Annotated in this window: 75 protein-coding genes, 2 tRNA genes and 1 riboswitch; of the genes, 20 read left to right on the forward strand and 57 right to left on the reverse strand. The window is 61.7% G+C overall.

The features are described from left to right. Positions 1–98: 98 nt before the first annotated feature. The 7 genes from OPU96_RS21440 to ssp4 (OPU96_RS21470) form a co-directional block, all read right to left on the reverse strand. The gene (locus OPU96_RS21440; RefSeq protein ID WP_226455617.1) at positions 99–989 is read right to left on the reverse strand and encodes a transglutaminase family protein; all 891 of its coding nucleotides are present in this window, start codon (positions 987–989) and stop codon (positions 99–101) included. Then, the gene (locus tag OPU96_RS21445) at positions 989–3,475 is read right to left on the reverse strand and encodes a circularly permuted type 2 ATP-grasp protein (protein ID WP_226455616.1); all 2,487 of its coding nucleotides are present in this window, start codon (positions 3,473–3,475) and stop codon (positions 989–991) included. The genes OPU96_RS21440 and OPU96_RS21445 overlap by 1 nt, the downstream gene beginning before the upstream one ends. A 149-nt stretch (positions 3,476–3,624) precedes the next feature. Beyond that, positions 3,625–6,915 (reverse strand): transglutaminase family protein, encoded by a 3,291-nt coding sequence (locus OPU96_RS21450; protein WP_498559647.1) that lies wholly within the window; start codon positions 6,913–6,915, stop codon positions 3,625–3,627. Positions 6,916–7,082: 167 nt separating this feature from the next. Beyond that, the gene (locus tag OPU96_RS21455; RefSeq protein WP_226455614.1) at positions 7,083–7,589 is read right to left on the reverse strand and encodes a hypothetical protein; all 507 of its coding nucleotides are present in this window, start codon (positions 7,587–7,589) and stop codon (positions 7,083–7,085) included. Next, the gene (ssp4, locus tag OPU96_RS21460; RefSeq protein WP_498559648.1) at positions 7,586–8,500 is read right to left on the reverse strand and encodes an Ssp4 family T6SS effector; all 915 of its coding nucleotides are present in this window, start codon (positions 8,498–8,500) and stop codon (positions 7,586–7,588) included. The genes OPU96_RS21455 and ssp4 (OPU96_RS21460) overlap by 4 nt, the downstream gene beginning before the upstream one ends. A gap of 196 nt (positions 8,501–8,696) precedes the next feature. Further along, positions 8,697–9,176 (reverse strand): hypothetical protein, encoded by a 480-nt coding sequence (locus OPU96_RS21465; RefSeq protein WP_498559649.1) that lies wholly within the window; start codon positions 9,174–9,176, stop codon positions 8,697–8,699. Beyond that, positions 9,173–10,087 (reverse strand): Ssp4 family T6SS effector, encoded by a 915-nt coding sequence (gene ssp4 / locus OPU96_RS21470; RefSeq protein WP_498559650.1) that lies wholly within the window; start codon positions 10,085–10,087, stop codon positions 9,173–9,175. Before ssp4 (OPU96_RS21470) ends, OPU96_RS21465 begins: the two co-directional genes overlap by 4 nt. Before the next feature lie 187 nt (positions 10,088–10,274). Between ssp4 (OPU96_RS21470) and OPU96_RS21475 the strand changes: the two genes are divergently transcribed. Then, the gene (locus tag OPU96_RS21475) at positions 10,275–10,763 is read left to right on the forward strand and encodes an Hcp family type VI secretion system effector (RefSeq protein ID WP_192300261.1); all 489 of its coding nucleotides are present in this window, start codon (positions 10,275–10,277) and stop codon (positions 10,761–10,763) included. Positions 10,764–10,778: 15 nt separating this feature from the next. Here OPU96_RS21475 and OPU96_RS21480 read toward each other — a convergent pair whose 3' ends face one another. From OPU96_RS21480 to OPU96_RS21490, 3 genes are all read right to left on the reverse strand, one after another. Then, the gene (locus OPU96_RS21480) at positions 10,779–11,219 is read right to left on the reverse strand and encodes a hypothetical protein (protein WP_498559651.1); all 441 of its coding nucleotides are present in this window, start codon (positions 11,217–11,219) and stop codon (positions 10,779–10,781) included. Continuing rightward, positions 11,219–12,139, reverse strand: coding sequence for an Ssp4 family T6SS effector (ssp4, locus tag OPU96_RS21485; RefSeq protein WP_226455610.1), 921 nt, complete (start codon positions 12,137–12,139; stop codon positions 11,219–11,221). Before ssp4 (OPU96_RS21485) ends, OPU96_RS21480 begins: the two co-directional genes overlap by 1 nt. Before the next feature lie 223 nt (positions 12,140–12,362). Continuing rightward, on the reverse strand, positions 12,363–14,666 hold the full coding sequence (locus OPU96_RS21490) for a YgiQ family radical SAM protein (RefSeq protein ID WP_192300264.1): 2,304 nt from the start codon (positions 14,664–14,666) through the stop codon (positions 12,363–12,365). A 214-nt stretch (positions 14,667–14,880) separates the two neighbouring features. Between OPU96_RS21490 and OPU96_RS21495 the strand changes: the two genes are divergently transcribed. Next, the gene (locus OPU96_RS21495; protein WP_498559652.1) at positions 14,881–18,849 is read left to right on the forward strand and encodes a dermonecrotic toxin domain-containing protein; all 3,969 of its coding nucleotides are present in this window, start codon (positions 14,881–14,883) and stop codon (positions 18,847–18,849) included. Positions 18,850–18,855: 6 nt separating this feature from the next. Here the strand turns inward: OPU96_RS21495 and dnaB are convergent, their stop codons facing one another. The 7 genes from dnaB to rnr form a co-directional block, all read right to left on the reverse strand. Then, a complete protein-coding gene (gene dnaB, locus OPU96_RS21500; protein ID WP_192300266.1) occupies positions 18,856–20,253 on the reverse strand; it encodes a replicative DNA helicase in 1,398 nt (465 codons plus the stop codon). A 110-nt stretch (positions 20,254–20,363) separates the two neighbouring features. Next, positions 20,364–20,810, reverse strand: coding sequence for a 50S ribosomal protein L9 (gene rplI / locus OPU96_RS21505; RefSeq protein WP_003171376.1), 447 nt, complete (start codon positions 20,808–20,810; stop codon positions 20,364–20,366). 18 nt (positions 20,811–20,828) lie between these two features. Continuing rightward, positions 20,829–21,722: a YybS family protein gene (locus tag OPU96_RS21510; protein ID WP_192300267.1), complete on the reverse strand. Its 894-nt coding sequence runs from the start codon at positions 21,720–21,722 to the stop codon at positions 20,829–20,831. Between the two features lie 36 nt (positions 21,723–21,758). Further along, positions 21,759–21,989: a 30S ribosomal protein S18 gene (rpsR, locus tag OPU96_RS21515; RefSeq protein ID WP_003171373.1), complete on the reverse strand. Its 231-nt coding sequence runs from the start codon at positions 21,987–21,989 to the stop codon at positions 21,759–21,761. Between the two features lie 28 nt (positions 21,990–22,017). Beyond that, positions 22,018–22,440, reverse strand: a complete 423-nt coding sequence (gene rpsF, locus OPU96_RS21520) for a 30S ribosomal protein S6 (RefSeq protein ID WP_003217491.1) — start codon at positions 22,438–22,440, stop codon at positions 22,018–22,020. A 310-nt stretch (positions 22,441–22,750) separates the two neighbouring features. Then, complete coding sequence (gene rlmB / locus OPU96_RS21525; RefSeq protein WP_226455607.1) at positions 22,751–23,506, reverse strand: 23S rRNA (guanosine(2251)-2'-O)-methyltransferase RlmB; 756 nt, start codon at positions 23,504–23,506, stop codon at positions 22,751–22,753. Beyond that, entirely contained in the window at positions 23,503–26,136 is a 2,634-nt protein-coding gene (gene rnr, locus OPU96_RS21530; protein WP_192300269.1) for a ribonuclease R, read from the reverse strand. Before rnr ends, rlmB begins: the two co-directional genes overlap by 4 nt. A 224-nt stretch (positions 26,137–26,360) precedes the next feature. On the opposite strand from rnr, the gene OPU96_RS21535 reads away from it, so the two are divergent. From OPU96_RS21535 to OPU96_RS21550, 4 genes are all read left to right on the forward strand, one after another. Then, positions 26,361–26,447: transfer RNA gene (locus OPU96_RS21535), tRNA-Leu, on the forward strand. A gap of 153 nt (positions 26,448–26,600) precedes the next feature. Next, positions 26,601–26,687 (forward strand) — tRNA-Leu (locus OPU96_RS21540). A gap of 158 nt (positions 26,688–26,845) precedes the next feature. Then, complete coding sequence (locus OPU96_RS21545) at positions 26,846–27,871, forward strand: extracellular solute-binding protein (RefSeq protein WP_192300270.1); 1,026 nt, start codon at positions 26,846–26,848, stop codon at positions 27,869–27,871. Then, positions 27,871–29,436 carry an ABC transporter permease gene (locus OPU96_RS21550; protein ID WP_498559653.1) on the forward strand — a complete coding sequence of 522 codons (1,566 nt, stop codon included), beginning with the start codon at positions 27,871–27,873 and terminating at the stop codon, positions 29,434–29,436. The genes OPU96_RS21545 and OPU96_RS21550 overlap by 1 nt, the downstream gene beginning before the upstream one ends. 99 nt (positions 29,437–29,535) lie before the next feature. Here OPU96_RS21550 and OPU96_RS21555 read toward each other — a convergent pair whose 3' ends face one another. The 12 genes from OPU96_RS21555 to OPU96_RS21610 form a co-directional block, all read right to left on the reverse strand. Continuing rightward, entirely contained in the window at positions 29,536–31,470 is a 1,935-nt protein-coding gene (locus tag OPU96_RS21555) for a methyl-accepting chemotaxis protein (protein WP_305391958.1), read from the reverse strand. Between the two features lie 139 nt (positions 31,471–31,609). Next, on the reverse strand, positions 31,610–32,899 hold the full coding sequence (locus OPU96_RS21560) for an adenylosuccinate synthase (RefSeq protein ID WP_192300273.1): 1,290 nt from the start codon (positions 32,897–32,899) through the stop codon (positions 31,610–31,612). Between the two features lie 54 nt (positions 32,900–32,953). Continuing rightward, positions 32,954–34,141, reverse strand: a complete 1,188-nt coding sequence (locus OPU96_RS21565; protein WP_226455603.1) for an ATP phosphoribosyltransferase regulatory subunit — start codon at positions 34,139–34,141, stop codon at positions 32,954–32,956. A 293-nt stretch (positions 34,142–34,434) separates the two neighbouring features. After that, positions 34,435–35,301, reverse strand: coding sequence for a protease modulator HflC (gene hflC, locus OPU96_RS21570; protein ID WP_192300275.1), 867 nt, complete (start codon positions 35,299–35,301; stop codon positions 34,435–34,437). Continuing rightward, positions 35,301–36,476, reverse strand: a complete 1,176-nt coding sequence (gene hflK, locus OPU96_RS21575; RefSeq protein ID WP_498559654.1) for an FtsH protease activity modulator HflK — start codon at positions 36,474–36,476, stop codon at positions 35,301–35,303. Before hflK ends, hflC begins: the two co-directional genes overlap by 1 nt. A gap of 96 nt (positions 36,477–36,572) precedes the next feature. Further along, entirely contained in the window at positions 36,573–37,874 is a 1,302-nt protein-coding gene (hflX, locus tag OPU96_RS21580) for a ribosome rescue GTPase HflX (protein ID WP_498559655.1), read from the reverse strand. A 12-nt stretch (positions 37,875–37,886) separates the two neighbouring features. Next, positions 37,887–38,147: an RNA chaperone Hfq gene (gene hfq, locus OPU96_RS21585; RefSeq protein WP_176997135.1), complete on the reverse strand. Its 261-nt coding sequence runs from the start codon at positions 38,145–38,147 to the stop codon at positions 37,887–37,889. 95 nt (positions 38,148–38,242) lie between these two features. Next, a complete protein-coding gene (gene miaA / locus OPU96_RS21590; protein ID WP_226455602.1) occupies positions 38,243–39,214 on the reverse strand; it encodes a tRNA (adenosine(37)-N6)-dimethylallyltransferase MiaA in 972 nt (323 codons plus the stop codon). Further along, positions 39,214–41,127 (reverse strand): DNA mismatch repair endonuclease MutL, encoded by a 1,914-nt coding sequence (mutL, locus tag OPU96_RS21595; protein WP_370694879.1) that lies wholly within the window; start codon positions 41,125–41,127, stop codon positions 39,214–39,216. The genes miaA and mutL overlap by 1 nt, the downstream gene beginning before the upstream one ends. Beyond that, the gene (locus OPU96_RS21600) at positions 41,127–42,548 is read right to left on the reverse strand and encodes an N-acetylmuramoyl-L-alanine amidase (RefSeq protein WP_192300278.1); all 1,422 of its coding nucleotides are present in this window, start codon (positions 42,546–42,548) and stop codon (positions 41,127–41,129) included. The genes mutL and OPU96_RS21600 overlap by 1 nt, the downstream gene beginning before the upstream one ends. A gap of 15 nt (positions 42,549–42,563) precedes the next feature. Then, the gene (tsaE, locus tag OPU96_RS21605; protein WP_226455601.1) at positions 42,564–43,034 is read right to left on the reverse strand and encodes a tRNA (adenosine(37)-N6)-threonylcarbamoyltransferase complex ATPase subunit type 1 TsaE; all 471 of its coding nucleotides are present in this window, start codon (positions 43,032–43,034) and stop codon (positions 42,564–42,566) included. Further along, positions 43,022–43,882: an NAD(P)H-hydrate dehydratase gene (locus OPU96_RS21610; RefSeq protein ID WP_226455600.1), complete on the reverse strand. Its 861-nt coding sequence runs from the start codon at positions 43,880–43,882 to the stop codon at positions 43,022–43,024. The genes tsaE and OPU96_RS21610 overlap by 13 nt, the downstream gene beginning before the upstream one ends. Positions 43,883–43,945: 63 nt before the next feature. Here OPU96_RS21610 and queG point away from each other — a divergent pair, with 63 nt between their 5' ends. Then, entirely contained in the window at positions 43,946–45,013 is a 1,068-nt protein-coding gene (queG, locus tag OPU96_RS21615; RefSeq protein ID WP_226455599.1) for a tRNA epoxyqueuosine(34) reductase QueG, read from the forward strand. Here the strand turns inward: queG and OPU96_RS21620 are convergent. Both OPU96_RS21620 and orn read right to left on the reverse strand, forming a co-directional pair. Next, positions 45,010–45,627, reverse strand: coding sequence for a trimeric intracellular cation channel family protein (locus tag OPU96_RS21620; protein ID WP_172681530.1), 618 nt, complete (start codon positions 45,625–45,627; stop codon positions 45,010–45,012). The two genes, queG and OPU96_RS21620, sit on opposite strands and share 4 nt — an antisense overlap. Positions 45,628–45,809: 182 nt before the next feature. Then, entirely contained in the window at positions 45,810–46,352 is a 543-nt protein-coding gene (gene orn / locus OPU96_RS21625; protein ID WP_003171343.1) for an oligoribonuclease, read from the reverse strand. A 108-nt stretch (positions 46,353–46,460) separates the two neighbouring features. Between orn and rsgA the strand changes: the two genes are divergently transcribed. Then, positions 46,461–47,492: a small ribosomal subunit biogenesis GTPase RsgA gene (gene rsgA, locus OPU96_RS21630; protein WP_192298253.1), complete on the forward strand. Its 1,032-nt coding sequence runs from the start codon at positions 46,461–46,463 to the stop codon at positions 47,490–47,492. Positions 47,493–47,617: 125 nt separating this feature from the next. On the opposite strand, the gene motB is transcribed toward rsgA, so the two are convergent. Beyond that, complete coding sequence (gene motB / locus OPU96_RS21635) at positions 47,618–48,634, reverse strand: flagellar motor protein MotB (protein WP_498559656.1); 1,017 nt, start codon at positions 48,632–48,634, stop codon at positions 47,618–47,620. 3 nt (positions 48,635–48,637) lie between these two features. Beyond that, positions 48,638–49,489 carry a flagellar motor stator protein MotA gene (gene motA, locus OPU96_RS21640; RefSeq protein WP_122308461.1) on the reverse strand — a complete coding sequence of 284 codons (852 nt, stop codon included), beginning with the start codon at positions 49,487–49,489 and terminating at the stop codon, positions 48,638–48,640. Between the two features lie 167 nt (positions 49,490–49,656). Here motA and OPU96_RS21645 point away from each other — a divergent pair, with 167 nt between their 5' ends. The 3 genes from OPU96_RS21645 to asd are packed head-to-tail and all read left to right on the forward strand — an operon-like array spanning position 49,657 to position 52,942. Continuing rightward, positions 49,657–51,192 carry an HDOD domain-containing protein gene (locus OPU96_RS21645; RefSeq protein WP_192298255.1) on the forward strand — a complete coding sequence of 512 codons (1,536 nt, stop codon included), beginning with the start codon at positions 49,657–49,659 and terminating at the stop codon, positions 51,190–51,192. A gap of 57 nt (positions 51,193–51,249) precedes the next feature. Beyond that, complete coding sequence (locus OPU96_RS21650; protein WP_463984685.1) at positions 51,250–52,065, forward strand: rhodanese-like domain-containing protein; 816 nt, start codon at positions 51,250–51,252, stop codon at positions 52,063–52,065. Positions 52,066–52,081: 16 nt separating this feature from the next. Further along, entirely contained in the window at positions 52,082–52,942 is an 861-nt protein-coding gene (asd, locus tag OPU96_RS21655; RefSeq protein WP_226455596.1) for an archaetidylserine decarboxylase, read from the forward strand. Between the two features lie 123 nt (positions 52,943–53,065). Here the strand turns inward: asd and serB are convergent, their stop codons facing one another. Next, positions 53,066–54,280 (reverse strand): phosphoserine phosphatase SerB, encoded by a 1,215-nt coding sequence (serB, locus tag OPU96_RS21660; RefSeq protein ID WP_038850738.1) that lies wholly within the window; start codon positions 54,278–54,280, stop codon positions 53,066–53,068. Positions 54,281–54,413: 133 nt separating this feature from the next. On the opposite strand from serB, the gene OPU96_RS21665 reads away from it, so the two are divergent. Continuing rightward, the gene (locus tag OPU96_RS21665; protein ID WP_192298258.1) at positions 54,414–55,919 is read left to right on the forward strand and encodes an AhpA/YtjB family protein; all 1,506 of its coding nucleotides are present in this window, start codon (positions 54,414–54,416) and stop codon (positions 55,917–55,919) included. A 207-nt stretch (positions 55,920–56,126) separates the two neighbouring features. On the opposite strand, the gene OPU96_RS21670 is transcribed toward OPU96_RS21665, so the two are convergent. From OPU96_RS21670 to OPU96_RS21705, 8 genes are all read right to left on the reverse strand, one after another. Continuing rightward, positions 56,127–56,837, reverse strand: a complete 711-nt coding sequence (locus OPU96_RS21670) for a PqiC family protein (RefSeq protein WP_192298259.1) — start codon at positions 56,835–56,837, stop codon at positions 56,127–56,129. Positions 56,838–57,012: 175 nt separating this feature from the next. After that, on the reverse strand, positions 57,013–59,277 hold the full coding sequence (gene parC / locus OPU96_RS21675) for a DNA topoisomerase IV subunit A (RefSeq protein ID WP_192298260.1): 2,265 nt from the start codon (positions 59,275–59,277) through the stop codon (positions 57,013–57,015). Between the two features lie 70 nt (positions 59,278–59,347). Next, positions 59,348–60,343, reverse strand: a complete 996-nt coding sequence (locus OPU96_RS21680; RefSeq protein WP_192298261.1) for an esterase-like activity of phytase family protein — start codon at positions 60,341–60,343, stop codon at positions 59,348–59,350. Next, positions 60,343–62,250: a DNA topoisomerase IV subunit B gene (gene parE / locus OPU96_RS21685; protein WP_192298262.1), complete on the reverse strand. Its 1,908-nt coding sequence runs from the start codon at positions 62,248–62,250 to the stop codon at positions 60,343–60,345. The genes OPU96_RS21680 and parE overlap by 1 nt, the downstream gene beginning before the upstream one ends. A 45-nt stretch (positions 62,251–62,295) precedes the next feature. Beyond that, positions 62,296–62,904 (reverse strand): YqiA/YcfP family alpha/beta fold hydrolase, encoded by a 609-nt coding sequence (locus OPU96_RS21690; protein WP_192298263.1) that lies wholly within the window; start codon positions 62,902–62,904, stop codon positions 62,296–62,298. 192 nt (positions 62,905–63,096) lie between these two features. Next, positions 63,097–63,912 (reverse strand): 3',5'-cyclic-AMP phosphodiesterase, encoded by an 816-nt coding sequence (cpdA, locus tag OPU96_RS21695; RefSeq protein WP_192298264.1) that lies wholly within the window; start codon positions 63,910–63,912, stop codon positions 63,097–63,099. Between the two features lie 97 nt (positions 63,913–64,009). Beyond that, positions 64,010–64,459, reverse strand: a complete 450-nt coding sequence (locus OPU96_RS21700) for a DUF1249 domain-containing protein (protein WP_017734937.1) — start codon at positions 64,457–64,459, stop codon at positions 64,010–64,012. Then, the gene (locus OPU96_RS21705; RefSeq protein ID WP_498559657.1) at positions 64,450–65,067 is read right to left on the reverse strand and encodes an NUDIX domain-containing protein; all 618 of its coding nucleotides are present in this window, start codon (positions 65,065–65,067) and stop codon (positions 64,450–64,452) included. The genes OPU96_RS21700 and OPU96_RS21705 overlap by 10 nt, the downstream gene beginning before the upstream one ends. 191 nt (positions 65,068–65,258) lie before the next feature. On the opposite strand from OPU96_RS21705, the gene OPU96_RS21710 reads away from it, so the two are divergent. Continuing rightward, a complete protein-coding gene (locus OPU96_RS21710) occupies positions 65,259–66,005 on the forward strand; it encodes an RsiV family protein (protein WP_192298266.1) in 747 nt (248 codons plus the stop codon). Here OPU96_RS21710 and cytX read toward each other — a convergent pair. Together cytX and thiC are read right to left on the reverse strand one after the other, a co-directional pair. Beyond that, a complete protein-coding gene (gene cytX / locus OPU96_RS21715) occupies positions 65,974–67,263 on the reverse strand; it encodes a putative hydroxymethylpyrimidine transporter CytX (RefSeq protein ID WP_498559658.1) in 1,290 nt (429 codons plus the stop codon). The genes OPU96_RS21710 and cytX overlap by 32 nt on opposite strands. 145 nt (positions 67,264–67,408) lie before the next feature. Beyond that, positions 67,409–69,298: a phosphomethylpyrimidine synthase ThiC gene (gene thiC / locus OPU96_RS21720; RefSeq protein WP_192298267.1), complete on the reverse strand. Its 1,890-nt coding sequence runs from the start codon at positions 69,296–69,298 to the stop codon at positions 67,409–67,411. 152 nt (positions 69,299–69,450) lie between these two features. Next, a riboswitch (TPP riboswitch) is annotated at positions 69,451–69,556 on the reverse strand. A 194-nt stretch (positions 69,557–69,750) separates the two neighbouring features. Here thiC and OPU96_RS21725 point away from each other — a divergent pair. Continuing rightward, complete coding sequence (locus tag OPU96_RS21725) at positions 69,751–71,190, forward strand: TolC family outer membrane protein (protein ID WP_192298268.1); 1,440 nt, start codon at positions 69,751–69,753, stop codon at positions 71,188–71,190. A gap of 137 nt (positions 71,191–71,327) precedes the next feature. On the opposite strand, the gene waaA is transcribed toward OPU96_RS21725, so the two are convergent. Next, on the reverse strand, positions 71,328–72,605 hold the full coding sequence (gene waaA, locus OPU96_RS21730; RefSeq protein WP_498559659.1) for a lipid IV(A) 3-deoxy-D-manno-octulosonic acid transferase: 1,278 nt from the start codon (positions 72,603–72,605) through the stop codon (positions 71,328–71,330). A 23-nt stretch (positions 72,606–72,628) separates the two neighbouring features. Further along, positions 72,629–73,519 carry a LysR family transcriptional regulator gene (locus OPU96_RS21735; RefSeq protein ID WP_192298270.1) on the reverse strand — a complete coding sequence of 297 codons (891 nt, stop codon included), beginning with the start codon at positions 73,517–73,519 and terminating at the stop codon, positions 72,629–72,631. Positions 73,520–73,621: 102 nt separating this feature from the next. Here OPU96_RS21735 and OPU96_RS21740 point away from each other — a divergent pair, with 102 nt between their 5' ends. The 4 genes from OPU96_RS21740 to OPU96_RS21755 are packed head-to-tail and all read left to right on the forward strand — an operon-like array spanning position 73,622 to position 76,998. Next, the gene (locus OPU96_RS21740) at positions 73,622–73,957 is read left to right on the forward strand and encodes a DMT family transporter (RefSeq protein WP_192298271.1); all 336 of its coding nucleotides are present in this window, start codon (positions 73,622–73,624) and stop codon (positions 73,955–73,957) included. A gap of 55 nt (positions 73,958–74,012) precedes the next feature. Next, positions 74,013–75,188, forward strand: coding sequence for an NAD(P)/FAD-dependent oxidoreductase (locus tag OPU96_RS21745; RefSeq protein ID WP_498559660.1), 1,176 nt, complete (start codon positions 74,013–74,015; stop codon positions 75,186–75,188). Continuing rightward, complete coding sequence (locus OPU96_RS21750; RefSeq protein ID WP_192298273.1) at positions 75,185–75,997, forward strand: aldo/keto reductase; 813 nt, start codon at positions 75,185–75,187, stop codon at positions 75,995–75,997. The genes OPU96_RS21745 and OPU96_RS21750 overlap by 4 nt, the downstream gene beginning before the upstream one ends. Before the next feature lie 41 nt (positions 75,998–76,038). Next, positions 76,039–76,998 carry a metal ABC transporter ATPase gene (locus OPU96_RS21755; protein ID WP_498559661.1) on the forward strand — a complete coding sequence of 320 codons (960 nt, stop codon included), beginning with the start codon at positions 76,039–76,041 and terminating at the stop codon, positions 76,996–76,998. A gap of 140 nt (positions 76,999–77,138) precedes the next feature. Here the strand turns inward: OPU96_RS21755 and OPU96_RS21760 are convergent, their stop codons facing one another. From OPU96_RS21760 to OPU96_RS21775, 4 genes are all read right to left on the reverse strand, one after another. Beyond that, positions 77,139–78,065 carry an NAD-dependent epimerase/dehydratase family protein gene (locus OPU96_RS21760; protein WP_498559662.1) on the reverse strand — a complete coding sequence of 309 codons (927 nt, stop codon included), beginning with the start codon at positions 78,063–78,065 and terminating at the stop codon, positions 77,139–77,141. Next, positions 78,058–79,482, reverse strand: a complete 1,425-nt coding sequence (gene hldE, locus OPU96_RS21765) for a bifunctional D-glycero-beta-D-manno-heptose-7-phosphate kinase/D-glycero-beta-D-manno-heptose 1-phosphate adenylyltransferase HldE (RefSeq protein ID WP_192298276.1) — start codon at positions 79,480–79,482, stop codon at positions 78,058–78,060. Before hldE ends, OPU96_RS21760 begins: the two co-directional genes overlap by 8 nt. Before the next feature lie 147 nt (positions 79,483–79,629). After that, positions 79,630–81,438 carry a lipid A export permease/ATP-binding protein MsbA gene (gene msbA, locus OPU96_RS21770; RefSeq protein ID WP_192298277.1) on the reverse strand — a complete coding sequence of 603 codons (1,809 nt, stop codon included), beginning with the start codon at positions 81,436–81,438 and terminating at the stop codon, positions 79,630–79,632. 8 nt (positions 81,439–81,446) lie between these two features. After that, the gene (locus tag OPU96_RS21775; protein ID WP_498559663.1) at positions 81,447–82,625 is read right to left on the reverse strand and encodes an O-antigen ligase family protein; all 1,179 of its coding nucleotides are present in this window, start codon (positions 82,623–82,625) and stop codon (positions 81,447–81,449) included. Between the two features lie 150 nt (positions 82,626–82,775). Here OPU96_RS21775 and OPU96_RS21780 point away from each other — a divergent pair, with 150 nt between their 5' ends. Further along, complete coding sequence (locus tag OPU96_RS21780) at positions 82,776–83,342, forward strand: BUD32 family EKC/KEOPS complex subunit (RefSeq protein WP_192298279.1); 567 nt, start codon at positions 82,776–82,778, stop codon at positions 83,340–83,342. Here the strand turns inward: OPU96_RS21780 and OPU96_RS21785 are convergent. From OPU96_RS21785 to OPU96_RS21815, 7 genes are read right to left on the reverse strand one after another with little or no spacing between them, the layout of a single operon-like run. Next, on the reverse strand, positions 83,331–84,416 hold the full coding sequence (locus OPU96_RS21785; protein WP_226455585.1) for a glycosyltransferase: 1,086 nt from the start codon (positions 84,414–84,416) through the stop codon (positions 83,331–83,333). The two genes, OPU96_RS21780 and OPU96_RS21785, sit on opposite strands and share 12 nt — an antisense overlap. Positions 84,417–84,462: 46 nt before the next feature. Further along, complete coding sequence (locus tag OPU96_RS21790; protein ID WP_226455584.1) at positions 84,463–85,224, reverse strand: glycosyltransferase family protein; 762 nt, start codon at positions 85,222–85,224, stop codon at positions 84,463–84,465. Between the two features lie 46 nt (positions 85,225–85,270). Continuing rightward, positions 85,271–86,227: a glycosyltransferase family protein gene (locus OPU96_RS21795; RefSeq protein WP_226455583.1), complete on the reverse strand. Its 957-nt coding sequence runs from the start codon at positions 86,225–86,227 to the stop codon at positions 85,271–85,273. Positions 86,228–86,244: 17 nt separating this feature from the next. Next, the gene (locus OPU96_RS21800) at positions 86,245–87,618 is read right to left on the reverse strand and encodes a PIG-L family deacetylase (protein WP_226455582.1); all 1,374 of its coding nucleotides are present in this window, start codon (positions 87,616–87,618) and stop codon (positions 86,245–86,247) included. Then, entirely contained in the window at positions 87,615–88,511 is an 897-nt protein-coding gene (locus OPU96_RS21805) for an antimicrobial resistance protein Mig-14 (protein ID WP_192298284.1), read from the reverse strand. Before OPU96_RS21805 ends, OPU96_RS21800 begins: the two co-directional genes overlap by 4 nt. Continuing rightward, on the reverse strand, positions 88,511–89,641 hold the full coding sequence (locus tag OPU96_RS21810) for a glycosyltransferase (protein WP_498559664.1): 1,131 nt from the start codon (positions 89,639–89,641) through the stop codon (positions 88,511–88,513). The genes OPU96_RS21805 and OPU96_RS21810 overlap by 1 nt, the downstream gene beginning before the upstream one ends. Continuing rightward, positions 89,625–91,382, reverse strand: a complete 1,758-nt coding sequence (locus OPU96_RS21815; RefSeq protein ID WP_192298286.1) for a carbamoyltransferase family protein — start codon at positions 91,380–91,382, stop codon at positions 89,625–89,627. The genes OPU96_RS21810 and OPU96_RS21815 overlap by 17 nt, the downstream gene beginning before the upstream one ends. Positions 91,383–91,650: 268 nt before the next feature. Here OPU96_RS21815 and OPU96_RS21820 point away from each other — a divergent pair, with 268 nt between their 5' ends. Then, a complete protein-coding gene (locus tag OPU96_RS21820) occupies positions 91,651–93,738 on the forward strand; it encodes a TonB-dependent receptor family protein (protein ID WP_498559665.1) in 2,088 nt (695 codons plus the stop codon). Positions 93,739–93,877: the final 139 nt, after the last annotated feature.

Consider the following 93,877-nt stretch of genomic DNA (forward strand, 5'->3'; position numbering starts at 1 on the left):
GTATTAACCTGTAAACCATGTCCCCGGTTAGATATGTAAACGATGTCCCCGGTTTGTACCGGGGCAAGCCCGCTCACGACAAAAAGCCTGATAGCCAATCATTCCAGCGGCATCACCGTCACCCGCACCTCCGGGTCATGGCTACCGCCCCCCAGAATCACTCCCCGCAACGGCGACACATCGGAGAAATCCCGGCCCCAGGCCAGGGTGATGTGCTCCAGGGCCGGCTGCACATTGTTGGTCGGATCAAAATCCACCCAGCCCGATACCGGGCAATACACCGAAACCCATGCGTGGGACGCATCGGCGCCGATCAGCCGTGGCTGGCCGGGCGGAGGCTGGGTGAGCAGGTAGCCGCTGATATAACGCGCCGCCAGGCCACGCGAACGCAGGCAAGCGAGCATCAGGTGCGCAAAGTCCTGGCACACGCCACGGCGGCGCTCCAGCACTTCCACCAGCGGCGTGGCGACTTGGGTGGCTTCGGCATCAAAGGTGAATTCGCTGAAGATTTTTTCCATCAGCGCCTGCACACCGAGCAACAGCGGACGCCCCGGTGGGAAACAGCTGGCGGAGAACTCGACGAAGTTTTTCTTCAGGTGCACGTAGGGCGATTCGAAGCGGTAACGGATGGCTTCGATCAGCTCATCGGACAGCGGCTGGCTGCTGTAGGTCAGGCTGTCACGGGCTTGGTCCCAGGCGGGCGATTGCTGGAAGTCCAGCGTCGGACGCGCCAGCACCTCGACGGTCAGCCCGGCGTTCACCAGCAGTTCGTCGTGGGGGCGCTCGAAGGCCAGGCGGGTGATCGGGTTGCCGAACACGTCCAGCTCATCGCGCCGCGACGAGGGCTGCGGGCTGATTTCCAGTTGCTGCTGGGTGCAGCGCTGCCACGCACACGGCCGGGGCCACAGGTGCGCCAACTGCTGGGCCAGGGACACCGGGCTGTCATAGTGGTAATGGGTATCGTGGAAAATCTGGTAATGCGCACTCATCACACCGACACCGTTTGCTGGCTGACATCATCCACGTGGGCAAAATGGCGCAGCGCGAGGCGATCCGACACTTGCCCACTCTCATCGGCGACCGCTTGCAGCAGGTCGGCCAGGCCGTCCAGCGCGGCACGTACGCTGGATTCGCCGAACAGCGGGTTCTCCAGGCAACCCAGGTCGAAATGCGCAAGTCGCTCGACCAGCGGGCCAAGCCCGGTTTCCCGGGGCACGCCAAAATCATCGTTCAAGCGCCGCAGAGTGCGGCTCACCAGTTTCAATTGGAACAGCACTGCGTGGGGGTTCTGCTCGTCCAACAGCAACAAGTCGAGCACCGGGATCAACTGCGGCACCGCCAGGTAGCGTGAGCGGTAGGTGATGCTGCTGTTGCCCAGTTCGAGCAACCACTCCAGCCCCGCCTGATCGAACACCGCCACACCCCGCAGAAACGCCGCCAGGCTGCTGCTCAGAAACTGCAGGCGCTCGATACGTCGGCCCATCATCAAAAAGCGCCAACCTTCGTCACGGGTCATGTCGTCCAGGGCAAATCCGGACAGCGCCGCCAGGGACATCACCAGCCGGTTGAGGAAATCCAGCAATTCGCCGAAATCCGGCGCTTGGCTTTCCAACTCCAGGGCTTCGCGCTGCAACTCCACCAGCGCCTGCCAGTTCTCCCGGGACAACTTGCCCCGCACCTGGGACGCGGCCCACTGCAAACGCTGCAGATTGGCGCGCAGGCTCGACGGCCAGTCGTCACCGAGCATGGCACCCAGCAGGCGTTCGGGTAGCTCGCCCTCCTCCGGCAGCAACCGCAGGTTCTCGCCCAACTCCACCGCCGCTTGCAAGGCCAGCGGATCGTCGCCATCGACATAACGCGCCAGCACGATGCGCAGCCAGCGCGCACTGTCATCGCAGCGCTCGCAATAACGACCGAACCAGAACAGGTTTTCCACCACGCGGGACGGCAGGTAAGGATCGCGGCGCACCAGGTCATGGGCGCCGATGGTGCGCTGCGCACGCCATTGCTCGCCACCCGGCGCGCGTTCGCCGAGCACCCAGGTGTCCTTGCTCGCGCCGCCTCGTTGCATCGACACCACTTCGGCATCGGCTTGCGCCGCTACACGCGTCAGGCCGCCGGGCAACACGCGATAACCGTCATCGCTGGCCACGGCGTACACTCGCATGCCGATGGCGCGGTGTTGCAGATGGTCCTCCACGGTGTGCCACACCGGCGCCTGGGACAGCTGCGCCAGCTCTTGGGCGACGTAGGCGTAAGGGCGCGCGCGCATGCGTTCGGCCAGGGCCAGGCGTTGTTTGTCGTCCAGATCGCGCCCGAACACCGGAGCAAAACTTTGCGACGCAAACGCCGGCTTGATCAGCAGCTCGGGCAGTTTCTCAAGCGCTTCGGCCAGTACCGGCGCTTCACCGCACCACCAGGTGGCGATGGAGGGCAGGATCAACGCCTCGCCGAACAGGAACTCATTGATCTTCGGCAGGAAACCAAGCAACCCCGGCGACTCCAGCACGCCGCTGCCCAAGGCATTGGCCACCAGCACATTGCCTTGGCGCACGGCATCGAGCAGGCCGGGCACGCCCAACGCCGAGTCGGTGCGCAGTTCCAGCGGGTCGCAGAAATCGTCGTCGAGACGGCGCATGATCGCGTGCACCCGGCGCAGGCCGCTGAGGGTCTTGAGGAACACACTGCTGTCGCGCACGGTGAGGTCGCCGCCCTCCACCAGCGGGTAGCCGAGCTGGCGCGCGAGGTAGAGGTGTTCGAAGTAGCTTTCGTTGAAGCGCCCCGGCGTGAGCAGCACGATCAGCGGCGGCTGGTCATCGCCGGGGGCCTGGCGGGCCAGGGTTTCCTGCAGGGTGCGGAAGAAACCGGTGAGGTGCTGCACCTGCAAGTCGCGGTACAGGTCCGGAAAGGCGCGGGACACGATGGTGCGGTTTTCCAGTGCATAACCGGCGCCCGACGGCGCCTGGGTGCGGTCGGCAGTGACCCACCAGCGGCCGTCGGGTGTGCGCGCCAGGTCCACGGCGTAAAGATGCAGGAACGCGCCGTCCGGCGGTTGGATGCCCTGGCACGGCCACAGGAAGTTGTTGTGTCCAAATACCAGCTCGGCCGGCAGCAGGCCTTCCTTGATCAGGCGCTGCGGGCCGTATAGGTCGGCGAGCACGGCATTGAGCAGGCGCGCGCGCTGGACGATCCCCGCTGCCAGGTGCTGCCACTCTTCGGCGGCGAGCACATGGGGCAGCAGGTCCAGTTCCCAGGGACGGTCGGCGCCCTTAGGGTCGGCATAGACGTTGTAGGTCACGCCGTTTTCCTGGATCTGCCGGGTCAGCAGCGCCTGGCGCTGGGCCAGTTGCGCGGGGGTGCTGCGTTGCAGGTGGTCGAGCAAGCGCTGCCAATGGGCACGCACCGCACCGCTGTCGTCCAGCAGTTCGTGATAAGTGCCCGCGGTCAGCGGGTAACGGTCGAGCAAGTCGGACATGGAACGCTCGGCAGAGGCAAAGAAGGTCGGATTCACCACAGTCTAATGTGGGAGCTGGCTTGCCTGCGATAGCAGTGGGTCAGTCACCAGAAGTATCGACTGGTACACCGCTATCGCAGGCAAGCCAGCTCCCACATTTTGAACTGCGTTCAGTCATTTTTATTGGGGAAGCGTCGTAAATCCAGGGTCATTGGCAATTCATCATTGATCACCAGGGACGGCACCGGAAGCTTCCCTGGGCTATGCCCAAGGCGGAAAAACCGCGCCATCCGCCGACTCTCCGCCTCGTTGGCATTCACCGGCAAACTGTCGTAATTGCGCCCGCCCGGATGGGCGACGTGGTACTGGCAGCCGCCCAGTGAACGTTGCATCCAGGTATCCAGCAAATCAAATACCAGCGGCGCATGCACCGGGATGGTCGGTTGCAGGCAGTTGGCCGGTTGCCAGGCGCGGTAACGCACGCCGGCGACAAACTCGCCCACGCGGCCGGTGGCCTGCAATGGCACCGGGATGCCGTTGCAGGTCAGCAGGTAGCGTTGCGGCGCCAGGCCGGTCAACTTGACTTGCAGGCGCTCCAGGGACGAATCCACATAGCGCACCGTGCCGCCCACCGCGCCCTCCTCGCCCAGTACGTGCCAAGGTTCGAGGGCCTGGCGCAGTTCCAGTTCGATACCGCTGACGGCGTAGTCGCCGACCTTGGGGAAGCGGAACTCCAGGTGCGCGGCAAACCATTCGGCGCGCAGCGGGTAGCCGGCGGCGTTGAGTTCGACGATCACGTCAGCGAAGTCCTGCTCGATAAAGTGCGGCAGCAGGAAGCGGTCATGCAACTCGGTGCCCCAGCGCGCCAGCTTTGGCGGCGCGTAGGGTTCGCGCCAGAACCGAGCGACCAGGGCACGCAGCAGCAGTTGTTGGGTCAGGCTCATGCGCGCATGGGGCGGCATTTCAAACGCGCGTAGTTCCAGCAAGCCCAGGCGGCCGGTGGCGCCGTCCGGCGAATAGAGTTTGTCGATGCAGAATTCGGCGCGATGGGTGTTGCCGGTCACGTCGATCAACAGGTTGCGCAGCAGGCGATCGACCAACCACGGCGGACATTCTTCACCCGGCTCAGGCATTTGCGCGAAGGCGATTTCCAGTTCATACAACGCGTCGTTACGTGCTTCATCCACCCGTGGTGCCTGGGACGTCGGGCCGATAAACAGCCCGGAAAACAGGTAGGACAACGAAGGATGGTTATGCCAGTAGCTGATCAGGCTGCGCAGCAGATCAGGTCGGCGCAGGAACGGTGAATCCTTGGGCGTCGCGCCGCCGAGTACAAAATGGTTACCGCCGCCGGTGCCGGTGTGGTGCCCGTCGATCATGAATTTTTCCGTGGTCAGGCGGGTTTGCCGCGCCTCTTCGTAGAGGAATTCGGTGCGTTCGACCAGCTCGTCCCAACTGGCGGACGGCTGCACGTTGACCTCGATCACACCCGGGTCCGGCGTCACGCGGAAGTTGCTCAGGCGTGCATCGGCAGGCGGTTCGTACCCCTCCAGCAGCACCGGGCAATGCAACTCTTCGGCAGTGGCCTCGATGGCGGCGACCAGTTCCAGATAATCCTCGACACGCTCCAGCGGCGGCATGAACAGGTAGAGGCGCCCTTCCCGCGCTTCGGCGCACAACGCGGTGCGGGTCAGCCAGTCGGCGGATTCGTCCACGCTGGGCGTACGCTCATCGCTCGGCGCAGGTTCGCCGTGGCTGTTCAACTGGGCGGTCGTGGGCAGCCCCGGCTGATCCTGGTTCGGGTCCGTCGGGTGCACAAACGGATACTCCGCCGCCGTCACCCACGGCTGCGACGCCAATGGCAGGCGATAGCCCAAGGGCGAATCCCCCGGCACCAGGCGGCAGTGGTTATCGCGCAAGTACCAGCGCCCGCTCTGCCAGCGGTCGTTGGCAGCCGTACGCGCCAGCGGCAGGACCTGGCCGATGACTTTGTCCAAGCCCTGGCTGAACACTTTGCGCAGGCGTTCGCGCTCCAGGTCGTCGCTTAGACGCGGGTCCTGGGCGGTGACGTTTTGCGGCAACGCGCCTTCGCGCCACAGGTAGTAGAAGTTGTCTTCAAACGCCGGGAATACAAAACGCGCCGGCAGTTTGAGGCGCTCGGCGACGCTGGCGAGGAAACGCCCGGCCATGGCGCCGTCCGCGCCGTAGTCTTGTTGTTCATCGGCGATCAGCGCGCTGTTGTGCCAGATCGGTACGCCGTCGCGACGCCAGTAGCAATTGAGTGACCAGCGCGGCAATTGCTCGCCGGGGTACCACTTGCCCTGGCCGAAGTGCACCAGGCCCTTGGGCGCGTAGTGCTTGCGCAGGCGCTGGAACAACTCGGCAGACAGCCGGCGCTTGTCCGGGCCGAGGGCCGCGGTGTTCCATTCGGCGCCGTCGGGGTCGTCGATGGAAACGAAGGTCGGCTCGCCACCCATGGTCAGGCGCACATCCCCCTTTAGCAGGTCGCCATCGATCTGCCGGCCGAGGGCCTGGATCGCCAGCCATTGTTCTTCGGTGTAGGGCTTGGTGACGCGCGGCGCCTCCCAAATCCGCTCAACCGACATTTCGTGAGTGAATTCGCACTCGCACGGTTCCACCAAGCCACTGATCGGGGCGGCAGACGATGGATCGGGACTACAGGCCAACGGGATATGGCCTTCACCAGCAAACAGACCGGAGGTGGCATCCAGGCCGATCCAGCCGGCGCCGGGCAAATACACTTCGCACCAGGCGTGCAAGTCGGTGAAGTCCACCTCGGTGCCGGACGGCCCGTCGAGGGCTTTGACGTCGGCGGTGAGCTGGATCAAGTAGCCAGACACAAACCGCGCCGCCAACCCCAGGTTGCGCAGCAATTGCACCAGCAGCCACGCCGAGTCACGGCAGGAACCGGAGGCGTTTTCCAGGGTGAACTCCGGCGTCTGCACGCCCGGCTCCATGCGGATCAGGTAGCCGATATCGGCAGCCAGGCGTTGGTTGAGGCCCACCAGGAAATCCACCGCCGGCAATGGCGTGCGGTCGATACCGGCCAGGTAGGCGCCGAACTTCGGCGTCAACGGCAAGGTCTCCAGGTACGGCGCCAGCTCGCGCTGCTCATCGGCGGCATAGCTGAAAGGGATTTTTTCGGCGTAGGGCTCGAGGAAAAAGTCGAACGGATTGAACACCGCCATCTCGGCGACCAGATCGACTTCGATACGCAGCTCGGCAGTCTTTTCCGGGAACACCAGACGCGCCAGGTAATTGCCCTGGGGATCTTGCTGCCAATTGATGAAATGCTGCTCGGGCAGCACTTTCAGCGCGTAGGACAAAATCCGCGTACGGCTGTGGGCCGCCGGGCGCAAACGCACGATCTGCGGGCCGAGTTCGACAGCGCGGTCGTAGCGGTAATGCGTAACGTGGTGCAACGCGACATGAATCGACACGGCGGCCTCCTGCGAGCCAGGGCATGGGGTTTGACGCGCGCAAGACTTATGCCAGCGCGGCAGTCATTGCACTTTGTCGTACGGCCCGGTGCAGTACAGCACCAAAACGGCGCCAACGTAGGTGCCCTGGTGCAACAGTTGCACATATTTGTGGCGGGCGTGGGGGATTACCTCGGTTTCTTTATTCTTATTATTGCGCGCTCGTGTTTGCGTCGTTTCTCGATGGCGTCCATTACCTTGCTGCGCAGGCGGCGAAGTTCTACGCAGTTGGCACGCATTTCCCCGTGGCGTTTACTGCTAAGCAGTACTAAACCGAGCAGCGGCCATACGACGCTTTCTACGTAAATAAATGGATGCGGTGAAAACCGAAAAGCCGGTAAAGCGAACAATAGGCAGGCGATGAAAAGACCGTACATGCCCCAGACCCATTTTGGTCGCCCGTAAGCGATCATGAAATTGCAGAGGGTGATAAAGAGGGCCAACACGACACAGGCTTTCTCAGCAGCAGACGCCGATAAAGCCCACGGAGCTGTGCGCGGGTAGTAGTGTTCCAACAGCGCCACGACAGCGGTCCCGCCTAAAATACCCATGAAGATGGCACCCATAAAGACGGGAAAAAACCGCAAAAGAAAGGGGCGCACCGGTATAAGAAATCTCACTCTGAAAAATTTCATTCCGAGATTTCCTCATGCAGCCCAACCGCGATAATCCGGATGTTCCCAGACCTCACACTGCCAGCAATACTCGATACGGCGCCAAGGGCATCAAGCATCTGAATCATGGTCCCACGCCTTACTTCAGACGAAGTGAAACGCTTGGGCATCTCACCAGTCATCTGCTTTAGCTTGAGCATTTTTCGGGATATTTCCGGATGGTTGATACTTATCAGCTCCTTGGTGAGCTTCACCCGCTCCTGCCGATTCAACCCTTTGAGCACTTGGTGTGTACTTCTCCCCGTTGCCTTTTTGAACGAATTAACCATTCGAATCGTAGACCTTGCTGTGTTGCCAGCACCTAGTAATGAGGCGGCGTCTAGCCCAAGCGTTACGGCTTGATACCATTCGTTGCGGTCGAGTTCATCATTAAGTGCTGGGTCTACAAATTCATTTCGCGTTCGTCGCATACCAATCGCGCATTGGAGAGTGCTTGCCGAAGCGCCTACGACGCTAATCGCGGCAACTACACCTGTGGCTCCAAAAGTAAACGGGGTCAGCGCTGCGCCCCCCAGTATCACCAACCAACTAATCACCGCCGAACCACACGCAAAGCCCGCATTCACCGCCTCAAACGTCACATCCGCCTCACGCGGCTCATTCGCCAGCCGCCGTGCAAACTCCACCCGCCCGACATAACTGGGCGCCTCCCGCAAAATCACCTTCTTGGGCACAACGCTGCAAATCGGCTGGAACTCGCGCAACACGATCACCCGCAACTGCGCATCGAGGTACACCACGCCAGCACCGACAATCGCCGGATCAGCATCAATGGCGGCAAACAACTTACGCAGATCAATCGTGCTTTCCACCCACTGCCGCGTCGTCAAGTGCGCACTGGGGAACCCGTCTTTCAACACACTGGAAGTCATCCCTTAACTCCGGTTTTTCACAAGAGCGCAGAGGGTAAAGACTGAGCATCGCGTAAAAATGTCAGAAGCTTCGCTTTATCCAGACAGGCACTTCCTGATCACGGTGTAGCGTCTTGTAGGCCATGTCCCGAATAAGAAAAAGTACGCCCCGCGCCACTACCGGCGGACATCATTACAGGGAACGACAATAGGGGAGTCACCTCGATTTCTTTATTCGGATTATTGCGCGCTCGTGTTTGCGTCGTTTCTCGATGTCCACCGTGACTTTGCGGCGCATATGACGAAGCTCTACGGCCGTGGCGCGCATTTCTCGATGGCGCTTGCTGTGAAGCAGTAGAAGACCAAAGGCCGGCCAAAAAACACTACTGGCGTAAACAAATGGATGTGGCGAAAACTGAAAAGCTGGCAAAGCAACCAGTAAACAGGCAAAGAACAGGCCGTACATGCCCCAGACCCACTTCGGTCGCCCATAGGCGATCATGAAATTGCAGTGCGTGATAAAGCAGGCCAGCACCACAGCCGCAGCTTCAGCAGCCGAATTCGATAAGGAGGGTAAGTAATAGTTTTCAACCAGCACGACAGCGGCAGCACCACCGAAGAGACCCGAAAAAATCACGCCGATAAACACGGGAAAATTAAGGACCAGAAAAGGTCGAAGTGGCACGAGGAATTTCATTCTGACGCTTGCTCGTAGAGTCCTAACGCAATTGTCCGAGTGTTCCCGGACCGCACACTGCCAGTAATGCTTGAGATAGCGCCAACGGCGTCAACCATCTGCACGACGGTCCCACGCTTTATTTCGGCCGAGGTGTAGCGCTTGGGTAGCTCTCCAGCCATTTGCTTCAGTTTGATCATTTTCCGGCTGATTTCTGGGTGGTTGATACTCAGTAACTCCTTGGTCAACTTTACCCGTTCCTGTCGACTCAGCCCTTTTAGTACCTGATGCGTGTTTTTCCCCGTTGTCTTTTTGAGCATGCTGACAAATCGAACCGTCGACATCGCCGCATTACTAGCACCTAACAACGAAGCGGCATCCAATCCGGCCATTACGGCCTGGTACCACGGTTCACCATCCAAAGCGTCGTTACGAGCAGGGTCAGTCATTTCGTTGTAAGTCCGACGAGCGCCGATCACGCATTGAACTGAACTGGCTATCGCTGACGAATAACCAATGGCAGCAACCACACCCGTCGCCCCAAAGGTAAAAGGACTCAGCGCCGAGCCGCCCACCATCACCAACCAACTGATCACCGCCGAAGCACACGCAACCCCCGCATTCACCGCCTCAAACGTCACATCCGCCTCTCTCGGCTCATTCGCCAACCGCCGCGCAAACTCCACCCGCCCGACATAACTGGGCGCCTCCCGCAAAATCACCTTCTTGGGCACAACGCTGCAAATCGGCTGGAACTCGCGCAACACGATCACCCGCAAGTGCGCATCGAGGTACACCACGCCAGCACCGACAATCGCCGGATCAGCATCAATGGCGGCAAACAACTTACGCAGATCAATCGTGCTTTCCACCCACTGCCGCGTCGTCAAGTGCGCACTGGGGAACCCGTCTTTCAACACACTGGAAGTCATCCCTTTACTCCGGTTTTTCACAAGAGCGCAGAGGGTAAAGACTGGGCATCGCGTAAAAATGTCAGAAGCTTCGCTTTATCCAGACAGGCACTTCCTGATCACGGTGTAGCGTCTTGTAGGCCATGTCCCGAATAAGAAAAAGTACGCCCCGCGCCACTACCGGCGGACACCAGTACAGGGAACGACAATGGCAACTGATATGTTTTTGAAGTTGGGCGACATCAAGGGCGAATCCAGGGATCAGGCCCATCGCGATGAAATCGAGATCAGCCGCTGGGGCTGGGGCATGTCGCAGACGGGCTCGATGCATAGCGGCAGCGGCGGTGGTGCGGGCAAGGTCAATATCGAGAACCTGTCCATCTCGAAAGTGATGGATAAGTCCTCACCCAACCTGATGATGGCCTGCTCCACCGGCAAGCATTACCCGCAAGCGCGGCTGGTGGTGCGCAAGGCCGGGGGCAGCAGTGCGGTGGAGTATCTGGTGATCACCTTGAAGGAGGTGATGGTGACGTCCTACCAAACCGACGCGGTGAAAAACAGTGACGAACTGACAGAGGTCATCGGCTTGAATTTCGCAAGCGTCGAAGTCAGCTACCAACCGCAGAAAGCCGACGGCGGCAAGGACGGCGGTGCGGTGAAATACGGTTGGAACATTCGTCAGAACGTGAAAATCTGACCACGCGAGCCAAGGCTACAACCCCACCTTGGCCGCCTCACGCAAGCGGCGCACACCCACCAGCTTGCCCACCATCGCCCGATAGCCCTTGCCGTTGATCAGCAACAACCCCAACAGTGGCCAGAACAGACATTCGCTGTAGATAAACCAGTGGGGGCCATAGGCCAGTGTCGGCAGGGTCACCAGCAGACACACCACGAAAAACCCGACCATACCCCACACCGCCCAGGCGTGCCCGCGCACGACCAGGATGTTGCTGAGGGTCACGAACAGCGCGGCAAACAGCACCACGAACCACGACACCGTCGCGTTGGTAGCCATCGGCACGTCGGCGAAGTAGGTGCTGGCAGCCAGGGAAATAGCGCCGGAGCCGCCCAGGCAGCCTGCGAGAATCACACCGATGAACGACGGGAAATGTTCCAGCAGGAATGGTTTCAACGACGGCACGCCACGCATTATTCGGACTCCTCGTACAAGCCAATCGCCAGGGTTTTCTTGACGTTATCCGAACGAGCCAGCCCCCAGCTGCCGAGCCCGGCGCCGAAGGCGTCGCCGATCTGCACGATGGTGGCGTGCTTGAGCTGGGTCGGGGTGAACCGCTTGGTCAACTCGCCACGCAGTTGCAGGAGCTTGCGCATCTTGGTCGACATCTGCGGGTCAGCAAGTTTCAGCAATTCCTTGGTCAGCTTCTCCCGCTCCTGGCCGTTGAGGCCCTTGAGCACCTGGCGCAAGCTTTTGCCGGTGGAGGCGCGGGTGACGTTGATCAGTTTGACCGTGGTCAGCGTCGACGCGCCCACGCCGACCAAGGCCGCGCCGTCCATGATTTTTGTCGCGGTCTGATACCACTCTTCGTTATCCAGGTAGTCGTTCATGCCTGGATTGACGATTTCATTGCGCGTGCGATACGCACCGAAGAAGCACGAGGCGGTACTGGCCGTGGCGCTGGCATAGCCGATCACGGTCATCACCGAACTGGCGCCGGCGGTGAACGGCACGGCGATAGTACCGCTCAGGACAACGAGCCAACCGATGATCGCCCCGCCGCAGGACAATGTGGTGTTGATGGCTTCGCCGATCAGCCGTCCTTCGCGCGGGTTGTTGACGACCTGGTCGGCGAACTGTGCCGGCGCGATGTATTTCTGTGCCTCGCGCACAATGATGCGCTTGGGCAGGATGCTGCAGATCGGCTTGAATTCGCGCAGGGTGACAACGTTGAAGTCGGCGTCGATATACACCACGCCGGCGCCGACGATAGCGGGGTCGGCGTCGATGGCGGCGAATAGCCGGGGTACGTTGATTTCACTTTCTATGCGCTGGCGCGCCATGAACTGGGAGCGGTTGGAGTCCATGCCGATGCCGGCCAGGGGGTTGCCCATGGGGGTGTTCTTCCTTGAAATTGATGTTGGCTGACCTGACGCCTTCGCGGGCAAGCCCGCTCCCACATTTGGCCGCATTCCCACAGGATAAACGCGGTCATCTGTAGGAGCGGGCTTGCCTGCGATGGCGATTGAATGGGCGCCACCTTAACAAACCGGCGCGCCACCGAATAGAAAGCAAAACGCCAGCACTCGGCTGGCATTTTGCATATTCACGCGTCGATCAACGCGGCACCACCGGCTTGCGCGCAGGCTTGCCGCCCTTGCCCTTCGCCGCATCGCTACGTTCCTTGGCGGCCTGCTTGTTGCGGGCCTGGGCCGCGGCCTTGGCTTGCTCACGCTTGTCCCACGGGTTGCTGCCGTCACTGCCGCGCGGTGGCAGACCGGTGTGCTGGGTGAGGATCCTGGTGGTGGTTTCCTTGGCGACCTTATGGCTGCCGGCCGGCGTCGAGTTCTTGCGACGGGCGCTCTGGTAGCTGTCAGTGCTCGGCTGGTGCAGCGGGATCAACTGCTCCTTGCCCGGACCGATCAGGTCGGCGCGGCCCATGCGGGTCAGTGCCTCACGCAGCATCGGCCAGCCTTTGGGGTCGTGATAACGCAGGAACGCCTTGTGCAGACGGCGCTGCTCTTCGCTCTTGACGATGGTCACCGCGTCGCTCTTGTAGGTGACCTTGCGCAGCGGGTTCTTGCCCGAGTGGTACATGGCCGTGGCAGTGGCCATAGGCGACGGGTAGAACGCCTGCACCTGGTCGGCACGGAAGCCGTTGCCCTTGAGCCACAGGGCCAGGTTCATCATGTCTTCATCGGTGGTGCCCGGGTGGGCGGCGATGAAGTACGGGATCAGGTACTGCTCCTTGCCCGCTTCCTTGGTGTACTTCTCGAACATGCGCTTGAACTTGTCATAGCTGCCAATGCCCGGCTTCATCATCTGGTTGAGCGGACCTTCCTCGGTGTGTTCCGGGGCGATCTTGAGGTAACCACCCACGTGGTGGGTTACCAGCTCCTTGACGTATTCCGGCGACTCGACCGCAAGGTCGTAGCGCAGGCCGGACGCGATCAGGATCTTCTTCACCCCCGGCAACGCACGAGCGCTGCGGTACAGCTGGATCAGGGAAGAGTGGTCGGTGTTCAGGTTCGGGCAGATGCCGGGGAACACGCACGACGGCTTGCGGCACGCGGATTCGATTTCCGGGCTCTTGCAGGCGATGCGGTACATGTTCGCGGTCGGACCGCCGAGGTCGGAGATCACTCCGGTAAAGCCCGGGACCTTGTCGCGGATCTCTTCGATCTCGCGAATGATCGACTCTTCGGAACGGTTCTGGATGATGCGGCCTTCGTGCTCGGTGATCGAGCAGAAGGTGCAGCCGCCGAAGCAGCCACGCATGATGTTCACCGAGAAGCGGATCATGTCGTAGGCCGGGATCTTCTCCTTGCCATACGCCGGGTGCGGGACGCGGGCGTAAGGCATGCCGAACACGTAGTCCATTTCTTCGGTGGTCATCGGGATGGGCGGCGGGTTGAACCACACATCCACTTCACCATGCTTCTGCACCAGGGCGCGGGCGTTACCTGGGTTGGTCTCCAGGTGCAACACGCGGTTGGCGTGGGCGTAGAGCACCGCATCGCCGCGGACTTTTTCCACGGAAGGCAGGCGTATCACCGTTTTGTCGCGGGTCATGCGCGGGCTGGCCAGGATCTGTACGACCTTGGCTTCTTCCGGGTCATCCACCGGCCCCTTTTCCTGCTCGATGGCGCAGGCCTGGGTGTCCTGGGTGTTGACGTACGGGTTGATGATCTTGTCGATCTTGCCCGGGCGGTCGATACGCGTGGAGTCCACTTCGTACCAGCCTGCCGGCGTGTCACGACGAATGAACGCGGTACCGCGCACGTCGGTGATGTCTTCGATCTTGTGGCCCCACGACAGGCGCTGGGCGACTTCGACAATCGCCCGCTCGGCGTTGCCGTACAGCAGGATGTCGGCGCAGGCGTCGATCAGGATCGAGTTGCGTACGCGATCCTGCCAGTAGTCGTAGTGCGCGATGCGGCGCAGGGAGGCTTCGATGCCACCGAGCACGATCGGCACGTGCTTGTAGGCTTCCTTGCAGCGCTGGCTGTACACCAGGCTGGCGCGGTCCGGGCGTTTGCCGGCCATGCCGCCGGGGGTGTAGGCGTCGTCGGAGCGGATTTTCTTGTCGGCGGTGTAGCGGTTGATCATGGAGTCCATGTTGCCGGCCGCGACGCCGAAGAACAGGTTCGGCTCGCCGAGCTTCATGAAGTCGTCTTTGGACTGCCAGTTCGGTTGGGCAATGATCCCGACGCGGAAGCCCTGGGACTCCAGCAGCCGGCCGATGATCGCCATGCCGAACGACGGATGGTCAACGTAGGCATCACCAGTGACGATGATGATGTCGCAGGAATCCCAGCCAAGCTGATCCATCTCCTCCCTGCTCATGGGCAGGAATGGCGCTGGACCGAAGCATTCGGCCCAATACTTGGGATAGTCAAATAACGGCTTGGCTGTTTGCATGACGGTGACCGGTGTTGAGATGAAAAATCGCGGGGGCGGAATATAGCACAAATTTTGACCAATTCCGACGGCAATGGTCGGCTTTTACCACGCCCCCTGCTTAATCCGGCAACAAGCCTAATTTGCGGGTGTGCGGGGCCTAATCCGCTAGGCCCTTGCCCTACGGCGCCATGAATAGGCTTTCGCAACGCCCCCTATTCCGTTGGAAATGCCGATGAACAGTCACACCGCTCTATCCCCGCCCGCCCCGGGCCCCGATGCCCACGCAGACTTCATCAAAACCCAGCTCCCCACATGGCTGGCCCGAGCGCCGGCGGATATACGCACCGCCTTGCGCAACAGTTTGCTCAAAGGCAATCAATCCAGGCATCAACTTCAAGCGGTCTTCGATCGCATCCAGAGCCCGGAGGCGTTCGCGCTCCCCCTGCTCGAGCAGGCCATGAAGAGTGAGTACCTGACGCTGCTGGATGCGAAGACGTCGATCCTGGTTCGCGAGTGGAAAACCAGCCACCTGCTCGGACTGCTGCATACCCACGCACGCACCACCGAACAATCCCTTCTGGAAGCGGCGCTACAGAACTTCGAGGCGTCGGAGGCTGAAGACGATGGCATGGAGGCAGGCTCGAAGATTCTTAACACCAGCGCCTCCGGGCGCATTGATACATTGCAATCACCCACCCTCTTCGCCGGCTTCTGTCGCCGGCTGGACCTGGGCGGCAAATACCTCAACCATATTCGCGCGGTCATCAAATCCAGCGTGGTGGTGCGCGGACACTTCCGCGAGCACGAACAACACAAGCTCGCCGTGGCTGCTCAGTTGGCCTACCTCAAGGGCGACATACCGCAAACCCTTTACGAGGACTTGAGCGGCCTCACAGAACACGGCCATCACGTTGCCCTGACCTGCAACCATCTGACCATCGGCGGGGTGGTGCTGCCCAGCGTTCTGGTTATCTACGACCTCCGGGCCGAGACCCAGCCAATCCTCTACACCCCCGAAGATCCGACAGCCCCCATCCGTCTACACCAGACGATGCAGGAACTGGAAACACAACTCACCGCACGCCTTCTGCAACCGCAATACCTGGCGTTTTTCAAAGGCCTGGTCCCCGTGCACTTGCGAGAATCACTACTGGCCGTGAAGCCCAGTTGGGTGGATTGGCTGCCTGTTGGCTCACCGGGAAAAATCAGGCCCGCCCACCTGGAAAAACCGCTGACACTGACTGGCATCACTGGCCATCTGTTCCAAGCCATCAGCTTGAAGCGTTTCGCGCAGATCGAAAGCGACGCTTGCGCAGTGGCAGTCCCCACAGCACAGGCCGACATTATCAGCCGACAAAAGCGCTTGCAGTACTACATAGACCTGGGCAAATCCCTGCTGTTTTTCGCCGCATCGTTCGTGCCCATCGTGGGTGAAGCGCTCCTGATTGTCACCGGCGCGCAATTGATCGGCACGGTCTACAACGGGTTTGCCGCCTGGCGCCGAGGCGACAGCCACGCAGCGCTCGAAGATCTGTTGGACGTGATCGACAATGTCGCCATGGCCGTCGCCACCGCCGGCGCCATCAAGGCCGGACGGTTCACTGCGGGGCTGGTGAAAGTACAGGTGCGCAACCAAGGATGGCGCCTGTGGCACGCTGACCTGAAGCCTTACCGTCAGCCGGAAGCGCTGCCCAACCATTGGGTTGCCGACAAACAGGGGCTGTATTCTCACGAACAGCAGTACTACGTGAAACTGGATGACCATGCCTATGCCGCCCGACGCTCACCCATTGGCAGCCAATGGGAGCTGTCACACCCCTCTGACCCGCATGCGTACTCGCCGCCGCTGCTCACCAATGGCGCAGGCGGTTGGCGCCACGCGCACGAGACGCCCCTGGACTGGGACAACTTCAAACTGATCAAGCGACTGGGCCCCGACGCTGCCAACATCAAGCCACACGCCGTCGAACCTATCCTGTTGCTAAGCGGCGCAGACACCACGACGATACGCCTGGCCCATGAAGAGATGGTCCGTCCACCGCCCTTACTGCGTGACACCGTCAGGCACTTCAACCTGGACCAGGAAATCAGTGATTTCAACCTGGAACGCGCCGAGGGTGCCTCGGTGACAGCGCTATCGCCACTTATTCAGTTTCACCTGCTGGGCTCGCTGCCGGAGTGGCCCGCCTCGTACGTATTGAGGGTCGTGGACAAGCAACAGAAAATTTTGATGAGCGCCGGCAATGGAACACTGCAAATCAACGTCAGTGAGGCCCGGTTCAGAAAGGGAGAGCTGTTGCATGTGGTGCAAGAGCAGTTGCCACAGACCGAGTTCAATCAGCTTTTGCCCCCTACCCCCATCGACTATTTCACCAAAACCGAAAACCTGGCCACGGTATTGACCAAGCACGCCTCGCAAAAAAAACAGTGGCTGTTTTCCCAGCTCAATGGCGCAAGTGAAACCGCCATCACCCCGGCTGAAACAAGCATGCGCACACTCATACCGGAACTGACCAAAAGCCACCTCGAAGAACTGGAGTCCACGCTTACGCAGCCGGAACACCAGCGCCTGCAAAAGGGCGAAGGCCTGCCCGACCTATTGCTTGAGGAGGCCAACGCCTACCGCTGCGCGGCAGACGCCACGCGGCTAAAAAGCAGTATTTTCCTCGGCTCGATGCGCAACCGCGAGAGCGTGCCGATGGCGCTGTACACCCTGGAACAGATTCCCGGCTGGCCCGCCTCCCACAGGCTTGAACTGTATGATGGCAGCGCCGACGGCCCGCTTCTGGGGAGTATCGGTGACGGCGAGGCCAGCGCACCGCATGCCTTGATCCGACAAGGCGAGCTATACGCCATCCACGACGCCCAAGGGGCACAACCGAGCGCCCCCCTTCCTCTGCCTGAGGCGATTGAGCAAACACTCTCCCCCACTGAACACAGCGCACTGCTCAGCCAATCGGGCACAACCAGCCTTGAGCAGGCACTGCACAAAACCGCCCAACGGCTATTGGCCGAGGGCCCGACGCCTTGCCGAGCCTTGCCGCCTTTCCCGCCGGCATCAAACGGCGCAGGAATAGCACTCGACCCGCTATTCGCGGAAACGGCGCCGTTGTCCGGGCTGACAGCAGGGCCTGACAACATCCATCGAACCCCTGCGCTATCGGACGGCAGTTGCCGTTATTACATTCAAGACAGTCAGAAATATTACCGAGTCAAACCTGCCCATCCGGGATGGCGGCTGATCGACACCCGCAGCCCTTTCAGGTTCTATCAACCCTACCTGCGTAGCAAAGCCGGAGGGGGCTGGGAAATTGATCCCGCCAAAGGAAAATTACTCGGCGGAGAAAACTCCCCTACACCGTCAGCTGAAGACATGGATTCGAGCGCGGATTTTGAGTCGACCCACACCTCCAGCACGTACCTGTCCGCCGAAGAGGGCTGGGTAAAGGCGCAATACACACGTCAAGAACTGAACCACATGCGCGCCGAGCGCGGCTATCAATTCAGCCAAAACTACCGGGGTCATTATGATCGTGCCAACAACGGCCGTTATCCGCTACGCGACCAACAAGGCAAGCCGATGCGTATTCGGCTGCTACAAAGTCGAGGAAGATCGTTAACGTCCAACCGTGTATACGAGAATATTCAGCTTCGTCCATACATCCGGTGGGAAGGCTATGAAAGCGTCGCACAGCTTTATGAAGACAAACTCGAGGTGGTGCCCTTCACAGCAGCCCATCAACGATTTCCCCAAGAAGCCTCGCTGATCGGCCAAGCCACCGTTATCAGCCGGCGCCCCCTCGCAGCCGGTGAAGCACTGGGTGTCTACGGTGGAGAGTTGTTGCCCCTGTTCATTGCCAAGGCGCGCAGGGACCCTTATCTGATGGCAGTGAAAAACGTCAGGCCGACCACTCCCTTTGCAGTGAATACCCAGCCAGTGCTCTCTGGAGACAATGTGCTGTCGCGGATCAACACCCTATTTGACTACGACACTGCGGGCACCCCGGTCCGGCAGGCCGCCACTGGCTATAACGTTGAAGCCGCGCAGTTTCGGGTCCAGGCCCAAACAGGCGACGGCCCTTCGGAGCAACTGATCCTCACCGGGCTTTTTGCCAGCGAAAACATCCAAGCGGGCAGTGAATTACGCTGGAACTACCAATACGACGAAGCCACGATCCGGGATCTGTTTGCCAGGCCTTAGCCAGCGTTACTCGTCATCGTCGAAGTTGTAGCTACCCGGCGCCAGGTTCTCGAAGCGAGTGTACTTGCCGATGAACGCCAGGCGGATAAAGCCGATCGGCCCGTTCCGCTGCTTACCGATAATGATTTCGGCGATGCCCTTGTGCTCGGTCTCGGGGTGGTACACCTCGTCGCGATACACGAACATGATGACGTCGGCGTCCTGCTCGATCGCTCCGGATTCCCGCAAGTCGGAGTTCACCGGGCGCTTGTTGGGACGCTGTTCCAGGGAGCGGTTGAGCTGGGACAACGCCACCACCGGGCAGTTGAATTCCTTGGCCAGGGCCTTGAGGGACCGGGAAATCTCGGAAATCTCGTTGGTGCGGTTGTCGCCGCTGGAGCCGGGGATCTGCATCAATTGCAGGTAGTCGATCATGATCAGCGCAATGTCGCCGTGCTCACGCACCAGGCGGCGGGTACGTGCGCGCATCTCCGACGGGCTGATGCCCGCGGTGTCATCGATGAACAACTTGCGATCGTTGAGCAGGTTGACCGCCGAGGTCAGGCGCGGCCAGTCGTCGTCTTCCAGGCGACCGGCACGGACCTTGGTCTGGTCGATACGGCCCAGGGACGAGAGCATCCGCATGATCAGCGATTCACCTGGCATCTCCAGGGAGTACACCAATACGGTCTTGTCGCTGCGCAACACGGCGTTTTCCACCAGGTTCATCGCAAAGGTGGTTTTACCCATGGATGGACGGCCGGCGACGATGATCAGGTCGGCCGGTTGCAGGCCGCTGGTCTTCTCGTCGAGGTCGGTGTAGCCGGTGGAAATACCGGTGATGGCGTTATCGGTATTGAACAGCGTGTCGATACGGTCGATGGCCTTGGTCAACAGCTCGTTGACGCCCACCGGGCCGCCAGTCTTCGGGCGTGCTTCGGCGATCTGGAAGATCTGGCGTTCGGCTTCGTCGAGGATCTCGGCGGCGGTGCGGCCTTCGGGGTTGAAGGCACTGTCGGCGATTTCGGTGCTGATGCCGATCAACTGGCGCAGGGTGGCGCGCTCGCGGACGATCTGCGCATACGCCTTGATGTTGGCGACGGACGGCGTATTTTTTGCCAGTTCACCGAGGTAGCCCAGACCGCCGACTTGGGAGGTCTGGCCTTCCTTGTCCAGCTGCTCGGCCAGGGTCACCACGTCGATCGGCGAGTTCTGGTCGGCCAGCTTGGCGATGGCACGGAAGATCAGGCGGTGGTCATGGCGATAGAAATCACCGTCCGAGACTTGATCCAGCACGCGCTCCCAGGCGTTGTTGTCCAGCATCAAGCCACCGAGCACGGCCTGTTCGGCCTCGATGGAATGCGGCGGCACCTTCAGGGCAGCGGTTTGCAGATCGTATTGCTCAGGAGCTGAAATATCGTTCATGGCCACTTGGAATTTGGGGTGTGTAGAAAAACAAAAGGCACGACCTGTAAACAGGATCGTGCCCGATGTTAACCGGCTGACACCGTAGGTGCCAGTCAGTTAGGTGCGACTTAAGCTGCTACCACGACAACGCGTACGGTGGCTTCAACTTCGGCGTGCAGGTGCACGGCTACGTCGAATTCGCCTACGTTGCGGATGGTGCCGTTCGGCAGACGAACTTCGCTCTTCTGCACTTCAACGCCGGAGGCGGTCAGTGCATCAGCGATGTCGTGGGTGCCGATCGAACCGAACAGCTTGCCTTCGTCACCGGCGGTGGCAGTGATAGTCACTTCCAGCTCAGCCAGTTGGGCAGCGCGAGTTTCGGCCGAAGCTTTCTTGTCTGCTGCTGCTTTTTCCAGCTCAGCACGACGCTCTTCAAACGCAGCCAGGTTGGCAGCGGTTGCAGCGGTGGCTTTGCCGTATGGCAGCAGGTAGTTACGACCGTAGCCGGCCTTAACGTTCACTTTGTCGCCCAGGTTGCCCAGGTTGGCGACTTTTTCCAGAAGGATCAGTTGCATGTGAAAATCCTCTAACTTTTAACCTTCACCGTTCGCGTTGTCGGCGTCTTTCGGCGCCAGACGACCGCGAAAATCAATCAGGCCGTCGACAATGGCCAAGACCACGAGTAACGGATAGATCAGCTGCATGAACAGCAACAGCGTGACGTACAACCCCACCAGCCAGAATTTGGCCAGGCGCTTTCGCGCAACCAGCCCATGAATCAGGGCCAATCCGGCAAACACCAGCGGTACGCTGCAAATCGGCGCCAACACGGCCATCTGTGGGCCGAAATTCGGCCCGACAACCATGCACGCCAGCAGCAACATCGCCGGCCCCGCTGGGATTCTGATACTGCGAAATTCGCGACCAAAACCACCCGGGTTGTACAACAACGCCTGCCAATAGCGCCCAACAATCAGGCTCAGCACGCTGACGACCTGCAACAATGCCGCAATCAGGCCGGTCAGGACCGGGGCAATCAGTGACGCAAACCGCGCTCGCTCATCTACCGACAATTGCTGGTAGAGATCCCCGAGGGCCATCGGCAGGATCTTGACGATCTCTTGCGACAGCGCTTCGATTTGCGGGCGGAAAGCCGCGCCAAGCATCACTGAGTACACCAACCCCAATGCCACGCTGACCAGCAGCGTGCGGACCCAGGACTCACTTGCGCGCAGAACCAACGCAAGGCTCGATGACCCCAGCAGTACCAGAAGTACCCGTGGATCACCCAATTGCACCCACCAGATCAAGGCAGGCAACAATCCCAGGGCAAGAACGCCAAGGGCGTCCTTCAAACCGCGCCGCAGCAGCACAAGGCAACCAGCGGCAGCACCCAACCAATAAAGCAACGGCAATGCCGCACATCCAGCCACTACCAGAGTGGCCTGCACACGACCGCGCATGATGAACTCAGCTAAGGCGCGCATGCATTCAATCCCTTACTACTTGTCGACTGCCCGGTCTCAGCGGCCGTGGCTGTCGGTGTAGGCCAGCAGGGCCAGGAAGCGGGCGCGCTTGATAGCGGTGGCCAGCTGACGCTGATAACGAGCTTTGGTACCGGTGATACGGCTTGGAACGATTTTGCCGGTCTCGGATACGTAGGCTTTCAGAGTGTTGAGATCTTTGTAATCGATCTCCTTCACTTCTTCAGCGGTGAAGCGGCAGAATTTACGACGACGGAAGAAACGTGCCATTTGATAGGCTCCTTAAAAGGTCCGTGGATTACTCGTCAGCGTTGTCGCTGTTGTCGCTGTCATCACTATCAGCGCTTTCAGCGCCTTCGTGCTCAGGACGGTCGCGACGCTCACGGCGCTCACTGCGGTTTTCTTCAGCCTTGAGCATCTCGGATTGGCCGGTAACGGCTTCTTCGCGACGGATGACCAGGTTACGGATCACTGCATCGTTGTAGCGGAAGTTGTCTTCCAGCTCGGCCAGGGCCTTGCCAGTGCACTCAACGTTCAGCATCACGTAGTGAGCCTTGTGAACATTGTTGATTGCGTAGGCCAGTTGACGACGGCCCCAATCTTCCAGACGGTGGATTTTGCCGCCGTCTTCTTCGATCAGCTTGGTGTAACGCTCAACCATGCCGCCGACTTGCTCGCTTTGATCCGGGTGGACCAAAAAGATGATTTCGTAATGACGCATGAATGCTCCTTACGGGTTGTAGCCTGCCGCTCAAAAACGGTCAGACAAGGAGTGAATGACACTTATGGATCTTGCCGAAGGGGGACACATCGGTGCCCGCCAGGAAGGCAAGGGGCGCAATTGTAGAGAAGGGGGAGGAAGCGTGCAAGGTGATTGGTGATTATTTGAACAATCACCTTCTCAGGCCAAACACAAACCAATGTGGGTGCGGGCTTGCTCGCGAATACGGTGTATCAGCCCCAATTGCAGTGACTGACATACCGTATTCGCGAGCAAGCCCGCTCCCACATTTGGCCTGCGACAGACCTAGTTACTTCTTCGGCTTGGCCTTCGCGCCACGCTGACGCTGCGCTTCGAACAAGCACACGCCGGTGGCAACCGACACGTTCAAGCTGCTGACGCTACCGGCCATCGGCAGGTGCACCAGATAATCGCAGTGCTCACGGGTCAGGCGACGCATGCCCTTGCCTTCGGCGCCCATGATCAGGATGGTCGGGCCGGTGAGGTCCTGGTCATAAATGCTGACCTCCGCCTCCCCTGCCGTGCCCACGACCCACAAGCCGCGCTGCTGGAGTTTCTCCAGGGTGCGCGCCAGGTTGGTCACGGCCACAAGCGGAATCACTTCCGCTGCACCGCAGGCAACCTTGCGCACAACCGGCGTCAGGGTGGCCGACTTGTCTTTGGGCACGATCACCGCCAGTGCGCCGGCAGCATCTGCCGAACGCAGGCAGGCGCCGAGGTTGTGCGGGTCGGTCACGCCGTCCAGCACCAGCAACAGCGGCGCACCCTCGGTACGGTCGAGCAGCTCGTCGAGCATCGCCTCGCCCCAGACCTGGCTCGGGCTTACGTCCGCAACCACGCCCTGGTGAACGCCTTCGACCCAAACGTCCATTTCACGACGCTCGGCTTGACCGATGGCAACCTTGTTTTGGTTCGCCAGCTCAACCAGCGCCTGAACGCGCGGCTCGCTGCGACCTTCTGCCAACCACACTTGCTTGACGCGCTTCGGGTGGTGACGCAGCAGTGCTTCCACGGCGTGTACGCCGTAGATTTTTTCCAGACTCATGACTTGGCCTTAGGTTTGCGCGACCCACTGCTTTTGGCAGGGGCCGAGCCCGCTTTCGGCGGGCCTTTACGGTGTTTACTCGGCTTGCTCGACGGTTTTTCCGCCCCGTGGGACTTTCCCCCAGACGCCGCTTTACCACCGCTTTTGGCTTCGTTGAGCAACTGCTGCTTCAACTCACGACTCTTGCGCAGCTCGGCATTTTTCGCCGCGGCGTCGCTCGGGCGGTAGGCCTCGGGGGCTTTTTCCTTGGCCGCAGAGCGACGACCAGCCTTGGCCGGCTCAGGCTCAGGCGCTGCTTTGGCAGGGGCACCCTTGCCTTTGCTTGCCGGAGCAGTGGGTGTACTGCCACGCTTTTTACGGCTACCCGGCGACTCGGCCGGCTTGTCGGACATACCAAAATCGATCTTGCGCTCGTCGAGATCGACGCGCATGACCTGCACTTCCACGGTGTCGCCCAGACGGAAGCTGCGACCGGTGCGCTCGCCCGCCAGGCGGTGATGCACAGGATCGAAGTGGTAGTAGTCACCCGGCAAGGCGGTAACGTGTACCAGGCCTTCGACGTAGATGTCGGTCAGCTCCACAAACAGGCCAAAGCCGGTGACGGCGGTGATCACACCTGGGAACGACTCGCCTACGCGATCCTTCATGAACTCGCACTTGAGCCAGTTCACCACGTCGCGGGTAGCTTCGTCGGCGCGGCGCTCGCTCATGGAGCACTGCTCGCCCAACTGTTCCAGGGCCGCTTCGTCGTACGGATAGATCCGTGCCTTCGGAATGGTCATGGCACCGGCGCGCTTAACGTGCGGGGTGTTCTGCTTGGAATGGATCACGCTGCGGATCGCGCGGTGCGTGAGCAGGTCCGGGTAACGACGGATCGGCGAAGTGAAGTGCGTGTACGCTTCGTAATTCAGGCCGAAGTGGCCCTGGTTATCGGCGCTGTACACCGCCTGGCTCAGGGAGCGCAGCATGACGGTCTGGATCACGTGGTAATCCGGACGATCCTTGATGCTCGCCAGCAGTGCCTGGTAGTCCTTCGGCGTCGGGCCGTCCTTGCCTTTGTGCAGGGACAGGCCGAGCTCGCCGAGGAACGCGCGCAGCTTCTCCAGACGCTCCGGCGGCGGGCCGTCGTGCACGCGATACAGCGCAGGAATTTCGTGCTTCTGCAGGAATTCGGCAGTGGCCACGTTGGCCGCCAGCATGCATTCCTCGATCAGCTTGTGGGCATCGTTACGCGTGGTCGGGGTAATCGCGGCGATCTTGCGCTCGGAACCGAAGACAATCCGGGTTTCCTGGGTTTCAAAATCGATCGCGCCACGGGTATGACGGGCGCCCAGCAACACTTTGTACAGCGAATAAAGCTGCTTGAGGTGCGGCACTACGCCTGCGTATTCAGTACGCAGGGCCTTGGCTTCGCTGGTCTTCGGCGTTTCCAGGATGGTGCTGACCTTGTTGTAGGTCAGGCGCGCCTGGGAGTGGATCACCGCTTCATAGAACTGGTAGTCGGTCATTTCGCCGGTTTTCGAGATGGTCATCTCGCACACCATGGCCAAACGGTCGACTTTCGGGTTCAGGGAGCACAGGCCGTTGGACAGCTGCTCGGGCAGCATCGGAATCACGCGCTCGGGGAAATACACCGAGTTGCCGCGCACCTGGGCTTCGTTGTCCAGGGCCGAACCGATCTTCACATAGCTGGACACGTCGGCAATCGCAACGAACAACTTCCAGCCGCCGGAAAACAGACGCAGCTTGCCCGGCTTGGCTTCGCAGTAGACCGCATCGTCGAAGTCGCGGGCATCTTCGCCGTCGATGGTGACGAACGGCAGATGGCGCAGGTCGATGCGTTTTTCTTTGTCTTTTTCTTCCACTTCCGGCTTGAGCTTGGCGGCTTCCTTCAGCACAGCCTCAGGCCAGACGTGAGGAATATCGTAGGTGCGCAGCGCAACGTCGATTTCCATGCCCGGCGCCATGTAGTTGCCGACCACTTCAACAATATCGCCCTGTGGCTGGAACCGTGCGGTTGGCCAGTGGGTGATCTTCACCTCGACGAACTGACCGACCTTGGCGGCGCCATTGCGACCTGGGGTGATCAGCACTTCCTGCTGGACCTTCGGGTTATCCGGCACTACAAAGCCGATGCCGCCTTCTTCGAAGTAACGGCCAACGATGGACTCGTGGGCACGGGACACCACTTCGACGATCACGCCTTCACGGCGACCACGACGGTCGAGGCCAGACACGCGCGCCAGCGCACGGTCGCCATCGAACACCAGACGCATTTGCGCCGGGCTCATGAACAGGTCGTCGCTGCCGTCGTCCGGGATCAGGAAGCCGAAGCCGTCACGGTGGCCGGCGATGCGGCCCAGGATCAGGTCAAGCTTATCCACAGGTGCATAAGTGCCACGGCGGGTGTAGATCAGTTGTGCGTCGCGCTCCATGGCACGCAAGCGGCGGCGCAGGGCTTCGAGCTGGTCTTCGGTGGTCAGACCGAATTCTTCAACCAACTGCTCGCGGCTAGCAGGCGAACCCCGATCGGCGAGATGCGCCAGGATCAGTTCGCGGCTAGGAATAGGGTTTTCATATTTTTCCGCTTCACGAGCGGCCTCGGGATCGAGGGACTGCCAATCGGCCATTAGAGAGTTTTCACCTTGTCTATATGCGGGTTAGTTTGGCATACGCGTATTGAAACGGGAAATTTCAGGCATCAACAAGCGTTTAAAAGCCCTTTGGTGCCCTTTCCAGGCACCTTGCACGACCACTGGAGAAATATTCCAGGTTTTTTTCATGGCAGGGGTTTACAGCTCAAAAGCCCCTCCGTATAGTGCGCGCCATCGACGACGGCAACGTTGTTGATGTTGCCCAGGTGGTGAAATTGGTAGACACGCCAGCTTCAGGTGCTGGTGACCTTACGGTCGTGGAAGTTCGAGTCTTCTCCTGGGCACCAAATTCAGATCAAACCCGCGAAAGCGGGTTTTTTCGTTTCAGGCCTTTGATTTTTAACGCAAATCTCGATTTATTTTTTTGAATCAGGGGTTTACAGATCTAAAAGCCCGCCGTATAGTTCGCCCCATCAACAGCGGCAACGTTGCTTGATAATGCCCAGGTGGTGAAATTGGTAGACACGCCAGCTTCAGGTGCTGGTGATCGCAAGGTCGTGGAAGTTCGAGTCTTCTCCTGGGCACCAAATTCAGATCAAACCCGCGAAAGCGGGTTTTTTCGTTTCCGGGGTTTGAAAACGCCAGCTTCAAAAGTTGCATACCTATTCCCCCCTCGCCCGCACTTGAGAAGGTTTATCGTTTATCCTTGCAATGATTTGTTGCACTCAAGCGAGGAAACCTCCGGATGATGATCCGCGATACCCGTCTCAAGACATCCCTTCTGCGTGGCCTGACCATCACTCTGCTCGGCCTGACCCTGCTCTCGCCCGCCGCCTATTCTGCCGACAAGGTCTCCCTGACCCTGTACAACGGTCAGCACAAGGAAGTCGGCGATGAACTCGCCAAGGCCTTCGAAGCCAAGACCGGCATTCACGTCAACGTGCGCAAAGGCAGCAGCAACCAGCTGGCCAGCCAGGTCGTCGAAGAAGGCGCACGCTCCCCGGCCGATGTGATCTACACCGAAGAGTCGCCGCCGCTGAACAAACTCGGCGAGCAAGGCATGCTAGCCAAGATCGACGCCGCCACCCTCGATGTCTTGCCCAAGGACTATGTCGGCGCCAATGGCGACTGGATGGGCGTGACCGCGCGCACCCGCGTCGTGGCCTTCAACCCGAAACTGATCGCCGAAAAAGACCTGCCCAAGTCGGTGCTGGATTTCGCCGGCCCCGAGTGGCAAGGCAAGGTCGGCTTCGTGCCCACCAGCGGCGCGTTCCAGGAACAGGCCGTGGCGATCATCAAGCTGCACGGACGTGACGCCGCCGAAGAATGGCTGACCGGCCTGCGCGCATTCGGCAAGGTCTACAGCAACAACATGGTCGCCCTCAAAGCCGTGGAGAATGGCGAAGTGGCCACCGTGCTGGTGAACAACTACTACTGGTTTGCCCTGAAAAAGGAAAAAACCAACCTGGATTCGCAACTGCATTACTTCACTGATGGCGACGTTGGCGGGCTGATCACCGTGTCGTCCGCTGCTGCGCTGAAATCCAGCAAGCATCCCAAGGAAGCCCAGCAACTGCTGGCGTTCATGGCCAGTGAAGAAGGCCAGCGCGTGATCACCAACACCTCGGCCGAATACCCGCTGCGCAAGGGCATGGAATCCAGCCGCGGCCTCAAGCCTTTCAGCGAGTTGCAACCGCCGAAAGTCACCCCCGCCGACCTGGGCAACGCCGAAGAAGCCCTGGACCTGGAACGTGACGTTGGCTTGAACTGATGAACCCATCGCTCTACGCCCCCGCCCTACGCGGGGGGTTCAGCCCGCGGCGCAAGCGGCCGTCGATTTGGCTGCTGTTGCCCGTGCTGTTTCTGGTGGGCTTGAGCCTGCTGCCGCTGGTGTACGTCGGGCTCAAGGCCTGGCAGGCTGGCTGGGCCGAGGCCGTGCACCTGCTGTGGCGCCCGTATGTATTCGGCCTGCTGCGCAACACCCTCGCGCTGATGGTCGGAGTGACGGTGACGTGCGCAGTGGTCGGGCTGTCCCTGGCGTGGCTGCTGGAACGCAGCAACCTGAGCGGGCGGCGCATCTGGGGCGTGATCCTGTGCCTGCCGTTTGCGGTGCCGGCGTTCGTCAGTAGCTTTACCTGGGTGTCGTTGAGTGCCAACTTCGAAGGCCTCGGCGGCGCGATCCTGGTGATGAGCCTGTCGAAATACCCGCTGGTCTTCCTGCCGGTGGCGGCGACCCTGCGAAACCTCGACCCATCCCTGGAAGAGTCCGCACGCACCCTGGGGCTGAACCGTTGGGGCGTGTTCTGGCGCGTCACCCTGCCCTTGCTGTGGCCGTCGCTGCTGGCCGGGGCGTTGTTGATCGCGCTGCATATGCTGGTGGAATTCGGCGCGCTGTCGATCATCGGCCTGCAAACATTCACCACCGCGATCTACCAGCAATTCGAACTGGAATTCAGTAACGCCAACGCCGCGATGCTCTCGGCGGTATTGCTGGTGATGTGCCTGACATTGCTGTGGCTGGAGCTGCGTGTACGCGGCAAGGGCCGACACGTGCGCATCGGCCAGGGCGCGGCGCGACATGCCGGGCAGGTGCGATTGGGCAAATGGGCACCGCTGGGGCAACTCTATTGCCTGGCACTGGCGATCATCGGCAGCGGCATTCCGTTGGGCATGCTTGGTTACTGGCTAGCGGTAGGTTCATCGGCAGCGTTTCCGGTGGCCGCGATCAGTGAGGCGCTGCTGTCCTCGCTGGCGCTGTCCCTCGGCGGCGCAGCGTTGTGCCTGGTGCTGGCGGTGCCGGTAGGCTTGCTGGTGGTGCGTTATAAAGGCCAGCTGGCGATCTGGGCCGAGCGCTTGCCCTACCTGCTGCACGCCCTGCCCGGCCTGGTGATTGCGTTGACGCTGGTGTATTTCGCGCTGCATTACGTGCCGGCGCTGTATCAGACGTCGGCGCTGTTGTTGATTGCGTATGCGTTGCTGTTTTTGCCTTTGGCTCAAGCACCGATCCGTACGGCGTTGAACAAGGCTGCTCCGCAATTGGAAGAGGCTGCACGCACCTTGGGCGCGTCGTCGTTCAGCGCGTTTTGCCGGGTGACCTTGCCGATCATCTTTCCTGCATTGGGTGCGGCGTTCGCACTGGTATTTCTGGATGCCATGAAGGAATTGACGGCGACCTTGCTGCTCAGCCCGACCGGGTTGAATACCCTGGCGACGGCAGTGTGGGCGCACACTTCGAATGTGGAATTTGCAGCGGCGGCGCCGTATGCGGCGCTGCTGATTCTGGTGTCGGGGTTGCCGGTTTATCTGCTGACGACTCGGATGTATCTGAGCCGCTGATACCGCTATCGCAAGCAAGCCAGCTCCCACATTTGACGGTATTCACAAATCAAAATGTGGGAGCTGGCTTGCCTGCGATGAGGCCGGAGCTGACGACCTTCAAGCCCGAAACTGCCCCAGGCTGGCCTTCAACTGCGCCGCCAACCCATCCAGCACCTTGCCACTGGCGGTCGTCTCCACCACCGCCTGCGCCGCCCGCTCGGCCTGGGCATGGATCACCTCGACCCGCCCACGCACCGCCTGCGCGCCTTGCGCCTGATGCTCCGCCGCACGCGTCGCCAAACCAATAGCCGCATGCACTTGCTCCACCGAAGCCTGTACGGTCTGCTGCAAGCGCACGCTGTCGCGCAGCACCAGCAAGCCTTCATTGGCCTGACGCCCGGCCTTGCCGATGGTTTCCACCGCTTCACGCGCGCCCTGCTGCAACGCGACGATATGCGCCTGAATGTCGCCGGTAGAGCTCTGGGTCTTGCTGGCCAATGCCCGCACTTCGTCCGCCACCACCGCAAAGCCGCGCCCGGTTTCGCCGGCACGTGCCGCCTCGATGGCGGCGTTGAGCGCCAACAGGTTGGTTTGCTCGGCAATGCCATGGATCACCGTCAACACCACCTCAATCTGCTCACTCTGCTGGGCCAGGCGCTCGATCACCTTGGAACCGGCCTGCACCTGCCCCGCCAGCGCTTCGATCAGGCTGCCGACTTCCGTCGAGGTGCGTGAGTTTTCATCCGTGGCCTGGCGAATATCCACCACCTGCTGCAAGGCGGCCTGCATGGCATGGCTTTCGGCCTGGGCCTCGTCAGCCATTTGTGACAGCGCCCGCAGGCTCTCGGCCACCTCATCGCGCTGCAAACCGGCAGCGGCGTCGGCGCCAGCATTTCGCAGGGTCATCGCACCGATTTCCACGCCGGTGCGTTGGGCCACATCGCCGGCTTCACGCACGATGGGTTGCAACTTATCCACAAAGCGATTGACCGCCGAAGCCATGTCGCCGATTTCATCCTTGCTGCTGATTTGCACACGTTTGGTGAGGTCGCCCTCGCCCGCAGCCAGGTCATCCATTGCGGCAATCAACAGCTTCAGGCGATTGACCACACGGCGCCCGAGCACGATGGCGATCAGCAGCAGGACACCCAGACCGACCAGCGCGAGCCCCATGCCGATGCGCCAGCGCAGCGTGCCGGCGGCCTCCTGTACGGCGCTGGTGGTGTTGGCGGTCATCTGGGTGGCGGTGGCTTGTGCCGATTGCAGGCGTGCGCCCATGGCGGCGGCGCTGTCAGCGGCGGCGCCTTTGAGGCTGTCACCAACCAGTTGATCACCGCTGGCGATCAGGGTGGCGAAACGCTTGTCCAGGGCTTGCAGGTCGGCCTCGACCGAAGCCGTCGAAACGCCCATCAGAACCTTGCCGATTTCCACGCCGTTGGGGCTTATGGAGGCCTCGACGTAGTACACCGACGGATCGTTCTTCGCCGCATTCAACACTTTGTCGAGTGCGCGGTCACCCTGGCCTTTTTCCAGCAACGCCTTGTTGATCGGGTTTTCCCGGTTCAAGTAGCGCGTCAGGTGCTCGCCCGCCGCGTCGTCGTAGACCACGAACAGCACGTTGGGATTGCGCTGGGCGCGCCGGGCGAACTCGGACAAGGTCGGCACGTCGCTGTCCCACATGGCGCGTGGCGCCACCGAGGCCAGTAGTTGCGCCATGTCGTTGGCGGAGTCTTTCAGGTCTTTTTCCAGGGTCGCACGCAGTTGCTTCTGTTCTTCCTGCAAGCGCGTCGAAAGTCCGGCGGTCAGACGCTGACGGGTACTGGTCGACAAGCTGTCGAGGCTGGACGTGACTTCCTTGCCGGCTTGCGCCAACTCGCCAGACAGTTTCTGGCTGTCGATACCCAGGCGATTACCCAAATCCGCTTCCAATGCAGTCACCGTGCTCCGCGTCAGAGCGACGGCCACCAGCACTTGCACCAAAAGGGCGATACCTAGGGTAACGAACACAGGCCGCAACAGACGACTTTGTAACAATGAGAGAACGGCAGACATCGGGAATCCCTCCACCACGGGTGCCATTAAATTGATAGCACCGCGAAAGAAGGATTCAAAGCAAGGGTCGTGCCGCTTGATCGCCAGAAACGACAAAGGGCTCCCGAAGGAGCCCTTTGCTTTTTACATCAACAGCTTATTAAGCGAACGGGTGACGCAGAACGATAGTTTCGTTGCGGTCCGGACCCGTCGAAATAATGTCGATCGGTGCGCCGATCAGCGCTTCAACGCGCTTGATGTAGGCACGGGCGTTGGCCGGCAGTTCTTCCAGGGTTTTGGCACCCACGGTCGATTCGGTCCAGCCCGGCACTTCTTCGTACACAGGCAGCAGGCCCACGTAGCTGTCAGCGTCGGTCGGGGCAACATCATTACCGTTTGCGTCTTTGTAGCCGACGCAAATGTTGATGGTTTCCAGGCCGTCGAGTACGTCCAGCTTGGTCAGGCAGATGCCCGAGATGCTGTTCACATCGATAGCGCGACGCAGGATAACGGCGTCGAACCAGCCGCAACGACGGGCACGGCCGGTGGTGGCACCGAACTCGTGGCCTTGCTTGGCCAGGTGAGCGCCGACTTCGTCGAACAGCTCAGTCGGGAACGGACCCGAACCTACACGGGTGGTGTAGGCCTTGGTGATGCCCAGGATGTAGTCCAGGAACATCGGGCCAACACCGGAACCGGTCGCAACGCCACCAGCAGTGGTGTTGGAGCTGGTCACGTACGGGTAGGTGCCGTGGTCGATGTCCAGCAGGGAGCCTTGGGCGCCTTCGAACATGATGTCTTTGCCGGCGCGACGCAGGTCGTGCAGTTCGGCGGTCACGTCCAGCATCAGCGGCTTGAGCAGCTCAGCGTATTCCTTGCACTCAGCGAGGGTCTTGTCGAATTCGATAGCCGGTTCTTTGTAGTAACCGACCAGCATGAAGTTGTGGTAATCCACCAGTTCACGCAGTTTGTCTTCGAAACGCGGCATGTTGAGCAGGTCGCCCACACGCAGGCCACGACGTGCGACCTTGTCTTCGTAGGCCGGGCCGATGCCGCGACCGGTCGTACCGATCTTCAGCTCGCCACGCGCCTTTTCACGGGCCTGGTCCAGCGCGACGTGGAAGGACAGGATCAGCGGGCAGGACGGGCTGATACGCAGGCGCTCGCGCACAGGTACGCCTTTCTCTTCCAGCTTGATGATCTCGCGCAGCAGGGCGTCAGGTGCAACCACCACGCCGTTGCCGATCAGGCACTGCACGCCTTCGCGCAGCACGCCCGACGGGATCAGGTGCAAGACGGTTTTTTCGCCATCGATGACCAGGGTGTGGCCAGCGTTGTGGCCACCTTGGTAGCGCACTACGGCGGCAGCATGTTCGGTCAGCAGATCAACGATCTTGCCTTTGCCCTCATCACCCCATTGGGTGCCCAGGACTACGACATTCTTACCCATAACACTTGTCCTCATTCGCGCAAACTTGGTGCCGGCGATGGCCGGCAGGAAAACTCAAGAAGCCAGTGGCGATACTTGCCAAAGCCCGTTCTGCTGAATCAATTGCCGGTCGCAGTCCGCTTCACGGGCGGCGGCCAATGGCTGCCCAGGCAAAGCCTGAACGACACGCTGACCCTCACTGCGCAACTGGCAAACCTGCTGCCAGAGTGCCGCGTCCGTACTGTCGGGCATCCAGATGCCACCAGACGGCAGCTCGACCTCAGCACGCCCCAGGGTCACCAGGGTTTTCAAATCGGTAGAGAAGCCGGTCGCCGGACGGGCACGACCGAAGTCGGCGCCGATGTCGTCATAACGACCGCCTTGGGCGATGGCCTGGCCAACACCCGGTACAAACACCGCGAACACCACACCAGTGTGGTAGTGGTAACCGCGCAATTCACCCAGATCAAAGTACAGCGGCAGCTGCGGGAAGCGCGCCGACAGTTGCTCGGCGATAGCCAGCACATCGTCCAGTGCAGCCAGTACCGGCGCCGGCGCCTTGGCCAGACGCTCGCGCGCAGCCACCAGCACTTCACGACCACCGCACAGGTTGACCAGTGCACGCAGCATCTCGGCCAACTCCGCAGGCACACCTTCGGTCAAGGCAATCACTTCATCGATCGCCTTGCGTTGCAGGGCGTCGAACAACTGCTGCTCCACTTCACCGGACAAACCGGCCGCACGGGCCAGGCCGCGGTAGATACCGACGTGGCCCAGGTCCATGTGGACATCAGGTACGTCAGCCAGTTGCAGCATGGCCAGCATCAAGCTGATCACCTCAACGTCGCTGCTCGGGCTGGCATCGCCATACAACTCGGCGCCCAACTGGATCGGGCTACGGGAAGACGACAAGGCACGTGGCTGCGCATGCAGCACACTGCCGGCGTAGCACAGGCGGCTCGGGCCTTCGCGACGCAGGGTGTGCGCGTCAATGCGCGCCACTTGCGGCGTGATGTCGGCACGGAAACCCATTTGCCGGCCCGATTGCGGGTCGATGACCTTGAAGGTGCGCAGATCCAGGTCCTGGCCCGCGCCGGTCAGCAGGGATTCCAGGTACTCGATATGGGGGGTCACGACAAACTCGTAACCCCAGCTCTGGAACAGATCCAACACCTGGCGACGCGCTACTTCAATGCGCGCAGCTTCCGGTGGCAGTACTTCTTCGATGCCATCTGGCAGCAGCCAGCGGTCTACCGTTGCCATTACGCCATTCCCCTTTGATCCGGGCGGCCAGCCCTAGGCCGAGCCTTGAGTGAAGCAGAAAATGCCCGCCGCCTGCATAAACCACGCGCAAGAGCGACGTGACGAATGGCCTGCAATCGGCCTCGTCGGGCACTTTCCTCGAAAAACCTGTCACGCCTGCCGAATCAAACATGCAGACGCAAAAAAGCCGGGAATTTCCCGGCTGCCGCATCATACACCCGTTTTCTGAAAGGATCACCCCGCCAGGCGTTTTAGCCGCCCGACGGAGTGCGTCCTACACAGTGACGAGCTGATTACTTGGCTTTTTCCAGGTAGCGGAAGAAATCGCTACTTGGGTCCAGCACCATGACGTCGGTTTTGTTCGCGAAGCTTTCACGGTAGGCGCGCAGGCTACGGTAGAACGCGTAGAACTCCTGGTCCTGGCCGTAGGCCTTGGCGTAGATCGCTGCGGCTTGAGCATCACCATCACCACGGGCCACTTCGGACTCGCGATAGGCTTCTGCCAGCAGTACACGGCGCTGACGGTCGGCATCCGCACGGATACCTTCAGCCAACTCGTTACCCTTGGCGCGGTGCTCACGAGCCTCACGCTCACGCTCGGTGCTCATACGCTCGAACACGCTGCGGTTCACTTCCTTCGGCAGGTCAATGGCCTTGACCCGGACATCAACCACTTCAATGCCCAGCTCTTTTTCCGCCATCGCGTTCAACGAACGCGTGATGTCAGCCATCAGCGCGTCACGTTCACCGGACACCACCTCGTGCAGGGTGCGTTTACCGAACTGGTCACGCAGGCCCGACTCAAGACGACGCGACAAACGATCGTCGGCGAGTTGCTTGATACCAGAGGTTGCCGTGTAGAAACGCTCGGCATCCTTGACGCGCCACTTGGCGTAGGCGTCAACCATCACGGCTTTCTTTTCCAGGGTCAGGAAGCGCTGCGTCGGTGCATCCAGGGTCATCAGGCGAGCATCGAACTTGCGCACCTGGTTGACGAAGGGGACTTTCACATGCAGGCCTGGCTGGACATCCGCCTGGACCACGCGACCGAATTGCAGCATCACCGCGCGCTCGGTCTGAGACACGATGTAGAAGCAGTTCCAGGCCGCGATGACCACGACGACGCCCACAATCAGGGCGGTCAGCGATTTATTGCTCATCAACGACTCTCCCTGCTACGTGTTTGCTGTTGCACCAAGTCAGCGGCCGCACGGGCGCTCGCTTCATTGGCAGCGGCTGTCGAACCTGTGGCCGGTGCGCTGGTGCTGCTACGACCACCTTCGATCATCTTGTCCAGCGGCAGGTACAGCAGGTTGTTCTGCCCACCTTTGTTGCCGGTCACGAGAACCTTGCTGGTGTTGCTGAAGACTTCCTGCATGGTGTCCAGGTACAGACGCTCGCGGGTGACTTCCGGCGCCTTGCGGTACTCGGCGACCAGCTTGGTAAAGCGATCCGCCTCACCCTTGGCGCGGGAGACCACTTCGTCACGGTAACCGTTGGCATCCTCAAGGATACGCTGGGCCTGACCACGGGCTTCCGGCACGACACCGTTGGCGTAGGTTTCAGCCTGGTTGCGCGAACGCTGCTCGTCTTCACGGGCGCGGATCACGTCATCGAAGGCTTCCTGAACTTCACGCGGCGCGGCTGCGCTCTGTACGTTCACCTGGGTCACGGTGATACCGGTGCGATAGGTATCGAGGAACCGCTGCAGGCGCTCCTTGATCTCGCTGGCCATCAGTTCACGGCCTTCAGTCAGTACCTGGTCCATGGCGGTGGAACCCACCACGTGGCGCAGGGCACTTTCGGTCGCGTGTTGCAGGCTGATTTCCGGCTGGTCGACGTTCAGCACGAAGTCCTGCAGGTTGCTGATCTTGTACTGCACGGTCAGCGGCACTTCGACGATGTTCTCGTCTTCGGTCAGCATCTGGCCCTGCTTGGTGTAGGCACGCTCACGCGTGACGTTTTCCATGTACTTCTTGTCGATCGGCGGGAAGTAGATGTTCAGGCCCGGGCCGACAGTCTCGTAGTACTTGCCGAAGCGCAGCACCACGGCCTGCTCCTGCTCGTCCACGACGTAGACAGCGCTGTACAGCCAGACGGCCGCCAGCACGACAAGGCCCAGGCCCAGCAGGCCGTAGCCGCCGCCCTTGCTTGTGCGACCACTGTCGTCACCACCACGTTTTTTTCCACCACCGAACAACCCATTCAGGCTTTCCTGCAGCTTTCGGAAGGCCTCGTCGAGATCTGGTGGCCCCTTGCGGTCGCCATTATTGCGGCGTTTACCACCCCAAGGATCCTGATTATTCGAGTTGCCACCCGGCTCATTCCAAGCCATAGCGCTCTCCATCTGATAAAGCAAAGGCGCACCCACGGCGCGCCGACCAATGCTACAGAATGCCTGCTACTGCGGCACAACCGCTTTCGGAGGCTTTTATTGCAAAGTGTGTTGTTCGATGAACTCTGTCGGTACTACGCCTTCACGACTGACCAGCCGATTAAGCTCCGTGCGCGGCAATCGAACAGCCAGCAAGCTGACACCTTCTTCGTCGTATTCTTCTTTCTGTACTGCGCCCAACTCGAAAAACTGTGCACGCAGTCGAGCAAAACGCTGGGGCAAGCGCAAGGTGCCGACGAACAAATCGCTGCCGAGCAATTCGGCAATGGCTTGTTCAAGCAGCTCCAGGCCACTGCCGTCGCGCGCCGACAGCCATACCCGCTGGGGCTTGCCGCTCTCATCGCGCTGGATCTGTGGCTCAACGCCTTCAAGCAAATCGAGTTTGTTATAGACCTCGAGGATCGGCAAGTCCTGGGCGCCAATCTCGCCCAATACCAGCATCACCTGCTCGATCTGCAACATGCGATCCGGTTCGGCCGCATCGATCACGTGCAACAGCAAATCGGAATTGCTCGACTCTTCGAGCGTAGACCGAAATGCCTCGACCAGCTTGTGGGGCAAGTGACGAATGAAGCCCACGGTGTCCGCCAGGACAATCGGCCCCAGGTCGTCGAGATCCAGACGGCGCAAGGTCGGGTCGAGAGTGGCGAATAGTTGGTCGGCCGCGTACACGTCGGATTTGGTCACGTTGTTGAACAGCGTGGACTTGCCGGCGTTTGTGTAGCCCACCAGGGACACGGTAGGTATGTCCGCGCGCGAACGCCCACGGCGCGATTGCTCGCGCTGGCTGCGCACTTTTTCCAGCCGGCCCTTGATCTGGCGCAGGCGCACCCGCAGCAGACGCCGGTCGGTTTCCAGTTGGGTTTCCCCCGGGCCACGCATGCCGATACCGCCACCCTGACGTTCAAGGTGAGTCCAGCCGCGAACCAGGCGCGTGCTCATGTGGTCAAGCTGGGCCAGTTCAACCTGGAGCTTGCCTTCATGGGTACGGGCGCGTTGGGCGAAAATATCGAGAATCAGGCCGGTGCGGTCGATCACGCGACACTCGAAGACACGTTCGAGGTTGCGTTCCTGACTGGGCGTGAGGACGTGATTGAAGATCACCAGATCGGCTTCTTCGGCGTGGACCAGGTCGCGCAGTTCCTCGACCTTGCCGCTGCCAATCAGGAATTTGGCGGTTGGCCGATGACGCGGCACGTTAAAAAACGCAACGGTCTCGGCGCCGGCCGAATTTGCCAACTCCTGAAACTCCTGCGGATCTTCGCGCGCCTCAGGGTCCTGTCCATCCAAGTGAACGAGGATTACCCGCTCACCACCACCGTGGCGCTCAAAGAACAAAGGAGACTCCTATCAGGCGTTACCTGGCTCAGCGTCAGCTGCGTCATCACCGGTTGCGCTAGGCAGGCGGATTGGACGAACTGGAACCACTGTAGAGATAGCGTGCTTGTAAACCATCTGGCTGACGGTGTTTTTCAGCAGGATGACGAACTGGTCGAACGATTCGATAGTGCCTTGCAGCTTGATACCGTTCACCAGGTAGATGGAAACCCCCACTTTCTCTTTACGTAAAGTATTCAAGTAAGGGTCTTGTAGCGAATGCCCTTTTGACATGTGCCGCACTCCTTTAAGGATCAATAATAAAAAAATCGGAAAATAGATAACTCATGGCCGTCACACCCCCAAGGATAGACGGCAATTGCAAGGACTCAGCTCAATATGGAGACCGTTCCCAAGTATTTCAAGGCGCGTGACAGATTGTCGCTGTCCAGGCTGTCCAGCCAGTGCAAATCGCTCCAGCTGCGCAACCAGGTGAACTGGCGTTTCGCCAATTGGCGCGTGGCGATGATGCCGCGCTCCTGCATTTCGGCTGACGTCAGCTTGCCATCCAGATGATCCCAGACTTGGCGGTAGCCTACAGCACGTATCGAAGGCAACCCTGGATGCAGGTCACCTCTGGAACGCAGTGCTACGACCTCGTCTATAAACCCCTGTTCCAACATAATTGTGAATCTTTGTGCAATTCGTTCATGCAGCACCTGGCGATTTGCCGGAGCGATGGCCAGATTCGCCACAGTATAGGGCAATTGTGACTGTCCAGATGCGCCTGCATCAGCACTTTGCGCAGATTGTCGCTGCCGATGCCAGGTCATGGTCTGGCCGCTGACACGCCAAACTTCCAGGGCGCGACTGAGCCGTTGGGGATCATTGGGGTGAATACGCGCGGCGGACACCGGGTCCACAGCCGCCAACTGGTCGTGCAAGGCTTGCCACCCAAGGCGTGCAGCCTCTTCTTCCAGCTCGGCGCGCACCTGGGGATCGGCCGGTGGCATCTGCGCCAGGCCTTCCTGCAAAGCCTTGTAGTAAAGCATCGTGCCCCCGACCAGCAGCGGAATATTGCCGCGCGCGGTGATCTCGGCCATGGCGGCCAGGGCATCGGTACGGAAATTCGCCGCCGAATAGCTCTCGGACGGGTCAATGATGTCGATCAGCTTGTGCGGATACTGCGCCAGCAGCTCTTTGGAAGGTTTAGCCGTGCCGATGTCCATGTCCCGGTAAACCAGGGCAGAGTCGACGCTGATCAGCTCGCACGGCAGCACCTTGGTCAGCTCGATGGCCAGGTCAGTCTTGCCGGCAGCCGTGGGGCCCATCAGGAAGATCGCGGGGGGCAGGGCACTCATCAGCGACCGCGCAAGAACAGTTTGTCCAGATCGTCCAGACCCATCTGGGTCCAGGTCGGTCGGCCATGGTTGCACTGCCCGCTGCGCTCGGTGTTTTCCATGTCACGCAGCAGGCCGTTCATTTCCGGCAGCGCCAGGCGGCGGTTGGCGCGGATCGCACCGTGGCAGGCCATGGTGCCGAGCAGTTCGTTGATATGCGCCTGGACGCGGTCGCTGGTGCCGTATTCCATCAGGTCGGCAAGCACGTCGGCGACCAGGCGGTTGGCTTCGGCCTGCTTGAGCAGCGCGGGAATCTGGCGGATGGCCAGGGTTTCCGGGCCCAGGCGCTGCAACTCAAAGCCGAGCTTCTGGAACACCCCGGCATGCTCTTCGGCACAGTCGGCTTCGCGCTGGCTGACCGCCAGGGATTCCGGCACCAGCAGCGGCTGGCCGCTGAGACCCTCGCTGGCCATGGCGATCTTGAGGCGCTCGTACATGATCCGCTCGTGGGCGGCGTGCATGTCCACCAGCACCAGGCCGTGGGCGTTTTCCGCAAGGATATAGATGCCCTTGAGCTGCGCCAACGCGTAACCCAACGGCGGAATATCACCGCCACCTTCCGGCAGAGCCACGGCACCGGGCTCGGCGCCCGGCAGCGGCGCGAAAAACTCGCGATACGCCGCCTGCGCTTCGGCTACCGGCACTGCCGATTGCGGACGCGGAGTGTATTGATACTGGTAGCCGGCACCTGCGCCGGAACCCGGTGCAGCAAAGGACGGCTGTGGCGGCGTCGATTGCAGCAGGTTGCCCGCCAGGCTCATTTCGCCCTGGGGCCCGAACTCACCGGCCTGCGGACCGCTCGGGCGTACCACCGCGGTCACGATCGGCGCGGACAGCTGATCATCCGGACGTACATCGCCCAAGGTGCGGTGCAAAGTGCCATAAAGGAAGTCGTGCACCATGCGCCCATCACGGAAACGTACTTCGTGCTTGGTCGGGTGCACGTTGACGTCTACCACCGACGGGTCGACCTCAAAAAACAGCACAAACGTCGGATGCCGCCCGTTGAACAGCACATCGCGGTAGGCCTGGCGCACCGCGTGGGCCACCAGTTTGTCGCGCACGGCGCGACCGTTCACAAAGAAGTACTGCAAGTCCGCCTGGCTGCGGGAAAAGGTCGGCAAACCGACCCAGCCCCACAGGCGCAAACCGTTGCGTTCGATTTCAATCGGCAGCGCCTGCTCCAAAAAGCCCGCACCACAGATCGCCGAGACACGGCGCGCACGCGCTGCCTCGTCATGGGCCTCGTGCAGGCTGAGGATGGTCTTGCCGTTGTGGCGCAGGTGAAACGCCACGTCGAACCGCGCCAGGGCCAGGCGCTTGATGACTTCTTGCAGGTGATCGAATTCGGTTTTCTCGGCCTTGAGGAATTTGCGCCGCGCCGGGGTATTGAAGAACAGGTCGCGCACTTCCACCGAAGTGCCCACCGGGTGCGCCGCCGGCTGGACCCGGGGCGCCATGTCGCGACCTTCGGTTTCCACTTGCCAGGCCTGTTCGGCGGCGCGGGTGCGCGAGGTCAGGGTCAGGCGCGCCACGGAGCTGATGGACGCCAGCGCCTCACCCCGGAAGCCCAGGCTCATCACCCGCTCAAGGTCTTCCAGGTCGCGGATCTTGCTGGTGGCGTGACGGGCCAGGGCCAGCGGCAGGTCATCGGAGGAGATGCCGCTGCCGTCATCCCGCACCCGCAGCAGTTTGACGCCGCCCTGCTCCACGTCCACGTCGATGCGCTTGGCGCCGGAGTCGATGCTGTTTTCCAGCAGCTCCTTGATCACCGATGCCGGGCGTTCAACCACCTCACCGGCGGCAATCTGGTTGGCCAGGCGCGGGCTGAGCAGCTCGATACGCGAGCCATTGTTCAACGCTGATTCACTCATTACTGTGCCGCCAATTCGGTGCCAGGGATGGTCAACACCTGGCCGACTTTCAATTCATCGGTCTTCAGGCTATTGGCGCTGCGCAACGTCGCGGCCGAGACCTGGAAACGCACGGCCAGCATGGCCAGGGTGTCGCCCGGCTGCACGCGATGGTCACGCGGACCCTGGGCGATTTTGCCGGAGTCTCGCAGCCAGGCGATATAGGTGCCCGGCGGAGGATTCTGCTGGAAAAACTGACGAATACCGGCACTGATCGAACGCGCCAAGGCCTGCTGATGACTGGCGCTGGCCAGCTTCGAGGCTTCGTTGGCGTTGGAGATAAACCCGGTTTCCACCAGGATCGACGGGATGTCCGGCGACTTCAGCACCATGAACCCGGCCTGCTCCACGCGTTGTTTGTGCAGCGACGTGACCCGGCCGATATTGCTCAGGACTTTCTGGCCGACGTTCAGGCTGGAGGTGAGCGAGGCGGTCATCGACAGGTCGAGCAACACGCCAGCGAGCATTTTGTCCTTGTCATCGAGGGACACGTTGCCGGCCCCACCGATCAAGTCGGAACGGTTTTCGCTGTCGGCCAGCCAACGGGCGGTCTCGGACGTGGCGCCGCGATCCGACAAGGCAAACACCGAAGCACCGAATGCGGCAGTGGACGGCGCGGCGTCGGCGTGGATCGAGACGAACAGGTCGGCGCCTTTCTTGCGCGCGATCTCGGTACGCCCGCGCAACGGGATGAAGTAGTCGCCAGTACGCGTCAGCTCGGCGCGGTAGCCTTTCATGGCATTGACCTGACGCTGCAGTTCGCGGGCGATGGCCAGTACCACGTCTTTTTCATGTTGCCCACGGGAACCCGAGGCACCCGGGTCTTCGCCACCGTGACCGGCGTCGATCACCACGATAATGTCGCGCTTGCCCGCCGGGGCCGGTGGCAACGGTGGCAACTTGACCTGCGGTTGCGCCGGGCTGACCGGTACGGCGGGCACGGTCGCCACGCTCGGGGTAGGTGCCGGTGGCGGGTTGGCGTCGGCGGCGTTGTCGAACAGGTCGACCACCAGCCGGTTGCCGTACTGGGCGTTGGGCGCCAGCACAAAGCTCTTCGGGGTCACGGCCTTTTTCAGGTCGATGACCACACGCAGATCGGTCGGCGTGCGCTGGGCCGAACGCATGGACGTAATCGGGGTGTTGGCGGTGGAGACTTTCAGCGGCGCAGCCAGGGTCGCACCGTTGATGTCGATCACCAGTCGATCCGGCGCCGACAAGGTAAAGACACTGTGCTGGACCGGGCCAGACAGGTCGAACACCAGTCGCGTGTTATCCGGCGCTCGCCACAGGCGCACACTTTTCACCTGTGAAGCAGCCAGAACATTGACAGTCATTGCCGCAAGCAACACCCCTACGACAGCAACCAACGCGCGAAAGCGCATACCTAACCCCACCAATTATTTGAATTCCAATGCCAAAGCGGCGCACCACGACTGGCCGCGCGCGCTCTGGGGCAACAACTTCAACTGACGCCCTGTTTCATGCGGCGTAATGGTAATGGTCAGGTCCGGCTTTGGCAAAAAGCCTGTTCCTTTATCTGGCCACTCGATCAGGCACAACGCATCCTCATCGAAGTAATCCCGGATCCCCATGTACTCCAGCTCCTCGGGGTCGACCAAACGGTAGAGGTCGAAGTGAAAGGCACGTATCGCACCAATCTCGTAAGGCTCCACCAAGGTGAACGTCGGACTTTTTACCGCGCCCGCATGCCCCAAGCCGCGAATGATTCCCCGGGACAACGTGGTCTTGCCCGCCCCCAGGTCGCCCTCGAGAAAGATCAGCCCCGCACCGGCCGTGACCTGCGCGATGCGCTGACCGAACGCGACCATGGCGTCTTCATCGGCCAGGAATAGGATTACTTCAGACACGGTGACTGTTCCTCCAGCAATTGACGAATGGCAGGTATCAGGTCACTGGCCGCCAGGCCGCGACCAAAGCTGCCCTGGCGATCCCCCGCCGTGGCGTGCAACCACACAGCCAGGCAGCTGGCGTCATAGGCTGGCATGCCCTGGGCCAGCAATGCTCCGACGAGGCCGGCCAATACATCACCCAAGCCTGCCGTGGCCATTGCCGGATGGCCTTGGTCACAACGCGAAACACGTCCATCCGGGCTGGCAATCAAACTACCAGCCCCCTTGAGAATAGCCACTGCATTGAATTTCCGGCTCAACGCGCGCGCCACCTTAAGACGATCAGCCTGAACCTCGGCTGTCGACAGGCCCAACAACCGCGCAGCCTCACCCGGATGCGGGGTGATGACACTGTTGGCCGGCAAGTTGACGCTGCCCGTGGCCAGTTGGTTCAAGGCGTCGGCGTCCCAGACCTGTGGCTGTTGCGCATTGGCGGCGACGGACAACAGGCTTTTGCCCCAGGCGGCATCGCCAAGGCCTGGACCAACCACGATGACCGAAACTTTCTCCAGCAAGCCCATCAACTGGTTGGCCGAGCTCACGCCGACCGTCATTACTTCCGGCAAACGGGCCAAGGCGGCAGGCACGTGCTCCGGGCGCGTCGCCAGGGAGACCAGGCCCGCGCCACTGCGCAAGGCACTTTCCGCGCTGAGCAGCGCAGCACCGCCCAAGCCACGGTCACCGCCAATCACCAGCAGGTGGCCGAACCGGCCTTTGTGGGAGTCCGGGGAACGCGCAGCCAGTTGCGGTAAATCGCCAGGCAACAGGGGCTGAACGTCGTTAATTGAGTGTTTTGTCTGCGGCATGCGTCTTCGGGCTCCGATGTCTGGCAGAATTATACGCATCTAACCTGTGGTTTCCCCTGTCTCATGCCCGCGATTACCTCCGATCTGCCCGCCCTCGCCCAATCGATCAAAGACTGGGGTCGCGAACTGGGCTTTCAACAAGTCGGCATCAGCGGCCTGGACCTCGCCGAGCATGAACAGCACCTGCAACGCTGGCTCGACGCCGGCTACCACGGCGAGATGGACTACATGGGCGCCCACGGCAGCAAACGCTCCCATCCCGATGAACTGGTGCCCGGCACGCTGCGCGTGGTCTCGCTGCGCATGGACTACCTGCCTGGCGACACCCAAATGGCGCAACTACTGGCCAAGCCGGAAAAAGCCTACATCTCGCGCTACGCCCTCGGCCGCGACTACCACAAGCTGATCCGCAAGCGCGTGCAACAACTGGCCGACCGCATCCAGGCGCAGATCGGGCCGTTCGGCTTCCGCGCCTTCGTCGACAGCGCGCCGGTGCTGGAAAAAGCCATCGCCGAACAGGCCGGCCTGGGCTGGATCGGCAAGAACACCCTGGTGCTCAATCGCAAGGCCGGCAGTTACTTCTTCCTCAGCGAGCTGTTTGTCGACCTGCCGCTGCCGGTGGACGAGCCCCATGGCACCGAACACTGCGGGCGTTGCACGGCGTGCCTGGACATCTGCCCCACCAATGCCTTCGTCGGCCCCTATGTGCTGGATGCCCGGCGCTGCATTTCCTACCTGACCATCGAACTGAAGAACGCAATCCCGGAAGACTTGCGACCGTTGATCGGCAACCGGGTATTTGGCTGCGATGACTGTCAGATCGTGTGCCCGTGGAATCGTTTCGCCCGCGCCACCGGCGAAAGCGATTTCAAGCCTCGCCACAACCTGGACAATGCCGAGTTGGCCGAACTGTTTATGTGGGACGAGGACAAATTCCTCAGCAGCACCGAAGGTTCACCCCTGCGTCGCGCCGGGTACGAGCGCTGGTTGCGCAACCTGGCGGTGGGCCTGGGCAATGCACCATCGAGCATCCCCGTGCTGGAAGCCTTGAAGGCACGGCGGGACTACCCCTCAGAGCTGGTGCGCGAGCATGTGGAATGGGCGCTGAAGCAGCACGCCACGCGCGGCTAGTGGACGTCGTCGTTATAGACGAACTTGGGCATTTCCCAGTGAAAACGGATCGCCAGCAGGCGTAAGAGAAAACCGCTGAACAAAGTCAGCAGAATCGCCTGTTCGCTGGGCAGCTCCAGATACAGACACAGCAGGTAGAACCAGGCGGCGAGGAACGACACGCTGGCGTACAGCTCACGCCGAAAGATCAGCGGGATGTCGTTGCAGAAAATGTCCCGCAGGATGCCGCCGAACACGCCGGTGATCACGCCACTGACCGACGCCACCAGCATGCCATGCCCCATTTCCAGGGCGGTCATGCAACCGATCAAGGTGAACGCCACCAGCCCCACGGCATCCAGCGCCAGGAACAGCGAGCGCAGATGGCGCATCAACGGCGCGATAAAGATCGTCACCAGCGCCGCCACCGAGGTCAGCACCAGGTATTCCGGGTGTTTGACCCAGGTCAGCGGGTAATGCCCCAGCAGCACGTCACGTACCGAACCGCCGCCCAGCGCCGTCACGCAGGCGATCAGCACCACACCAAACCAGTCCATACCGCGCCGCCCGGCGGACAGGGCGCCAGTCATGGCTTCGGCGGTGATGGCGATGAGGTAGAGCATCAACAACATGATGGCGATCCTTGCGGTGTTGTAGTGAGCGGGCTTGCCCCGCGCTGGGGCGCGCAGCGGCCCCAAAGCAGGCAATGATACCTGCTTGGACGAGTATGTTGGCTGCATTGGGGGCGCTTCGTGCCCCAGCGCGGGGCAAGCCCGCTCACGACAGAAAGAGATAGGCGCTCATCGCAGGGGTTGGCTCAAGCCTTGATGAAATGCTTGCGGTAATGCTGCAACTCGGCGATCGACTCGCGAATATCATCCAGCGCCAGATGGGTGCTGCCTTTATGGAAGCTGTCTTTGACTTCCGGCGCCCAACGCGCGGCCAGCTCTTTCAAGGTGGACACATCCAGGTTGCGGTAGTGGAAGTAGCTCTCCAGCCCCTTCATGTGGGTATAGAGGAAGCGGCGGTCCTGGCAGATGCTATTGCCGCAGATCGGCGACTTGCCCTTGGGCACCCACTTTTCCAGGAACGCGATGGTCTCGGCTTCGGCTTCGGCCATGCTGATGCGGCTGTCGCGCACGCGCTGGGTCAGGCCGGAGTTGCCGTGGGTGCGGGTGTTCCATTCGTCCATGGTGGCCAGCACGGCGTCGCTGTGATGGATAGCGATCACCGGACCTTCGGCCAGGGTATTGAGGTTGCTGTCGGTGACAATGGTGGCCATCTCGATGATGACGTCGGTGTCGGGGTTCAGACCGGTCATTTCCAGATCGATCCAAATCAGGTTCTGTGGGTTTTGCATGGCTCTATTCTCTTGGCACCTTGGCGTAGCTGCGCAGTTTAGCAGGCGGGGCCGTGCTAGACTCGCGACCGTTTTACCCAACCTTTGCATTATCGACACGGAACACCAATGGCCAAACGCCAGCTCAATCGTCGCCAAAACTGGCGCATCGAAAAGATTCAAGGTGAACGCGCTGCTCGCGCCGCCAAACGTGAATCCTCCGCCGTGGAAGCGCTCGAGGGCGGCGACCTGGGCCCCGAGCAAACGGGCCTGGTGATCGCGCACTTTGGTGTGCAGGTCGAAGTCGAGGCGCTGGAAGGCGAACTCACAGGCCAGGTGTTCCGTTGCCACCTGCGCGCCAACCTGCCTGCGCTGGTCACCGGCGACAAGGTGGTATGGCGTGCCGGCAACCAGGGCATCGGCGTGATCGTCGCCCAGTTGCCGCGCACCACTGAACTGCGCCGCCCGGACAGTCGCGGCCAGCTCAAGCCGGTGGCGGCCAACGTCGACATGATCGTGATCGTGTTTGCGCCGCTGCCCGAGCCCCACGCCAACCTGATCGATCGCTACCTGGTGGCAGCCGAGCACGCCGGCATCCGCCCGCTGCTGCTGCTGAACAAATTCGACCTGATCGACGAGCAGAACGCCCCGGCGCTCAATGCGTTGCTGGCGGTCTACCGCACCCTGGGTTACCCGGTGCTGGAAGTGTCGGCGCACCACGGCAACGGCATGGAGCAACTGCAACAGCAGTTGGATGGGCGCATCAGCGTGTTTGTCGGCCAATCGGGCGTGGGTAAATCCTCGCTGGTCAACAGCCTGCTGCCGGAAGTCGAAACCCGTGTAGGCCCGTTGTCGGAACTGTCCGGGCAGGGCACCCACACCACCACCACCGCGCGGTTGTTCCACTTCCCCGGCGGCGGCGAACTGATCGACTCCCCGGGTATCCGCGAATTCGGCCTCGGCCACGTCAGCCGCAGCGATGTGGAAGCGGGCTTCATCGAGTTCAACGACCTCATCGGCACTTGCCGCTTCCGCGATTGCAAACACGACCGCGAGCCGGGCTGTGCGTTGCTCAAGGCGCTGGAAGATGGACGCGTGCAACAGCAGCGGATGAACAGCTATCGGTCGATTATTGCGAGTCTTCCTGAAAGCAGTTACTGACCCTTGCTTGCGCTGGGGTGCGCAGCACCCCTAAAAAGTCGGTGACTGCTGCGCACCACAGAAAGCTGCGCCACAGGACAGGAACAAAAAGGCCGCGATCATCGCGGCCTTTTTGCGTGTGCAGCTTAAGAACCAGCTTTAGGCACCGTAGGATCTTTCACCCCACCATCGTCAAACAGGTTCAGCTTCTGCCGCAGCTCATGGGCCGGCAACGGCTCCTGCCCTGGCGGGATGGCGTTCGGGTCGGCCGGTACTTCACCGGGCGAGCCCGCACCTGAGGTCGGCGCCGGTTTGGGTTGATCACCTTCAATCGCACGCTGGGCCTTTTTGGTCAGCACGACGATGTCGATCCGCCGGTTGATCGGGTTGAACGGGTCTTTGGGATCAAACAGCTGCGAGGAGGCAAAGCCCACCACGCGCGCCACTTGCGGGTCCGGGTAGCTGCCGGCCACCAGCGCGCGGCGGGCGGCGTTGGCGCGGTTGGCGGAGAGTTCCCAGTTGCCGAAGTCGCCTTGGCCCGCGTACGGCTTGGCGTCGGTGTGGCCGCTGATACTGATCTTGTTCGGCACCGCCTTGATGGTGTCGGCCATGGCCAGCAGGATGTCTTCGAAGTAAGGCTTCAGGCGCGCGCTGCCGGAGTCGAACATCGGCCGGTTGGCCGCGTCGGTGATCTGGATGCGCAGGCCGTCCGGGGTGATCTCAAACGAGATCTGATCCTTGAACTTCAGCAGTTGCGGGTTCTCCTCGACCTTGGTCTGCAACTCTTGCAGCAACAGTTCCAGGCGTTCCTGCTCGACCTGCTCGGCCATGGCTTCGACGGTGTCGCGCTCGATCGGGATATGTTCCTGCGGCGCTTCGGTCTTGACCTCCGGGTTGATGGTGCGCTCCGGCGCCAACTGCGGCGAGCCGCCCAGGTCGATCACGAAAGGCGTGCCGCTTTCCGAGAAGCCGATCGGGTCCTTGAAGTAACCGGCGATGGCGATCTTCTGTTCCGGCGTGGCGGTGGACATCAGCCACAGCACCAGGAAGAACGCCATCATCGCCGTGGCAAAGTCGGCGAAGGCGATTTTCCAGGCACCGCCATGGTGCCCCGCAGCGAAGCGCTTGACGCGCTTGATGATTATCGGCTGGTTGTTTTCCATGGCTTAGCGACCGCGAACCGCTTGTTCCAGCTCGGCGAAGCTTGGGCGATGTTTCGGGTACAACACTTTACGACCGAACTCCACCGCCAGCGATGGCGGCATGCCGGAAGCGGACGCTACCAGGCTGGCCTTGATCGATTCGTACAGGTTGATTTCTTCCTTGGCATCGTGGGCCAGGGACGTGGCCAGCGGGCCGAAGAAGCCGTAGGCCGCGAGGATACCGAAGAACGTACCCACCAGCGCCGCACCTACGTGCATGCCGATGGCCGCCTGGTCGCCTTCGCCCAGGGAAGCCATGGTCACCACGATACCGAGTACCGCCGCAACGATACCGAAGCCGGGCATGCCGTCGGCGATGCCGGTCACGGCGTGGGACGGATGCTCCAGTTCTTCCTTGAGGCTGAACAACTCCATGTCGAACAAGCCTTCCAGCTCATGGGGGGCCATGTTGCCGGAGGACATGATGCGCAGGTAATCGCAGATGTAGGCGGTCATGCGCTCGTCTTTGAGCACCGCCGGGTACTTGGCGAAAATCGGGCTGGCGGCAGCGTCTTCGATGTCGGCCTCGATGGCCATCATGCCTTCGCGGCGGCTCTTGTTGAGGATCTCATACACCAGGCCCAGCACTTCAAGATAGAAGGTGTGGGTAAAGCGCGAACCGAACATCGCCAGGGATTTCTTGACCACGTGCATGGTCATGTAGCCGGGGTTCGCCTGCAGGAATGCGCCCAGTGCGGCGCCACCGATAATCATCACCTCGAAGGGTTGGATCAGCGCGGCAATTTTACCGTGGGACAGGACGTACCCACCGAGCACGCTTGCGAAGACGACGATGATGCCGATAATTTTAGCCATAGGGGATGAGTACTTGCGCCGTCGGGTTCATGGACATATTTGGTGGAACTGAAAAACTCTTGTTCTACTTATCGGCAAAACTGCGCCAGACTATAGCCCGTTAAGGCGAAAAGCCAGTTCGGCCCGCTCCGGGCGTGTTGACCGCAAGTGATGATCGCGCCCCAATCATGGCTAATGAAACGACAGTCCCAACTGCAAAACCCAATTCTCTCGCCGCTTGGATCAAGCGCCTGGACGATGTGCTGCTGCCCGTCCCCCAGGCCAGTCACGAGCGCGTGTGCAAAGCCATCCGCGATAATCGCAGTTCGTTGCGCGATATTGCCGAGCTGATGCAAAACAGCCCGGCGCTGGTGCTCAGCGTGATTCGCGAGGCCAACAGCCATACCCATGGCAGCTTCACGGAACCGGCGGAAAACCTCGAAGTGGCGCTCAACCGCCTCGGCCTCAAGCGCGCCGAAGAGCTACTGGCGCGCCTGCCGTCGGTGCCGGCCCAGGAAATCCCGGTGGCCTTGCGCCAACTGTTGCTGGTCAGCCAGCACGCCTCGCAGCAGGCCAACGGCTTGTTCGCCAGCCGCCTGGCGCGGTTGTGGCAGGACATCCACTGGGGCAGCCTGTTGTTCCTGTCGCCGCTGTGGCCGATGGCCGTCGCCTACCCCAAGCTCCTTGAAGAATGGGAGCTGCGGGTGATCCACAAAGGCCAGTCCGCGCGCCAGGTCGAACAGGAACTGTTCGGCGTGCGCCTGCTCGACCTGTGCCTGGGCTTGACCGAAACCTGGCACCTGCCGATCTGGGTGTCCCAGGGCTACAACCTGCTGCTCAAAGAGCAGCGCTTGCTGGTCAAGGCCCTGCGCATCGCCCGCGAGGACGACGCGCTGCGCCACCAGCAATTGCTCGACGCCGAACCCAACCTGCGACGCTGGCTGAACCAGCCGGCCAATACCGTGCTGCTGGCCAATGGCCTGGCGATGTCGGCCCAGGAATCCTGGACTTGCCCGCACACCGAGCGCTGGCAATACCTCACCGCCCTGTACCTGCAACAGCCGCTGGGCGATGTGCAGCAACAGGTGCACCAGCAAGCCGTGACCAGCGCCCGCAGCACCTTGATGCCCGACCTCTGGCACCCGGCGCTGTCGCTGATCTGGCCGTGGCATGTGCAAAAAATCCATCGCGGCCTGCTGCCGGCACCACCGCCCACCGCCGAAGCACTGGCCCTGTGGCGCAGCCGCTGCACCGAGTTGCTGGTGGAACCGAGCCGCTTCGCCAACGCCATGCACCTGACCACCTGCGCCAAAGAGGCACTGGTGGCCAGCGGCATGCAACGGGTCATGCTGCTGATGACCGACCGCGCCCAAAGCACCTTGCGTGTGCACCAGGCCGACGGCCTGCCAAAGGACGCCGCCAACCTGAGCCTTGATGTGACCAACAGCACGTTACTGCAGCGCCTGCTGGAAAAATCCGCCCAGGTGCGCCTCAACCCGGACAACCACGCGCAGTTCTCGGCCTTGTTGCCGCCGATCCTGCGTCGCCTGTTCAACGGCGAGCACCTGCTGCTGCGCTCCCTGAGCTGCAACGGCAAGGTGGTGATGCTGATGGTGGCCGACCAGGGCGGCGGGCCGTTCTCGGAAACCACCGTGCAAGCCTTCGGCAAAACCGCCCAATGCATCGAGAAAGCCCTGCACTGCTTTACCAACCGCAGCGCCTGATGCTTGCGCTACAATCGCGGTCCTTTATCGCCAACATTTGTGCCCAGGAGACCTCACATGCCTGACTTCTCTGGCTTGCCGCTGGTGATCGAATCCAGCGACCTGCAAGGTCGCCTCGATGCCGAACACCTGATACTGGTCGACCTCACCAGTGCCGCCCGCTACGCCCAGGGGCATATCCCCGGCGCGCATTTCGTTGACCCCAAGCGCACCCAACTGGGCCAGGCGCCTGCACCGGGGTTGCTGCCCAACAAGGCAGACCTGGAAAAACTCTTCGGCGAACTGGGTCACACCCCGGACGCGACCTACGTGGTCTACGACGACGAAGGCGGTGGCTGGGCCGGCCGCTTCATCTGGATGCTCGACGTGATCGGCCACCAGAAGTATCACTACCTCGACGGCGGCCTGCTGGCCTGGCTGGAAGGCCAACACCCCGTCTCCACCGAGGTGCCCGCACCCGTGGGCGGCCCGGTCAGCCTGACGCTGCACGACGGCCCCACCGCCACCCGCGAATACCTGCAAAGCCGCCTCGGCGCTGCCGACCTGGGCATCTGGGATGCACGCGGCCCGCTGGAGTATTCCGGCGAGAAAGTCCTCGCCGCCAAAGGTGGGCACATCCCCGGCGCCGTGAACTTCGAATGGACCGCCGGCATGGACCCTGCGCGCAACCTGCGCATCCGCCGCGACATGCCGCAGATCCTCGAAAACCTCGGGCTGACCCGCGACAAAGAAATCATCACCCACTGCCAGACTCACCACCGCTCTGGCTTCACCTATCTGGTGGCCAAGGCGCTCGGTTATCCGCGAGTCAAAGGTTATGCCGGTTCCTGGGGCGAATGGGGCAACCACCCCGACACCCCCGTTGAGATTTAAGGTTTAAGGACAGTAAATGAAAAAGCAGTTGTTTATCCTCAGCCAGTACTTGCTGCCGCACCACTTGCTCTCGCGCTTGGCCGGCTGCATTGCCGAGTGCCGCGTGCGCTGGTTCAAGAACGCGTTCACCAGCTGGTTCGCCAAGCGCTATCAAGTGGACATGTCCCAGGCCCTGGTAGAAGACGTGACCGCCTATGAGCACTTCAACGCCTTCTTCACCCGCGCCCTGAAAGACGGCGCGCGCCCGCTGGATCAAACCCCAGGCGCGGTACTCAGCCCGGCCGATGGCGCCGTCAGCCAGTTGGGCCCGATCGAGCATGGTCGTGTGTTCCAGGCCAAGGGCCACAGCTTCAGCGTGCTGGAGTTGCTGGGGGGTGATTCCGCCGTGGCGGCACCGTTCATGGGCGGCGACTTCGCGACGGTCTATCTGTCACCGAAGGACTACCACCGCGTGCACATGCCGCTGGCCGGCACCCTGCGCGAGATGATCTATATCCCGGGGCGCATCTTCTCGGTCAACCAGACCACCGCCGAAAACGTACCGGAGCTGTTCGCCCGTAACGAACGCGTTGCCTGCATTTTCGACACCGAACGCGGCCCGATGGCGGTGGTATTGGTGGGCGCGATGATCGTCGCGTCGATTGAAACCGTGTGGGCTGGCTTGGTGACACCGCCCAAGCGCGAGTTGAAAACCTTCCGCTATGACGAAGCCGCACGTGCGCCGATTCATCTGGAGAAAGGTGCCGAGCTGGGCCGCTTCAAACTGGGTTCGACGGCGATCGTGCTGTTCGGGCCGGATCAGGTGAAGTGGGCTGAAGAACTGGCAGCCGGCACCCCGGTGCGGATGGGCCAGGGCATGGCACTGCCGAAAGCCTAACGCAGAACCCAATGTGGGAGCTGGTTTGCCTGCGATGCAGGCACCTCGGTGCATCAGTGATACCGAGGTGATGCTATCGCAGGCAAGCCAGCTCCCACATTTTTTACTGTGTTTCTTCAGTGACTACAGCTGACCGTCGCGGTCGCGGAAACCCAGCAGATACAACACCCCATCCAACCCCAACGTCGAAATCGCCTGCTTCGCCGACTGTTTCACCAACGGCTTCGCCCGGAACGCCACACCCAACCCGGCAATCGCCAGCATCGGCAAGTCATTTGCACCGTCGCCGACCGCAATGGTCTGCTCCAGACGCAAACCTTCCTTATGGGCCAATTCCTTCAGCAAATCCGCCTTGCGCTGTGCGTCGACAATCGGCTCGACCGCCACGCCAGTCACCTTGCCATCCACCACTTCCAGCTCGTTGGCAAATACATAGTCGATGCCCAACTTGGCCTGCAACTGCTTGGCGAAATAGGTGAAGCCGCCGGACAGGATAGCGGTCTTGTAGCCCAGGCGCTTGAGTTCGGCGAACAGGGTTTCGGCACCTTCCGTCAGGCGCAGCGAGGCACCGATGGAGTCCAGCACGCTCACGTCCAGGCCCTTGAGCAGCGCCAGGCGCTCCTTGAAGCTGGCGCGGAAGTCCAGCTCACCGGCCATGGCGCGCTCAGTGATCTCGGAGACCTGCTCACCCACGCCGGCCGCCTTGGCCAGTTCGTCGATGACTTCGGCTTCGATCAGCGTCGAGTCCATGTCGAACACCGCCAGGCGGCGGTTACGGCGGAACAGCGAGTCTTCCTGGAAGGCGATGTCGACATTCAGCTCCTGGGCCACGCTGAGGAACTCGGCGCGCAGGGCTTGCGGGTCGGCCGGCTCACCGCGCACGGAGAATTCGATGCAGCCCTTGCCTTTGTCGGCCGGGGTGTCCAATGGCATGCGCCCCGACAGACGGTCGATATGGTCGATATTCAAGCCATACTGCGCCGTGATCGAGCTGACGCGCTGCAGTTGCTCGGCCGTGACCTTGCGGGTCAGCAGGGTGACGATATGGCGCTTCTTGCCCTGGCCGGCGACCCAGTGCTGGTAGTCCTCTTCCGACACCGGGGTGAAACGCACCTGTTGATCGAGCTTGTACGCGGTAAACAGGATGTCCTTGAGTACCGAAGACGCCTGTTCAGTGCTCGGGATCTCAACCAGGATGCCGAATGACAACGTGTCGTGGATCACCGCCTGGCCGATGTCGAGAATGTTCACACCACCCTGGGCCAGAACACCGGTAATGGCGGCGGTGAGACCCGGGCGATCTTCACCAGTGATGTTAATCAGGACAATTTCGCGCAAGGCGCACCCCCAGGCTGGAAAAAAACCGCATTCTACCCACTTTCAGTGACCATCGGGCACAGCCAGCGCTTTGACGCTCTGGGGCCTGTCGCTATACTGCGCGTCAACTTCACGGACCAAGAGCCGAGCGCAAGTGAACCGGCCCACGCCAGTAAAAACCGACAACTTCTTCCTGCTGATCTTCCGGGCACTGCGCCATCGCCGTGTACCGATCGCATTACGCATTGCCAGCCATAACGTGATCCTGGTCGCCCTGGCCCTGGTGATCTACGCCTGCGTGATGGGTTTGCAGTTCAAGCAGGCCATGCACGAGCAAGCCGACGCCCTGGGCGAGAGCCTGACCACGCAAACCGCCACCTCGGCGACTGAGCTTTTGGTGTCCAACGACATCCTCAGCCTCAACGTGCTGCTCAACAACCTGACCAAGAACCCGCTGGTGGCCCACGCCGCCATCTACAGCGTGGACAACCGGATCATGGCCGAAGCCGGGCAGCGCCCGAAGAATGGCCTGCTGGGTGAGGCCGAAGGCTTGTACCAGAGCAACATCACGTTCCAGGACGTGAAGGCCGGCCAATTGCGCATCAGCCTGGACATGCAGCAATTCCAGCAGCCAATGACCATCAGCCTGCAAAGCATGGGCATCCTCAGCGCGATCCTGCTGGCCCTGGCGTTGGCCCTGAGCCTGCGCCTGGGTCGGCATATCTCCACGCCTCTGATGCAACTGCGCATCTGGCTGCGGGACATCGACGAACACACCCCGGCCACCGACCGCCAGGATGAAATCGGTGACCTTGCCCGCCAACTGCATGCCAGCTTCGCCCCGGAGCCGGTCGTGCGCGAACCTGAGCCCGAGCCGGAATACGACGACGAGCCCGAGTTCGACGTGGGCGAGCCAGGCTTTGCCGAAAGCGCACCGGTCGCCGGCCTCAAGCCTGCCACCCGCAAGGCGATCCGGGCCGAAGAAGACGAACTGGACGACGAAGACCCGTTCGCCGACCTGCGCGACACGGCGTCCGACAGCCCGGCCATCGCGCCGAAGCCTGCCCCGGTCAAAAACGCCGAACCCCAGCACAGTGCGGTGCTGGCTGTGCAACTGGGCTCCCAGGATCAACTGCGCCGCCTGCCCCGCACCCGCCTGACGGAACTGCTGGAACGCTACCGCGACTGCCTCGACCAGGCCGCGTCGCTGTACCAGAGCGAACTGCACACCCTGAACGACGGCAGCACGCTGATGCTGTTCCATAGCGAAGACAGCGGCGAAGACTACCTGACCAACGCCATCTGCTGCGGCGAGTTGCTGCGCGCCCTGGGCCATGCCTTGCAGATCGAAGTGGCGGACAGCGGCATCACCTTGCAACTGCAACTGGGCCTGACGGTGGGTGATGATCTGTTCGGCATGAGCCAGATCGACCTGCTGCTCACCGAAATCGCCCAGGACGCCCTGGCCTTGTCGCAGCACAGCCGCAACCTGCTGCTGGTGGAGCGCAAGATCAGCGAAGACACGCTGATCCGCCAGCGCGCACGTATCCGCCCGATTGCCAGCCCTGAAGGCGCGAGCTGTGTAGAGCGGTTGATGGAGCCGTATCCGTCGATGCTGGAGCGCCAGTTGGCCCGGATGCACGAGACCCGCAAGCCCTAGGCAACACTGCAACATCCACTGTGGAGTGGGCTTGTGTTGTGGGAGCGGGCTTGCTCGCGAATGCGGAGTGTCAGTCGATACATCAATGACTGAATCACCGCATTCGCGAGCAAGCCCGCTCCCACAGGTGATCTTCAGCGCTACCCAAATAGTGCATAAAAAAGGCCCGCTGAATCAGCGGGCCTTTTTTTGTGTCGGTGATTCAGCTCAGAACCTGAACACTTCCATATCCGTACGGATCGGCGTTGCCATCGGCATCTTTGGCTTCTGCGGTTCTGCCGGCTTGGCCGCCTGCACCGGCGCCTGTTTGCGCGGCGCCTCGGCAATCGGCGGTTGGTTGGCCAATGGCTTGAGGGCCACCGACAACTGCTCGGCCAAATGCTGCAACAACACGCCCTGGGCCTGGACCTGGGACGCAGTGGTGCCGGCATGTTCTTCCTGCAAGTGCACGATGCGGCTGTCACGCACTTGGCCACGACGGTCGATCAAGCGCCACTGCGCATCGAGGATCGCTGGCTGCGACTTGCCGGAGTCAAGGCGCGTGATGGTCAACAACACCTGTACATCCGGGCTGAAGCCCGTCGGTGCCGGCGACAGCACCACGCGCTGGCTGTCCAGGTGACCCGCCACCTGGCGCAGCATCAGCTGGTTGATGTCGGACGACAAACTGCCCGCCCAACGACCATCGATGGAACCTTGCAGGCTGCCGTCGTTCTGACGTTGCAGCAGGGTTTCGCGTTGCAGGTAGTCAGCCACGACCACAGGGCCGAGCAAAACGGCCATACCGGCAGCCTGGGCGGGCTGCGCCGGACTTCCGCTGTCCAGCTGGTACAGCGACACCGGCTGGTGTGTGCTGCAACCCGCCAGCCCCAAAAGGCCAGCGAGCATCAAAAATAAAGGCACGCGTGGAGCGGTCATCATCCCATCCAGGTGGCTGCCACAAGGCTAACCACAACTAATACTAAAAATACCCTAAACACGCGCGGCCACGCCGGCGCTGGAAAGGCCATATCATCCGTGAATATGCGCTATGACTCCAGCGCCAAAGCGTCGATCTACGCGTTAAATCGTAGATCGAGGGCTCTAATGCGCGTTAAACCGGCGCTTCCACCAGCAAAGCATCCACCCGCTGGAAGCCCCGTGGCAGTTTGTTACCGCGCCGGCCGCGCTCGCCTTTGTAGTGCTCAAGGTCGTCAGGGCGCAGCGACAGCGTGCGCTTGCCGGCTTGCAGCACCAGCGTCGCGCCCTCCGGAATCACCGCGATGTCGGTCACGTACTCTTCGCGACTGGCCACTCGCTCGCCAGGAATCCCGATGATCTTGTTGCCCTTGCCTTTGCCCAGCTGCGGCAGGTCGCTGATCTTGAACACCAACAGGCGGCCTTCGGTGGTCACCGACGCCAGCCAGTTGCTCTCACGATCGTCCACCGGTCGCGGCAGGATCACCTTGGCGTTGTTCGGCAGGCTCAACAACGCCTTGCCCGCCTTGTTCTTGGCCTGCAGGTCTTCACCCTTGACCACGAAACCGTAACCCGCGTCGGACGCGATCACGTACAGCGCATCATCCTCCGGCAGCAGCACACACTCGAAATTCGCCCCTGGCGGCGGCGTCAGACGCCCGGTCAGCGGCTCGCCCTGGCCCCGAGCAGACGGCAAGGTGTGGGCCGGCACCGAATAACTGCGCCCGGTCGAGTCGATAAACACCGCAAACTGGTTGGAACGCCCAGCCGCAGCGGTCTTGAAGCCGTCGCCAGCCTTGTACGACAGACCAGTGGCGTCAATATCATGCCCCTTGGCCGATCGAACCCAACCCTTTTCCGACAGAACGACTGTAATTTTCTCGTTTGGCAGCAGCTCGGTCTCTGTCAGCGCCTTGGCTTCAGCGCGCTGCACGATGGGCGAGCGGCGGTCGTCGCCATAGGTTTCGGCGTCTTTGATCAGCTCGGTGCGCACCAGCTTCTTCAGCTTGGCTTCACTGCCCAGAAGGGCTTGCAGCTTGGCTTGTTCCTTGAGCAGCGCGTCCTGTTCGTCGCGCAGCTTCATTTCTTCCAGGCGTGCCAACTGGCGCAAGCGAGTATCAAGGATGTAATCGGCCTGGATCTCGCTCAGTTGGAACTCGGCGATCAGCTCTGCCTTGGGATGTTCGGCAGTACGGATGATGTGGATCACCCGATCCAGATTGAGATAGGCAATCAGCAAGCCATCCAACAGGTGCAGGCGGCGCTCGACCTTGTCGAGGCGGAATTGCAGGCGGCGACGCACGGTCTGCACGCGGAACTCCAGCCACTCCACCAGCAGGTTGCGCAGGTTTTTCAGCTGCGGCTTGCCGTCCAGGCCGATGATGTTGACGTTGACCCGGTAGCTCGACTCCAGGTCGGTGCTGGCAAACAGATGCTGCATCAGCACTTCATGGTCGACCCGGCTGTTGGTCGGAATGATCACGATACGGCATGGGTTTTCGTGGTCGGACTCGTCACGCAGGTCGGCAACCTGCGGCAGCTTCGACGGTTTGGCCTGCATCAGCGCCGCGATCTGCTCCAGCACCTTGGCGCCGGACACCTGGTGCGGCAACGCGGTGACAATGATGTCGCCATCTTCGACGTGGTACACGGCGCGCATGCGCACCGAGCCCTTACCGGTTTCGTACATCTTCAGCAGGTCGGCGCGCGGCGTGATGATTTCCGCTTCGGTCGGGTAGTCCGGGCCCTGGATATGCTCGCAGAGCTGCTCGACCGTAGCCTTTGGCTCATCGAGCAGGCGCACGCAGGCCGTGGCGACTTCGCGCAGGTTGTGCGGCGGCACGTCGGTGGCCATGCCCACGGCGATGCCGGTGGTGCCATTGAGTAGGATATTCGGCAAACGTGCCGGCAATACCAGGGGTTCGTCGAGGGTACCGTCAAAGTTCGGGCCCCAGTCGGCGGTGCCCTGCCCCAGTTCGCTGAGCAATACTTCCGAGTAACGCGACAAACGTGCCTCGGTGTATCGCATGGCGGCGAACGACTTCGGATCATCCGGCGCACCCCAGTTGCCCTGGCCGTCCACCAGCGTATAGCGGTAGCTGAACGGCTGGGCCATCAGCACCATGGCTTCATAGCAGGCCGAATCGCCGTGGGGGTGGAACTTACCGAGCACGTCACCGACGGTACGCGCCGACTTCTTGTGTTTGGAGTCAGCGTCCAGGCCCAACTCACTCATGGCGTAAATGATGCGCCGCTGTACGGGCTTCAGGCCGTCGCCGATATGCGGCAAGGCACGGTCCATGATCACGTACATGGAGTAGTTGAGGTAGGCATTTTCGGTGAAGTCAGCCAGCGAACGGCGTTCTACGCCATCTAAGCTGTCTGCGAGGATGTCACTCATGCGGGCCTCATCATTGGGTAAGGCACAGCGGAAATGCCGCGGCGCCGGGTCAATTCAAAATAATCAAAATTCATGGCTGGGCACTCCAGCCACCGGCCGGGGCGGCGAAACGATAAACCACCGGGCGTTTTTCACCATCGGCACGCGGGCCGAAGTTGTTGTCGATGCCCAACCAGGCACCGTCGGCATCCACCACCAGGGCTTCGGCCAGGCCATAGGCCTGAGGGTAGCGCCGCGCTGGGGTCAGGGTCTCGTCGGCAAACGACCAGCACAGCTCGACTTTGGCCGTGACCGCATCGCGCCGGCAGATCTGGAACGCATTGCGCTCAAGGGTAAACAGCTTGCCATTGAACAGCGCCAGGTCGGAAAAGTCCTTGGACACCGCCTTGGCATTGGAGAACTGGGCGGGCTGCACTTCCTGGCCGGCCTCGCTCAGCAACACACACGGGCCGTCGCAATCCCACAGGCTTTGCGGACGCTTGATCGAGATTAGGCCGCGCCGCTCGCGCTCGGCCGCGAGCCAAATCTGATTGCCTTCAGGATTTATCGCCAAGCCTTCAAACAACGCATTGAAGTGCAGCAATAGGCCACTGGCCCGCGCCTCGCGCACCATGCCCGGGGCGATCCGCAACCACTCGGGCGCCCCACTGGCCGGCACTTGCAGCACCGCAGCATGGGCTTCGCTGACAATGTAGCGGTTGCCCGCGGCGTCGCAACTGATGCCTTCAAAATCCAGGTCGCCACCGCGAATGAACGACGCGGCCTTGGTGCGCGAACGCAGCCCCCAAGGCAAACCGGACTCCGGCACCGGCGGCACGTCGATCTTCACCGTCTCGGCCTTCCAGGTCGGCGCGCTGATGTCCAGGCGATAGATCTGGTCGTCGTCGCGATCAGAAACGGTCCACAGCTCCTTGCCACACAACGCCAGGCCCGACAGGTTGCCGCCGCGCATGCCGTCTACCGGGTGTTCGGATACCAACTTGAGTTCAGCCACGGGCGCAGCAGCCACCGAGGCAGCCGCCAACCCGCTCAACACCAGGATCGCCAGGGCGAAACCTGTGCGCATCAGCCCAGGACCTCGGCGAGGTTGCCCTTGGATTCCAGCCAGGACTTGCGGTCTGGCGCGCGTTTCTTCGCCAGCAGCATGTCCATCATTTCCGACGTCGCGGCGAAGTCATCGCCCAGGGTCAGCTGCACCAGGCGCCGGGTGTTCGGGTCCATAGTGGTTTCGCGCAGCTGCGGTGGGTTCATCTCACCCAGGCCTTTGAATCGCGTGACCTGCGGCTTGCCGCGCTTCTTCTCGGCCACCAGGCGGTCGAGGATGCCATCGCGCTCGGCTTCGTCGAGGGCGTAGAAAATCTCTTTGCCCAGGTCGATGCGGTACAGCGGCGGCATGGCGACGTAGACGTGACCGGCATCCACCAACGGACGGAAGTGCTGCACGAACAGCGCGCACAGCAAGGTGGCGATGTGCAGGCCGTCGGAGTCGGCGTCGGCGAGGATACAGATCTTGCCGTAGCGCAGTTGGCTCATGTCCGCCGCGCCGGGATCGACGCCGATGGCCACGGCGATGTTGTGCACTTCCTGGCTGGCGAGGACTTCGCTGCCATCGACTTCCCAGGTGTTGAGGATCTTGCCGCGCAACGGCAGGATCGCCTGGAACTCTTTATCCCGCGCTTGCTTGGCGGAACCGCCGGCGGAATCACCTTCCACCAGGAACAGTTCGGAGCGCATCGGGTCTTGCCCGGCGCAATCGGCCAGTTTGCCCGGCAGTGCCGGGCCGGCGGTGATGCGCTTGCGCTCGACCTTCTTGCTGGCCTTCAAGCGACGGCCGGCGTTGTTGATCGCCAGTTCGGCCAAGGCCAGGCCGAGTTCCGGGTGTTCGTTGAGCCACAGGCTGAAGGCGTCCTTGACCACGCCGGAGACAAACGCGGCCGCCTCGCGGGACGATAGGCGCTCCTTGGTCTGGCCGGAGAACTGTGGCTCCTGCATCTTCATCGACAGCACGAACGCGATGCGCTCCCACACGTCTTCCGGCGCCAGCTTCACGCCGCGCGGCAGCAGGCTGCGGTACTCGCAGAATTCGCGCATGGCATCCAGCAAACCCTGGCGCAAACCGTTGACGTGGGTGCCGCCCTGCGCCGTGGGGATCAGGTTGACATAGCTTTCCTGCACGCTGTCGCCGCCTTCGGGCAGCCACAACAGCGCCCAGTCGACGGCTTCTTTATTACCGGCCAGGCTGCCGCAGAACGGCTCGTTGGGCAGGCGTTCGAAATCGCTGACGGAGTCTTCCAGGTAGGAGCGCAGGCCGTCTTCATAGTGCCACTCGACCTTCTCGCCGGTGCCTTTGTCTTCAAAGGTGACGAGCAGGCCCGGGCACAGTACGGCCTTGGCCTTGAGCACGTGCTTGAGGCGGCTGATGGAGAATTTCGGCGAATCGAAGTATTTCGGGTCCGGCGCGAAGTACACGCTGGTGCCGGTGTTGCGCTTGCCGACGGTGCCGATGACTGCCAGGTCGGTGGCCTTGTAGCCATCGGCGAAGGTCATCTCGTATTCGTTGCCATCGCGCTTGACCCTGACCCGCACCAGCGTGGACAGGGCGTTGACCACCGAAATGCCCACGCCGTGCAAGCCGCCGGAGAACTGGTAGTTCTTGTTGGAGAACTTGCCGCCGGCGTGGAGCTTGGTGAGGATCAGCTCGACGCCCGGCACCCCCTCTTCCGGGTGAATGTCCACCGGCATGCCGCGGCCGTCGTCGGACACTTCCAGGGAGTGGTCAGCGTGGAGAATGACATGTACCGACTTGGCGTGACCGGCCAGGGCTTCGTCGACGCTGTTGTCGATGACTTCCTGGGCAAGGTGGTTCGGCCGGCTGGTGTCGGTGTACATGCCGGGGCGTTTGCGCACCGGGTCGAGGCCCGAGAGGACTTCGATGGCGTCGGCGTTATAAGAGCTAGCGCTGGGAGTGGCCATGGTGTCTCGTCGTGAGTCGTTCGATTAAAAAATGACCTGCGATTTTTACAATGACGAAAAATCGAAGGATTGATACTGATCTGCGCCAATCCCGGCAAAGCTCAACAACGCCGGCAATTGCCTGGCGAACCCCTGGTAACCATGGTCGCCACCGGCCTGGATGCGCAAGGCGCAGGCACGGTAATACTGTTGGGCGAGGCGGTAGTCCAGCGTTTCATCGCCGGTCTGCAACCACACCTGGTAACGCGCGGCGTCCTGGGGCGCCGCCACTTCCAGCTCGGCCAGGGCCGCGACGTGGTCGTGGGTCAATTCCCAGGTTTCATCGGTGTAGAGGTTCTTCTGGGTGCCCAGGTAACCGTCGAACATCCGATGGGGGCTGACCGCCGGGTTGACCAGCAGCGCCTTGAGGCCATGGCGTTCGGCAAGATGGGTTGCATAGTAGCCGCCGAGTGAGCTGCCGACCAGCAGTGGCCGCCCCAGTTCAGCGATCGCCGCTTCCAGTTGGGGAATTGCCTGACGCGGGTGGTGATGCAGGGCCGGCACACGCAACTGGTCGGCCAGGCCGAGGGCGTCCATCACGGTGATCAACTGGCTGGCCTTGTTGGACGCCGGCGCGCTGTTGAAACCATGGATATACAGGATCGAAGCGGACATGCCGGGCTCTCCGTGACTTGGGCCAAAGAGGCGCAGTTTACAGGGATCGGGGTGGTATCTACAGGACATAAGAAGAACCAATGTGGGAGCTGGCTTGCCTGCGACAGCGGTGTATCAGCCACACATTGATTACTGGCAGACCGCTATCACAGGCAAGCCAGCTCCCACATTTATGATCAGTGTTTGCAGCTTTTAATAGCCGTTGCTGCCGTAATCCACCGTAAATTCGAAGTCCTGGACCCGCTCTACGCCAGTTTCCAACCGCCCGTCGGCATGCAGTCGCAACCAGCGATACCCCGGCGCCTGCTCGCTGACCTGGAAATCCTCGCTGCCCGGCGCGAACTGGATGCAGGTCGACGGCGAGGCCAACAACCGCACGCCGTTGCGCTCGCGGTCGATTTCCTGGTGCACATGCCCCCAGAGCACTGCCTTGACCTGCGGGAAGCGATCCAGCACGGCAAACAGCGCGTCGGGATTGCGCAGGCCGATGGGCTCCATCCAGGCACAGCCAATGGACACCGGGTGATGGTGGAAACACACCAAATGATGGCGATTCGGCGCTTCACTCAACGCCTGGACGAGCAGTTGCAGTTGCTGATCCTGCAAGTAACCGGGCACCGAGCCCGGCACGGCGGAGTCCAGCAGGATGATGCGCCAGTGGCCGACATCGACCACCGGTTCCAACAGATCACTGTGCACGGCAGCGTGGGCCATGATCTGGGGTTCGTCATGGTTGCCGGGAATCCAGCGTGCCGGCGCATCGATCTGCCGGGTCATGTCGCGAAATTGCTGGTACGACGCCAGCGTGCCGTCCTGGGACAGATCGCCAGTGGCCAGCATCAGGTCGATCTGCGGTTGTTGCGTGCGCACCAACGCGATCACCTGTTGCAGGCTTTCACGGGTGTTCATGCCCAGCAGCGTGCCGTCGGCCTCGGCAAACAGGTGGCTGTCGGACAGTTGCACCAGCAGCGCCGGCGCATCGGGGTTCACGGTGGATACGCTCGGCAAGGCGCTCTCCCAAGGCAATCACAGGAATGGACAGTTGGCGTGATTATGCTGGGCAGGACACAAAGAGGAAACCAGGGGAAGCAGACGCAGTTCACATCTACCGCACCGCTTCGAACTCATGGCCCAGGGCCAGGCAGTGACTCAACCATTCACCGAGGAACACATTGAGCTGTGCTTTCTCATCGGGCTGGTGCATGAACACGTTCGGGTAAGGGTAGATGCTGCGAAAGCGCCGCGCATGTTCGGCGCTGATCACTTCGGCCATGCGTGCGTCGTGGTACACCTGCACTTCCAGTTGCGGCACCGGCAGCCACGGCAGGCTGTGCTCCTGGCGCACGCGCAGGGTAGTGGTGTACGGGCAATTGACGATGACTTCCAGGGTCAGCACGCCAAGCATCTGGTCGCCATGGGTCACGCCGATGCGCCTGGCCGCCGGGGCGTGGCGCATGTCGGGGAGCAGACGCATCAACCGCGCATAGTTGGCCTCGCAGGCTGCTTGCAGCCCGATCAGGTCGACGCGATAACGTTCCCGTGCCTTTACTGCCATAACCCCCTCACTTCCGCGCGATTAAGCGCAAGCCATTGCAGGGCGATGATGCTGGCTGCGTTGGAAATCCTGCCGTCGCGCACCGCTTGCAGGGCGTCTTCAAAAGCCCAGACGGTGACGCGGATGTCTTCTGCCTCTTCTTCCAGTCCATGGACGCCACCGGCGCCCGAGCTGTCGCAACGGCCCAGGAACAAGTGGACAAATTCGGTACTGCCGCCAGGCGATGGGAAATATTTGGTGATCGGCCACAGCGCGGAGAATGTCAGCCCAGCTTCCTCCTCGGCTTCGCGGTGTGCAACCTCCTCCGGCGCCTCATCCTTGTCGATCAGGCCGGCGACCATCTCGATCAGCCAGGGGTTGTCGGTACGGCCCAGGGCGCCGACGCGGAACTGTTCGATCAACACCACTTCGTCGCGCTGGGGGTCGTAGGGCAATACACACACGGCGTCATGACGAACGAAAACTTCGCGGTTGATCACACGGCTCATGCCACCGTCGAATTTTTCATGGCGCAATTGCACCCGATCAAGCTTGTAGAAGCCCTGATAGGCATTGTCGCGCTGAACAATCTCGACCGCGCTCGGCGTCGATTTCGCTGTATCCGTCATATCCTGCCTCGTTAAGCCTGTGCAATTCGCGCCATCCTAACGCGCTCGCGCCCGTTGGTGCAGCCCCTTTCCAGTTGCCGGGATAGACGGCGAACGTCAAACTCACTCTATTCAGCTTAGTGGCGAACTGACGGCCATGCCGGTAGTCGAACCTGCACAATTTCGCTCTTATCGATAGACGAAGGACATCCATGTCGCTTTTAAAAATCGCCTCCGTGGCCTGCATCGCACTGACCCTCGGCGCCTGTCAAAGCCTGTTCCAACCCAGCTGGCGCACGCCGCTGGAAGCCACCCGCGACACCACCGAGCAAAGCCAGGCCGGTTGTGCCAGCGCCGATTGCCCACTGGTGAACATCGACACCGTGCACTTCGCCAAGGAGCCCAAGCTGGACGCCCTGATCGAACAGCGCCTGCTGGAAATGACCCGCACCAACGCGAACGACCCGCTGCCGACCAGCCTTGAGACCTATCGCGAGCAATTCCTGCGCACCGCCGCGCCGCGCAACAGCATGTACTTGCAGGCCAAGGTACGTGAGCAGCATGACGGCTTGGTGATCATCGAGCTGTCCAGCTACCTGGACCAGGGCGTTACCCACGGCGAGCCGGGCCGCGGGTTCATCAACTATTCGCGCCAGCAACAAAAGGCCCTGACGTTGACCGACATGCTGCTGCCCGGCAAAGAGGACGCGTTCTGGAAAGCCGCCCAGGTGGCCCACAACAGCTGGCTGATCAGCACCCGCCTGAGCCTGGAACCGGAGTTCGTGAAGACCTACCCCTTCCAGAAAACCCCGAACGTGGCACTGACCTACGGTGGGGTGATCCTCAAGTACCCCACCTCCACCATCGCGCCTTACGCCCTGGGCCACGTCGAGTTGCAAATCCCCTACTCGCGCCTGGACGGTATCCTCAAGCCTGAATGGGTGCCTGCGCGCCGCTGAACACGCGCCCGAGGATGAACTGCAACAGCCCTGCCAGCAGCAGCGCCGGCAGGGTTGCGCCGACATCCGGATACAGGTTGGCCAGCAGGTGGTAAGTGCCGATGCCCCCCAACCACGCCAGCAGCGCCGGCCAACGCAGAGCGGCGACCAGACCCGGGCCACGACGGCGCAGAATGAAGTGATCCACCAGCACCACGCCGAACAGCGGCGCAAACACCGAACCGATCAGCAGCAGGAAATTCTGGTACTGGGCCAAAGGCGCGAAGCAGGCGATCAGCGTACAGATCACGCCAATCGCCAGGGCCAGGTGCTCGACTTTCAGGCGCAATAGGATGCCGCTGGACACCGCCGCCGAGTGAATATCGGCAAAGGCGTTTTCCGACTCATCCAGCAGGATCAGCAACAGCGGAATCCCCAGGCCCGCACCGGCCAAGGCCAACAGCAGCGCATTCACTTCAGCGCTTGGTGCAAACGCCAGGGTGTAGGCCACGCCCAGGCTCATCAGCCAGAAATTACCGATGAAAAAGCCCAGCGCGGTGCCGCCGAATACGCTTTTGGCGCGCTTGCCGAAGCGTGAGTAATCGGCAATCAGCGGCAGCCACGACAGCGGCATGGCGATGGCAATGTCGAAACCCACCGCAAACGGCATCGAGCCATCGCCGGCCTGGGCCCACAGTGCGCCAAGATCGGCCTTGGCGAACAGGTTCCAGGTCAGCCACAGGCATGCGGCGAGCAGCAGCCAGATGCCCCATTTGCGCAGGATCTGGCGCACAAAGGTCAGCGGCCCACTGACGGCCAGCAAGGTCGCCAGGCCACCGAAAAACAGCGTCCACAACAACGGACTGGCCAGCAGGCTGCCTTCGCTGAACGCCCGCGTGCCCAACAGGCTGGCGGCGTCGCGCATCACGATGATTTCGAACGAGCCCCAGCCGATCAGTTGCAGCAGGTTGAGCAACGCCGGCAGGCTCGCGCCCTTGGCGCCGAGGCTGAGTTTCAGCGCGGCCATGGCAGACAGGCCGGTGTCGCTACCGATCACGCCGACGGCGGCCAGCAGCAACACGCCAACCAGGGTGCCGAGAAAGATCGCCAGCAGCGAGCCGGACAGGCCCAGGCCCGGTGCGAGCAAGGCGCCGGTTTGCAGGACCATCAGGCCGATGCCGAGGGAGAACCACAGGGAGAACAGGTCGCGGGCGCCGAAGACTCTTTTGTCGCTCGGCACGGCTATATCAGGGGAGTAGGTACTCGGTTGAATGCTCAAGGGTGTTATCTCTGAGGGGCATTTTTTGTTTGGGAGATTGCTTTCGCGAGCAAGCCCGCTCCCACATTTTGAACTGTGAATACATTCAAAATGTGGGAGCGGGCTTGCTCGCGAAGAGGCCGGTACAGGCACCTCCAATCCCGGATCAGACCTTCTTGTACAACTGGCTACCTTCCTGCTTGAACCGCTCGGCCTGCTCCGCCAAGCCCTTGGCCACCTCCACATCCACCGCGTCAATGCGCTGGTTGGCGGCGTACTCACGCACTTCCTGGGTAATCTTCATCGAGCAGAACTTCGGCCCGCACATCGAGCAGAAATGCGCGACCTTGGCCGAATCCTTCGGCAGCGTTTCATCGTGGTACGAACGCGCGGTGTCCGGGTCCAGGCCGAGGTTGAACTGGTCCTCCCAACGGAATTCGAAGCGCGCCTTGCTCAGGGCGTTATCACGGATCTGCGCGCCCGGATGGCCTTTCGCGAGGTCAGCCGCATGCGCGGCGATCTTGTAGGTGATGATCCCGGTCTTCACGTCATCCTTGTTCGGCAGGCCCAAGTGCTCCTTCGGCGTGACGTAGCAAAGCATCGCGCAGCCGAACCAGCCGATCATCGCCGCACCGATGCCCGAGGTGATGTGGTCGTAACCCGGCGCAATGTCGGTGGTCAGCGGGCCGAGGGTGTAGAACGGCGCTTCGTCGCAGCATTCGAGCTGCTTGTCCATGTTCTCCTTGATCAACTGCATCGGCACGTGGCCAGGGCCTTCGATCATGGTTTGCACGTCGTGCTTCCAGGCGGTCTTGGTCAGCTCGCCAAGGGTTTCCAGCTCGCCGAATTGCGCGGCGTCGTTGGCATCGGCAATCGAGCCCGGGCGCAGGCCGTCGCCGAGGGAGAAGCTGACGTCATAGGCCTTCATGATTTCGCAGATTTCGTCGAAATGCGTGTAGGTGAAGTTCTCTTTGTGGTGCGCCAGGCACCACTTGGCCATGATCGAGCCGCCACGGGAGACGATGCCGGTGACACGCTTGGCGGTCAGCGGCACGTAGCGCAGCAACACGCCGGCGTGGATGGTGAAGTAATCGACGCCTTGCTCGGCCTGCTCCACCAGGGTGTCGCGGAACAGCTCCCAGGTCAGGTCCTCGGCGGCACCGCCAACTTTTTCCAGGGCCTGGTAGATCGGCACGGTGCCGATTGGTACTGGCGAGTTGCGGATGATCCACTCGCGGGTTTCGTGGATGTGCTTGCCGGTGGACAAGTCCATCACGGTGTCCGAACCCCAGCGAATGCCCCAGGTCAGTTTCGCCACTTCTTCTTCGATGGACGAACCCAGGGCGCTGTTGCCGATGTTGCCGTTGATCTTCACCAGGAAGTTACGGCCGATGATCATCGGTTCCAGTTCGGTGTGGTTGATGTTGGCCGGGATGATCGCGCGGCCACGGGCGATTTCTTCGCGCACGAACTCAGGCGTGATGATCTTCGGCACGCTGGCGCCGAAACTGTGGCCGGCGTGTTGCTGGTCGAGCAGGCCAGTGGCGCGGGCTTCTTCGAGCTTCATGTTTTCGCGGATGGCAACGTACTCCATCTCGGCGGTGATGATGCCTTTGCGCGCGTAGTGCATCTGCGTGACGTTGGCGCCGGCCTTGGCGCGGCGTGGGTTCTTCACGTGGGCGAAGCGCAGTGCGGTCAGCTCGGCATCGCTGAGGCGCTGTTGGCCGAAGTGCGAGCTGAGGCCCGGCAGGCGTTCGGTGTCGCCACGCACTTCGATCCACGGCGAGCGCACGTCGCCCAGGCCTTTGCGCACATCGATGATCACGTTGGGGTCGGTGTAGGGGCCGGAGGTGTCGTAAACGGTGACCGGCGCGTTGATCTCACCGCCGAAATCGGTGGGGGTCACGTCCAGGCTGATCTCGCGCATCGGCACGCGGATGTCCGGGCGGGAGCCCTGTACGTAGATTTTCTGCGAGCGGGTAAAGGGTTGCACGGAGCCGGAATCAACCTTGGCCGATTCACTCAGGTGCACGGTGTTTTTTGGTTTTGTACTCATCACGGGCTCTCCAACTCTTTATCCAGGCGGTGGATTTTTGTCGGAGCGAACCTGTGACGGACGGACGCACTGGAACCAGTGCTGTGCTTGGCGCACGAGGGCTGTTCGATTGTCGAACAGCATCCCGGACGAAGCACAAGAGGACTCGCCGGGTGACGAGAAATCTTGTTCCCTACGCAGGCGCTAACCTGATCAGGTTCAACGGGATCCGGTATTTACCGATCTCAGCCTTCCAACAAGGCACCCCGACAAGAACGCGGCCAGTCTAGACCATGGCGTAGGCAAATTGCCAATGGCGGTGCATTCAGCATGATGAATGGCGCAATTGCAGGATTGTTGTGCCGTGATCGCGCCACTACACTCGGTACGGCTCCAAGGCTTGACGCTCTGAAGCTGCGGCCGTAGCCTTGGCCGACAAATTATCGCCGTAATATTTGATCAGGGAACGCCTCATGCTGCGCAAACTCTCACTGGCTCTTGCCGTGTCTTGTGCGACCAATGGAATGGTTTGGGCAGCAGAAGCGCCCTTGTCCGCCAACACTGACTTGGTCAGCGTCTACCAGGAAGCGGTAAACAACAACGCTGACTTGGCGGCCGCCCGCGCCCAATACGGCGCGCAAAAAGAAGTGGTGCCACAGGCCCGCGCCGGTTTGCTGCCGAACCTGTCGGCCGGTGCCGACAGCAACAACGTGCGCACCCAGCTCTCGCAGCCATCAGGCACTGCCAATCGCGATGCGCATTCGTGGCGCGCAACCTTGAGCCAGCCGCTGTTCCGCGCCGACCGCTGGTTCCAGCTGCAAGCCGCCGAAGCCGTCAACGAACAGGCCGCGCTGCAACTCTCGGCCACCGAACAGAACCTGATCCTGCAAAGCGCCGAAAACTACTTCGCCGTGCTGCGCGCCCAGGACAACCTGGCCTCCACCAAGGCCGAAGAAAATGCCTTCAAGCGCCAGCTGGACCAGTCCAACGAACGCTTCGACGTCGGCCTGTCGGACAAGACCGACGTGCTGCAATCCCAGGCCAGCTACGACACTGCCCGCGCCAACCGCATCCTCGCCCAGCGCCAGGTAGAAGACGCGTTCGAAGCGCTGATCACCCTGACCAATCGCCAGTACAACTCGATTCAGGGCATCGTCCACACCCTGCCGGTACTGCCGCCGCTGCCGAACGACGCCAAATCCTGGGTCGAAACCGCCGGGCGCCAAAACCTGAACCTGCTGGCCAGCAACTACGCTGTCACCGCCGCCGAAGAAACCCTCAAGCAGCGCAAGGCCGGCCACGCGCCGACCCTCGACGCCGTGGCGCAGTACGAAAAAGGCGATAACGATGCGCTCGGCTTCAGCAACCCCAACCAGTTGCCGGTGCCGTACGGCGGCGATGTGTCCCAACGCACCATTGGCCTGCGCCTGAGCATCCCGCTCTACAGCGGCGGGCTGACCAGCTCGCAAGTGCGCGAATCCTATTCGCGCCTGGACCAGACCGAGCAGCAACGCGAAGGCCTGCGCCGCCAGGTGGTGGAAAACACACGCAACCTGCACCGCGCGGTGAACACCGATGTAGAACAGGTGCAGGCGCGTCGCCAGTCGATCATCTCCAACCAGAGCGCGGTGGAAGCCACGGAGATCGGCTATCAGGTGGGTACGCGCAATATCGTCGATGTGCTGGATTCGCAGCGCCAGCTGTACTCGTCGGTGCGCAACTACAACAACAGCCGCTATGACTACATCCTCGACAACCTGCGCTTGAAGCAGGCGGCGGGGACGTTGAACCCGGGGGATTTGCAGGATCTGGCGCGTTATCTGAAAGCGGACTACAACCCGGATCGCGACTTCCTGCCGCCGGACCTGGCCAAGGCTGCTGCCGAGCAGCTAAAAGCCCGACCGGGATATTGATAACACTGCAATACCAATGTGGGAGCTGGCTTGTGTGGGAGCGGGCTTGCTCGCGAAGGCGGTGTATCAGTCGCCACATGTGCAGGCTGACCCACCGCTTTCGCGAGCAAGCCCGCTCCCACATTTGACCTCTATTGTCAGTGGGTGATGAGTCTGCTCAAACCATCCAGCAAACGCTTCAAAGCACCTTGGTTCGCCTGCATCACCTTGAGCCCCGCCTGCCCCATCCTGCGCGCATCCTGCGGCAACTCGAACAACTGCCGCACCGCCTCAGCCAACCCTTCGGCATCATCCACCTGCCGCAACGCCCCGCCTTCACGCATCATCGCGGTGATTTCGAGGAAGTTGAATACGTGCGGCCCCATGATCACCGGCTTGGCCAACGCCGCCGGCTCCAGCGGGTTATGCCCACCAGTCGCCACCAGGCTGCCGCCGACAAAGGCACTGTCGGCCAAGGCATACAGAAACAGCAATTCGCCCATGGTATCGCCGAGCAACACCGAGGTTTGCGAGGTGACGGGTTCGCCCGTGGAACGGCGCACCGTGGCGAATCCCTGTTGCCCGCACAACTCGAACATTGGCCCGAAACGCTCCTGATGGCGCGGCACCAGGATCAATAACGCATTGGGATAGCTGTCGAGCAACTGGCGATGGGCGGCGAGCACCACTTCATCTTCGCCTTCGTGGGTACTGGCGGCGATCCACACCGGACGCTCACTGGCGCCCCATTGTTCGCGCAAAGCGGCGGCGCGCTGCGGCAGTTCGGGGTCGATGGTCAGGTCGAACTTGATCGAGCCGGTCACTTCAACGGCTTGCGGACGCGCACCGAGGCTTAAAAAGCGCTGGGCTTCGGTTTGCGTCTGAACGGCCAACAGACTCATCTCTGCCAGCATCGGCGCGGTGAGCTTGGCGAAACGCCCGTAACCCTTGGCCGAGCGTGCCGACAGCCGCCCATTGGCCAACGCCACGGGAATACCGCGCAGGGCACAGGTGTGGATGTGGTTGGGCCACAACTCGGTTTCCATGATCACCGCCAGCTTCGGCTGCACGCGATCAAGAAAGCGCTTGGCGGCGCAAGGCAAATCATAGGGCAGGTAGCAGTGTTGGATGCGCGGCTCGTTGGCGAACAGCGCCTGGATGCGCTCGGAACCCGTGGGCGTCATGCAGGTCACGGTGATTGCAAGCGTCGGATAACGCTCCAGCAACCCGCGCACCATGGGCGCGGCGGCGATGCTCTCGCCCACCGACACCGCATGCACCCAGATCCCGCCCGGCTGCAACACCGGCAAGCCATAGGAGAAACGTTCGCTCACCCGCTTGGCATAGGCCGGGGCCTTGCGCGCGCGCAGCCACAGACGTAAAGCCACCAACGGCAGCGCCAGGTAAAACAGACAGCTGTAGAGAGTTCTATTCATGGCGGCGGAGTTTATCGGCTTTTTCAGTCAATCGCCCGTAGACACTCGGCAAAACGTTCCGCCAGAAAACGTGCGGCCGGGCCGAGGGGCTCGTCGCGGCGCCAGACCAACTCCACCACCAACGCTGGCGGGGTCCATTCGCTGTCGAGTTCGACCATCTGGTTCTGGTAGGTCGGGTATTGCACCACATGCCGCGGCAGCCAGGCCCAGCCGAGGCCACGGGTCAGCCATTCGGCCAGCACGTAAAAGCTGTCGGCACGCCACACCTGTGGGCTGGCAGCTTCGCTGCCGGGGTAGACGCTGGTCTGGGTCGACATCAGCAGTTGGCGGTATTGCGCGAGGCCCTGGCAGTCCACGGTTTTCTGCCGAGCCAACGGGTGATTGCGCCCGCAGACGGTGACCATTTCCACACTGCCGACCACCCGCCGCTCCAGCGCCTCGGGGATCTGATCATGATAGAACAACATGCCCAGGTCGGCTTTGCGCTCCACCAGCTTGCGTGCGACATCGCCTTGGGCGGCGCTGGAAATCTGCACTTCCAGGTTGGGAAACTGCCCGGCCAATGCATCCAGGCTGTCCAGCACCGGCTGATACAGCATCGCCTCATCCTGGGCCAGGCGCAGGCAGGCTTCTTCGCCGCGCATCAACGACAGCGCCCGGCCGTTGAGGCGCTCGCATTGGCGCAGCACTTCCCGGGCTTCTTCAAGCAACACCGTGCCGGCCTCGGTCAGGCGCGGTTGGCGGCCGCTGCTACGCTCGAACAGGCTGACGCCCAGGTCGGCCTCCAGCAGCGCAATCCCATTACTCACCGCCGACTGCGCCTTGCGCTGCCCGCGCGCCACCGCCGAAAACGAACGCTGCTCGGCGACGCTGACAAACAGGCGCATCTGTTCCAGGTTCCATTGCACGCTCATGCTTCAACCCATCTCCAATTCAGATAGGTAATGACTTTACCCCATCTGGCCAAGCCCTAAAATGGCGACATTATCAAACGCGGTTCACACCGAGGATTACCCATGAACCCTGCCTACTACTACCTGGCCATCGCCATCTGCTCGGAAGTGATCGCCACTGTTTCGATGAAAGCCATCAAGGGCTGGAGCACACCTATCCCACTGCTACTGGTGATCGTCGGCTACGGCGTGGCGTTCTGGATGCTGACCCTGGTGGTGCGCACCGTGCCGGTGGGCGTGGCCTACGCGGTGTGGGCCGGGATGGGCATCGTGATGGTGAGCGTCGCAGCGCTGTTCATCTACGGGCAGAAACTCGACCTGCCGGCGATGCTCGGCATGGGCCTGATTGTGCTGGGTGTGGTGGTGATCCAGTTGTTTTCGAAAACCGCCGGGCACTGACCACCACGCAACAGCCTGTATACTGCGCCTCTTGTCTTGAACACTGAGGTCGCCCATGCCATCCGTTATTTCCACCGACGTCCTGATTGTCGGCGCCGGGGTTGCCGGCCTCTGGCTGAATGCGCGCCTGCGCCGCCAGGGGTTTTCCACGGTATTGGTGGAAAACGCTACCCTGGGTGGCGGGCAAAGCGTGAAGTCCCAAGGGATCATCCACGGCGGCGCGAAATACGCCCTGCACGGCGCCCTCACCGGCGCCTCCGAAGCCATCGCCGACATGCCGCGCCGCTGGCGTGAAGCCTTGGCGGGCAATGGCGAGCTGGACCTGACCGGCGTGCGCGTGCTCTCCCAGGCCCATTACCTGTGGTCCCCCGGCACGCTCGCCGGCAACCTCACCAGCTTCTTCGCCAGCAAGGCCGTGCGCGGCCGTGTCGACCAGGTCAAGGGCGACGACCTGCCCCCAGCCCTGCAAGATCGCCGCTTCAAGGGCAAGGTCTATCGCCTGGCCGAACTCGTGGTGGACGTCCCCAGTGTGATCGAACGCCTGGCCCAATTGGCCGGCGACGGCTTGCTCGCCGGGCAGCGCATCGAGCCGCTGCTGGACGGCAACAAGCTGGTGGGCCTGAAGGTGGATGGCCGCGAGATCCGCGCCCAGCGCATCGTGCTGAGCGCCGGTGGCGGCACCGCCGACCTGCTGACCAGCCTGGGCTTGAGCAAGCCGGCGATGCAAAAACGCCCGCTGCACATGATCATCGCCAAAGGCCCCGGCCTGAAGCCGCTGTACGCCCACTGCCTGGGCGGCGGCACCAAGCCGCGCCTCACCGTGACCACCCACCCGGCCGCCGATGGCAACTGGGTCTGGTACATGGGCGGCGACATTGCCGAGGCCGATGGCGTGGCACGTAAGCCTGAAGAACAGATCGCAACGGCGCAAAAAGAGCTGGCGCAATTGCTGCCGTGGATCGACATGAGCCAGACCCAATGGGCCACCCTGCGCGTCGACCGCGCCGAGCCGCTGCAAACGGGTCTGAGCCGCCCCGACAACGCCTTCGTGTTTGAGGACGGCCGCCTGCTGGTAGGCTGGCCGACCAAACTGGCACTGGCGCCGGACTTCGCCGACCGGGTGATCAACAGCTTCGAACGTGATGGCATCCGTCCAGCCGCCAGCGAGCCGCTGCCCGAGCTGCCAAAGCCCGCTATCGGCGTACCGGCCTGGGAGCAACTGCTGCCATGAGCCTGCCGACCTTGCACGACCTGCATCGCCCCCTGGGCAGCACCGGCCTGCTGGTGTCGCCGCTGGGCCTGGGCACCGTCAAGCTGGGCCGTGACCAGGGGGTTAAATACCCCAACGGCTTCCAGATTCCAGATGACGACGCAGCCCGGATGCTGCTGCGTCAGGCCCAGCAATTGGGCATCAACCTGATCGACACCGCACCCGCCTACGGCCGCAGCGAAGAGCGCCTGGGCCCGCTGCTGCGCGGCCAGCGCAAGGACTGGGTGATTGTCAGCAAGGTCGGCGAGGAATTCGACAATGGCGTGTCCCGCCACGATTTCAGCGCGGCCCACACTCGACTGTCGATTGAACGCAGCTTGAAACGACTGGAAACGGATTTTATCGACCTGGTGCTGGTGCACTCCGACGGCAACGACCTGCATATCCTCAACGACTGCGAGGTCTACCAGACCCTCGCCGAGCTGAAACAGGAAGGCAAGATCCGCGGTTTCGGTTTTTCCGGGAAAACCGTCGAAGGCGGCGTGAAGGCTCTGGAGCAGGGCGATTGCGCGATGGTCACCTACAATTTGAACGAACAGGCCGAGAAAGCCGTCATTGACTATGCGGCCGCCCACGGCAAAGGCATCCTGGTGAAAAAAGCCCTGGCCAGTGGCCACGTTTGCCTGGAGCCTGGAATGGATCCAATACGTGCCAGTTTCATGCTGTTGTTTGCGCAAACGGGCGTTGCCAGTGCTATTGTCGGGACCATCAATCCGCTGCACCTGGCCCATAACGTGGCGACCGCTGCCCAGGTTATTCGTCAACTCTGATGCCGCCGACGCGGCCGACCCAGTCGCAAGCAGGAGCCGACATGGCGCGCACGCTCATACGAAAAAACCCCAGCAACTTCAAGACACTGCCGCTGCACGTCGAAGCCACCCCCGAAGGACTGAACTACCAGAGCGTCGGCATGCCGCTCAACTTCGCCCAGACCCTGCAACGGCGCAAGCCGGTGGAGGTGGCCGACCCCGAGCGTTTCGTGCTGGAACTGGCGAACCTCGGCGTGTCGGTACGACTGACCCTGCACTGGCAAAACAAGGACTACTGGGTGCTGGTACGCCAGCGACGCCAGGACCGTGGCGACGTGGTACTCAAGCTGATCTCCGGCTACGTCCCCGCCCACGAACTGAACCTGCCGCTGCACACCGCCATCCAGGAAATCGCCGAAGAGTGCCTGCTGGAAACGCCCGAAGGCTGGCTCGGCGGGCGCTTCAACGACACCTGGCTGCCGGCGCCCTACTCCGCCGCGCTGCATTACCGCGAAGCACTGCCGTTTCGCCTCAGCCCGCTGTCCGGCGCAGCTCGCCCGGTGCGTTGCGCGACCACTCAGCTGATCGAACGCCCACGGGCCTATGTGCACCTGCCCACGGCGTCACTGCAATTGATCTACGACTTGCGCCTGGAAGTGCCGAAGGAAGCCAAGTCCCTGAGCCTGTTCCATGTGGACGAGCGCCTGGAAGGCGACCAGTTGGTGGCGCGCCTCGACCGCCAGCGCCCGGACCTGTACCTGATGCCGTTGAAAGACGGCCAGCCGCTGGCCGAGCTGTACACCGTCAAAAAAGATCAGCTGTACCCAGCCAGCACGCGGGGTTTGTTCCTTGCGGAAAGCTTTGCCCAGCAGGAAGGCTGGCTGGTACGTGACGAGCGGATTCGCTGGAAGGACTGGCTGCGCCAGCAGGGCTTGGCGGAGCCGGAGAAAGAGTCGAAGTTGAAGCGCCTGGCACAGCGGGTGCTGCGCAAGATAACGCCGAAGAAGAAGGCCAGCAGCTAGCGAGTCCACTCCAATGCCAAGCCCGGCGCAAATCCAAATGTGGGAGCGGGCTTGCTCGCGAAAGCGGTGGATCAGCCAGCACAGGAATAGACTGGTACACCGCCTTCGCGAGCAAGCCCGCTCCCACATTTATGATTGCGTCAGCCGTTGAGCAAGCGTTCCAGGCCAACCTTCAGCGGGGTCGGTTCGGGTAGTGTGAAGCTCGCCAACAACCGCTGGTTATTCGCCCGTGAGTGGCGAATGTCCCCAGAACGCGCCGGGCCGTAAGTCACTGCGGGCAACTTGCCGACAATGTCTTCCAGCGCCTGCAACACCTGCTTGAGCGTCGTGGTACGGTTCCAGCCCACATTGATCGCCCCCAACGGCGCGTCCGGCGCCTCAATGGCTTGCACCAACACGTCAACCAGATCTTCCACATACATGAAGTCACGGGTCTGCTCGCCATCGCCAAACACGGCAATCGGCACGCCCTGCTGCACGCGCTCGCTGAAGATGCTGATCACTCCGGAGTACGGAGAGGACGGGTCCTGGCGTGGCCCGAATATATTGAAGAAGCGGAAAATCACCGGCTCCAGACCGTGCTGGCGACGGTAAAAGTCGAAGTAATGCTCGCCGGCCAATTTGTCGGACGCATAGGGCGTCAACGGCGCCTTGGTGGTCTCTTCGTCAATCGAAGCACCCTCGCCATTGTTGCCGTACACCGCCGCGCTGGAGGCGAAGACCACGCGCTTCACCGCCGCTTTGCGCATGGCTTCGCACACGTTCAGCGTACCGACGAAATTGCTCTGGTGCGTGCTGACCGGGTCATCCACCGATGCCTGCACCGAGGCCACCGCCGCCAGGTGCACCACCGCCGCCGTGCCGACCGCGGCACGCGCGACCAGCTCGGCGTCGGCGACATCACCCTCCAGCAACTCGACCCGCGGATTATCCAACGGCAGGTTGCTGCGCTTGCCGGTGGACAGGTTGTCCAACACGCGCACGCCGTAGCCCTTGGCCAACAACGCATCGACCAGGTGCGAGCCGATAAAGCCCGCACCGCCGGTTATCAGGACACACTTACTCATTGTTGCGAATCTTCTCGACGATGGCCGTGGTCGAGCTGTTTTCAACCAGCCCCAGCACTTTGACCGTGCCGCCATAGGCGCTGACGATGTCGGCACCGACCACCTGGTCGACGGAGTAATCGCCGCCCTTGACCAGCACGTCCGGCTTGACCTGGGCCAGCAGGTTTTCCGGGGTACCTTCAGCGAAGCTGATCACCCAGTCCACCGCGCCCAGGCCAGCCAGGACCGCCATACGACGGTCGACACTGTTGATCGGACGGCCCGGGCCTTTGAGGCGGCTGACCGACGCGTCGTCGTTGACCGCGACGATCAGGCGATCGCCTTGGGCGCGCGCCTGTTCCAGATAGGTCACGTGGCCAGCATGCAGGATGTCGAAGCAGCCGTTGGTGAACACAATGCTCTCGTTGTGGGCGCGGGCATCGTCGATCGCCAGCAGCAATTGCTCGATCCCCAGCACGCCACGCTCCGAACCTTCGGAACGCTGGATGGCGCGCCGCAGTTCCGGTGCACTGATGGCCGCCGTACCCAACTTGCCGACCACAATGCCCGCCGCCAGGTTGGCCAGGGCCACGGCGTGAGGCAGTTCTTCGCCGGCCGCAATCGAGGCGGCCAGGGTGGAGATCACGGTGTCGCCGGCGCCGGTGACGTCGAACACTTCACGGGCCCGCGCCGGCAGGTGCATCGCCGGATGATCCGGACGCAGCAGGGTCATGCCGTGCTCGCCACGGGTCACCAGCAAGGCGCCAAGGTCGAGGTCGGCCATCAATGCCGCGCCTTTGCTCACCAGCTCGTGCTCATCGGCGCAGCCGCCGACGATGGCTTCGAACTCGCTGAGGTTCGGCGTGATCAGGCTGGCACCGCGATAAATCGAGAAATCCTTGCCCTTGGGGTCGGCCAGCACCGGAATGCCCTTGGCCTTGGCGGCCTGGATCAGTGCCTGGTGGTTCTTCAAGGCGCCTTTGCCGTAATCGGACAACACCAGCACCTTGATGCCTTCGAGCAACGCATCGACCTGACCGCTGAGGGCCAGGGCGTCGGTGGCGAAGGGTTCTTCAAAATCGATCCGCAGCAATTGCTGGTGACGACTCATGACCCGCAGCTTGACGATGGTCGGCTGATGGGCAATGCGCTGGAACAGCGCACGCACGCCGGCACCGCGCAGGCTGTTGGCCAGGCTGTCGGCGGCTTCGTCATCGCCGGTCACGCCGACCAGGGAGGCCGGGGCGCCGAGGGCGGCAATATTGAGGGCAACGTTGGCAGCGCCGCCTGGACGGTCTTCGATTTGCTCGACCTTGACTACCGGTACCGGCGCCTCAGGGGAAATCCGTGAGGTACCACCATGCCAGTAACGGTCGAGCATGACATCGCCGACCACCAAGACAGGGGCTTGATCGAATCGCGGCATGGACAACTTCATGGAGCAACCCACATACAAAATGAACAGGGGCGCGATATTAGCACAGGGTGGGCGCTGCCTAGTTCGAGAGCTTTATCTGTAAGACATCCGACCGCGCAACTGCTCACTTTTTGAACAAAAACGGGGCGCATTGCGCGCCCCGGTCGGTCAGACGATGTTGGCCGTTGCCGGCTCGTCCAGCCCCATGGCGTGCAAACGCGAGTAGTAGCCACCCAGGGCCAACAAATCGGCATGGGTGCCACGCTCGACGATTTCACCGTGATCCATCACCAGGATCAGGTCAGCCTTCTCGATGGTGGACAAGCGGTGCGCAATCACCAGGGTCGTACGGCCCTTCATGACCTTGTCCAGGGCGGCCTGGATATGCCGCTCGGACTCGGTGTCCAGCGCCGAGGTCGCCTCATCGAGGATCAACAGCGGTGCGTTTTTCAGCAAGGCACGGGCAATCGCCAGACGCTGACGCTGACCGCCGGAGAGCAGCACGCCGTTTTCGCCGACTTCGGTGTCCAAGCCCTTGGGCAGCTCGGCGATGAAGTCCATGGCGTAGGCATCACGGGCAGCTTTTTCGACGTCTTCACGCGGCGCGCCGGCCAGGTCGCCGTAGGCGATGTTGTTGGCCACGGTGTCGTTGAACAGCGTCACGTGCTGGGTCACCTGGGCCACGTGGCGGCGCAGGTTGCGCAGGCGGTAGTCCTCGATTTCCACTTCATCAAGCAGGATCTCGCCGACTTCATGATGATAGAAACGCGGAATCAGCGCGGCCAGGGTGGACTTGCCACTGCCCGAACGCCCGACCAGCGCGACCATCTGGCCTGGCGCTGCGATGAAGCTGATGTTCTTGAGCACTTCGCGCTCGGTGCCGGGGTAGGTGAAGCTCAGGTTGCGCACCTCAAGGTGGCCGCTGACCCGCTCTTTTTCCACAGTGCCGGTGTCGACTTCAGGCACCACGTCCAGCTGTTCGAAGATGCTCTCGGCACCGGCGACGCCCTTCTGGATCGTCGAGCTGACTTCCGACAACTGGCGGATCGGCTTGGGCAGCAGGCCCGCAGCCGTGATATAGGCCACCAGGTCGCCGGCGGTCGCGTCACCCCGCAGGAACAGCACCAGGAACATCAGCGCCGCCATCGCGGTGTAGATCACCAATTGCAGCATGGGCGTGTAGACCGCACCGGTCTTGGTCATGCGCATCTGCTTTTCGGTGTTGCTCATGCTCGCCTTGGCGAAACGCTGCTCTTCGTAGGTCTCCCCACCGAAGCTGCGCACCACGCGATAACCCTGGATGGTTTCCGAGGCCACGTGGGTCACGTCGCCCATCGCCACCTGGATTTTCTTGCTCTGCTTGCGGAATTTCTTGCTGGTGCTGCCGACCATCATGGCAATGATCGGCAGGATCGCCAGCATCACCAGGGTCAGCTTCCAGTTCATCCACAACAGGTAACCGAACAGGAACACCACCGTCAGGCCTTCGCGGATCACGACCTTGATCGCATCCGTGGCGGCGCCGGTGACCATGGTCACGTTGAAGGTGATGCGGGAAATCAGGTGCCCGGAGCTGTGGGTATCGAAATAGCGGTTGGGCAGGACCAGCAGTTTGTTGAACAACTGCACCCGCAAATCGTGGACCAGCCCCAGGGAGACCTTGGCCAGGTAGTAGTTGCCCAGGAAAGAGCCCAGCCCCTGCCACGCGGCGATCAGCACGATCAGCAGCGGCACGGCCATCAGCAGTTTCAGGTCCTTGAGGTACGGAACACTGGGGAAAAACACCACGTCCGGGTTGCTCAGGCCATCCACGAAGTATTTGAGAATCCCGGCCAGCATGGGCTGGGTGGATGCGAAAATCACAAACCCGATAATGCTCACGAGGAACATGCCGATGTACGGCTTCACGTATCCCAGCAGCCTGAAATAAATTTTCAGGCTGGATTCCTGTTCCGCTTTAGGCGGTGCGTCACTCATTGTTGAGCTCACTGATTAGGTAGGGCGGCAACTTTATCACAAGCGCCGGGTTTGGCCCGAGCCCAGACCGACACGCTGACCAGCGCGATCGGCAGCCAGGTGATAAACCACTCGGCACGCGGGGTGCCGGTGAGGTTGGCCGCATCGAACTGCATCGCCAGGGTGGAGAACACCCACATGCCGATGAGGCCTTTGCCGTAATGGGTGTCACGCACTTTCCAGGCTTGCCACAGCACGCCGAACCACACCGCGCACCACAGCAGCAGGCCCGGCAGGCCCAGTTCGATGGCGACGTGGGTGAACAGGTTGTGGGAATGGTCGAAGCGGAACTCATTCCAGACCACGTTGTAATTACCACCCAGGCCCAGACCGGTCCAAGGGTGCTCGCCAATCATCTGCAGCGCCACCATGAAAATCTGCGGCCGGAACGACACGCCACGGGACAGCATCAACGATTGCATCGACACGAATACCACCACCGCCGCCACCGCTGCGGCGATCGCGATCACCGTACTGCGTCGGTCGCGGCTCCACAGCGGCATCGCCACCACGCTCAACAGCAAGGCCAGCGCGGCACCACGGCTCTGGCTCGCCACGACAAACAGGCCGAGCAGCCCGATCGCCGCCAGGAAGGCCACTTGCATCCAGCGCCCACGAGGCATCCAGTGCAGCATCCACACAGCCGCGAGACCAATGACGTACGCGCCCAGGATCGGATGGGACAGCTGCCCCAACCCTTCAAGACGAGCGTCCCAGGCATTGCCTTGAAGGCCATAGAACTTGACCATCGCCAGCAGCGACGACAACGCCAGGCCAAAGCCGCCCCATTGCATCAGGCGAACCACCTGCTCGGTGCGCCCTTGGGCAAGCACCGGCAAGAACAGCAGGAATACGCCGATATACAGCAGACGCTTGGCTTCGCGGGAAGGGTCCTCGGCATTGGTCCACAGCAGGCTGATCAAGCCCCAGGCCGCCATTACGCCCAGCGCCAGGTAGACCCAACGCTGAGCCTGCCAGACCTGCTTGAGCTGCTCACGGGCAGACCAGGCAAACACCATGGCCGGCAGCCACAAGAACAGCGTCAGCCCCTGTTGATAGATCTTATTGGTCGGCGCAAAGGCGATTGCCAGTAAAAACCACAGCAACCCGAACCCCATCCATACTTGCGCCCAACGACTTGCCTGCATCATCCGCTCCTAATACTACGGCCAACCTGCCACCCCGGCATGGTTAAAACCCAAAACTTTCGGCATCATTGCCGACTCATGTGCCCGCGACTCCCACAAGGCTTCCTGACGATGCAATGTTCAAGGCTTCCCCAAGCCGCTCTAAACACGATGATTGAAGGCGCCAGAATCCTGGAGAAGGACAGCTATGGGCCCAAAGTCTACCTGCTGACGGACGGGAACATCCTTAAACTGTTTCGTCGCAAGCGGTTTTTTTCTTCCGCCTTGTTTCGCCCGTACTCCAAGCGTTTCATCGATAACGCGCTCGGGTTGCAACAACGCGGCATTCCCACCCTCACCGTACTCGACAGCTTCCAGCTGGACGCGCCCGGCATGACCGCCGTGCTGTATCGCCCGCTACCGGGCGAGACGCTGCGCCAGATCGCCAACAAGGAAGGTTTTGACTGGGAGCAGAACCTGGAACCGCTGGTGACGCTGATTCGCCGCCTGCATGGCGCCGGGATCTACTTCCGCTCCCTGCACCTGGGCAACATTGTCGTGACACCGGACAACCAGATGGGCCTGATCGACGTGGCCGACCTGCGCTTCCTGCGTGCGCCGCTGAGTCCGGCGCTGGTCAAGCGCAACCTGCAGCACTTCGCCCGTTATATTGCGCGCGAGAAGCTGAACGAACGCTTTCCGATGCAAGCGCTCGAACAAGCCGTACTACCGGGGTGAGAGCAGCCGGCGGGCGGTGGCGGTGAAGTCCTGCCAGGCCTGTTCCGGCGCCAGCGCCGCCAACTGAGCCGCCACGGCGACGTGCGGGCTGGTTGAAAAAGCGCGCTCCAGCAGTTGCGTCCAGGCGTCGACAGCGTCAGCCGGTGCATACCAACCAGCGTCCGCCAATTGCTCGCGGAACACCGCCAGCTCGCTGGTCAGCACCGGCACACCGGCCATCACGGCCTCCTGCACGATCAACCCAAGCCCCTCCTCCGAAGACGGTATCGCCACCCAATCAAATGCGCGATACAGGGTCGCCGCGTCCGCCAGGTGCCCCGGCATGAAGACTTTGCCGCGCAAGCCAAGGTGCTCGATCTGCGCTTCAAGCTCCGCACGCGCAGTGCCTTCGCCAATGATCACCAAGCGCGCCTCGGGCCGACGCGAGGTCACGGCGGCAAACGCATCCAGCAAACAGGCAAAGCCCTTGCTGCCCACCAGGCGCCCCACGGCGCCCAGCACCGGAGCGTTGTCTGCGGCCAGGCCCAACTGCGCGCGGGCCTGCTCGCGGGACAGCATCGCGGCGCAAAACGCGCTGGGGTCAAAGGCGCTGCGCAGCACTGCCACCGGGCGATGCAAATCGCGTTGCAACGAGTCGGCCAGGGTCTGCGACACAGCTGCCACGGTCAGTCGGGCCTCGGAGAATTGCTCGAACAGCTTGCGATCCGTGCGACGCAGGCGTGTCATACCGTGAAACAGCACCACAGCACGTACCTCGGGTACGGTCTTGAGCACCGGCAACAACACCCGCGCAACGCCGACGCCATCGAGCAGCACGACCTTCACGTCCTGCGGCAGCGCCCGTCGAAAACGCGCGCGCATGCGCGGCAGCAGCAACGCCCACAGGTGACGGCCCTTGAGCTGAGCCGATGAGAGATTCCATTCCAGCGCCCCATCTCCAGCTTGTGCACCGCCCTGAAGCAGCCAGGTATGCACGGCTGCACCGCAGTCGACGCTGCCAAGCACTTGCTGATGAACCTTCTGCACGGAAGCGAATGCAGTACCACCGGCCCACATGACGTTGAGGATGCTCATTGAATAATACGAACCTTCTGCGGTGTTCTGGAGGCGTGCATGCAACTCAATTGACCAGCCAGCCGATGGCGAGGCCCAACAACAGCATGGCGACCAGCTTGATCCGCTCGCGCCGCTTGCGCTTGGCCTTGTTCAAGCGCTCGGCCGAGGTCGACACATGCAAGCCGAAGCCGGTGTGCAATACCGCATCGCCCTCAAGGGTCACGGCCATCAAGTTCAACTGCGCATAGCGCCGCGACAAGCCCTTCTCGCCCTCGAACCCGGCATAAGGCGCGCACAACGCGTACTCCTTGAGGCGGCGCAAACCGGGGTTCAGGGAAAACGCCTGCCACTCCGGCTTGTCGGAGATCAGCGGGTAGCACGGCACCCCACCGATCAGCTCACGCGGCCCCAGATGGATATAGGGGCTGTGCACCTGCAAGTCATAGACAAAGTTGCGCAACCACACCTGAAGCACATCCGGGCGCAGCTCCAACACCGTCTTGGAGTCCTCGACAAACCCCGGGCGGTAAAACTCCCAGTCATCTTCACAATGGAAAATATAGGGTGTCTTCACCGACGCGTAGGCCAGGTCGATGGATGCCAACTGCCCCAGCTTCGGGCGGTTGACGAAGAAAGTGCAATGTTCCTGCCAATGGGCCGGAATCGCCTGGCGTACCGCGTCGTCACCGGAGTCCTCGGTGATGAACACCTCGCGGATGTCAGCCGTGTTGAACACGTCGAAGCTTTCAAGCGTGCGCTTTAACAGATCAAAGCGACCGCAGCTGGTCACTACAAGGGTGATGTCGCTCTGTTCGGAAAATCGCACGTGGGCACCAACAATAAAATGACCGCAATCGACGGCCTGACAGAGGTTACACGCCCAGTTTCAGGCGCAGCGTTTCCAGCAAACTCAACGGCGCACGTGGCCGCAGAGGTGGCTGCAGCACTTCGACAATACGCTGGCCGATACGTGCAAAGCTAAACTGGCTGACAGCCAGCTCCTGGCCTTTACGCGCAATATCCGCCGCCAACTGAGGGTTGGCGCGCAACTCGGCGAGTTTTTCCTGCAATTGCGGGATGTCTTTATAGAACACTACGTTGACCTTGTCCTTGAAACCCAGGGCCTGGTTTTCCGCCTCGCCCTGGTCAAACGCCAGCAGCACGCAACCACAGGCCATGGCTTCGAAGTTCTTGATCATGTATTCGCCCATGCCCACGTCGGCACTGACAAAAAAGCGGATCCGGTTGAGCGTCGCACAGTATTCCTCACCCGACTTGGTACGCGTCACCACCAGCGGCTCGACCCGTGCCAGCTCATCGAGCAACGCCTTGCGCCCGCTGTAGGCCACGCTATTGGTGCTACCGACAAACGCCAGCTCGATGTCACGCTCACGCGCCTGCGGCTGCAACAGCGCCTGGTCGTAGCCCTTGGGCACGAACACCGCGTCGAAGCCTTCCGCACGCAGGCGCTCGGTCACCATGAAGCCCGAGCTGATCACCCGCGCCCAGGGTAAACGGCGGTAATGGGCGCTGAATTTTCCGGTGTATTTGCAGGGAATGTAGTTCTGGTAGGCGTCGTGTTCGAGGATCACCAGATTGGGGATCGTACGGATAAAACCGGCCTGGCGGATTTCCTGCTTGAAACGCAGGAAGAACACGATACGGTCGTAGCGGGTCACATCGACCTCACGGCGAAAGTAGCCGCGCAGATTGCGTTGCTCGGCGCTGCTCAGCCAGCGGGTATCGCATTCGCAATGCTCGGCGATGCCTTCGTAAAGACGATCGAGGATGGCGCGCTGCTCTTTCTGCACCAGAAATAAAACTTTCATGCTCTTCCTTTCACAGGTCACAAACGCCAGAACAACTCATGTCGCCGCACCGCCTTGCGGAAGAACTCGTTCTCCCCGTAAGGCGAACGCGCGCGCCCGGCCAGTACACGCTGCAACAACCGCCGGACACGCCGCTTGAAGGGTGGCGCGGGTTGCAGGTCGTGCATCATGCCCAGTGCCATGGCCTTGTCGCGCTGTTGCGCCAACGTCAGCGGCAGGCTGCACGGATGCAGCTCCTGGGTTGCATCGAACAGCGGCGGCAAGGCTATGCCACTGCCAGCGTCGCCCATGGGCCAGCGGTCATTGTCATGCAGATGATTGGCGTAGCCCAGCAGCGTGGTTGGCTGCCACTCCAGGCCTTGCAAGGCCTGCATGACGGCGTTCTGCGCGCAGATATGATCGGGGTGCGGGTCCAGCGCCGAGTACGGCAGCACGATCACTTCAGGGCGCGCCATCAACAGCACCGCGCGCAGGTCGGCCAGCAGGTTATTCCAGGTCGGCAAGCCGTCGCTATCCGACGGCAGCGGGAACGGATTGAACTGGCGAAACGGCCGCACATCGCTCAGCTCGGCTTCACGGGAGGCGAAGGGCTGGGCTGGCGCGGCCTGCATGGCTTGCAATTGCAGGCAGAAATAACCCAGTTGCACGCAGTGCGCCTGGGGTACGCCCGCCCATAGCGGCACGGCGATGCTGTCCCAGGCGCGCAGGCGGCCCTTGATGCGCGCGGCTTCGACCGTGTCCAGGCCCATCTGCTGATAGTGTTCGGCTTCGATTTCACCCGCCGTGAGGGTGACGATCCACGGCTTTTGCGCCTGGCTGTAGAGCCCGAAAGCTGCCAGTTCGGCATCGTCGGCGTGGGGCGCGATGACCATCACACGCTGGGTGCTGTAATCCGGCTGGGTCCAGGCCCACAGGCGCGGTGTGCCGAGCAGGCGACAATGGCGACCACGCAGCTGCAACTGATCCAGCGCCAATCCGCTGAGGTTGAGATAACGCACGCCGTTGACCCCACGCTCAAAGGTTTGGCGGTCGTCACCCAGGGCAATGTTCGGGTCGAGAAAGCGTCCCAGCCAGGTGCTTTTGACTGTGATCGCCAGCACCAGCGTGGCGTCTGCGGCGACCGGTTGATCAAGCAACAAGCGCCCGTTCTCCAGGCGCACGCCGGGTAACTCGGCATCGGCCGAGAAGCGGTATTGATAGTCTTCGTTGGGGGCATAAAACAGGTGGTCGGCAAACCACGCTTCGTGAGCGACCCAGGCCAGCGCGGCCAACAGCAACGGCAACCACCAGGCCACCAAGATGCCGATCAACACCAGCAGCAACACACCAATCAACAGCGCCATGCGCTTGTTGCGCCGATGGCGCTTGAGCAATTGCTGCTTGCGAGTCATGAGCTGAACACCTGCACAGGGTTGCACCAGCGGTCCTTGTACTCGCGGTCGGCACGCCCAAACGAAAAGCGCAGCGGCTTACCGACTTCGCGGGCCTGTTCCCAGGCGCTCTGGGTGTTGAGAAAGCTCAACACGCTGCCGGGGCTGAAGGCACGGGTTTCAGGGTCGACCCCGCCGTTGACGTACTCCACGCTGATCCACTCTGGCGACTCGACCCGGTACACCAACTGGATCGCGATAGGCGCATCGTTGAGGAAGATCACCGAGCCGATCAACCACTCGCGCAGCAATTCAATCACCTCGGCCAAACGCTCGGCCCCCGTTGCGACAAAGCCCCAGCGGCGCAGGAACAAGTCGCAGTAGATCGACGCCAGCTCAGTACTGGAAAACTCGCTGACCGGCCGCACCACCCCGCCCGCCTCCTCCAACAGGCGCAGTTCGCGGCGCTGGTTGTAGCGGAATTTCTTCGACAAGTCTTCGGGCGTGCGCGCCATGGCCAACTGCTCGGCCTGGGGCTTGAGCCCCGTGAAACGGCCTTCATTGAGCCCCGACAGGTAACGCCCACGCTGGCGCAGTGGCGCCTGCGCATCGGCAGCGGCCGGCAGGATGATCTCGGCATTGCCCAGGTCGAACAGGCCTTTCTTGCCGCTGCGCTTGAGCACGTCCTTGGACAAGGCCAAGTCGCGGCCCCAGGTGGCAATGCACGCCTTGAGTTCACCGGCCTGTTCCCAGGCCAGGTAGCGCACCGGAATAGCCGCCAGCCCGGCCAGGCGTTCGATCACTTGCGGATGCGTCGCGACGCTGCCGCCAAAACGCTGCCAGGCCTGGCTGTAGGCAGGTGCATCGACGACGGTCCAGCCGCGCTCGCGCCAGCCTTGGAATCGATTGAGCATCAAGCCCTCGCGGTCAGTTCAATAACGTGTGGCAGTTGCCAGAAAGCAGTGCGTACCGCCTGATCCGAGAAGCGCGCGTGCAGACGCTCCAGCATCAACTCGGCGCACTGGCGTCGCTGGTGTTGATCCATCGCGGCCAGGTGCTCCAGGCCTTGGGCCAGGTGCTCGGCGTCGCCGAAGGGGAACAGGATGCCCACGCCTTCGACCACTTCCTTCGCGCCGCCACAAGCGGTGGCCAGCAACGGTACACCGGCGGCCATGGCTTCAAGCAGCACCATGCCGAACGGCTCGTGGTCGGAGCTCAGGGCAAACACGTCAAACCCGCGGAAATAGCGACGCGCATCCGGCACCTGGCCGAGGAACAGGACCTTGTCGGCAATCCCCAGTTCACGCGCCAGTTCCTTGAGGTCCTGCTCCAGGCGGCCGGTGCCGAGGATCGCCAGGCGGCTTTCGGCGGGCAACCGAGGCAAGGCCAGGGCGAAGCCCTTGAGCAGCGTGGCCTGGTCCTTGTCCGGGTGCAGGCGGCCGACGTTGCCGACCACCCACTCATCCGGCGAGAGCCCGAGGGCGTCCCGCGCCTCGTCCTTCGAGACTTGCAGGGCCTGCATGGCCTCGACATCGATGCGGTTGTACAAGGTCTGGATGCGCGCCGCCGGCCAGTTCGGCAGGCAACGGCGGATGTCGTCGCGCACGGCGTCGGAGACACCCAGCAAGCTCAGGCGCTTGCGGAAAATCGAAGCGAACAGGCGGCGGCCACGGCGTTGGTAGTCACTAAAGGCGTGATGCACGCCGATCACCTGCAAACGCGTGGCGAGCAAGGCGACGTAGATCGGCTTGGCGCGGTGCGCAATACAGAAACTGAAGTTGCGCGATGCGGCAATCTTGCGCATCTCGGCGATGGCGCCCAGCTTCAAGCCACGAATGGCCTTGGAGCTGAACTCCATGAACAACACTTCATCAGAGGCGCAACCGGCCGCGACCTCAGGGTCGGCGACCCCGGTGAGAAACACCGTGGTCACCTTGTAGCCGGAGCCTGCGAACAAACTGGCGTACTGCCGCGCGCAGTCCAGGAACGGCCCGTCATAGCCGTGGCAGAACTGCAGGACGTGGCGATCAGCCGAGCGAGTCATAAGGGTCCACGCCGTCCTTGACCACCAGGATGTCTTCCATGATCAGGTACTGCAGGTCGGACCCGAAGAACATGTCCAGCGCGTCTTTCGGCGAGCAGATCATCGCTTCGCCACGACGGTTGAGCGAGGTGTTCAGCGACACGCCGTTGCCGGTCAGCACTTCCAGCTCTTTCATCATGTCGTAGTAGCGCGGGTTGTATTCGCGCTTGAGCACCTGGGCGCGGGAAGTGCCATCTTCATGGACCACTTCCGGCACGCGGGTCTTCCACTCTTCCGACACTTCAAAGGTGAAGGTCATGAACGGTGCCGGGTGATCGACTTTGATCATCTGCGGGGCCACGGTGTCGAGCATCGACGGGCAGAAAGGCCTCCAGCGCTCGCGGAACTTGATCTGGTGGTTGATACGGTCAGCCACGCCGGTTGCGCTTGGGCAACCGATGATCGAACGACCGCCGAGGGCACGCGGGCCAAACTCCATGCGGCCCTGGAACCAGGCCACCGGGTTGCCGTCGACCATGATCTTGGCGATGCGTTTAGGCATGTTCTCGATCTTGCGCCATACCGGCTTGCTCGCGTGCTTGGCGCACGCCGCGATCACGTCTTCGTTGCTGTAGGACGGGCCGAGGTAGACGTGTTCCATCTTCTCCACGGGCACACCCCGGGCGTGGGACACGTAGGCCGCCGCGCCCACCGCAGTACCGGCATCGCCGGACGCCGGCTGCACGAACAGCTCTTTCACGTCGTCGCGGGCAATGATTTTCTGGTTCAGCTTGACGTTCAGCGCGCAACCGCCGGCGAAGGCCAGCTTGCCGGTGTCCTTGAGGATGTCGCCCAGGTAGTGGTCGATCATCTGCAAGGCCAGCTTTTCGAACAGTGCTTGCATGCTGGCGGCGTAGTGAATGTAAGGCTCGTCGGCGATGTCGCCTTCGCGTTTCGGGCCCAGCCACTCGATCAGTTTCGGCGAGAAGTAGAAACCCTTGCCCTTCTCTTTGTAGCGACGCAGGCCGATGACGTTGGCGTAGTCGGTGTTGATCACCAGCTCGCCGTTTTCAAACGAGGCCAGGCGCGAGAAATCGTATTTGCTGGCGTCGCCGTACGGCGCCATGCCCATGACCTTGAACTCGCCGTCGAGCATCTCGAAACCGAGGAACTCGGTGATCGCGCCATACAGGCCGCCGAGGGAGTCCGGATCGTAGAATTCCTTGATCTTGTGGATCTTGCCGTTCTCGCCATAACCGAAGAACGTGGTGGCGTACTCACCTTTACCGTCGATGCCGAGGATCGCGGTTTTCTCCTGGAAGCCGGAGCAGTGGTAGGCGCTGGAAGCGTGGGCCAGGTGGTGTTCAACCGGCTCGATCTTGATTTTCTTCGGATCGAAGCCCAGTTGCTCCAGGCACCAGACGATCTTGTTGCGATAGCGCTTGTAGCGACGGTTGCCCATCAGGATCGCGTCGAGGGCGCGGTCCGGGGCGTACCAGTAACGCTTGGCGTAGTGCCAGCGCGCCTCGCCGAACAGGCTGATCGGGGCGAACGGGATCGCCACTACGTCAACGTCGGAGGGCTTGATACCGGCTTGTTCCAGGCAGAACTTCGCCGATTCGTAGGGCATGCGGTTCTTTGCATGTTTGTCGCGTACGAAGCGCTCTTCTTCGGCGGCCGCGATCAGCTTGCCGTCGATATACAGGGCTGCGGAAGGATCATGGCTAAGGGCGCCGGACAGGCCAAGAATCGTCAATGCCACAGGGGTCTAGCCTCTTTTAGTCTGCATGCAGGCGGGTCGCGCCTGAAAAAAGTGTGCTTCCCGCCTGGGCAGGAAACAGCTAAAGGGCGGGATTATAGCTTAAAACCAGTGGGGAGCTGTTAGCGGCAAGCGCCAAGCTGATGGGGGCAGTCTGTAGGATTGCGTCTAGAGTCAGGTCAGACGGAGCCAAAGGCGCAGCCAGAGGATTCGTTAAACAGTGAAAGAATCGCTAGAATCCCGCGTTTGCCGCACTTTGCCTGGTTGTCTGATGAAAATTGCTGGTCCTGCTCACCTCCCTCTTATTGCCGGCTTGCTCGGTTTTTGCGGCCTCGCGATGGGCGACGATTTGCCACTGGTCCTCGACCCCAGCGTCGTCACCGGCTCACGCAGCGCCAGCCCGACGTTTGACCTGCCGTATTCGGTGGACGCCATCAGCCGCGAGCAGATCAGTGACGGCCAGCTCGGCATCAACGCTTCCGAAGCCCTCTCCCGCGTACCCGGCCTGGTGGTGCAGAACCGCCAGAACTATGCCCAGGACCTGCAGATTTCCTCCCGTGGCTTCGGCGCCCGCTCGGCGTTCGGAGTCCGCGGCCTCAAGCTGATCGCCGACGGCATCCCCGCCAGCACCCCGGACGGCCAGGGCCAGGCCGCTACGTTCAACCTCGACACCGCCGAGCGCATCGAAGTGCTGCGCGGCCCCGCGGCCACCCTGTACGGCAGCAACGCCGGTGGCGTGATCCAGATGTTCTCCCGCAACGGCGAAGGCCCGCCGCGCATCGGCGCCGAAACCCTGGTGGGCAGCGACGGCCTGAGCAAAAACCACCTGAGCGCCGAAGGTGCCGCCAACGGGGCAGGCTTCGTACTGGACGCCTCGCGCATGGACACCGACGGCTACCGCGACCACAGCAGCGCACGGCGCGACCAGACGTTCGCCAAGCTCAATTTCCAGCCGGATGACGACAGCAAGTTGGCGCTCATCTACAGCAGTCTGGAGCAGAACGGTACGCAGGACCCGCTGGGACAGACGTGGGAAGCGTACAAGGCTGATCCGCGCTCGGTAGCCACCGGGGCGTTGACGTACAACACACGCAAAAGCATCGATCATCAGCAGTTGGGGATGAATTACGAGCGGTATTTCGGCGAGGCGACGCTGCAAGTGAATGCGTATACGGGGCGGCGGAGTGTGATTCAGTACTTGTCGATTCCCAAGGGCACGCCGTCCAACGAGCGCGGCGGCGGCGTGGTGCAATTCGACCGCAAGTTCTACGGCGGCAGCGTGCGCTGGATGCAACCCATTGAGAGCGCACCGGGCGAACTGATGATCATCACCGGCCTGGACTTTGACCAGAGCGAAGACAGTCGCCATGGCTATCAAAACTACAGCGGCACCACCCTTGGTGTGAAAGGCGAGCTACGTCGTGATGAAATCGACACCGCCCGCAGCCTTGACCCTTACATTCAAGCCAATTGGGCTCTGGGCAACTGGACCCTGCAAGCTGGCGTACGCCATAGCACCATGGAACTTGACGTTGACGATCAACACCTGAGCAACGGTGACGCCAGCGGCAACAAGACCTATCAGAAAAACACCCCGTCGATGAGCGTGATGTACGCCTTCACGCCGCAGTTGCACGGCTACGTCAGTGCCGGTAAAGGCTTTGAAACGCCTACCCAGGCTGAATTGGCCTACGCACCGGGGAATGTCGAAGGCTTCAACTTCGGCCTAAAACCGTCTGAAAGTACTCAATATGAAATGGGCCTGAAGGCACAGCTGAACGACACCCGGATCAACGCTGCTGTGTTCCAAATCACCACAGAAGATGAGCTGGTGATCAGCCAATCCCTCCAAGGCCGCACCAGCTACCAAAACGCCGGCCGCACCCTGCGCCGCGGCTTCGAGCTGGGCATTGAAAGCCAGCTCAGCGAACAGTGGAGCACCAACCTCGCCTACACCCGCTTGCAAGCCACCTACGACAGTGACTTCACCAACAACGCAAAGGCTATTGAAAAGGGCAACTACCTCCCCGGCGTGCCCCAAACCACCCTGTTCGCCGAACTCAACTGGAAGCCCCGCGACTGGGTCAGCACCGCCATCGAAGGCCTGTACCGCAGCAAGGTCTACGTCGAAGACACCAACAGCCAACGCGCCGCGCCGGCCTACAGCGTGTTCAACTGGCGCGCGCGCTTCGAACAGAAGGTCGAACACTGGACCTTCCACCAGACCCTGCGCCTGGACAACCTGCTGGACCGCCAATACGTCGGCTCGGTGATCGTCGGCGACAGCAGCAACCGCTACTACGAAGCCGCCCCCGGCCGCTCGTGGTACGCCGGTGCCGGCGCCGAATACCAATTCTAAAACCGCCAAAAATCAACTGTTGAAGCTGGCTTGTGTGGGAGCTGGCTTGCCTGCGATAGCGTTGCATCAGGCACTGATGTGCAAGCTGACACGCCGCCTTCGCGGGCAAGCCCGCTCCCACAGTTGATTGGTGTTGCTG

Source organism: Pseudomonas sp. RP-B7 (assembly GCF_059803535.1).

What these genes read in the sequence shown, in the direction of transcription:
- ssp4 (WP_498559650.1), bottom strand. Translation starts at nt 10,087, where the DNA reads ATGACTTCCAGTGTGTTGAAAGACGGGTTCCCCAGTGCGCACTTGACG.
- waaA (WP_498559659.1), bottom strand. Translation starts at nt 72,605, where the DNA reads ATGAATAGAACTCTCTACAGCTGTCTGTTTTACCTGGCGCTGCCGTTG.
- hflC (WP_192300275.1), bottom strand. Translation starts at nt 35,301, where the DNA reads ATGAGCAATAAATCGCTGACCGCCCTGATTGTGGGCGTCGTCGTGGTC.
- OPU96_RS21775 (WP_498559663.1), bottom strand. Translation starts at nt 82,625, where the DNA reads ATGCAGGCAAGTCGTTGGGCGCAAGTATGGATGGGGTTCGGGTTGCTG.
- hfq (WP_176997135.1), bottom strand. Translation starts at nt 38,147, where the DNA reads ATGTCAAAAGGGCATTCGCTACAAGACCCTTACTTGAATACTTTACGT.
- OPU96_RS21465 (WP_498559649.1), bottom strand. Translation starts at nt 9,176, where the DNA reads ATGAAATTCCTCGTGCCACTTCGACCTTTTCTGGTCCTTAATTTTCCC.
- OPU96_RS21820 (WP_498559665.1), top strand. Translation starts at nt 91,651, where the DNA reads ATGAAAATTGCTGGTCCTGCTCACCTCCCTCTTATTGCCGGCTTGCTC.
- OPU96_RS21645 (WP_192298255.1), top strand. Translation starts at nt 49,657, where the DNA reads ATGGCTAATGAAACGACAGTCCCAACTGCAAAACCCAATTCTCTCGCC.
- OPU96_RS21755 (WP_498559661.1), top strand. Translation starts at nt 76,039, where the DNA reads ATGGCGCGCACGCTCATACGAAAAAACCCCAGCAACTTCAAGACACTG.
- OPU96_RS21480 (WP_498559651.1), bottom strand. Translation starts at nt 11,219, where the DNA reads ATGCGTGGCGTGCCGTCGTTGAAACCATTCCTGCTGGAACATTTCCCG.
- OPU96_RS21725 (WP_192298268.1), top strand. Translation starts at nt 69,751, where the DNA reads ATGCTGCGCAAACTCTCACTGGCTCTTGCCGTGTCTTGTGCGACCAAT.
- OPU96_RS21705 (WP_498559657.1), bottom strand. Translation starts at nt 65,067, where the DNA reads ATGACGGATACAGCGAAATCGACGCCGAGCGCGGTCGAGATTGTTCAG.
- OPU96_RS21785 (WP_226455585.1), bottom strand. Translation starts at nt 84,416, where the DNA reads ATGAGCATCCTCAACGTCATGTGGGCCGGTGGTACTGCATTCGCTTCC.
- OPU96_RS21690 (WP_192298263.1), bottom strand. Translation starts at nt 62,904, where the DNA reads ATGTCCGCTTCGATCCTGTATATCCATGGTTTCAACAGCGCGCCGGCG.
- rnr (WP_192300269.1), bottom strand. Translation starts at nt 26,136, where the DNA reads ATGGCCGATTGGCAGTCCCTCGATCCCGAGGCCGCTCGTGAAGCGGAA.
- OPU96_RS21565 (WP_226455603.1), bottom strand. Translation starts at nt 34,141, where the DNA reads ATGGCAACGGTAGACCGCTGGCTGCTGCCAGATGGCATCGAAGAAGTA.
- OPU96_RS21795 (WP_226455583.1), bottom strand. Translation starts at nt 86,227, where the DNA reads ATGAAAGTTTTATTTCTGGTGCAGAAAGAGCAGCGCGCCATCCTCGAT.
- OPU96_RS21760 (WP_498559662.1), bottom strand. Translation starts at nt 78,065, where the DNA reads ATGAGTAAGTGTGTCCTGATAACCGGCGGTGCGGGCTTTATCGGCTCG.
- mutL (WP_370694879.1), bottom strand. Translation starts at nt 41,127, where the DNA reads ATGAGTGAATCAGCGTTGAACAATGGCTCGCGTATCGAGCTGCTCAGC.
- OPU96_RS21780 (WP_192298279.1), top strand. Translation starts at nt 82,776, where the DNA reads ATGATTGAAGGCGCCAGAATCCTGGAGAAGGACAGCTATGGGCCCAAA.
- hflK (WP_498559654.1), bottom strand. Translation starts at nt 36,476, where the DNA reads ATGGCTTGGAATGAGCCGGGTGGCAACTCGAATAATCAGGATCCTTGG.
- OPU96_RS21700 (WP_017734937.1), bottom strand. Translation starts at nt 64,459, where the DNA reads ATGGCAGTAAAGGCACGGGAACGTTATCGCGTCGACCTGATCGGGCTG.
- OPU96_RS21455 (WP_226455614.1), bottom strand. Translation starts at nt 7,589, where the DNA reads ATGAAATTTTTCAGAGTGAGATTTCTTATACCGGTGCGCCCCTTTCTT.
- OPU96_RS21445 (WP_226455616.1), bottom strand. Translation starts at nt 3,475, where the DNA reads ATGTCCGACTTGCTCGACCGTTACCCGCTGACCGCGGGCACTTATCAC.
- OPU96_RS21550 (WP_498559653.1), top strand. Translation starts at nt 27,871, where the DNA reads ATGAACCCATCGCTCTACGCCCCCGCCCTACGCGGGGGGTTCAGCCCG.
- rpsF (WP_003217491.1), bottom strand. Translation starts at nt 22,440, where the DNA reads ATGCGTCATTACGAAATCATCTTTTTGGTCCACCCGGATCAAAGCGAG.
- OPU96_RS21745 (WP_498559660.1), top strand. Translation starts at nt 74,013, where the DNA reads ATGCCATCCGTTATTTCCACCGACGTCCTGATTGTCGGCGCCGGGGTT.
- miaA (WP_226455602.1), bottom strand. Translation starts at nt 39,214, where the DNA reads ATGAGTGCCCTGCCCCCCGCGATCTTCCTGATGGGCCCCACGGCTGCC.
- OPU96_RS21740 (WP_192298271.1), top strand. Translation starts at nt 73,622, where the DNA reads ATGAACCCTGCCTACTACTACCTGGCCATCGCCATCTGCTCGGAAGTG.
- OPU96_RS21610 (WP_226455600.1), bottom strand. Translation starts at nt 43,882, where the DNA reads ATGCCGCAGACAAAACACTCAATTAACGACGTTCAGCCCCTGTTGCCT.
- msbA (WP_192298277.1), bottom strand. Translation starts at nt 81,438, where the DNA reads ATGAGTGACGCACCGCCTAAAGCGGAACAGGAATCCAGCCTGAAAATT.
- asd (WP_226455596.1), top strand. Translation starts at nt 52,082, where the DNA reads ATGAAAAAGCAGTTGTTTATCCTCAGCCAGTACTTGCTGCCGCACCAC.
- thiC (WP_192298267.1), bottom strand. Translation starts at nt 69,298, where the DNA reads ATGAGTACAAAACCAAAAAACACCGTGCACCTGAGTGAATCGGCCAAG.
- parC (WP_192298260.1), bottom strand. Translation starts at nt 59,277, where the DNA reads ATGAGTGACATCCTCGCAGACAGCTTAGATGGCGTAGAACGCCGTTCG.
- OPU96_RS21670 (WP_192298259.1), bottom strand. Translation starts at nt 56,837, where the DNA reads ATGACCGCTCCACGCGTGCCTTTATTTTTGATGCTCGCTGGCCTTTTG.
- OPU96_RS21805 (WP_192298284.1), bottom strand. Translation starts at nt 88,511, where the DNA reads ATGCTCAATCGATTCCAAGGCTGGCGCGAGCGCGGCTGGACCGTCGTC.
- OPU96_RS21710 (WP_192298266.1), top strand. Translation starts at nt 65,259, where the DNA reads ATGTCGCTTTTAAAAATCGCCTCCGTGGCCTGCATCGCACTGACCCTC.
- OPU96_RS21545 (WP_192300270.1), top strand. Translation starts at nt 26,846, where the DNA reads ATGATGATCCGCGATACCCGTCTCAAGACATCCCTTCTGCGTGGCCTG.
- OPU96_RS21810 (WP_498559664.1), bottom strand. Translation starts at nt 89,641, where the DNA reads ATGACTCGCTCGGCTGATCGCCACGTCCTGCAGTTCTGCCACGGCTAT.
- OPU96_RS21800 (WP_226455582.1), bottom strand. Translation starts at nt 87,618, where the DNA reads ATGACTCGCAAGCAGCAATTGCTCAAGCGCCATCGGCGCAACAAGCGC.
- queG (WP_226455599.1), top strand. Translation starts at nt 43,946, where the DNA reads ATGCCCGCGATTACCTCCGATCTGCCCGCCCTCGCCCAATCGATCAAA.
- dnaB (WP_192300266.1), bottom strand. Translation starts at nt 20,253, where the DNA reads ATGAACGATATTTCAGCTCCTGAGCAATACGATCTGCAAACCGCTGCC.
- OPU96_RS21600 (WP_192300278.1), bottom strand. Translation starts at nt 42,548, where the DNA reads ATGCGCTTTCGCGCGTTGGTTGCTGTCGTAGGGGTGTTGCTTGCGGCA.
- OPU96_RS21735 (WP_192298270.1), bottom strand. Translation starts at nt 73,519, where the DNA reads ATGAGCGTGCAATGGAACCTGGAACAGATGCGCCTGTTTGTCAGCGTC.
- OPU96_RS21490 (WP_192300264.1), bottom strand. Translation starts at nt 14,666, where the DNA reads ATGCAAACAGCCAAGCCGTTATTTGACTATCCCAAGTATTGGGCCGAA.
- OPU96_RS21440 (WP_226455617.1), bottom strand. Translation starts at nt 989, where the DNA reads ATGAGTGCGCATTACCAGATTTTCCACGATACCCATTACCACTATGAC.
- OPU96_RS21495 (WP_498559652.1), top strand. Translation starts at nt 14,881, where the DNA reads ATGAACAGTCACACCGCTCTATCCCCGCCCGCCCCGGGCCCCGATGCC.
- OPU96_RS21750 (WP_192298273.1), top strand. Translation starts at nt 75,185, where the DNA reads ATGAGCCTGCCGACCTTGCACGACCTGCATCGCCCCCTGGGCAGCACC.
- OPU96_RS21560 (WP_192300273.1), bottom strand. Translation starts at nt 32,899, where the DNA reads ATGGGTAAGAATGTCGTAGTCCTGGGCACCCAATGGGGTGATGAGGGC.
- rlmB (WP_226455607.1), bottom strand. Translation starts at nt 23,506, where the DNA reads ATGAGTCTGGAAAAAATCTACGGCGTACACGCCGTGGAAGCACTGCTG.
- motA (WP_122308461.1), bottom strand. Translation starts at nt 49,489, where the DNA reads ATGGCTAAAATTATCGGCATCATCGTCGTCTTCGCAAGCGTGCTCGGT.
- OPU96_RS21475 (WP_192300261.1), top strand. Translation starts at nt 10,275, where the DNA reads ATGGCAACTGATATGTTTTTGAAGTTGGGCGACATCAAGGGCGAATCC.
- OPU96_RS21510 (WP_192300267.1), bottom strand. Translation starts at nt 21,722, where the DNA reads ATGCGCGCCTTAGCTGAGTTCATCATGCGCGGTCGTGTGCAGGCCACT.
- orn (WP_003171343.1), bottom strand. Translation starts at nt 46,352, where the DNA reads ATGCAAAACCCACAGAACCTGATTTGGATCGATCTGGAAATGACCGGT.
- rplI (WP_003171376.1), bottom strand. Translation starts at nt 20,810, where the DNA reads ATGCAACTGATCCTTCTGGAAAAAGTCGCCAACCTGGGCAACCTGGGC.
- ssp4 (WP_498559648.1), bottom strand. Translation starts at nt 8,500, where the DNA reads ATGACTTCCAGTGTGTTGAAAGACGGGTTCCCCAGTGCGCACTTGACG.
- OPU96_RS21555 (WP_305391958.1), bottom strand. Translation starts at nt 31,470, where the DNA reads ATGTCTGCCGTTCTCTCATTGTTACAAAGTCGTCTGTTGCGGCCTGTG.
- ssp4 (WP_226455610.1), bottom strand. Translation starts at nt 12,139, where the DNA reads ATGGGCAACCCCCTGGCCGGCATCGGCATGGACTCCAACCGCTCCCAG.
- OPU96_RS21650 (WP_463984685.1), top strand. Translation starts at nt 51,250, where the DNA reads ATGCCTGACTTCTCTGGCTTGCCGCTGGTGATCGAATCCAGCGACCTG.
- hldE (WP_192298276.1), bottom strand. Translation starts at nt 79,482, where the DNA reads ATGAAGTTGTCCATGCCGCGATTCGATCAAGCCCCTGTCTTGGTGGTC.
- rsgA (WP_192298253.1), top strand. Translation starts at nt 46,461, where the DNA reads ATGGCCAAACGCCAGCTCAATCGTCGCCAAAACTGGCGCATCGAAAAG.
- rpsR (WP_003171373.1), bottom strand. Translation starts at nt 21,989, where the DNA reads ATGGCACGTTTCTTCCGTCGTCGTAAATTCTGCCGCTTCACCGCTGAA.
- OPU96_RS21680 (WP_192298261.1), bottom strand. Translation starts at nt 60,343, where the DNA reads ATGCGCACAGGTTTCGCCCTGGCGATCCTGGTGTTGAGCGGGTTGGCG.
- motB (WP_498559656.1), bottom strand. Translation starts at nt 48,634, where the DNA reads ATGGAAAACAACCAGCCGATAATCATCAAGCGCGTCAAGCGCTTCGCT.
- parE (WP_192298262.1), bottom strand. Translation starts at nt 62,250, where the DNA reads ATGGCCACTCCCAGCGCTAGCTCTTATAACGCCGACGCCATCGAAGTC.